This window comes from Candidatus Poriferisodalis sp., assembly GCF_965208555.1.
GTDB lineage: Bacteria > Actinomycetota > Acidimicrobiia > Acidimicrobiales > Poriferisodalaceae > Poriferisodalis.
Genome location: NZ_OZ242342.1, coordinates 1,086,541 through 1,201,883, shown reverse-complemented (window position 1 = coordinate 1,201,883; position 115,343 = coordinate 1,086,541). Strand labels below are relative to the sequence as shown.

Genomic DNA, 115,343 nt, shown 5'->3' with positions numbered 1-115,343 from the left:
GGCTACGGGCCCACCACCGGGCCGCTGTCAGGCCTCGCGTCCATGACTGGCTACCCCGGAACGGACGCAGACGAGCTCGGCGTATCCCTCGGCGACCCGGCGGCCGGCATCGCGACGGCGTACGCACTGGTCGCCGCGCTGGTGGCCCGGCGGCGCACCGGCGAAGGCCAGTTCATCGACACGTCCATGTGGGAGGCCACCACGGCGTGCACCCCCGAGGGCTGGATGGAATGGGTGCTGAAGGGCACACAGCCCGATCCGATGGGCAATCTGGACCCCCTCTGGTCGCCGCACAACCTGTATCGCTGCGCCGGCAACGACGACTGGATCGCAATCTGCTGTGTCGACGAGGCCGAGTGGTCGGCGCTGGCGGGCATCACCGGCATCGACCCCGCCGACGAGCGGTTCGCCACGGCCGCTGACCGCAAGGCGAATGAGGCCGAGCTCGACAAGCTGATCGGGGCCTGGACCCGTGAGCGCGACCAGTGGGACGTCACCGAGCTGCTGCAGGCCGCCGGCGTGCCTGCGTTCCCGTCGCTCAGCGCACGCACGCTCGAGGTCAACCCGCACCTCGTCGAGCGAGGGCTGATCGAACGCCTGGATCACCCTGTCGTGGGCCAGATGAGCCACGTCGGCATCCCGTGGCTGCTGACCGACGGCACTAACGGCGTGCGCGCACCTGCGCCCACGCTGGGCCAGCACACCCATGACGTGCTTGCCGACGTGCTGGGCCTGAATCCCGCCGAGATCGCCGCACTCGAAGCAGCCGGCGCCCTGCACTAGGCGCCGCCATCAGTTCGTGACCCCAGTGAGCAACGTTGTTCGCTGGTCTGCCTTGAGCGTCAGTTCGGCCAGTCGGTGAGGGTGACGAGGTCGAACATCGCTCCGGCGGGGTCGGAAACGGTGGCGGCGCGGCCAGGTCCGAAGTCGAACGGCGGCATTATCACGCTGCCGCCGTGAGCGGTCACCGTGGCGCAGGCGGCGTCGACGTCGGACACCCCGAAGCTCACCCGCCAGTGGGGCGGCACGCCGGGAGGCAGTGGCGCCATCGAAGTGCTGGCGACCGGCTCTCCGCCCAGTGTGAACACCACCGGCCCGTCGGGAGCTTCCTCCATCGTGCCGGTCTCCCAGCCGAACAGCTCGCAGTAGAAGGCTGCCGCAGCGTCGTCGTCGTGCGTGGCGACCTCGGCCCAGGTGAACGCACCCGGAGCGTTGACGATGCCCGCACCGATGGCGGCGATCGGCGCCCACGTGCAGAACACGGCGCCGGTGGGGTCGGCGGCGATGACCATCCGGCCTGCGGCGTCGGGACCCGGCTCGGGCACGTCGATGGCGGGTCGCATGACGGCGCCTCCGGCTGCCGCGACTTGGCCCGCGAACTCGTCTGCGTCGTCCACGGTGACGTAGACGTTCCAGCACGGCGGGACACCTTCGCTGAGCATCTCGGGCGGCATGTCGAACACTCCAGCGGCAGGATGCCCATCCACGACCGCCATGACGTAGTTGATCTCGCCGGTGGGGTCGCGCTCGAAGTCCCACCCGAGCACGGCTGCGTAGAAGCCGAGAGCACCTTCGACATCGGTCGTCGCCAAATCGACCCACGATGGCGTTCCCGGCGCGTGACTCTCTCGTATCGGCATACCGGTGCTTCTCCTTGCGCTCGGCGAGAAGGCTTGTCTAGTCCGACGGTGCGAGCGTGCGGCGCAGGACGCTGGAGGTCAGCTCCTGGGCTTCGTGTGCCTGAGCCAGGAATCGGGTCATGCCGAAGAACCCGTGGAATTGGCCTGGGTACTCGATGAGGGTGGTGGGCACGCCCGCATCGGCGAGCTTCTGGGCGTATTCGACGCCTTCGTCGCGCAGCGGGTCATGGCCGGCCACGATGACCAGCGCCGGCGCAGCCCCAGCCGGGTCGTCCACCGCAAGCGGGGCTGCGTACGGGTTGCTGCGCTCGGACGGGGGGCAGTAGTGATCGTCGAACCAGGCCATGGTGGCGCGGGTCAGCAGGTAGCCCTCGGCGTTGGCGATCATCGAGTGGGTGTCGCGGTCGAAATCGGTAACCGGGTAGATCAGCACCTGCAGGGCCGGCTGGCCGCACGATTCGCCGTTCGCTGCGCCGTCACGGCACATGAGCGCCACGGCAGCGGCCAGGTTGCCACCGGCGCTGTCGCCGCCGATCGCCACCCGGGCCGGGTCGATGCCCAGCTCGGCTGCGTTGTCCATCGCCCACTGGGTGGCAGCGCAGCAGTCGTCCGCCGCGGCCGGGAAGGGGTGCTCGGGAGCGAGTCGGTAGTCCACCGAGACGGTCACGATTCCGGCCAGCATCGTGAGCGCGCGGCAAGTGCGGTCGTGGGTCTCGATGCTGCCCACGACCCAGCCTCCGCCGTGGAAGTACACGAGGCAGCCGAGCGTCCCGTCGGCCGCAGCGGTGGCGGCGCCGGCGCCGGGGCGGTACACCCGCACGGCGATGTCGTTGCCGTCAGGGCCGCTGATGGTGCGGTCTTCGGTGCTGGCAACGTCGACGAGCTCTCCGGCGGGCGGCATCTCCTCGAAACCCTGGCGAGCACGCTCGTGGCCGACCTGTTCGAACGTCGGTCGGCCCAGGGCGTTGAGTTGGTCGATGACGGCTGATGCTTCGGCTTCGAGAGTCACGGCCGGCAGCATATGTTCGCTGCGCGCGGCCGTGCAGCGGTCGGGACGGCACGTCTGCGGGTGCGCTGTGCTCGGCTGCCGTACGCTGAGACGGGCATTCACGCCGAGGGCGATGGCTGCGATGACGGGGGCACGACATGGGTGATCTGCTGATCTCTGGCGGAACGTTGATCGACGGCACGGGTGCGGAGCCCCGGCGGGCCGACGTGCTGATCTCCGACGGCGTCGTCGCCGAGATCGGCGACACCCCTGGGGCGCTGGCCGGCAGGAAGGCTGATCGCACCGTCGACGCCGAGGGCCACGTCGTCACGCCCGGCTTCATCGACGTGCACACCCACATGGACGCCCAGATCGCGTGGGATCCCATGGGCGAGAGCTCCTGCTTCCACGGCGTGACCACCGCGGTGATGGGCAACTGCGGCTTCACGCTGGCGCCCGCCCGCCCTGAGGCCCGCCATCTCGTGGTGCGCAACCTGGAGCGGGCCGAGGACATCTCCGCGGAGGCGATGGCTGCGGGCATCGAGTGGACGTGGGAGACCTTCCCCGAATACCTCGACTTTGTCGAGGCCACGCCCAAGGGCATCAACTATGCCGGCTACCTGGGTCACTCGGCGCTGCGCACCTGGGCGATGGGCGAGGCGGCGTTCGACCGCGGCGCCAACGACGAGGAGCTGGCGCTGATGCTGCAGCAGCTGCGCGACTCGCTGCGCGCCGGCGCCATCGGCTTCACCACCTCAATCTCGTACAACCACGAGACCGCCGACGACCGCCCGGTGGCCTCGCGCCTGGCGGAATGGTCCGAGATCGATGCGCTCGTCAGCGAGATGGGCAAGATGGGCGCCGGCATCTTCGAACTGGCCCACCACGGCGACCTGCGCTCCCGCGACGCCGAGCGCAACGACGCCTATGTCGCCAAGGTCGTCGAGCTGGGGGCCCGCACACGCGTCCCGATCACCTACGGCATGCTCGCCCCCTCCAGCCAGGACCACCACTGGAAGCCGGTGCTCAAGCTGCTCGACGGCATCAACGGGGCTGGCGGCGTCTCGTGGGGACAGGCGCACACTCGCTGCTTGGGCACCCTGCTGTCATTCAAGACGTCGCTGCCCTTCGACGGACTGCCGCTGTGGCGCGAGATACGGGCGGACTCACGGGGCGAGCAGTGGGCTGCGCTGCGCGACCCCGACATCCGGCGACGTCTCATTGACGAAGCCGAGAACGGTGACTACGGCAGGGCCCTCGGCCCGGAGGCCCGCAAGCCCGTCTGGGAGCACATCTACCCGCTGACACGACCGCTGCCGCCGTTCCGCACGATGGACGTCATCGCGGCCGAGCGTGGCACGACGCCGATGGAGGCGTTCGTGGACCTCGCTGTCGACAGCGACCTGGAGATGTTCTTTGTGCAGGCACTCGCCAACCAGGACCAGGACTTGGTGCTGCATCTGCTGAAGCACCCCCGGGCCATCCCGACGTTCTCCGACAGCGGAGCCCACGTCACCCAGATCATGGATTCGTCGCTGCAGACCCACCTGCTGGGACATTGGGTGCGCGACCGCCAGGAGTTCACGCTGGAAGACGCGGTGCGCCGCATCACCCAGCTGCCGGCACAGGCATGGGGCTTCGATGACCGAGGGGTGCTGGCGGTCGGCAAGGCCGCCGATGTGAACGTGTTCGATCCCGAGACGGTGTCACCGGATATGCCCAGGCTGGTGCACGACCTCCCGGCAGGGGCGCCCCGCCTGCGCCAGACCGCCACCGGATTCGCCGCCACCATCGTCAACGGCGAAGTGATCACCGAGCACGGCAAGGTGACCGGTGCCGTTCCGGGCCAGCTGCTGCGAGGCCCGCTCGCCCGCTGAGCAGCTCTGCCGAGCGTTCTCGCCAAACGGCTCAGCGGGCGGTCGTCTTCGTCGCAGACTCGACTGCGTTCAGACTCTGCCGTTTCTCGGTGACGCCCGGGTTGGGGCGGTTGCCGACATAGGCACTGCCGTAGTTGGGCTCGCTGGTCCAGGCGAGGTTCTGCAGGGTCACCTCGAACCCGCGCCGAACGTCTCTCCAAGCAGCCAGTAGCCGGTCTTCGGCGTCGTAATCGAACGGATCGCCCAGCCGCTGCTCGAGTGCTCCGCCGCGTTCGAGCGGGTTCTCCGCCAGCCAGCGCGCTGCGGCGCGCCAGGCATCGACCGGTGCCAGCACGTCGTGGTAGCCGAGATCTCGCACCGTGGGCCCGATGTCGAGCACCCGGTGGGTGGTGGACCAGCTGCCCACCATCGGCCGGGCGGGTGCAGCTAGGTCATACGGCAGCGACACCAGCTCCCAGCTGTGGTTCAGTTCGTCGGCAATGACCTCGGCGATCTGTGCGATCGACAGGGCCGACGAATCAGCCACGTTGTAGATGCCGCCCAGCGCCGCCGTAGGCGCATCGCACGCCAGCAGTGTTGCGTGGGCGGCGTTGCCGGTCCAACCCTGACTCTTGACCGTCAAGCCGGCGTCGGCCACCACCAGGTGGGGCCGGCGGTCGAGCGCCCGTCGCACCAGCGGCCATTCGCGGGGCAGTGGCTGACGCGGCCCGTACAGCTGCGGGTAGCGCAGGTGAATGGCCTGCGGGTGATGCTCGAACACGGATTCCTCAGTGACCCGGATCATCCGAAGCTTGCGGAAATCCTCCCCGTCGCCCACCAGCGGCGCACCGTGCGGCAACGGCACCGTCATGCCGAGCGGGAACAGATCGTCGGGGCTGCCGAAGCCCCGGTACACACCGACCCCGCCGATCGACACGAAGTGACTGCAACGACGGGCCAGCAGCGACGCCAGTACCCGCAACCGCCCGTACATCACGACAGCTAGATCGAACGACTCACTGCCGAGAGCATCCGCGGTGGCCTCGCCGTCGAACGGGTCGGTGTGGATGTGACGGACCTCGGGGCCGATGAGCCCTGCATCCTGTGGACCCAGCTCGTGCCGCCCCGTATGCAGGATGGTCACGTCGAAGCCGCGTGCGACCAGTCCGTTGACAACCAGCGGTCCCGTCGGACCGGTCCCGCCGATCACCAGTGCAGTTCGCGGTGCCGCCACGGGGTCATTGTGGCGCGAGAACACTCGACCGCCATGAGGTAATGCAAGAGCGCGGCGTGTAGCTTCATACGGACCACATTCCGGATTGACACGATGAGACCAGGGGGATGCTGTGGCGACCAAGGCTGGAGAGCGTCTGGATTTCGACGGCGGCGTACAGGTCATCGTCACCAAGGGCGGTGACGCTGATATCTCGGCGTCTTCCGGTGGCGAGGGACTGAAGGTCGGCAAGCGTTACCAGGACGAGGATTCCGGTATCGAGGTGCTCGTCACCAAGCCGGGCGCAGTGACCTTGCAATGCAACGGCAAGGACATGGCCCTGCAGGAGCCCAAGAAGACCAAGTCGGCCGACTGAGGCCGATCAAGCCAGCGCTGGGCCGACTAGGCCCAATCGATCCATTTGCGCCGGCCACCCAAGGGGGTGGTGGCACCCTGAACCGCATCGAGCATCTCCTGAGCGGCGGCGAGATGGACCGCGCTGCCGCGCGTGCGCTGGTCGAGCTGTGCGTGGACGTGCGGGAGACGCGCGAACCGGCAGTTGTGGTTCTGCGCAATGCGCCCGGCACCGACTTCTGCACCGGCATCAGCTTCGATCCGCTTGAAGTCCAGCCTGATCCGGCGTCCGCACTCGCAACGGTGCGAGGACCGGTGGTGTGCGCAATCACCGGCGAATGCTCGGGTCCCGGTCTAGAGATTGCCTTGGCGTGCGACATCCGCCTGTGCGATGCGAGCGCTCGCTTTGCGCTGCGAGACGCGCTGGAAGGCCGGCTCCCGGCCTGGGGCGGCACCCAGCGCTTGCCACGCGCCGTCGGCGCTTCACGAGCGAACTCGATGCTGCTGCTGGGGGCCGAGATCGACGCCGCCACGGCGCTCGAGTGGGGACTAGCGCACGCCGTAGAGGTCGATCTGGATGATGCAGTGGATCGCTGGCTGGACGACTTGGCCGGCGCGGGGCCGCTTGCGCTGGAATTCGCCAAAGAAGCGGTCCATCGTGGCTCGGAGCTGCCGCTTGCTGACGGATTGCGCCTCGAGGGCGACCTCAACCATCAACTCGCCGCCACTGACGACCGCGCCGAAGGCCTCGCGGCCTTCTTCGACAAACGGCCGCCGGACTTCGTAGGGCGTTAGCCATGCGAAGCATCGGACACGGCGCAGGGCGTTAGCCATGCGAAGCATCGGACACGGCGCAGGGCGCTGAGGTGACCGACTGGCTGCCGCCGGGCCTGTTCGACTATGGCGCCGAGCTGGCTGCCGAGGCTGATCGGCGATTGGGTGCCGGTGTGGTCGGCGATGCCGCGTGCTGGATCGACATGCCGCGCCGTCTGAAGCTCGCCGACGTGGTCTCTGAGCCCGTCCGCTGGGGCAACGGTGCGCTGTGCGTGGATCTCGGACCTGACGATGGCGAGACCTGGGAGCGCTTTGCTGAGGTGCACCAGGGCGAGTCCGACACCGAGGCCGTGGCTGCGAGCGCGCAGGAATGGCGCCTGCCGGTCACTCCGTACCGCCGGATGTCGGAGGCGGCTGTCGTGACGGCCGCGCCGGAATCGAACTGCGAGCCAATGGACCCGGCATCTTTCGACGGCGAGGTCCTCGACGGAAAGCAGATCGTGGACCTGACCTCGATGTGGGCTGGCCCGCTGTGTACCGAGCTGTTGGGCCGTGCCGGCGCCGAGGTCCGCAAGGTGAGCTCGACGGCTCGGCCCGACGGTTTGGCAGGCACGGTGATGTACGCGGAGCTGAATGCCCATAAGACAGCCGTCGAACTCGATCCCCGGTTCGGCGCGGGCCGCGACGCTCTCGAGAGACTGCTGGCGACAGCAGACCTGCTCGTCACCTCGCTCTCGCCCAGGGCATTGGCCAATCTCGAACTGCTGCCCGAGCAGCTCTGTGTCCGTCACCCGCGGCTGCACACGCTGGCGGTCACCGCCTTCGAGCCGGATTCGCCGGAGTGCGACTGGATCGCGTACGGCACTGGCGTGCACGCCGCCGCTGGCCTGGGCTGGATGGGAGATGAGCCTCAGGCACCGGCGTACTCCTATCCCGATCCGCTTGCGGGGCTGCGGGCCGCGCGTGTCGCGGTGGACCAGCTCGCTGGCGTTGCGCACCAGCACCGACGCGTGTCGATGGCGGGCGTCGTGGCACCGCTGGTCGGCTCGATGGCATGCAGCAGCGGAGACGGCACTCCGACATCCGCTGCCGGATCCGGCGGTGATCGGCATGGCTGAGCGGGTCCGGCTGGTCTTCGGTCATGACGGCGTTGCGACGATCACGCTGTGCCATCCGCCGCTCAATATCTACGACCTCGAAACGCGCGACGGTCTCATCGAGGCGATCACGGCCGTGCGCGACGTGCCCGATGTGCGGTGCGTGGTGCTCGCCGCCGAGGGCAAGCACTTCAGCGCCGGCGCCGACCTGTCCGAGTTCGGCACCGCCGAGTCGATCTTCGACGCCCGGCGTATCCGGTGGGACCGCGATCCGTGGCTCCCGCTGGCGAATCTGCCGGTGCCCACCCTGTGTGCTCTGCACGGCTATGCACTGGGCTCGGGACTGGAGATGTCGCTGCTGTGCGACCTGCGCATCGCCAGCGACGACGCGGTGCTGGGCCTGCCCGAGACCAAGCTCGGCATGCTCCCCGCCGCCGGCGGAACGCAGAGCCTCACCGCGGCCATCGGGCCGGTGGCGGCCTTGCCGCTGGTGCTGAGCGGCCGCAATATCGACGCGGCCGAGGCCCACCGGCTCGGCATCGTCGCCGAGGTCGTGCCGACCGACGAGCTGGACAGCCGAACCGTCGAGCTGGCCGGCCAGCTCGCCCGCATCGATCAGCCGGTGGCGAGGGCGCTGCGCCGCTGCCTGCGCGCTGCGAACGACCTCCCGCTCAGTGACGGCCTTGCCGTCGAGCGTCGCTGGGCCCGCCTCGCGGCAGCAAGCTCAGCCGCTTAGCGGGAGACGACGCAGAACTCTGAGCCCTCGGGGTCGGCCATGACCGTGGCCCGGAAGCCCAGGTGACCGGCGGTCTCGGTGGCGGCGGGCACCAGAACGGTCGCGCCGAGCGCAACCAGCCGTGCGACCTCGTTGTCCATGTCGCGGGTGAACAGATCGAGGTGGGCGCGCAGCTTCGCCGTCTTGGCTTCGGGCACTCGCTGGATCGTCAGGTGGTTCAGCATCCGGCCGCCGTCCGCCTCGGACAGCGTGATGTACGGGCGGCCGTTGCCGACCCGCGTGCTGAACCCGATGGCCGCCTGCCAGAAGTCGGCGATCCGCGCCGGGTCGGCGCAGTCGATCGTCACCCCCACGGCCCGCAGCTGCGGACCCTGGTCGCCGGCTGTCGTCCCGGTCGAATCGTCCATGGCCGCGGACGCTACTGCACCCGTTCGGTTCCCTCCGCGGCGGGCTTGGCAGGATCGCACACGAACCGGATCGGCGGGATCTCGATGTCCTCCAGCGATACCGAGCAGCTCACGACCCAGTACGGATCCAGCAGCGGCTGTCCCCAGGCGGCCGCGTCGAACGCGTCTATCCGGGCCGCCAGCCGCTCGACGCGTGACGGCTCGTGATGCGTCTCGATCTGGACGAGCCGGAGCCCTAGCGGCGTGTGTGCCAGGTTCATCGAGCCGACGTGCTGGAGATCGCCGACCGAGAGCGGATCGGGGTCGAGGGCACTCAGCTGGAGCATCGTGCCGGCGCCGTCTCGAGCCAGCGCGCCGTTGTCGGTCTCGCCGGCCGGGGCGACAGTCAGATCGACGCCGTCGTAGTGACGGCGCAACGCGACATGTGCTTGCTGCGCAGGAAAGCCGAACTGGGAACGCAAGCCTGCAACGGCGTCGTCGGTGGAAGCGGCTGCGCCGGTGCAGAACGTCCGGGCGCGGGCGCCGCTGCGGCACACCACCCGCACGAACGCTGCGCTGAATGCTCCCCACGGGCTCTCAGACACGTCCCACGCCAGCAGCGACATGGCAGGGGGCACGATCGGGTGCAGTCCTGGCGGCAGCACTGCTTCACGCGCTGGGCGCCGCAGCTCGGCGACCAGCGACAGGCCCGTCACCCCGCCGAGCCTCACCGACTCTGTGCCGAAGGCAGAGATCTCGGACGCGCCAGCGGCCAGCTCGTCCACCGATGCCGTTCCCGAGATCATCGGCTCGCCCCGGCAGGCGTCGTCGAGGGCGCGGGCGCTGCGCCAGATGCGCTCATGTCGGGAATGCTGGTCGGTGCCTGCACCCGGGCAGCCCGCTCCTCCGGGGTCTGGAACTGCGGGATGACCTCGGTGGCGAACAGTCGCAGGCTGTCGAGCACCTGCTCCTGGGGGATCATCTCCATGGCATTGAGCAGGAAGTTGATGCCGGTCACGCCGACTTCCTCCCACTTGCGGATGGTCCGCACGAGATGGTCGGGGTCGCCGATGCCGACGCCTTCGGGCAAGCCCTTGGCTGCGCTCGGGTCGTCGGCGGGTGCGCTGCCATTCGGGGTCCCGCGGCTGCGCAGCGCGGCACCCGCGTTGCCGAGCGTCTGGTAGGCCCGCGTCGGGTACGCCTCGCGGGTGAAGTACAGATGCGCGTTCGACATGCTGAATGCGCCCACCATCGGCAGGCCCAACGCTGCCGCTTGGCGGTAGTCCTCGTGGCAGTACAGGAAGTTCAGCGTGTGGACCTGGCCGTTCACGAAGCTGCCCACCGGGTCGCAGTCGACCACCCGGCGGTAGTACTCGGCGGTGCGCCGCTCCTGCTCGGCGAACGGTGCCGCGCTCACGCCCAGGCAGCCCAGGCCTCGCTCGGCGGCGTCCAGCTCGGTGCCCGGCGTGGTGACCGTCACCCACATCGGCGGGTGCGGCTCCTGGAACGGCTTGGGAATCACGTTTCGTGCGGGCATCTCGAAGCGGGCGCCCTCCCAGCCGAAGTCGTCTTCGGTCCACATCTGCGGGATCACCCGAACGAACTCATCCCAGGTCTTCTTGGTGTCGTCGGGGTCGGCGCAGAACCCGCCGAGCTCGGTCCACGTGCTTGACCGGGCGGTGCCCAGCTCAAGCCGGCCGTTCGAGACGATGTCCAAGGCAGCCGCCCGCTCCGCAACGCGGATCGGGTTGTTCATCTCCGGAACGCACACCACGGCTCCGTGGCCCACCCGGATGCGCCGGGTCTGCGCGGCCACCGCGGTCAGGAACACCTCCGGGGCGGGGCAGTGGGAGTACTCCTCCAGGAAGTGGTGCTCCACGGCCCATACATGGTCGAAGCCCACCTCGTCGGCCACGCGGCACTGTTCGAGCGCGTTGTGGTACGTGAGCCACTCATTGGCCCGGCTGAAGGGCCGCGGCACCGACAGCTCGTAGAAGATCCCGAACTTCATCGCCACGTTCTAGCGCAGCGCTTCCATCACGGCCCGCTCGACGAGCCTCAGACGTCGATGCGGTACAGCTCCGCGCTGAAAGACGCGGTTCTTGTCGTAATAGCAACTATGTTTCTGCACCTTGTCCGAAAGAGGCACGGTCGCTCCTGGTGGCGTGCGGAAGGGAAGCGACGATGAGGACAGTGAAGAGCGCGGCCTGCGCGCTGTTCGCAGCTGCGCTGCTGGCGGTGACTGCGGGACCGGCCCTGGCGACGAACGACATGACGATCACCGGCGTCTGCAATAGCGGCAGGCTGAGCTACCAAGTCACACTCACCGGTGTTGGCAACACGCCAGGTTCCGAGGCTCCGTCCACGGATGAGCCGATTTCGTTCACCGTCACGGGGACGGCGTTCATGGCCCACGGTGAAAGGTGGGAGCTGCATTCCAACGGTTTGCGGTTCGTGTCCGGTGACAAGATCGAGACCATCGCCGGTTCCACCGCGTGCGCCGTTCCGAAGTTCTCGCCCCCGGCGCTCACCCCGACGGAGAAGAAGTCCGTCGCCGTGGCGAATGCCGTCAACAACGCCATCAGCAAGCAGACTGGCGCCGCTGGGTACACGGCGGTGGCGCAGGCATGGAACACGTACTGCGCCGATGTAAAGGGTTGCACCGACACGCTGCCGACGAGTCCCGCGGCCTACTGCGCCGAGCTCGGCATCACCGGCACGGGCCACAAGCTCACCGGTGGGTATGTGTGCTGAAGACTGATGGGGCTCAGATGTCGATGCGGTACAGCTCCGCGGCGTTGAGCGACATGATGCGCTCCACGTCGTCGTGCGGAATCCCCTCGAGTGCCTGCGCCAGGCCGTGGTCGTCCCGGGGGTACAGGCACGTCGGGTGCGGGAAGTCGGTCTCGAACATCAGCGATTGCGCGCCCACATACTCCAGGGTCGGCCGCACGGTGGAGCGCTCGAACCAGAAGCAGCCGTAGAACTGCCTCCGGAAGTAGTCCGACGGCAGCATCGACAGCTCCGCCAGCTCGTTGGGTGCCGTCTCGTGCATCTGGTGGTCGAGCACTTCCAGGAAGAACGGCAGCCAGCCCACGCCGCTCTCGACGGAGACGAACTTGAGCTCGGGGAAGCGCTCGGGCACGCCGGAATAGATCATGTTGCCCACCACCCGGGCGTTGCCCATGAACAAGTTGGCCGAGCCCACCGCTAGCTGGCGCTCGAGCCCGAACGACGGCCACGGCGCCTTGCCGTAGTAGTCGAGGTTGCCCTTCGACGAGCCAATGTGGAAGTTGACCGGCATCGCAAGGTCCGAGCACACCTGCCAGACCGGATCCCAGTGCGGTGTCGCCATATCGGGCAGACCGGCTTCCTCGGGGTTGGAGCACGTCACGATGCCCCGCAGCCCGTTGGCGTGGCACCGCTCGATCTCGCGCACGGCGGCGTCGAGATCCCACCACGGCAACAGCGCCATGCCGAATACTCGCTGGCCGCTCGCCTCCTGGAACTCGGCCAGCGCGTCGTTGTAGATCTCGACCGAGATCAGGCGCAGTGCGTCGTCGGGCGATTTGAGGAAGTTCTGGTTCCCGAAGCCGGCCACGTTGGGGTACATGATCTGCGCCTCGAGGCCGAGCTGGTCCAGCATCTCCACCCGGGCCTCTGCGTCGTAGCTGGCGCGGTGCACCATCTCGTTGTCGAAGTCGAAGAAGACCGTGCCGGTGACCTTCTCGCCGGCAGGGTCCACCACCGACGAGGCGATGGGCAGTCCGATCGGTATGGCGTCGTCGAACCACCAGCGGCGCTTGCCGCCTTTGGTCTCCATGCGCGGCACACGGTCGCGGTACTTCGCGGGCGCCCGCGACGTCCACAGGTCATACGGCTCCGACCAGTGACTGTCGGTGTCGATGATCTTGAGGTCGTCAAGAATCGTGCCGCTCATCGCCGCTGAGCCAACTCCACAAAGGGCCGCTGCCGGGACCCTCAGCCCACCGACGGGACGGTGACCGGGCGCTCGCCGAACTCGGGCCGCTCGGTGCGGGTCTTCTTCAGTTCCCAGAAGCCGTCGATGTCCATCATGGCCACCATGCCGTCCCACAGCTTCAGGGCGTCGTCGCCCGTCGGCGCTCGGGTGATCACCGGGCCGAAGATGCCGACGCGCTCGCCGTCGGCGCGGTCGAGGGCGATGATCGGCGTGCCGACGTCGGTGCCCACGAGTGCCAGGCCCTCGTCCATGCGAGACCGGATCTCGGCATCCCACTTCTCGTCGGTTGCCGCCTTGGCGTGTTCGGGATCGATGCCGAGCTCTTCGAGTGCCTTCGCGATGTCGAAATCGCGGTCGCCGTCGTGGTGGATGCGGCTCGCAAAGTCCCAGTACACGCCGAACACGGCGTCATCGCCTTCGGCGGCGCGGATTGACTCCATGACCCGCAGCTGCCCGTGCGTGCCCACGACGGCGTCGTAGTACGGGCTGTCGGTCGGAGGCTCGTTCTTGAAGAGCAGGCTGATCGGCTGCCACTTCACCTTCAGGTTGCGCTCGGAAGCGACTTCATCGACGACCCACCTGGCCGTCACCCAGCACCAAGGTCAGATGGGGTCGACCCAGAACTCGATCTCGGTGTCTGTGCCCGTGTCAGTTGCCATGCGGGCAATCTACCCGTGATGCGGCGAGCGCATCAGGGGCGCGACGCGCCCGCCAGCCGGACAACAGCTACATGGAGGTGCCGTCGGGATTCAGGTAGTCGCGGGTGATGTGCCCCTCGTCGCACAGCGCCTGCCACTCGGTGTCGTCGAGGCCCAGCAGCTCGCGGTAGACGTACTCGTTGGCATCTCCCAGGATGCCGATCGGCCGCCACGGCATCTCCGGGCCGTCCCAGCGCCACTGGCGCCCGGGGAAGCTGTGCCAGCCCTGCTCGACCGAACCGTTCTGGCGGAACCAGCAGCGATCGCCCATCTGCGGGTCGGCCCGCAGCTGCGACTCGCGCAGCACCGGTCCCGCGGGCACACCCGCTTGCTGGCACTGGTGGAACACCTCGGCTGAGGTGCGCTGCTGGGTCCATGCGCTGATCTGCTCGTCGATCTCGTCGTGGTAGGTGTGACGCCCTCCCAGCGTGGCCAAGCGGTTGTCGTCGCCCAGTGCGGGGGCACCGTCGGGCCGGTCGCTGTCGAGCAGGCCGGCAAGCGCCGCCCAGTCGGCGTCGGTTTCGCACGCGATCACCGCCCATTCGTCGTCGTGGTCGGGCCGAGCAGGGTCGGTCGCGCAGCGGTAGCAGCCCTGCGGCGCCCGGGCCACTGAACGATTGCCCAGCGGCTGATGACGGGTGCCGTTGGCGGCAGCGTCGATGAAGTACTCGCCGATGTGCTGCATCACGTTCTCGGATTGCGAGAACTCGATGAGCTCGCCGACGCCAGTCCCTCCGGAGCCGTCGATGCCGTCGCGCCGTCCCAGCACCGCCAGCACCGCGAAGGCAGCAGTGGCGGCGCTGGCGGGATCCATGTGGAACACCGAGGTCAGGCTGGTCGGATCGTCGTCGGCGTAGCCCCGCAGGCCCGTCAGCCCGCACAGCGCCTCGAAGTTGGCGCCGAAACCGACCCAATCCGAGTACGGACCCTCGAGGCCCATCGGCGGCATGCGCAGCACGATCGTGCGCGGATTGACGGCGTGCACGGTTTCCCAGTCGAGCCCCAGTTTCGGCAGCACGCCGAGGGAGTTGTTCTCCACGATCACATCGGTCTGCTGCACGAGCCGGTGCAGCGTCGAGCGCCCCAGCTCGGTCCGCGGGTCGAGCGTGCAGCTCAGCTTCCCGCGAGCGTGAGCGCTGAACAGGTTCTGGCGGTTCCACGGACGTCGCCCCGGATCGTGATCCGGATAGCCCGACAGCGGCCCCAATTCGGGATTGATCTCCCGCGGCGGGCGAGGCATCAGGCCCCGGGTCGCCGTCGGGAACACGTAGGGGTTGTCCACCCGGATCACCTCGGCGCCGAGATCGCCCAGGTACATGGTGCAGGCCGGTCCGGCCCACACGACCGTCAGGTCCAGCACCCGGATGCCGCTCAGCGGCAACCGCGTCGGTTCCCGGCGTGCCGGAGCGATGTCCGGCGAGCGAGGATTGCCGGCCTCGCTCGTCGCCGCGACGCCGGGTGCTGCGAGGCCAGCACGTACCTCGGCGTCGTGCTCGCCCAGCAGTGGCGCATGCCGCGGTGTCGTCGATGCTTGATCGGATGCATCGCGCGGGTTGACGCTATGGAGGCGAAACGGCGCACCGAGCTGCCGGACCGTTCCCGCCGCCGGATGCTCGACGGGCAGGAAGAAGCCTCGTGCCGCAAAGTGCGGATCATCCAGCAGGTCGGCTGGAGCGTTCAGCGGGGTCACGCCCCACTTGTTGACTTGTGCTGCAGCGCCGACGGTGCTTTGGGTGTGGCCTGCCAGCCATACAAATAGCGCGGTCTCAACCATGTCGGGAAGATCGGGATCTGCCAGCCACGCAGGACTTGCAAATCGTTCGGCCAGCGAGTTGCCGTCACCGCTGTCGCCGCCGAGGCCTGCGCTGGTGAGCGTCTGCACCATCCGGGGGGCCCACGACGGCAAGGTGAACACCAGCGCCCACCCGTCGGAGGTGGGGTAGAAGCCGACCGGCGACGCCCGTTGCGGCTGGCGCGCGTCTCTGCCCACGTCGGTGCCGGTCCACGCCTGGTACAGCAGGTAGGACGCCCGGCGGTCGATGGTGCCCGCCTGCGCCTCGAACGCCGACACGTCGATGTGAAACGAGCGGCCGCTGCGCCGGCTCATCTGGTATGCCGCCAATGTCGGCACGGCCGCCAGGTTGCCCACCTGGTACGAGGTGACGTCCCCGCTGAGCTTGACGGGCTCGCGCTCGTCGATGCCGGTGCCCCACATCGGTCCGCCCATCGCATAGGTCACGATGTCGCTGCCCCGGTATCCCGCCTGCGCGTAGGAGCCGGACTGCCCGAACGGCGTGATCGAGGTGAGCACGATGCCGGGTCGAAGGTCTGCGAGCGTCTCGTAGCCAAGTCCGATGCGGTCCAGATGGCCCGGCGGGAACGCCTCGATGACGATGTCGGAGTTCGCTGCGAGCGATCGGATGAACCCGAGATCGTCGGCGCTGGGCTCGGCGGCGCCGATGTCGGCAACCACGCTGCGCTTGTTGGTGTTGAGATGCAAGAAGAGCGGTGAGTGCTCCCCGCCGTCGGCATCGCTAGGCGGTGCCGACGCGTCGCCCCACGGCCCGTGGCGCCGCGCAGGATCGCCGCCCGGCGGCTCCACCTTGACGACATCGGCGCCGTGGTCGGCGAAGAGCTTGCCCAGGTAGGGACCCGAGGTCCCCGTTGCGAGCTCCAGCACCCGGATACCGGCCAACAACTGGCTCACTGCTGCCCCCTTGTCGCCAGGATCGGGGCCAGCGATTCCAGCAGGCCCCCGACGTCATCGGGGCCCTCGAGGCCCAGCAGGTTGGTCGTGAGGGCGATGCCGAGATCAAGTGCGGGCGCGTAGGCCGCAATGGTGCGAAAGCCTGGAACGCCGCCGCCGTGGGTGTAGATCGTCACACCCAGGATCTCATCGGTCGAGATGCCCAGGCCGTAGCTGCTGTCTGGCATCGGATGACCCGCTGTCATGAGCGCGACCTGCTCGTCATCGAGAATGTCGGTTGCGAACAGACCCCGGATCAGCAGCGCCACGTCGCCGATCTGCGCCTCGATGCCGCCGCCGGTCCAGCCCGCGGAACGGGCGAAGTCGCTCGGGACCGTGCCGACATCCACGAAGATGGCGTCGCCATGGGTGATCTGGTTGTCGCTGGTGAGCCCCAGCAGCGGACCCATCAGGTAGCCGATCGTGCCGCCGACGTACCCGTTCGCCGTCGGCTCGGGCGGAAACTCCTCGGGCGTCAGGTAGGTGTGTTGCAGGCCCAGCGGCTCGAACACACGAGACCGCAGTTCCGCCGCGGCCGTGTTGCCGGTGACCGCTTCGATGAGCAGGCCCGCAGCGAGATAGCCGGTGGTGTTGTAGTGGCGTTCGGTGCCCAGCTCGGCCACGGGGCCGTACTCGGCAGCGAATTGCAGGATCTCCTCGGGCGAGATCTGCTCGGCGAGCCGGGGCGCTGCGAGTTGGTAGAACTGCACGTCGAACGCGTACTCGACAAATCCCGAGGTGTGCCCGAGCAGGTCACGCACCGTGACCGCAGCGGCGTGCTCGTATCCCGGTGCCCAGTCGTCGCCCAGATACTGCGCCACCGGTGCGTCGAGCTCGACGAGGTCTTCGGAGGCGAGCTGCAGCACCACAGCGGCGGTGACCGGCTTGGTGACCGAGCCGATGCGCACGTGATGATCGACCGTCATGGGAACACCGGTGGCGATGTCGCTGAGGCCCCACGCGAAGGTTGCGGGCTCGGCGCCGCCCTGAGTGACAGCCAGCACGAGGCCAGGTGCCCCGGTGCGCTCCATCCACTCAGCGACTGCGGCGCCGAGCGGATCCGCTGGTTCGGCGCCGGCCTGGGATCCCTCGCTGGACTCACTGCGGGATTCGGCTTCGGCCTCGTGCTGTGGAACAGCCGTGGTCGCCGGCGCTGCGGTGCTTGCCGGTGCCTCCGTGGCTGCCGGCGTTGCCGCAGTCGTGGAGGGCGCTGCGGTGGCTGCCGGTGCCGGAGCCTCGGTAGTCACCGGGGATGTCGCAGCTGTCGTCGGCGCTGTGTCGTCTGCGCTGCTGCAGGCGGCGGTCAGCAGGCCGAGACTCAGCAGTGCAGCCGCGAGTCGCTTCATGCGCGCAGCGTAGGGCTCGTCCGGCAGACTGTGTCGCCGGCCGCGAGGCCGCAGCGCAGAGGGGATCGACGTGAATCTGGGAATGCTGCTCTTCATGCCAGCGACCATTGCTGGCGAACAGGTCATCCTGATCGACACCTCGACGGAAGCCGGCGGCGGCACGGCCCGCGAGGTGACCTACCAGGAGCTGCTCGACAACGTGAGTCGCACTGCCGGCATGCTGACCATGCTCGGCGTGGGCGTCGGCGACCGGGTTGGCATCTTCGCCACCAACAGCGTGGAGTGTGTGGAGGCCATCTTCGGCGGTGCGTTCGTCGGCGCCACCGTCGTGCCGATGAACTTCCGCGCCGGTGCGGAGGAGACCGCCCACCTGCTCAGCGACAGCGGCATCAGCGTTCTGTTCACCGAGTCTCGCTACAGCGACCTGATCTCCGAGAACAAACCCGACGACCTCGAGCACGTCCTGGTGCTCGACGATCCGTCGTCCTATGCCGCCGCCCGCGACGATGCGTTCGAGCTGCCCGTGCCCGAGGACGTCGACCCCGATGGGCTGTGCGCGCTGCTGTACACGAGCGGCACCACGGCCATGCCCAAGGGCGTGAAGCTCACCAACGGCGCCATCACGGGTTATGTCATGGGCACCAACGACGCTGCGACCGGCGAGGACATGGGACGCATGGCGGTCGCGGCGCCGCTGTACCACATCGCCGGGCTCACCTCGATGCTGAACGCCCTCTACAGCGGGCGCGTGGTGGTGCTGCTGCCGCAGTTCGAAGCGTCGTCGTGGATCGACTGCGTGCAGGCGCACTCTGTGACGCACGCATTCCTGGTGCCCACCATGCTCGCTCGGGTGCTCGAAGCGCCCAACTTCGGCCATGAGGCCTTCAGCGGCCTCGACGCCATCACCTACGGCGCGGCGCCGATGCCGCCGTCGGTCATCCGCCGAGCCATCGACATGTTCCCGGCGAACGTGGCGTTCGCCGGCGCCTACGGGCAGACCGAGACGACATCCACAGTGGCCGTTCTGGATCCCGACGACCATCGCATCGACGGCAGCGACGAAGAGAAGGAGCGCAAGCTGCACCGGCTCTCCTCGGTGGGCCAGGTGCTCGAGGACGTGCAGGTGCGCGTCGTGGACGCCGACAGCGGCGAGGTCGTGGCGCCCGGTGTGATCGGCGAGGTGCAGCTGCAGACGTTCCGCGCGATGGACGGCTACTGGGGCAATGACGAGAAGACTCGCGTCACCATCGACGACGAGGGCTGGGTGCACACGGGCGATCTCGGCTACCTCGACGACGACGATTACCTGTTCCTGGCCGGCCGTACCGGCGACATGATCATCCGGGGCGGCGAGAACGTGCTTCCCGACGAGGTGGAGGGCGTGCTGTACGACCACCCGTCGGTGCTCGAAGCAGCGGTCGTGGGCCTGCCCAGTGAGGAGTGGGGTGAGCGCGTGGCGGCAGCGGCCGTCGTGCGGCCCGGCAGCGGCACGACGGGTGACGATCTGGTGGCTCACGCCCGCGAGCGGTTGGCGCCGTTCAAGCGGCCGGAGTTTGTGCATCTGATGGACGAGTTGCCGCGCACCTCCACTGGCAAGCTGCTGCGCCGCGATCTCATTCCCATGCTCGACGAGCTGGGCATCTGAGGCCGTCCCCGGGGCTCGGCCACGCTGAGCTGGCCGGGATCACAGGCGCAGCCGTGAGCACCACCCCGGCGCTGGGGTATCGGGACGATCATCTGCACCTGCTGGCGTGCGCGGCTGCACGCCGATCGGCAAACGTGAGCGCCGCCACATCGATGGCCGAGCTGCTGAGCACCATTGGCGGAGCCGCACAGGAACGGTCAGCGTCCGGTGACCGGGATGGGTGGCTGCGCGCGTGGGGTTACGACGACGCGCTGCTCGACGAGCGGCGCCATCCGACCGTTGCCGAGGTGGACGCCGTGACCGGGGGTTGCCCGACGGTGCTGCATCACCTCACCGGTCACGTCGCCATCGTGAACTCGGCCGCGGGCCGAGCGCTCGGATTGGCGGGCGGCGAGGTGCTCGTCGAGCGTCACGACGTGCTGGCAGCGGTGCCGCGCCCCGATCGCGCCGCGACGGTTGCCGGTGTCGCCGGCGTACTGGCCGACCTGGCTGCCGCGGGTATCACCGCATGCACCGACGCGACGCACACCAATGACCTGGGCGCGCTGGAGCTGCTCGCAGAAGCGGCTGCCGGAGTACCAGCCGTGGACGTCACGGCCATGGTGGGTGCCGATCGGCTTGACTCGCTGGAAGCGCTCGGGTTCGGCGAGACGGTGCTGTTTCACGGGGCCGTGTCGGGCAGCGCGGGGGTGCGGGTAGGGCACGCCAAGGTCATGCCGCCTCACGACGACGACAGCGTGATCGCCGACTTGGTGTCGACGGCGCGCGCGCATCGATTCCCCGTTGCGGTTCACGTCATGGACATCGACACGCTGCAGGCCACCTTGGATGCCCTCGAAGCGCACCCGCCTCTGGCCGTCGGCATGCCAGCGGGGGCGCCCGACCGCATTGAACACTGTGCGCTCGCGTTGCCCGAGCAGCTCGACCGCGTTGCCCGGCTCGGCATCACGGTGGTCACCCAGCCCAGTTTCGTGACACGGCGGGCGCAGAAGTACCGGGAAGAGCTCTCTTCGACCGAGCAGGAATGGCTCTGGCCGCTGGCCAGCCTGCTGCGCCGCGGGATCCCGGTGAGGTTCTCCTCGGACGCGCCGACGGTGCCCGCCGATCCGGCCGAGTGGATGGCGGCGGCTGCCGGTCGGGACGTGGCCCCTGCCGAACGCATCGACGTCGACACCGCTCGTCAACTCTGTCTCGCAGGCGGCTGAGTACGCTGCCGCATCGCCGCTGGGCCGCCAAGGCGCAGCCAGCACGTCGTGACAGGGGGAGTACGGATGGCCGGGCCGATGGAGGGCATCCGAGTCGTCGAATTGGGCGTGTGGATCGCGGGACCCGCCTGTGGCGGGATCCTGGCCGACTGGGGTGCCGATGTCCTCAAGGTGGAAACTCCCGACGGCGATCCGTTCCGCTCGCTGGAGTGGCTGTTTCAGGGCGACGGCAACCCGCCCTTCGATCTCGACAACCGCGGCAAGCGCAGCATCGCGCTCGACTTGCGGCAGCCTGAGGGCCTCGCTGCCCTGCATGCCCTCCTGGCCGATGCCGATGTGTTCTTGTCCAACATTCGCCCTGGTGGGCTCGAGCGCATGGGTCTCGACTATCCGTCGCTGGCCGAGCGCTACCCGCGCTTGATCTACGCCAGCGTCACGGGCCTCTCGCTGCGGGGCGACGAACGGGATCGCCAGACCTATGACGTGGGTGCGTTCTGGTCCCGCGCGGGGATCGTCCGGTCGCTGACCCCCGAAGATGCCGACCTGCCCTACCAGCGCGGCGGCATGGGCGACCACATGACCGGGCTGGCGGCAGCGGCAGGCGTTGCGGCGGCCCTGTTCCATCGCACCAGCACCGGCAAGGGCCAGCTGGTGGAGTCGTCACTGATGCGCCTGGGGACCTACCTGCTGGGCTGGGACCACAACGTCACCGCCATGACCGGTGCTGAAACCGAGGCCTGGGGCCGCGACAGACCGCCCAACCCCCTCATCAACTGCTACCGCTGCAGCGACGGCGAGTGGCTCTGGATGCTGGGCCTCGAGGGCGACCGTCATTGGCCGAATGTGGTGACCGCCCTGGATCGGCCGGAATGGGAGAACGACCCTCGCTTCGCCGACATCGTGAGCCGCTTGGAGCATGCGGCGGCCCTGACGGCTGAGATGGACGCTGTCATGGCCACGCGCACGCGTGCCGAGTGGGGTGAGATCTTCGATGCCAACGACGTCTGGTGGTCCCCAGTCCAGTCCACCCTGGACATGCGGTCAGACCCGCAGGCCCGTGCTGCCGGGTGCTGGGTGCAGGTGCCGGCGCCTGATGGCGGTACGGCCGAGATGGTTGCGACGCCGGTGGATTTCTCCGAGAGTGCCTGGGCTCCCGGCGGACCGCCGCCCGAACTCGGCCAGCACACCGAGCTGATCCTGCTCGAGCACGGCTACGACTGGGATGCCATCGAGCAGCTCAAGCAAGCGGGCGTGATCCCCTAAGGCGGTCGCGCGTCGAGACTGCCGCTGGCCGTGAGATAACTTCGATCCGCCGCGTCGCCGTGCGTGCAGAGCTCATCGAGGTGGGGCTCGACAACCCGGGCGTTCGAGACGGGGCAGCGGGGAGGGAGAGCGGATGATCGAGCCGGTCCGTGCTCGTGTGTTGACCCCTGAATGGGCACCGACGGTGATACCCGCGCCGTACGACTCGCTCACCCCCGATGAGCACGCTCAGCATCTCGCCGACAATCCAGACTCGTTCGCCCACGTGGCCGGATTGCCGCCCGAGAGCTTCGGTCATCCCAGCGAGCACCTGCAGCACGCCACACGAAGCACGCAGGCACTCGAGCGGCTCATCGGTTTGGGGGCGTTCGGCGCCACCCGCGCACCCAGCCTCTATGTGCAGTGCGTGGAGGCCGACGGCCACGCGCAGCACTCACTGCTGGGCGGCGTGCGCCTGGCCTCCCACGAGCTGCGCCCGCATGAGGACACCCAGCCTGGCCGGGTGCATGGCCTGGCCGTGCACTTCACCGAGGTCGGCCGCATGTCGAGCCCTGTGGTGGTCACCGCGCCGCGGCTGACGATGGTCTCCGATGTCATCGAGGCCACCCTGACCGCCGCCGGGGCGCCCACACCGCTGGAGCCGCTGCTCGACACCAAGACCGCCGACGGCGCACGGGTCACGCTGTGGCCCGCCGTCGTCGGGGGCGGCGAGGGTGCCAGCGTCGGCCTCGACGGCCCGCTGTACATCGTGGACGGGCACCATCGCGTCGCAGCCGCCAGGCAGGCTGGCTTCTCGCACGTGCTCGTGGCTTGCGCACCCACCGAGGAGCTGCACCTCGGCAGCTTTGACCGCGAGCTGAGCGAACTTGACATGATGCCTCGGCGCGTCATGGAGCTGATGCGGACTCGATGCGATGTCGAAGAGGTGCCCGACGCGATCGCGGCGCGCCCCGGCTCGCCGGGGTCGATCGGCGTTGGCGTGGCGGGCCACTGGTTTCGCGTGCGCCCGCGGCACGCTGCGGCCTCCGACGACGCATCGCCGGTGCAGAATCCCGCCAGCCTGCTGGACGCAGCATTCGTCCATGACTTCGTGCTCGGCGACATCTTCGGTGTCGCGAGCGCTTCGGATCCCAGGCTCACTTACCGTCCCACGACCGTCGCCGCCGCCCCAGTGCCGGTCACGATCTTGCTGGCACCGGTGCCGCTCGGTTCGGTGTTCGAAGTTGCCGACTTCGGCGGCGTGATGCCGCCGAAGACCACCTACTTCCTGCCGAAGGCTCGCTCCGGACTGCTGCTGGTTCGCTGCTGATGCGGCACTGGCAGCGGCCATGCTGATTGCGTTCACGGGCGGCGCTCGCAGCGGGAAGTCCACGGCGGCGTCGAGCACGGCAGCATCCTTGGATGCCGCAGTGACGTTTATCGCCACGGCCGAGGCCGGCGACGACGAGATGGTCGAACGCATCGAGCTGCACCGAGCAGCGCGGCCTGCTGGTTGGACGACCATCGAGGCGCCCATCGATGTGGCGGCAGCGGTCGGGCGCGTCGGCGCCGAGGCGACGATCATCATCGATTGCCTGTCCATCTGGGTTTCGAACCGGATGCTGGAAGGCGGCGCCGGTGCGGGGAGCGTCGATGCGGCACGTGCGGGCGAGATCACGGCCGAGGCCCGGGAGCTGGTCGCTTGCCTGCATGGACGCGAGGGCGTCTCGATCGTGGTCACCAACGAGGTCGGCTCGGGGGTGGTGCCTGCCACCCCGCTCGGGCGGGCATACCGCGACGTGTTGGGATCGGTGAATCAGATCGTCGTGGGAGCTGCGGATCGGGCGTACCTCGTGGTGGCGGGCAAGCTGCTGGAGCTCTCAGGGCCTGAAGGCGGTGCCTGAGGCCGTGCCGGAGTGTGCGTCGGAGACAGCGTCTGGGGCAGGTCTGCCGGATCGGCCCTCGTTGCTGTCTCAGATGCTTGCGGAACTGCCGGTGCCCGATGAAGCCGCCCGGCGCGCCGTGGCCGAACGGGCGTCGCAGGTGCTGCGACCGGCGGGTGCGTTCGAGCGGCTGGATCAGGTGGCCGTGTGGCTTGCCGGCTGGCAGCGTTCGACGCAGCCGGCGGTTGAGCGGCCGGTTGTGCTGGTGTTCGCAGCCGACCACGGTGTCGCCGAAGAGGGTGTGAGCGCGTATCCCGCCGAGGTGACCGCAGCCATGGTGTCCGCTGTCGACAGCGGTGTCGCCACCGTGACGGCGGTCGCACGCCAGGTCGGGGCGGTGGTGCGGTGTGACGATGTCGGCGTGGGCATGCCGACGGGCAACATCCGCACGCATGATGCGATGAGCGCCGACGAGTTCGACGCGGCCGTCGACGCCGGCGCTCTCGCTGTCGAACGCGCCGTCGAGGCCGACCGGCCCGACCTGCTGGTGCTGGGAGAGCTCGGGATCGGCAACACCACCGCCGCGGCTGCTGTGTGCGGGTTGCTCTTTGCCGACGATGCAACCTCGTCCGCTGAGGCCGCGGTCCGTTGGACGGGACCGGGCACGGGGGTTCAGTCAGCGGCGCTCGATCACAAGCGGACGGTCGTGGGCGATGTGCTCGATCGGGTGGGCCGCGTCGAGCCGCTGGATGTGCTGCGCCGGGCAGGGGGGCGTGAGCTGGCAGCCATCGCCGGAGCGGCGGCGGCGGCGCGGCAACGCTCGATTCCCGTGGTGCTCGACGGCTTCATCGGCACGGCTGCCGCGGCACCGCTGGCACTGGCCGCGCCGGGCAGCCTCGACCACTGCATCGCCGGGCATTGCTCGGCCGAGCCGGGCCATCGAGAGTTGCTGGCCGAGCTGGGGCTGGAACCGCTGGTGCGCCTGGATCTGCGGCTGGGGGAGGGCACTGGCGCACTCATCGCTGTGCCGCTCGTTCGGATCGCCGCGGCGGCCGTGACCGACGTTGCCACCTTCGCCGAGTGGGGCCTGGCGTGAGCCTGCGAAACGTCGGAGGCACAGCGTGAGCCTGCGAAACGTCGGAGGCTCAGCGTGAGCCTGCGAAACGTCGGAGGCACAGCGTGAGCCTGCGGTATGCGTGGGCGTTCCTGACGCGGCTTCCTGGCGGGGCGCATCCGCCGACCGAACGCGACCTCGGGCGCAGCGTCCCGTGGTTCCCGCTGGTCGGGGCAATCGTCGGCGCCCTGAGCGGAGCGGTGTTCTGGGCTGTCTGGCAGCCGCTGGGCGCTCCGCTCGCGGCCATCCTGGCCGTCGCCACTGGCGTCGTCGTCACCGGTGCGTTTCACGAGGACGGCCTGGCCGACACGGCAGACGCCCTCGGCGGCACGACACCCGAGGAGCGCCGCGAGATCATGAAGGACTCCCGCCTGGGAACCTTCGGGACGCTGGCGCTGGTGCTGGTGACGCTGGTGCAGGTCTTCGCCGTCATGCCGCTGGCGTCGCGTGACGCCGTGATCGCCCTGGTCCTCGCGCATGGTGTCGGTCGGGCGCTCGCCGTTGCGGTGATGGCCTTGGCACGGGCTGCGCCTGGTGCGGGTCTTGGCCACTCCTACACGGCCCACCTGCGCGGATTGCCCTGCGCGCTCTCGCTGCTGGTCAGCTACGGCACCGCCTTCGCACTCGGGCCGGTGGGCGTGTTCGCCGTCGGCGCGGCGGCCGGCGCAGCACTGGCGGTGGGGTTGATCGCCCACCGCAAGCTCGGCGGCATGACCGGTGACGTCCTGGGTGCCATCGCCCAGATCAGCCAGATGGCGGCACTGGTCGCGGTGTCACGCCTGCTGGACGATTTCGGCTGGTTCTGGAACTAAAGTCCCGAACCTGACATCCCGTCCTCCAGTTCGAATGAGCCCACTGCGGATGCGCACACCGAACGACCCCTCAGCGCCGGACCGAACGAGAAGCGACGGATTTGCAGCGATGGCCATCTTGGCCTTGTCCATTGCATTCATCGTCGCCATCATCGTGTTCGCCATCGCGTAATCCGACGCGACGCGCTCACCGGCACTAGAAACTCACAAGCACTAGACAATGGTGCTCAGACATCTGAGAGGCAGCCGGCGGCCGCATGGATCACCACCGGATCTGCCTCGTCCCTAGGGAGGGGAACTACATGACGACCAGCGAACGTGCGGTGCAGCGCCATTCCGGGCGGCGAGCGTGGCGGACGGTGGCAGCGCTTCTGGCTGTCTTCGCCCTGATTGCCGCCGCATGCGGCAGCGATGATGGCGACGACGACGCTGCCGAGGCGCCTGCGGCCACTGAAGCGGCGCCGGCCCCGACCACCGAGGCCGCACCCGCTCCCACAACAGAAGCGGCACCGAGCGGTGAGCCCATCAAGGTCATGACGGTCACCACGCTCAACGCAGCGGGCCCGACGTACCACAACATCGCGAACACCGCCAATGCGTACGCCGACTACATCAATGCCCGGGGCGGCATCGGCGGCCGGCCGCTCGAGGTGACGGTCTGCGACGAGATGTTCGACCCCGCCGTGGCCGCGGCGTGCGCCCGCGAAGCTGTCGAGGAGGACATGGTGGCCGTCGTCGGCTCGTTCACGTTCTTCGCCGAGAGCATCGTGCCGGTGATCGCCGAGTCCGACATCACCTGGTTCGGCCCCTGCTGCCCGATCACGCCGTCTGAGCTGACCAGCCCGCACTCGTTCCCCATCGGCAACCAGCCGATGTATGCGGTGGGCATCATCAAGCGAGCCATCGACGACGGGTGCCAGGCGATCAACGCGGTGATCATCGACGGCGCCCAGATCTTCCTGCCGCCGATGGAGAACGCGATCGCAGCCCTCGGCCAGAGCTTCGGCGACATCATCATCCTGCCGCCGACCGCGCAGGACTACTCGTCAGAAGTGGCCCAGGCGACCACCGACGCCGATTGCGTGATCGGCATCGTCTCGGAGACGCCGTACATCACCTGGAACACGGCATGGACCCAGTCGGGCACCGACGCTCGCCAGTACGGCCCGCAGGGCAATCTGAACGAGATCTCCGCCGCCGGCAACGAGGAGTCGACCGACGGCGACATCATCGGCGGCATGTACCCCGACATCTCCACGGCGCCGTGGGACGAGTACCGGCTGGCGCTTGAAGAGGGCGGCTGGGACACCACCGAGCACGACTACAACAGCCTGGGCGGCATGGGCACGTGGGCGGCATTTGCGGCCTTCAGGCAGATCGCCGAGACCATCGAGGGCGAGATCAACGCCTCCTCGTTCTTCCAGGCCGCATCGGCCACCGACCACCTCGACCTCGGCGGCATGGTGCCGGTGCTGGACTTCACCCAGGAGTGGACCGATGGCCTGCCGGGCTTCCAGCGCCTGTTCAACCGCAGCGTCGTGTTCAGCAAGCTGGAGAACGGCAAGGTTGTGCCGCTGACCACCGAGTTCGAAGACGTCGGCGACCTGGCCACGGGCAACGCCGGCTGACGGCAATCTGAGTTCAAGCGCCCGCGCCGGGGTGGCCCGAGTGAGCAATCACCAGCCATCCCGGCGCAGGCGCGAGCCGGCCTAGCGCCGCTGCGACGGGGGAACCATTGGACGAAGTCATTCGCTTCGCTCTGCTGGGTTTCGGGGTCGGTGCGTTGTACGCGCTGGCCTCCCAAGGCCTGATCGTGGTATACCGCGGCACCGGCGTACTGAACTTCTCCCTTGGCGCTACCGCCATAGCGGGCGTCTTCCTGCAGTGGGAGCTGCAGAACCGGGCCGGTTGGCCGTTCCTGCTGGCGGCGCTGACCGGCGTCGCGCTGTCAGCGCTGCTCGGCGCCCTCACGCACTGGGTGATCATGCGGCCGCTGCGTCGCGCCAGCACGCTGATCCGCGTCATCGCCACATTGGGCGTGCTGATATTGATCCAGGCCGGCGTGGTCATCCGCTATGGCTCCAACGCACGCCAGGTGGCCAGCTGGCTGCCCACCAACCGGGTGACGCTGTGGGGCGAGGTGGCCATCACCGTCGACCGGCTGATCCTGTTCGGCGTGGCATGCGTGTTCGCAGTGCTGCTGTGGTCGATGTATCGACGGAGCCACTTCGGCCTCGCCACCGAGGCAGTGTCCGAGAGCGAGCGAGCCGCTTCGGCCATCGGCTTGTCGCCCAATGCGATCGCCATCCAGAACTGGGCACTGGGCTCGGCCATCGCTGCCGTCGCGGGCATCTTGGTGGTGCCCATCATCACGTTGCAGGTCACGGCCATGACATCGCTGGTGCTCGCAGCCTTGGCCGCGGCGCTGGTCGGCGACTTCCGGTCGTTCCCCATCGCCACCGCCGCCGGTCTGGCGCTGGGCGTCGGTCAGACACTCGTGGGCCGCTACGTCGACCAGCAAGGGCTGGGGCCGTCGCTGCCCTTCCTGGTGATTGTGGCCGTGCTGGTGTTCAAGGGCCGGTCGCTGCCGCTGCGGGACTACTTCTTGCGCGAGCTGCCGATGATCGGCAACGGGCGCATGTCGTGGGACTGGACGATCTTCGGCATCGGGACGGTGGCATTCCTGATGCTCACCAAGCAGGCCAAGTGGATCGACGCCCTGACCGTCACGATGGGCGTATCGATCGTGCTGTTGTCGATCGTGCTGCTGACTGGCTACGCGGGCCAGCTCTCGCTGGCGCAGTACACCATCGCGGGCTTCGGCGCGTACGTGTCAGGACGGCTCGTCGCGGTGTTCGACATCCCGTTCCTGCTGGCGCTTGTCGTCGGCGTCGCCGCAGCGGTGCCGCTGGGATTCATCTTCGCCTTGCCGGCTGCGCGAACCCGCGGCATCAACTTGGCAATCGTCACACTGGGACTCGGCACCACCATCGAGCTGATGCTGTTCCGCAACCGCGAATACACCGGCGGCGTGCAGGGCACCCAGGTGGGCAGCCCCGATCTGTTCGGCTTCGACATCGGCTCCATTCGCTACCCCGAGCGGTACGGCCTCTTCGTGCTGGCCATGGCGCTGCTGGCGGTGTGGGTGGTGTCGAACGTGCGTCGTGGGCGCAGCGGGCGGCGCCTGCTGGCCATCCGAACCAACGAGCGGGCCGCTACAGCGCTCGGCATCGACGTGCCCAAGGCGAAGCTGTTCGCCTTCTCGCTCAGCTCGGCAATTGCGGCGCTGGGCGGGATCGTGCTGGCATTCCGGCTGACCTCGGTCAGCTATACCTCGTTCACCAACCTCACCTCCATTCTCTTTGTGGGCCTGGCCATCGTGGGCGGCGTCGGCCACCTGCTGGGTGCGTTCGTGGGCGCCACCATGGCCACCGCAGCCTTCAGCCAGGAAGTGCTCGAATCGACATGGGATGGGGTGGGCCGCTGGACCCAGCTCATCAGCGGCATCGCCATCTTGCTCATGGTGCTCGGGTACAAGGACGGTGTCGCAGCCGAGTGGGTGAAGATCTTTCGGCTGGTCAAGCGGGCCCGCAAGTGGGGCCGCTCCTACTTCATCGAACTGGAAGACGTCTCCGATCCGAACGCCGCTGGGAGCGAACAGTCGAAGGTTCCGGCTCGCGTGCTGAGTATCGAGAACATGACCGTGCGCTACGGAGCAGTCGTGGCGGTCAACGATGTCAGCTTCAACCTCACGCCGGGCACCATCACGGGGCTGATTGGCCCGAACGGCGCTGGCAAGACGTCGCTGATTGACGCCGTGTGTGGTTTCACACCGGCCGAGGGCCGAGTGGTGCTCGACGGCGAGGACATCTCGCGAATGGCACCCTCCAAGCGTGCCCGCAACGGGATCGCCCGGTCGTTCCAGACGCTCGAGCTGTTCGAGGACGCGACGGTGTTCGAGAACATCAGCGTCGCCGCCGACCCCCAGGACATGCGGTCGTACCTGCGTGATCTGGTGGCGCCGTCGAACCCGCCGTTCCCCCCTGAGGTCGTGCGGGCGATCATCGAGTTCCAGCTCGACGGCGACCTGCACCGCGACGTGAAGGACCTCTCCTACGGCAAGCACCGTCTGCTGGCGATTGCCCGGGCGGTGGCGATGCATCCAAGTGTGCTGCTGCTTGACGAGCCGGCCGCCGGCCTGAGCACCGCCGAGAGCGAGGAGCTGGCCGAGGTGGTTCGCCGCCTGGCCCAGGACTGGGGCATCGCGGTGCTGGTGGTCGAGCACGACATGAACTTCGTCAACGAGGTGTGCGACGAGGTGGTGGTGCTGGACTTCGGCAACAAGATCGCAGTCGGCAGCCCAGAGGAAATCCGTCTCGACCCGGCCGTCGTGGCCGCATACCTGGGAACCGAGGCCGACGAGCACGACATCGAGCGCGAGGCCCGCACGACGCAAGCTGCGGGAGGCGGCGCATGAGGCCGCTGCTGCAGACGCGAAGCCTCAAGTGCGGGTACCTCAACCGGGCAGTCGTCCAGGGAGTGAACCTGAAGGTCCACCAGGGCGAGGTGGTCTGCCTGCTCGGGCCGAACGGCGCGGGCAAGACCACCACGTTGCTGACCATCGCCGGAGAGCTGACGCCTGTCGACGGGATCGTGATGTTCGGCAACACGCCGACGTTCACGCCCATGTATCAGCGCATCCGGCGAGGGGGAATCGGGCTGGTGACCGAGGAGCGCTTGGTGTTCACCAAGCTGTCGGCTCGGGACAATCTGCGCGTGGGCGGTGGTTCGGTGGAGGCAGCGCTGGAGCTGTTTCCCGAGCTGGAGCCTCGGCTGGGGGTGCGTGGCGGCATGCTGTCGGGCGGCGAGCAGCAGATGCTTGCGCTGGCACGGGCGCTCAGCCGTCAACCGTCGATTCTGCTGGCCGACGAGCTGTCGCTCGGGCTGGCGCCGATCGTCGTCGATCGGCTGCTGGGAGCGGTCCGCAAGGTGGCCGACACCACGGGCACTGGCGCGCTGATCGTCGAGCAGCACGCCCGCAAGGCGCTGCAGGTGTCTGACCGCATGTACCTGATGGCCCGCGGCCAGATCCTGCTGGAACTGCCCGCTGCCGAAGCCCTCAGCCGTCTCGACGAGATCGAGGAGACGTACCTGACCGGCACGTCGGAGACCGAGGAAGATCACATCGAGCGTCTGCGGCGCAAGAACAAGCGGAAGGCGTGGCGGCGCCTGCGGGTGCGCGAGCGCGAGCTGACACGGCTGTCCGGCAAGCTTGCCTCGACCCGTACCGCTGCCGAGGACGACTTCTATTTCGAACGCGAACGACAACGACGACACGCGGCGATGGTCCGCCGAAAGAGGTAATCACCATGGGGTATCGCACCGCTGAGCTGCCCGATGTCGATCTCGACGAGTTTGCGAAGATTCCGTTCTTCGAGCGGATGAAGCTGCTGCAGCTGCACTGGGTCGAGCACGGATTCGGGACGCCCAAGCAGACCGGCACGTTCTATGCGTGGAAGATCTTCCTGTACGCGCTGTTCGGGTTGATCGTGGCCGGCGCGTTCACCGCCGGGCTCGAATTCAACGACATCGGCGGCTGGTGGGACGAGCCGATCCTCTACCAGAAGCTGATGATCTGGACGATCCTGCTCGAGATCACGGGACTGGCGGCCACCTGCGGCCCGCTGGCCTTTCACTTCGACCCGCCCATCGGGGGAATCCTCTACTGGTGGCAGAACGACACCCTGCGAGTGCCGCCGTACCCCAACCATGTGCCGTTCACCAAGGGCAATCGCCGCACGCCCTGGGACACCGGGCTGTACAAGCTGATCCTGGCCAGCCTGATCCTGCTGCTGGTGCTGTCACCCGAGCAGGTGGACGGGCTGCCCGACGGCCGCACCGGCATCTTGCCGCAGTGGGCGACGCTGATCTACTGCGGCTTGATCCTGCTGATGGCCATGCGCGACAAGATCATCTTCCTGTCGTCGCGGGCCGAGCAGTACGTGCCCACGCTGCTGTGCTTCTCGCTGTTCAGCAACTTCGTCGACATGATCATCGCCGCCAAGGTCTTCATCGTCATCATCTGGATGGGCGCCGGTTTCTCGAAGCTGCAGCACGGGTTCTCTTCGACGGTGTCGATCATGGTGCAGAACACGCCGTGGGTGGTGTGGGACCGATTCCGCAAAGCGACAGTCAAGGACTATCCCCGCGACATCCGGCCGGCTCGAACGACGCATTTGCTGGCCCATATCGGCGGCACCACCTGCGAGCTGATCATGCCGTTGGTGCTGCTGTTCTCTCCGTGGGGATGGGCGACGTGGATTGCCATCGTGTCCATCTGGATGCTGCACACCTTCATCATCTCGACGTTCCCGCTGGCGGTTCCGCTCGAGTGGAACGTGTTCTTCATCTTCTGCTCAGCGTTCTTGTTCTCGAACTTCCACGCCGGAAACGGCTACGCGGTGTGGGACATGGAGCCGGTGCTGCTGGTCGTGGTGCTGATCGCGGCGCTGTCGCCCATCGTGCTCGGCGCCTTCCGCCCGCAGTACGTGAGCTTCCTGGTGGGCATGAAGCAGTACGCCGGCAACTGGGCGGCAGCGACGTTCTCGCTTCGCAACAAGGAGATCGAAGACCGGATCAACGACAAGATCGTGAAGTCCGCCGACAACCAGATCGACCAGCTCGAGCCGCTGTTCGGTCCTGAGATCTCGGAGATCTTCATTCAGAAAGCCGTGGCGTTCCGCATGATGCACCCGATGGGCCGCATGCACATCTCGGGCCTGATGTGCCACGTCGACGACCTGGACAAGCGCATCCAGCGCGAGGGCGAGTTCTTGAGCAACGTGCTGACGGGGTGGAACTTCGGCGACGGGCACTGCCTTGACGAGCGGCTGATCGCGGCGTGGCAGGAGCGGTGCCAGTACGAGCCCGGCGATGTGATCGCGGTGTTCACCGAGTCGCGGCCGGCGTACACCAACAGGGTGCAGTACCGGGTGATCGACGCAGCCTTGGGGACCGTCGAGAAGGGCTGGTACCGCCACGACGACGCCTACAACTCACAGCCATGGCTGCCTGACGGCCCGATTCCCCACACGGTGACGTGGCGGAAGGAGGGCTACGAGCCCCAGGGCGTGCCGCATCCCGGCAATGCCCGCAAAGTGCCGTCCATCGACCACGACGGAACTTGGCTGATCCCCCGCCAGACGGCCGACGGCGTCGTGATGCCCCCAGCCGACACCGGCTGACGCGGTGACGACGGCGACCGTCGTCGGCAGCGGGCCGAATGGGCTGGCCGCTGCGGTCCACTTGGCGCGTGCAGGCGTGGACGTGACCGTGCTGGAGGCGGCGGACACCATCGGGGGTGGCACGCGCAGCGCCGAGGCCATCGTGCCGGGCCTGATTCACGACCAGTGCTCCGCTGTGCACCCGGTAGCTGCGGCGTCACCGTTTCTGCGTGGGCTTGACTCCGAGGCGCTGGGTCTGCGCTGGTGCGCGCCGGCGGTTGACTGCGCGCATCCGCTCGACGACGGCTCAGCCGGCGTGCTGTACCGATCCATTGCGCAGACCGCGGAGGGGCTTGGCGGCGACGGCGCGCGCTGGCGCCAGCTCTTCGGGGCGCTGACCAAAGACCTCGATGCACTGTTCGACGACATCACGCAGCCGCTGCTGCGGGTGCCACGCCATCCGCTGCTGACCGCCCGGTTCGGAGCGGTGTCTGCGACGCCCGCCACGGTCGTGGGCCGCTTCTGGCGCAGCGAGCGAGTTCGGGCGCTGTGGGCAGGCGTTGCTGCACACGCGTTCTGGCGCCTGGACAGCCCCATGTCCAGCGCGGTGGGCCTGATGATCCTGGCGGCGGGCCACCAGTACGGCTGGGTTGTCGCCGAGGGCGGTTCGCAGGCGATAGCGGACGCACTCGTTGCCGACCTGACCGCACACGGGGGGCGGGTCGAGACCGGGATGCGGGTTCGCTCGGCCGCCGAGCTGGCGCCGACGGACCTGCTGCTGCTCGATGTGTCGCCGTCGATCGCCGCCGACATCTTGGGCGACCGGTTGCCGCGTCGGGTCGCCCGTGCTTACCGGCGGTTCCGTCACGGCCCTGGGGCGTTCAAGGTCGACTTCGCGATCGAGGGCGATGTGCCGTGGCGGGCACCGGCTGCCGGCGACGCCGGCACCGTGCATCTGGGCGGGGATGCGCGCGAGGTGTTCGACAACGAACTGGCAGTCCATCGCGGCCGGATGCCTGAGCGGCCGTTCGTGCTGGTGGGCCAGCAGTACCTGGCCGACCCTTCCCGCTCGGTCGGCGAGGTCCACCCGCTGTGGACCTACGCGCACGTCCCCCACGGCTACACCGGCGACGCGACCGCGGCGATCGTCGCCCAGATCGAGCGATTCGCTCCCGGCTTCTCCGAGCAGGTAGTCGGAACGGCGGTGCGCTCGGCGACCGAGATGTCGGTCTACAACCCCAACTTCGTCGGCGGTGACATCCTGAGCGGCGCCTCGTCGCCCCTCCAGCTGCTGTTCCGCCCCCGAGTTGCCCGCGATCCCTACTTCACCGGCATCCCGGGCGCCTACTTGTGCTCAGCGTCGACGCCGCCCGGAGCGGGCGCACACGGCCTGTGCGGCGTCAATGCCGCCACCCGAGCGCTGGCCGCGCTCTGATCGCTGCCGGCCCTGCCGTCTCGACTGCGGGCGCACCTGCCCGCGCAGCTCCTACAGGTCGAAGACTTGGCGGGCGTTGTTGCCGATGAAGGCCGGCCGCCACTCGGCGGGGAACATGTCGACGAGCTCGTCGAGATCGAGCACGTACTCGGGCGTGTGGTCGGCGTGGGGGAAGTCGCTGGCCCACATGAACCGGTCGTGCCCGTAGCGCTCGGCGAGGGCCGGTATGGAGCGCTCGTCGGGGTCGCACGAGATCCACACTTGCCGCATGAAGTACTCGCTGGGCTTCATCTCGAGCGGCACTCGGGTGCCGGTGTAGGTGTGGCCGAACACGGCATCGATGCGGTCCAGGCAGTAGCCGAGCCAGCCGCCGCCCGATTCGAGCACCAGCACCTTCAGTTCCGGGAACCGCTCGAACACGCCGTAGTCGAACAGCGACACGAATTGGTGCCGCACCCCGTCCGACGCGGTCATCGACGCCGTCAGACGCAGCTCGCGCACATGCTCCCAGGTGCCCATGCGGGTGCCCTTGGTCCACTGGGGCTCGAAGGTGGGATGGATGGCGAACGGCACGCCGAGATCCTGCGCGGCTTGGTACACCGGGTCGTGGTCGGGGTGACCGAGCGGGCGGGTGCTGTGCGTGAACGGTGCCACGAAGCATCCGCGTGCTCCGTCGGCCACCGAGCGCCGCAGCTCGGCTGCCGCAGCCACCGGGTCGGTCATCGAGATGTGGGCGACGGGAATGAGCCGGTCGGAATGATCCCGGCAGAACTCGCAGATCCAGCGGTTGTAGGCGCGCGTGTAGGCCTGGCTCAGCTCGGCATCTTCGAGCTCGGCTTCCCACAGCAGACCCACCGTCGGCAGCAACACCGCGATGTCGAGGCCTTCGGCATCGAGCAGCTCGATCCGCTGGTGGGGATCCATGGCACCGAAGGGGATCTCGCCGACGTAGGTGCGATCCGGGTTGAACATGATGTCGGGCAGATCGGGGGCACCCATGGCCCCCAGCGTCGAGACCATGCCGGGGCGGGCCAGCTTGCTGCGCTGGTTGTCGATCATGAGTACTTCGAGGCCGCGCTCGGGCTCGATCTCGATGCGCAGCGCCCGGTCCTTGTAGCGGTCCTCGAGGTATTCCTCCCACAGGTCGGGCGGCTCGAGGATGTGGCCGTCGGCGTCCACGGCGCCGGCGTGAGCGATCTTGTGCACCTCGTGCATGTGGCGCTGCCCGCCTTCGGCGGTGAGCTGGCGCTGGACGGTCGTAGTCATGATTTCCCCCGGGTGAATCCTGGTGCCCGTTCGGATTCTCTCACGTCAGTGCTCGGGCGTCAGCGGAACGGTGCCACACGGCAGCCGCGCAGCGATGCCGGGGCGCGGCAGCGCTGCATGGGCGACAATCGCGCCCACCAATTCGACACAGACATATTCGACAGCAGGGGAGGACAGCACGATGAGTGAGAGCAGCGATGACTCCGGGCGACGGCTGGAGGGCAAGGCCGCAGTGATCACCGGCGGCGCCAGCGGCATGGGACGCTCCACGGTCGAGCTCTTCCTTGCCGAGGGCGCCTCGGTGGTGGTCGGCGATTTGAACGCCGATGCGGGCCGGGCGCTGATGGACGATCTGGATGCAGCGGGCTGCGGCGATCGTGCCCGATTCACTCGCACCGACGTGTCGGTGGAAGACGACGTCGCCGCCATGACCGAGTTGGCTGTCGACGCCTTCGGCCGGCTGGATGTGGTGTTCAACAACGCGGGCATCGGCGGCGCATTCGGGCCCATCACCGAACTTGACGTCGACGCTTGGGACGAGACGTTCGCCATCCTGGTGCGCTCGGTGATGCTGGGTACCAAGCATGCGGCTCGGGTCATGATCCCCCAGGGCACCGGCGGCTCCATCATCAACACCGCGTCGATCGCCGGCGTCGGCGGCGGTGCCGGACCGCAGGCGTACTCGGCGGCCAAGGCTGCGGTCATCAGCCTGGCGCAGACCACTGGACTGGAACTGGCGCCTCACCGCATTCGTGTCAACGCCATCTGCCCGGGACTGATCTTCACGCCGTTGATGCACAGCGGCAACGAGGCCCAAGCTGAGGAGGTCATGTCGGAGATGCAGCCGTGGCCGGATCGGGGCGAGGGTGCCGACATCGCGTCCATGGCGCTGTTCCTGGCCAGCGATGAGAGCAAGTTCGTGAGCGGCCAGCAGCTCGTGGTCGACGGCGCCATGCTCGCCGCTGGCCCGCGCATCCATGGGCGCATGCACAACACTCGGAACATTCACCGCATGTCTGGCATGGCGTACGGCACCACTGGCCAGGCAGCGACTGTTCGCCGGCTGTAGTTGCGCCCGCGGCGGAGGCGGCAGGCGATTCTGCGACCAGCGATCCGGCTGGTCGCAACGTCGCAGAATCGCCTGCCGCCTCCGCCGCTATCACATCTGTGCCCCACCGCTCAGGCCTTCGCGGAAGTCGGGGTGGGCTATTGAGGTGAGTAGGTTCGCCCGTTTTTCTAGCGAGCGGCCGCGTAGTTCTACGGCGCCGTACTCGGTGGCGACTATGTCGGCGGTGTAGGCCGGCAGCGTTGTGGGGGCGCCCGGCTCGAGCTGGGCCACGATGCGTGAGATGCGTCCGCTGGCTGCGGTGGACGGCATGGCGACTATGGACCGGCCGCCGGTTGCTACACAGGCGCCGAATGCGAAGTCGGGCGCCCCGCCGGGTCCGGAGATGTAGCGGCCAGCGATCATTTCGGAGTTGGCTGAGCCGTCGAGGGCCATCTGCACCGTTGATTGCAGCGCCACGAAGTTGCGGATCTGGGCGATGCCCTCGATGCCGTGGCTCAGCGAGCCGTTCACGAGCTGAACGGCCGGGTTGCGATGGACCCAGTCGTAGAGGCGGCGTGTGCCCATCACCTCTGCGGCGACGCTCACGCCGTCGCCGATCGGTCCCTTGTGGCGGTTGTCCACTGCGCCGCTGTCGATGAGGTCGATGCAGGCGTCGTTGATCATGCCGCCGTGCAGGCCGAGATGCCGGCGGTCGGTCAGGCTGGAGAGCACCGCGTCGGGGATGGAGCCGATCCCGAATTGCAGCGTCGTCCCGTCGCCGATGAACTGGCCGACGTGGGCCGCAATTGCCGCCGCGGTCTCATCGACCACGGCGGGTGCCAGCTCCGGCAGCGGCTCGTCAACTTCAACCAGCCCATCAAAGTCAGTGCGGTGGCATTCGCCCTCGCCGTGCACGTAGGGCATCTGCGGGTTCACCTGCGCGATGACCAGCGGCGTGGACCGCAGCAGCTCGACGTGACCGCCGACGCCGGTGCCGAGGCTCATGCGGCCCTGCGCGTCGGGCGGGCTGGCCTGGCACAGCAGCACGTCTGCTTCGAGCCCGCCGCCGGGGCCGACCAGGCCGGTGATGTCCGAATAGCGGGCCGGGACCACGCCGAAGTGCGGGCTGTCGAGGGCGTCGCGGAGAGCGCCGCTGGGCTGCAGCGAGGTCCAGCGGAACGGGTTACCGAGGTGATCCAGCGGCTTGGGCCGCTCCAGCAGGAATGCACTGACGAACTCCAGCTCTGCGAAGCGATCGTGTGCGGCGTCGATGGCCGCCAGCAGGCCGAACGGCGTGGCCGAGCCCTGGGCGACATAGACGCGTGCGCGGCGCCCGATGCGTTCGATTGCTTCGTCGACGCCGAGCTGGACACCGGCACGATCGCCATTGCCCCTGCGGGGGCGCTCTGGACTCATCTCGGCAGCCCTTCTCGGCACTCGGTGGCCCAGTCGCCGACGGTTGGCGAACTGTACGGCGACCCGGCGTGGCGCCGCTGACCGTCGGCCCCGCCTGACAGGTCGCGCCGCCCGCTCCGGCATGTGCTTGGCGTGCGAATGGCAAGATTCGGGCCATGACCTCTGCTGCGATCGACTTTGACGCCATGCCCCCGACGGAGCTGACACACGAACTGATGCCGGAGGTGGCCGACGCAGCGGTGAGCGCGCCGGACCAGGCGGTGGTGGATCGAGCGGCGGCGTGGGCGAGATCGGCTGTCGCGCCGCACGCCGAAACCTGGGAGCGCGAACGTCGCTTCGCGGCTGAGGCATTTCAGAGTGCGGCGAAAGAACAGCTGTGCGGGCTGCTGGTGCCCGTTGCCGACGGCGGCTCGGGGCTGAGCCAGGTGGGGCTGGCACGGGTGCTCGAAGAGGTGGCCGCCGCCGACTTCGCCATCGCGTTCGTGCTCGTGTGCCATAACAATCTGGCGGGCGCGGTGAGCAGGCGTGCCCCCGCCGAGATGCGCCAGCGGGCACTGGGACCGCTGGTCTCCGGCGATCGGCTCGGCGCTTTCCTGCTGACCGAGCCGGGCGTGGGCAGCGATGCCGCCAAGATCACCACGGCGGCACGCAAAGACGGCGACGAGTGGGTCATCGACGGCCGCAAGGCGTGGGTCAGCAATGGCACGGCAGCCGACGTGATGTCGGTGTACGCGCAGGCCGATCCCGCGGCGGGGCACCGGGGCATCATGACGTTCCTCATCGACGGCGGCACCGACGGCGTCGAACGGACCGACGGCTACGAGCTCATCGGCGCCCACGGCATCGGCACCAATGAGATCCGCTTCGACGAGTGCCGGGTGTCTGACGCCGACGTCATGGTGCCGCTCGGCGAGGGGTTCGTTGCGGCCATGGAGGGCATCGACATCGCCCGGGTGCTGGTAGCGGCAATGTGCTGCGGCATGATGCGCACCGGCCTCGCAACCGCCATCGACTACGTGCGCAAGCGGCAGGCATTCGGCGGCCGCATTGCCGACCTGCAGGGCGTGCGCTTCAAGCTGGCCGACGTGGCGACCGATCTGGAGGCTGCCCGCCTGCTGGCCTACCGGGCGGCGCTGGCAGTGGCCGAAGGCCGCCCCGCGGCGGTCCCCGCAGCGCACGCCAAGAAGTTCGCCACCCGTGTCGCCGAGCGAGGCCTGGCGGACTGCATGCAGGTGATGGGCGCGGTGGGCGGTCGGCGCGACCATCCGCTGCCGCGGCACCTGGCTGCTTCCCGCTTGACCCACTATGTCGACGGGGCGACGGAGATCCAAGACGTGGTGATCAGCCGGGCATTGCTCGACTGAGCAGCCCAAGACAAGCAGCCCAAGACAAGCAGTTCGGCCTTGCTCAGGCCTGCTTGGAGCTGCCGAGCCAGTCGACGATGGCGGCGGCGACCTGCCGTTCGGGCGCCTCGTCGTCGGTCTCGATGCGGGTCAGGGCCGACCACTCCAGATCGAGCCCTGAGCGGCTGCAGCGAACGGCCACCAGCCGTCCCGAGTCCAGCCATGGCGACATCGCCCATCTGCTGAGTATCGACACGCCGAAGTCGGCGGCGATCATCTCTGCGATGGCGCCCGTCTGCTCGAGCACCGTGATGGTCCGGGGCGATACTCCGGCGGGTCGCAGGAATCGCTCGTACTCGAAGCCTGGCGACGGCTGCCGGTTGTAGGTGAAGTAGTCCTCTTCGGCGACTGCTTCAGGGCCGATCCAAGTCCGGTCGGCGAGACGGTGTTCGGGGTGAGTGATCAGCACGAGTTCGTCGGTGAACAGGTGCCGTGATTCGCAGCTTCCGTATGCAGGTCCCGGGGCCAGCACCAAGTCGGCTGTGCCGTCAGCGAGTCGCTGCACCGGAGCGTCTCCGACCACCACGAGCTCCAGCAGCAAGCCCTCCAGCCGGTCAGCCGAAGCGGTCGCGAATTGTGCCAGCCAGTGGTAGCAGTCATAGGAGCCCACCCCGATGCGCACGGTGGCGGTCGTGCCGCCGACGCTGCGCATGAAGTCGCGCTCGGCCCGCGCGAGGTCCGGCATGGCCCGATGAGCGGCTTGGCACAAGGCAAGGGCCGCCGGAGTCGGCTGCATGCCGCGGGACGGTCTGCGCTCGAACAGCCGACCGCCCAGCCGCCGTTCGGCCTCGGCCAACCGATGACTGACCGCTGACTGGCTGACATGAAGCCGGCCGGCCGCGGCAGTCACCGAGCCGGTTTCTGAGACCGCCACAATGGTCTCGTAGTGGTGCATTTCCAGACGTGAAGACATGGCTACGGCATCGCCGACATTTGATCTAAATCGCTTCCGTATGTTTGCAGGAAGTGCAAGAGAGTATGTGCATTCGGAAGCAATGCCAACTAGGCCCACTTCGCTCCGAAAGCCGCCGCGCAATCCCAGCGGATACGGCATAAAGGTTTCGATTTCTGGTGCATTGATATCGAGAAAAACCGACAACTGACGTGGCCGTGTCTCACAATAACTGTTGGGGGCCGTGGGTCGGAAACAGGCCAGAATCAGCGGCGCATTGCGGTGCCGAGCGGATCCCAGAGGCAGCCGTCGACAAGGTGTGCAGCCCGTCTTTCTCCGACAATCTCCATCTCGAAATCGACATCGTCGTGCGCCAATTCAGCCGGCACGTAACCCATGGCGACCGACACATTGCTGTGGTGTGCGAACCCACCCGACGTCACCCAGCCGACCGGTTCGCCGCTGCAATAGATGGGCTCGTCGCCGGCGGCGTCGAAGCCGGATTCATCGAGCCGGCCGTCAACCGTCCAGGTACGCAGCGACATCGCGCCAGGCGGGGCACTTCGGCTGCCCGCCGCCGCGCCGCCGGGCCCGTATTTGTCGATGAGTGCTGCCCGCCCGACGAAGTCGGCGCCGTCGTCGCCAGCCTTGGTGTAGCGAACGAAACGGCCCAGGCCGGCCTCGAAGGGATCGTACGACGGCCGGTACTCACGCGCCCAGCTGCCGAAGCTCTTGTCGAGCCGAAGCGAGTTCAGCGCCGCCAAGCCGAACAGGCGCAGCCCGTGCGCCTGGCCATGGGTCATCAGCAGGTCGAAGACGTGACGCAGGTAGCCGGCATCGGTCCACAGCTCGTAGCCGAGCTCGCCGGTGTAGCTCAAACGACTGCACCACGCCCGTGCCCAGCCCACGTCCAGGGCCGTGAAGCTGCCGAAGCGCATCGCCTCATCGGAAACGTCGGCGTCGGTCACCTCCGACAGCAGATCTCTCGCGTTCGGCCCGGCTATGGCGACACCGCACATCTGGGTGCCGAGCGTGCGATACCACACAGGTCCGTCCGGCCCTGCTCCATTCGGGGTCGATGTCTCACGCCAGCGTGCGAGGTGCGCTTCGAACCAGCGCTCGTAGTAGCGCTCGGCGATGCCCGAACCGAAGACGATGAAACGCTCGGCGGTCGCGGCATTGCCGGTGGCGCCGCCGGTCACCGTGTGCACCGGCCCGTCGGGCGTCCCGGTGGCCGCCGGCAGGCAGGCCACGGTGAGGTCGCCGGTGAGGTTGCCTCGCTCGTTGCACATCGGCGCGAGCGCGATCCGGCCTGGCCGCGGCAGCCTGCCCGCCAGCATGTGCGTCAGCCACGCCCGGGCGCCCGGCCCTTCCACCAGGAACTTTGCGAATCCCGATGTCTCCATGAGACCGACGTCATGGCGCACGGCGTGCACCTCTGCACGCACGTGCGGCCATGCATTGGAACGACCGAAGGTGACATCCTCGACCGCGCCGGCCTCGGGTGCGAACCACAGCGGCACCTCCAGGCCGTAGACATCGCCGAAGACGGCTCCCGCCTCGCGCTGCGGTTCATAGATGGAGGTGGTCGCCAAGGGCCGCCCTTCGGGGAGGAACTCGTTCGGGAAGGCGATGCTGAAGCGCCGCCGGTAGTTCTCACGCACCTTTGCGGCGGTGTAGGGGCGGGTGGCCCAGTCGCCGAACCGGGCGAGATCCATCGCCCAGACGTCGAAGCCGGGATTGCCGGTGGTCATCCAGTTGGACAGCGCGAGCCCAACGCCACCGCCTTGGCAGAGTCCGGCCAGCACCCCGCAAGCTGACCAGAAGTTCGGCAGACCCCGGATCGGCCCGACCAGCGGGTTCCCATCGGGCGAGAAGGTGAACGGGCCGTTGACCACGCGAGCGATGCCGGCGTCGCCCAGCAGCGGGAAGTGCCTGAATGCGGTGTCCAGCGACGGCGCGATGCGCTCGAGGTCGGGCGTCAGCAGCCGCCGCTCGAAGTCCCACGGGGTCTGGCGGCGCTGCCACGCCACCGCTGCCTGGTCGTAGGTGCCCACCAGCAGGCCTTGGCCCTCCTGGCGCGTGTAGATCTCGCCGCCGAAGTCGATCGCGCCCATGACCTCGTCGCCGGTGCGCTCATTGTGGGAGATGACGTCGTCGAGGGGCTCAGTGATCACGTAGGTGTGCTCCATCGCGAGCACGGGCAGTTCGACACCCACCATGCGGCCCACTTCACGTGCCCAGAGCCCCCCGGCGTTAACCACATGGGTCGCCTCGATCCACTCGTCGCAGCCGCCGTCGCCTGCAGCCTGTGCAGCACCGGCGAGGTCGCCGCGGGAGGTGTCGTACAGCCCGATGCGCCAGGCGGCGCCGTCAGGCGTTCGCTCGATGCGGCGGGCCCAGGTGTGGCGGCGGATCACCGCACCGGCGGCCGTCGCCGCTCTGGCGTACGCATAGGTCACGCCGCTGGGATCGACGTGACCGTGCTCGGCGTCCAGCATCGCGCCCACGAACTGGTCCGGGTCGATGATCGGCAGCAGCCGGGCGGCCTCCTCGATGGGGATCATCTCCGAGTCGATGCCCAGGTACTTGCCCCGAGCATCGGTCATCTGCAGCCAGTCGAGGCGCTCGGGCGTGTCGGCGAGAAAGATCGCGCCGGTCATGTGGATGCCGCAGTCCTGACCCGATTCCTCTTCGATGTCGCGGTACAGCTCGATGGTGTACTTCTGCAGCTTCGCGACGGTCGGATCGGCGTTGATGGGATGGATGCCGCCTGCGGCATGCCAGGTGGAGCCGGCCGTCAGGTCGGCGCGTTCAAGCAGCACGAGGTCAGTCCAGCCGGCCCGTGTCAGGTGGTACAGCACCGAGGCGCCCACCACGCCGCCGCCGATCACGACGGCCTGCACCCGGTCGGTCACGGCTGTGCAGTCTGGCAGGCCACGGCGCTCAGCCGGTTACGTCGCCGCGTCGAGCTCGACTGCCGGCGGCAGGGGATTGGGTTGGCTGCCGTACAGGTCGACGTCTCCGGGACGGTCGCCCGCCGGCACCGCCAGGTCGGCAATCGAGGGCAGCGTCATCAGGTCGGCGGTCATCTTGTGGAAACGATTGAGCGGCTCTTCGAAGCGCGGGGCCAGCGGCCCCGGAGGGGCGCCGCCTCGCGCAATGCCGCGCTGGGCCCGCTCGCAGATGTCGATGTCCTCGTCGTTCACTTCGATCCAGAAGCGGCGCGTGACCTCGAACGACTCGACCAGCTCAGCCGACGGCTCGTCGGCGGTGATGGGGCCCGGCGGGAACAGGAACGTGCAGTGTTCCAAGGTACGGCCGGCGCTCATCGGCTCCAGCACCATCAGGAACATGTGGCTCGGCAGCACGGCGAGGGTCACGTTGGGGAACAGGGCCACGAACCTGCCGCTGGCGGCATCTGAGTCGTCCAGCCCGGCAGCAGCCGGCAGCGTCAGCCAATCGTCGCGCTCGTCGCCGGAGACCGGAGTGGTGGTCTGGCCGCAGTACATCCCGGGACCCTGGTAGCGGTAATGGTCGGGCACCCGGGACACCTTGGCCAGCTCGGGATGCACCCAAGGCAGGTGGTAGTACTCCGCGAAGTTCTCGACAATGAGCTTCCAGTTGGCGGCCACGTCGAACATGCGCGCTGCCCCGTCGAGCGAGGCCGAGCGCCAGTGCGAGAACTCATAGTCCGCCAGCCGGTCGGGCAGGTCGCCCAGCCAGACGTCGAGCGGCGGCGTGTCGTCGCTGAGGCAGACGAACACCAGCGGCCCCCAGACCTCGGTGCGCACCGGGATCAGCCCGTAGTCGGCCATGTCGAAATCGTCTCTCGGCACTTCGTCGAAGAACGGCACCGCCACGAGCTGACCGTCGGCGCTGTAGTGCCACCGGTGGTACGGGCAGCGAATGGTGTTCGCGATGTCGCAGTCGTGCTCGGCCAGCTCGGTGCCGCGGTGACGGCAGGAGTTCAGGAATCCCTTCAGCCCGGCATCGGAGCGGGTCAACAGCACCGAGCGTCCGCCCACCGAGCGCACCAGCAGCCGACCCGGCTGCGCCACCTCGGCGGCGAGCGCTACTGCCACCCACGCCCGGCCGAAGAGACGCTCCTGTTCGACGGCGAAGAAGTCCTCGTCGGCATAGACCGCAGGCTGCATGGCGAGCGACGCCTCGACCGTGCTGCGCTGGGGAGCCCAGAACTCGGCTGTTTCCCACTCGTGAACCGTCGAGTGCGCCATGTCGTAGTTCTATCGCGTCCCGGCGAACCTTCCGAACAGAGGTGCGCGGAAAACGGCACGGTGCCCGTTCAGCCGTCGTGCTCGCTCTCGGGACTGCCTGAGCGGCCGGCCGGTCGGATCTCGGCGATGAGGTCGCCGGGTTCCAGCAGCGCACCGGGTGCTGCGGCTACTGAGATGACCGTGCCGGTGACGGGTGCCGAGATCGACGACTCCATCTTCATGGCCTCGATCACCGCGACCGTGTCGCCGGCAGCCACCTGATCGCCCTCGGCTACCGACACGTTGACCGAGCCCCGGAAGGGCGCCGCGACGTGACCGGGAATGCTGGGATCGGCCCGGGCGTGCTCCGGCCGATCTGCGGCCACCGTGCGATCGAGCGTGTCGATGTCCCGGGGCTGGCCGTTGACCCGGAAGCTCACCAGGCGAATGCCCTCGTCGTTGGGCTCGCCGATGGACCGCAGGCCAAGCAGCAGCCGCACGCCCGGGCCGAGCACCACGGCGGTGTCGTCGTCGTGAGGGTCCAGCCCGTACCAGAACAGCAGCGAGGGCAGCACCGACAGGTCGCCGTAGCGATGGGTGTTCTCGTCCTGGGCGGCTGACTGGGTGGGGAACAGCAAGCGGTTCAGCGTGGCGGCGCGATCGCTCGCCAAGCCCGCCGTGTCATCGTCGCTGAGCTCCTTGGTTTTGGGCACCCACTCGCGACCCTCGGTCGCTTGGGCCCGGAACGGCTCCGGGAAGCCGCCCGGCGGGGTGCCGAGCTCGCCGTGCAGGAAACCGATGACGCTGTCGGGCAGGTCGGCCGATGCGGGATCGGCAGCCAGCTCATCGGGCGTGACGCCCGAGGCGACCAGGTGCAGTGCCAGGTCGCCGACCACCTTGGACGACGGTGTCACCTTGATGGGCCGGCCCAGCAGCTCGTTGCACGCGGCATAGAGCTGCTCGACTTCCTCGAACCGGTGCCCGAGGCCGAGCGCAGTGGCCTGGGTGCGCAGGTTGGAGAGCTGCCCGCCGGGAATCTCGTGGCGGTAGACGGTGCCGGTCGGCGACGGCAAGCCGGCCTCGAATGGTGCGTACACGCCGCGCACCGCTTCCCAGTAGGGCTCCATGTCGCCGATGGCGTCGAGGCTGAGGCCCGTCGCCCGTTCGGTGTCGTCGGTCATCGCCACGATCGAGGCGATCGACGGCTGTGAGGTCATGCCCGACAGCGGCGGGGCGGCGCCGTCGACGGCATCCACACCGGCATCGATGGCAGCCAGATAGGCAGCGAGCTGCCCGCCGCCCGTGTCGTGGGTGTGCAGGTGCACCGGCTGGGGAAAACGGTCGCGCAGGGCGCTGACCAGCGTCGCAGCGGCCGGCGGGCGCAGCAGGCCCGCCATGTCCTTGATGCACAGGATGTGGGCACCCGCCCGGTCGAGCTGTTCGGCGACGCCCAGGTAGTAGTCGAGCGTGTAGAGACGCTCGTCTGGGCTGCTCAGGTTGCCCGAGTAGCAGATGGTGCCTTCGGCGACCGCCCCTGCTTCGATGACGGCATCGATGGCGGGCTGCATCTGATCGATGGAGTTGAACGCATCGAACACACGGAAGACGTCCATGCCGCACTCGGCGGCCTCGGCCACGAACTCGTGCGCAACCGTGTCGGGGTAGGGCGAGTAGCCGACCGTGTTGCGACCCCGCAGCAGCATCTGCGTGCAGATGTTGGGCGCCGCGCGCCGGATCCGCCGCAGCCGCTGCCAGGGATCCTCGTGCAGGAACCGCAGCGCCACGTCGAACGTGGCGCCGCCCCAGCACTCCATGCTGAGCAACTGCGGCATGAAGTGGGCCATCTGGCGGGCGCCGGCCACCAGATCGATGGTGCGCAGCCGGGTGGCCAAGATGGATTGGTGGGCGTCGCGCAGCGTGGTGTCGGTGACCGCCACGCCAGTCGAGGCACGCAGATCGGCCGCGAAACCCGACGGGCCGAGCTGGTCGAGACGCTGCTTCGATCCCGCAGGCGGCGTGCCGGCAGTGGCCCGCAGCTTGGAGGCCGGATCGGTGCGCGTGGGCGCGGCACCGTAGGGCTGGTGGACGGTCACGTCGGCCAGGTAGCGCAGCAGCCGGGTGGCGCGATCGGCACCCACCGAAGCGGCCGTCAGCTCCGGCCGGTCGTCGATGAATGTGGTGGTCACCGGCCCGGCCCGGAATTGCGTGTCGGCCAGGATCGCCTGCAAATACGGCTGGTTGGTCGACACCCCCCGCACCCGGTACTCGGCCAGCGTGCGCTGCATGCGACGCACCACCGTGTCGAAGTCGGGCCCCCGGCACGTGATCTTCTCGATCATCGAGTCGAAGTGCGGCGTGATCTCGACGCCCTGGTACACGCAGCCGTCCAACCGCACCCCCGCCCCGCTGGCCGGCCGGTAGGCCACGATGCGACCGGTGTCGGGTCGGAAGTCGTTGGCCGGGTTCTCCGCAGTCACCCGGCACTGCATGGCGACACCGCGCAGGCTGATGCGATCCTGGCTGAGCATGAGATCGTCGAGCGTCGCGCCGGCGGCGATGCGCAGCTGCGACTCCACCAGGTCCACATCGGTGACTTCCTCGGTCACCGTGTGCTCCACCTGGATGCGCGGGTTCATCTCGATGAAGACGTGACGCCCGCCCGCCTCGACCAGGAATTCCACGGTGCCCGCGTTGACGTAGCCGATGGCCTCGGCGAATTGCACGGCGTCGGCCAGCAGTCTCTGGCGCACTGAGGGGTCAAGCATGCGTGCGGGGGCCATCTCGACCACCTTCTGGAAGCGCCGCTGCACCGAGCAGTCCCGCTCGTACAGGTGCACCACGTTGCCGCCGGCATCGGCCAGCACCTGCGCCTCGATATGGCGCACATCGGTCATGGCCTCTTCCAGGAACACCGTGCCGTCGCCGAAGGCGCTGTGGGCCTCGCGGCGGGCAGCCTCGATCGCTTCGGCCAGGCCGTCGGGGCGTTCCACGCGCCGCATGCCCCGGCCGCCGCCGCCCGATGCCGCCTTCACGAACAGCGGGTAGCCGATCGCCGACGCCGCGCCGGTGATGTCGGCGTCAGCAGCGTCGTCGTCGATCGGCGCGGACTGTGCCAGCACGGGCAGACCGGCGGCTTCGGCGGCCTCACGTGCCCGCATCTTGTTGCCGGTCAGCCGCAGCACCTCAGCGCTGGGTCCCACGAAGGTGACGCCCGCCGCCGCGCATGCATCGGCGAGGTCCGGGCTCTCGGACAGGAATCCGTAGCCGGGGTAGATGGCGTCGGCGCCGACCTCGACGGCTGTGGCCACGATGGCCTCATGATCAAGGTAGGCACGGACGGGCCGGCCCTCTTCGCCGATGACGTACGCCTCATCGGCCTTGATGCGGTGCAGCGCGCCGCTGCGCTCCTCTTCCACGGGAAGGATGGCGACCGTCCGGATGCCGAGCTGGGTTGCCGCCCGAAAAGCCCGGATGGCGATCTCACCCCGGTTCGCTACCAGCAGCTTGTCCATGACATCTCCCGTGTCCGATCAACATGTTCGCGCCGCGTGCCGGCCCGAAATCACTTTGACGCCGCTGACCGCCGCCGTAGCGTGCCGTTCGTGACTGCGTGGCTGTTGGACCCAGAAGTGCTGCATCTCAATCACGGCTCATTCGGCGCGACACCGGCGGCCGTGCTTGAGGCCCAGCAGGCCATCCGCACCCGCATCGAGGCCAACCCGACCCGGTTCTTCCTCGAAGGCGAGTACCAGAGCTCACTCGACGAGGCCCGGCGGGTGGTAGCCCGGTTCGTGGGGGCCGACGACGCGGGGCTGGTGTTTGTGACCAACGCCACGGCCGGTGTCAACGCCGTGCTGCGCTCACTGGAGCCGAGCCTGTCGGAGGGCGACGAGATTCTGGTGACCGATCACGAATACAACGCCTGTGCCAACGCTGCGGTGGTGTCGGCCTCCCGGGCGGGTGCGGCGGTCACGACGGCAGCGGTGCCGTTCCCGCTGGACGACCGCAGCCAGGTGGTCGAGGCGGTGCTCAGCGCGGTCACCGACCGCACACGCGTTCTGCTGATCGATGCCGTGACCTCGGCGACGGGTCTGGTGATGCCGATCGCCGAACTCGCAGCACAGCTCGAGCCCGAGGTGCGCGTGCTGGTCGACGCAGCGCACGCTCCCGGCATGATCGACTTCGACGTGACGGAACTCGGTGCCTCCTATGTCACCGCCAACTGCCACAAGTGGATGTGCTCGGCGAAGGGCGCCGCATTCCTGTGGGTGCGACCTGACCGGCGTGACGGCATGCACCACGCAGTCATCAGCCACGGCTACAACGGCGGCTGGCCGTCTGACGGGGGCCATCTGCATGCCCAGTTCGACTGGACGGGCACCCATGATCCGACGGCCTGGCTGACCGTGCCCGACGCATTGGATGCGGTGGAGGCGATGCACCCCGATGGCTGGCCGGGTGTGAAAGATGCCATCCGCAAGCTCTGCCTGGCTGGCCGCGAGGTGCTCATCGAATCGCTCGGCATCGCTCCGCCGGCGCCGGCAGACATGATCGGCGCCATCGCCAGCGTGCCGCTGCCGCCGGCCGACAACTCGGGCTCGGCGATCTTCGACCCGCTGATGGCGGCGTTGCGGGACCGCCACGGCATCGAAGCACCGGTGTTCGCTTGGCCGGCACCGCCCGACCGCGTGCTGCGCATTTCGGCGCACCTCTACAACCGGCCCGACGACTACGAACTGCTCGCCAAAGCGCTCACCACGGAACTGCCCGACTGAGGGCTGACAGATCGCTCGATGGCAGCGCTGCAGCCCTGCGGCGGCTGGGGCGAAGTGGCAGGATCGCGGCGGGCAGGGCGGACGACGCCCGACTATCGCAGCCCAGGAGGCACTGATGTCATCCAGCATCGCAGCAACACCCGGCGCCAAGATGATCTTCCTCATCAAGCGCCGACCCGAGGCCACCCGCGACGAGCTGGTGGCGAACTGGTTCAAGAACCACATGCCCGATGTGATCGCCGGCCAGGAGCGCGCCGCCGCCGACGGCAAGGTTCATGCCACCAAATACATAGCGACGCTGTTCGACCAGCGTCACGGCAAAGACGTGCCCTGGGACGGCATGGCACAGCTCTGGTTCGACCGGGCCATCCCGAACCCGCCCGAGCCGCACGGCACCGTACCCAGAGACACGTTTCAGCAGAAGGCGGAGCCGTACGTGGGGTGGGCGACCACCGAGTACGTGGTGATCGACGGCGAGCTGCCGCTGGTGCCGAACACGCTGAATGAGCCGTTCCCGGTGACTCGATCGGGCTTCTTCAAAGTGTCGTTCCTGGTGCCTGCTCGCGACGGGATCGACTACGACGCGGCCTTCCGGCACTGGCTGGAGGCGCACGCGCCCAACGTGCGGGGGGTCATGGGCGAGATTGGCGGCCTGCGCTATGTGGTGAATCACAGCCAGGATCCCGCCAACGAGAACTATCTGGGCATGGCCGAGCTGTACTTCCGCGATCCGCAGGGCTGGGACGACTACCGCGCCACCATCACCGAAGACGGCTTCAGCGAGTACGTCGACTTCAGCCGCCTCGTGAACATGCACGCCACCACGCAGATGGTCGGCATTCCTGGCTGACCAGGCGTCTCATCGGGGCATCCGCGGCCTCCTTCTGCAAGGCTGCTTCTCATGAGCGAGCAACTGCCTGGCCACGTCGACAACCCCGTGATGTCCTACAGCGAGTCCATCGACATTGACGCCCCCGTCTCGGCGGTGTGGGACATGGTGACCTCGCTGGAGCGCTACGGCGAGTGGAGCAGCGAGAACACCGGCGGCTACTGGCGCAAGGGCCCCGACGGCGAGCCCGGCACGGGCCAGGTCGGCGACATGTTCGTGGGCGTCAACAAGCGTGACGGCCAGGAGTGGAAGGCGCCGGTCGAGATCATCCGCCGTGTCGAGCACGAGGACTTCGCCTTCGTGACCGGCGGCCTCGAATACAACATCGTGCTGTGGCGCTACCAGCTCGCGCCCAAGGGCGACGGGACGACGCTGACCGAGTCGTGGACGCTGCGCCAGCTGTCGCCGCGGATGCTGGAGCACGGCCAGAAAGAGGTCGACTACCGGGCGCACAACGCCCGCACGAGCCTGCAGGCCACGCTGGCGGCGATGAAGGCCGCTGCTGAGGCCTGATCGGCGACTCGACAGCGCCCAGGGTCAGGTCGGCTCGTTGGGCGGGTAGAGGTCGCGCCAATCGAGCTGGTCGTCCTTCGGCAGCACCGCGTTGATCGGTGCCATGTCGGCGAGGAGGGCGTCGGCGGCGTTGTCGCCGACGGCGGACCAGTGGAAGCTGTCCAGCCGGTCGGTCGTGGCCTCGACATCGGCGCGGCCGGCGACGCCTGCCGCGGTGGCCAGTCCATCGGCATCCACCCAGCCGCGGCTGCGCAGGCGCTCGTATGCCGCCGCGGCCTCTGCCTCGGTCCAGCCGGCCTCTTCCTGAATCCACTCGTGGGGCGCTTCGTCTACCGCGACCTGGGACACCACCGCCTCGCAGCCGTCGAGGCCGGCCTCCGCCAGGGCGATCAGGTGGCAGCCGCTGCGGTATTCGCGCAGCAGTGTGCAGCCATGCCACAGCGCCAGGTGCGGCTCGTCGGGCCAGTCCAGCGACGACCAGCCGGCGAAGAGCACCCGCCCGACAGGATCAGCGGCATCGCAGGCAGCCCGCACGATCTCGGCGCACCGGCCGACAGCCTCGCTGCTCGCCAGTTCGCCCAGCTCTCGTTGCAGTGCCTGGTCCATGGCGTCGTAGCGAGCTGCGAGCACCCGTTCAGGCGTCGAGAACGTCCACGCGTCCGGGATGGCGCGCCGCACGCGGGCAGGGGCGTAGTAGAAGAACAGCGACTCCACGACGCTGGCTGGCACCGGTCCCAGCGGCGCCACGCGCGTGGCGAAGTAGTTCATCCAGAAGCCCCGCAGCCCCGCCGCCGCGCCCGAATCGCGCACTTCGGGCGCCCAGTAGCAGAGCTGGTGATACCGCTCCACGCATTCCCACATCTGACGCGCTCGGCGCCGGGTCGTCTCAGCCATCGGCCGCTGTTCTAGCGCTTTCGGCCGGTCAGCCGGGCTGGTTGATGAGGTGGGTGGCGGCGTTGTCGAAGTGGGCGAACATGGCTTGCGCGATGTCGGGGCCGAGCGGCGACCCGTCTGGCAGGCGTGCCGCTTCGAGCGACGCCAGCATGTGGCGCATCCAAGCATTGCGTTCGGCGACGCCGATGGCGAACGGCATATGCCGCATGCGCAGGCGGGGGTGGCCGCGCTCGGCGCTGTAGTCGGCGGGTCCGCCCCAGTACTGGGCCAGGAAGCCAGCCAGCCGGTGCCGGGACGGCACGAGATCTGCCGGATACATCGGCCGCAACAGCTCGTCGCTCTCGACGGCGTCGTAGAACCGGTCCACCAGCTCGTCGAAGAACTGCTGCCCGCCGACGGCCGCATACAGCGTCGGCGGCTGGGGGACGGCATCGGCCAGGCTGCCGCCCAGCGTCAGCCCGCCTGCACCCCACGCGACTTCCTCGTTCGCGGAGGTGGCGTCGGCCTCGGTCATGGCGCTCAGGCTAAGGATTCGAGCCAGTAGGCACAGATGCCATAGCTGTGGAGGCGACAGGAGACTCGGCGACGTTGCGACCTGCTGGATCGCTGGTCGCTGAGGGTCCTGTCGCCTCCACAGCGGGCCGGATCGGGCGCGTACAGTCTTGGTGCGCAAGCAGGCAGGGGAGACACGATGGCGTTGACAGAGCGGACCCAGCGGGCGACGAACGGGCGGAAGCCGGATGGCCGACGCGCCCACCGTTCCTACTTGAGCTACATCGACAAGTCGCGTGAGTACTACGCCGCGCACGGCTACCCGCAGCCGTACCAGTGGGCGTACAGCCACGAGGTTGCCTTCACGCCGCTGCCCAAGCCGCTGTCGGAGTGCACTGTCGGGCTGGTCACCACCTCGTTCTTCGAGAAGGGCCGCGAACCTGCAGGCGTGCCCGTATCTCGGCCAAAGCAGCCCTACGCAGCCCGCTGCGACGACGCCCTCGACGGCCTCTACAACAGCGATCTCTTCTGGGACAAGGACAACACCCACACCGAGGATCTCGACACCTACCTGCCCATCAACCGGCTTCGCGAGTTCGAGGCCGAGGGTCGCATCGGCGCGCTGTCGGAGCGCTTCTACGGCATCCCCACCGACTACAGCCACCGCCGCACGCAGCGCAACGACTCGCCCCGCATCGAAGAGTGGATGAGCGAAGACGGTGTGGACGTCGCCTTCCTGGTGCCGCTCTGACCGGTCTGCCACCAGACGATCGGTCTGATCGCTCGACACCTGGAGGAAGCCGGCATCCCGACCGTGGTGGCCGGCAGCGCCCGCGACATCGTGGAGGAATGCGGCGTCGCCCGCTTCGTGTTCACCGATTTCCCGCTGGGGAACCCGACCGGCAAGCCCGGCGACGCCGCCATGCAGCGCGCCATCGTGGGCACGGGGCTGGACCTGCTCACCCACGCCTGGATGCCTCGCACCACGGTGCAGACGCCGTTCGTGTGGGATGCGGACGACAACAACGGATGGCGTGAACACTTCATGCGCGTTGACGACTCGAACCGGGCCGCACTGGCGGCGGCCGGTGAGGCACGCCGCCGTGACCAGGCAGCAGCCAAGGCTGACGGCCGCGCCCGCACCAGCTGAGCGGCCCGGCGCCCGCAGGCTGCATCAACCAGCTTCGACGCGAACGAGAGGCTTCCCATGAGCGACCAACGCCGCAGGCCGCTGTTCGATCCTGCCGATGCCGACGCGCCCGATTTCGTGCCTGCCGAGCCAGCCGGCGCGGACGTCTATTCCCATCCGTCCGAGCACGGCGAGCGCATCACCGACACGCTTGTTCCCGACGTCATGATCGACGCGTCGGGCGGAGTGAAGGTGGCCGCCGACATCTACGGCGAGCACGGCCCGCTGGTGCTGCTGCAGCACGGCGGCGGCCAGACCCGTCATGCCTGGAAAGGAGCGGGTCAGGCACTCGCCGACGGCGGCTACCGGGCCGTGTGCCTCGACGCGCGGGGCCACGGCGATTCGGACTGGGCGCCCGACGGCGACTACACGACCGAGGCATCGGTGGCTGACCTGGTGGCGATCGTGGAGCACTTCGGCGAGCGGCCCGTGCTGGTGGGCGCGTCGATGGGCGGCGGAACTTCGCTGACCGCAGTCGGCGAGGGTGCCGTGGATGCGCTCGCGCTCGTGCTGGTGGACACGGCACCGCAGATCGAAGCGGCGGGCGTGCGCAAGATCCGCGACTTCATGGCCCAGGGCGCGGACGGGTTCGCATCGCTGGAAGAGGTCGCCGAGGCCATCGCCAACTACCAGCCGCACCGCAAGCGGCCGCGCAACCTGGACGGGCTCGCCAAGAACGTTCGGTTGTGGCCCGACGGCCGCTACCGCTGGCACTGGGACCCGGCGTTCATGCACCGGCCCCGCAGCTTCGCCGAGCGCATCCCGCGCCAGCAGGCGGCGGCCGAGAAGCTGACGCTGCCCACGCTGCTGGTTCGAGGCGGTATGAGCGACGTGCTGTCCGAGGAAGGCGCTCAGTCATTCCTCGACACCGTGCCGCATGCGCACTACGCCAACGTGGGCGGTGCGGCGCACATGGTGGCGGGTGACCGCAACGACATCTTCGTCGAGGCGACGCTCGAGTTCCTGGCCGAATTCGTGCCCGGCGCGCGATAGCGGGCCTGATCGCGGCCTTCGCGCCGTACCCTTGCGGCCCTTGGCCGGCCAGGCTGAGCTTCGAGAGGCACAACATGCGCGGAACAGTCAAGTTCTTCAACAACGAGAAGGGCTTCGGCTTTATCTCCCGTGAAGGCGCCGATGACGTCTTCGTCCACTTCTCCAACATCGTCGGTGAGAACTACCGCACGCTGGAAGCAGGGCAGGAAGTCGAGTTCGACATCGGACCCGGCCGCAAGGGCGACGAAGCCCAGAACGTCAAGCCCGTCTGAACCGAAACGCCGCTGAGCACCGCCGGCAGCGCTGGCGGCTGCGTCAACACCCGCTTGGGCCGGCGGCGATCCCCGTCAACTGCCGACTCGATGTCGGCGAGGAAACACATGCCCCCCACCTTTGCCCAACTGGGCGCGCCCGACTTCATCGTCAGCGCGCTCGCTCAGCGCGGCATCAGCCAACCGTTCGCCATCCAAGCGGCCACTGTCGCCGATGCACTGGCCGGACGCGACGTCTGCGGCCGCGCGCCCACCGGCTCGGGCAAGACGCTCGCGTTCGGGATTCCGCTCGTGGCTGGCGTCGGCAGCGCTCAGCCGCGCAAGCCCCGAGCACTCGTGCTCGCGCCGACTCGCGAACTCGCCGATCAGATCAAGACCGAGCTGCGCACCTTCGCGGGCAAGCGTCGCGTCGGCGTCGCCTACGGCGGCGTGGGCTACGGCTCCCAGATTGGTTCGCTGCGCCGCGGAGTCGACATACTCGTGGCATGCCCGGGTCGCCTTGAGGACTTGATCTCCCAAGGCGAGGCCAACCTGTCTGCTGTCGACAAGGTCGTCATCGACGAAGCCGATCGCATGGCCGACATGGGGTTCATCCCGGCCGTGCGGCGCCTGCTGGACCAGACCGCAGCCAAGCGTCAGACCATGCTGTTCTCTGCCACCCTCGATGGGGATGTGGCAACGCTGACACGCGATTATCAGCACAATCCGGTGCGTCACGAGGTCGGCGACACAACCCCCGATGTCAGCGCTGCCGATCACCTGTTCTGGAGCGTGGCCAGAACCGATCGCACCGACATCTGCGCCGAGGCGATCGACGCCGCAGGATCGACGGTCGTGTTCTGTCGAACCCGGCACGGCTGTGACCGCGTGGCCAAGCAGCTGAACCGCCGCGGCGTCGCAGCGGCGGCGCTTCACGGCGGACGCAGCCAACCACAGCGCACCCGGGCACTGGCCGAGTTCACCGCTGGCAAGGTGCAGGCGCTGGTAGCGACTGACGTAGCTGCGCGAGGCATCCATGTCGAAGGTGTCGGCGCCGTCGTCCACTATGACCTCGCGGCCGACCACAAGACCTACCTTCACCGGTCTGGCCGTACCGCCCGGGCCGGCCTGGGCGGCGTAGTGGTCTCGCTCATTCAGCCCGAGCAGGTCAAAGAGCTGAAGTCCATGCAACGCAAGATGGGCCTCGAGCAGCCCGTCACCGACGTCGACGTGGCCGAGATCCGGCAGCCCTCGCGATCACGGACGCGACGTCGCACGCTCGAACACTCGGCGGCCAAGCGTCAATCCGGACGCCGTCGAGGCAGCAAGAACCGCTCCGGGTCCAGGGGTCGCCAGCGCTCGTCGCAGCGCTGAGCGAGATCAGTCGTCTGAATCGTCCGGCGGCTCACGCAACGATTCGAGGCTGGACGGCGCAAGGTTCGAGGCGAACTTGGACATGTTGTCGGTCAGTGCGCTGATCAGCTGCTCCACGAACTGCGGCGACATGTTGACCCGCTGCACGACGACGCCCCGCCGGGGTGACTGCTTGCCGCTGAAGTCCAGCCGGATGAAGTCGAGCGTGAACTCATAGGGCGAATGGCGCACCACGGCAAAGTTGGACCACACGCCGGCCTCGAGCTCCGGTGGCAGCCGGATCTGCAGTTTGGTGCCGTCGGGCAGGGCTTCATGGGTGTTGCCGTCTGTCACCATCAGCGCTCCTCGCGGCGGTAGGGCAGGGTCAGCGCTGCGGGCGCGGGGCTCGGCCGGTGCCGGGCCCGGAAGCTGATCGCGATCAGCACCACGACGGTCAGCAGGAACGGCAGGATGCCGAGCAATGCCGGCGAGATCGTGTTGACCTCCAAGCCGAAGATGTTCAGGTCGAAGGTTTGAACCCGGGGCTGCAAGGCCAGCGTGAAGCCGAACAGCAGCGACCCGGCGGCCAGGCGCCCGGGCCGCCACGCCCCGAAGATGACCAGTGCCACCGCAATCCAGCCGCGGCCGGCGATGAGGCCCTCGGTCCAGCCGGCGGCCATGTAGAGCGACAGGAACGCACCGGCGGCGCCGGCGAAGGCACCTCCGATCAGCACCGCTCCCGAGCGCAGGAGGGTCACCGAATGGCCCACCGAGTCCGTGGTGGAAGCTGACTCGCCGACCGCCCGCAACGCCAGGCCCAACCGGGTGCGAGTCAGGACGAACCAGGCCGCGACGCCCAGGATGCCTGCGAGATAGACGACCGGCGGCTGGTTGAACAGGATCGGGCCCACCCAGCGAATGTCGGCGAGCCCTGCGATGCCGAGATCGGTGAACACCGCATCGGCCCGCTCGCGGACCGCGTCCTGGCCGATGAAGGCGGCGAAGCCGAGCCCGCCGATCGTGATTGCCAGACCCGACACCACCTGACCGGCGCCCATCACCACGCTCACCAGTGCGTGGATGCCCGCGACCGCCATGCCGACGAGGGCAGCGAACGCGAAGCCGATCCACGGCCGGCCGGTGGCCAGCGCCATCATGAACCCGCTCACGGCCCCCATGGCCATCATTCCCTCGACACCGAGGTTCAGCACGCCGGATCGCTCGGCGATCAGCTCGCCCAGCCCGGCCAGGTACACCAGCGTGGCGAACTGCACGGTCGCCACCAGCAGCCCGACGACGGCGGCCTCAGACACCAGTTGCCCCTGTGTTCGAAGAGCCGTCCGAAGCGGACGCTCCGCCCGTCGCCGGCGCAACCGGCGGGGGAGCTGTCTCTGCGTCGTGGCCGACGGGTCGCACCCAGCGGACGCGGTAGTTGAGCAGCACGGCGGCAACCAGCGCGCCGATGAGAATCATGGCCTGCAGGATCGTGGCGATCGAACTCGTGACGCCGAGCGTCTGGATGGATTGACCGCCCACCTGCACCGCGCCGAACACGAATGCCACCGCCGCCACGCCCGACGGCCGCATCAACGCGAGTGCCGCCACGATGATCCCGGCGAAGCCATACCCGTTGGACAGGCCAGGATCGAGCCGCGTCGCGGTCCCGGTGAGCTCGACAGCGCCCGCCAGCCCTGCCAAGGCGCCCGACAGCACGAGTGCGGCAAGCACCTTGCGCTGCAGCGAGATGCCCGCATACCTGGCTGTCGCCGGGGACGAACCGGCCATCCGCAGCTCGTAGCCCCACGCCGTTCTCGACACCGCCAGCCAGAACGCCACCAGCAACGCAACTGCGATCACCACGCCGATGTGAGCGCGGCCGAACAGACCGGGCAGCGAGGCTTGGTCGGGCAGCGGCTCGATCAGCGCGAAGCCCTGCGATTCAGGGTCCTTCCATGGTCCGGTCTCGAGCCACTCGACCACCCGGATCGACACTTCAACGAGCATCAGGGTGGTGATGATCTCGCTGACGCCCAGATAGGCGCGGGCCAGCGCCGGGCCCGCCATGAGCACCACGCCGCCCACTGCGCCGGCGCCGATCATCAGCACGATCAGCAGGGGACCCGGCAGGTCTCCCGCCGCCATGGCCAAGCCGGCCGCAACCGTGGCACCGGCCATCATCTGACCCTCGGCGCCGATGTTCCACAGGCCCATCGAGCCGGCGACAGCCACCGCCAGACCGGCGAGGGCAAGCGGCGTCGCCCGCAGCAGCGTTCGCGAGATCGAATTGATACCGCCCAGCGACGAGTCGATCATGCGGCCGTACACCTGGGCCGGGTCGTTGCCGGCCGCCAGCAGCAGCAGGGCTCCTGCGACCAGGGCCACGGCGATGCCGATGACGAAGGCAACGGCCTGGGCCGCCGGCACCACGTCAGAACGTCGCTGCAGGACTGGCCGGATCAGGCCGCGATGCCAGCGAGCCCGGCCGCGCGACACGGTGTGCAGCGGAGCGTGCGTCGGCTCGGGAGCGGGGTCGGTCATGCCCCGCCGCCCCTGGCCCCTCCGGCCATCGCGGCGCCCACCTCGGCTCGTGTCGTGGTTCTCGGATCGAGGCGGGCGGCGATGCGCCCCTCATACATGACAACCAGGCGATCGGACAGCGCGAGCAGCTCGTCGAGATCCTCGGAGATCAGCAACACCCCGACGCCGGCGGCCCGCTGGGCGACGATCTGCTCCTGGATGGCTGCGATGCCCACTACGTCGAGCCCGCGCGTCGGCTGGGCCGCCAGCAGCACCTTGGGCTCGCCGGTCAGCTCACGCCCGAGCAGCAGTCGCTGGAGGTTGCCGCCCGAGAGCACGCCCACTGAGTCGTGCACCCGTCCCACCTGCACGCCGAAACGCTCGATGAGGCGGCGGCAGAAGTCCTCGCAACGACGCAGATCCAGCATCATCCTGCGACGCATCGACCGGTATGACCGCACCACCGCGTTGTCGACCACCGACATGGTGGGCGCCAGGCCCACACCCAACCGGTCCTCGGGCACGTAGGCCAGCCCGGCACGGGATCGAGCCCGGGGGGACGTGCCGGTGACATCCGTGCCCGCCAGCCGCATCGCTCCCGCCGTGGTGGGGCGCAGACCGGCGATGGCCTCGGCCAGCTCCCGCTGCCCGTTTCCCGAGACGCCTGCGACACCCACGATCTCGCCTGCCCGTATGTCGATGTCGACCGAATGCAGCGCCGGCAGCCCCCGGTCGCTCATCGCCGAGACGCCCTCCAGATCGAGCACGACGTCGCCGCTGGGCTGATCGGTGGGCCGCTGGATCTGTGCTGCGGCTTCGCCCACCATCATCTCGGCCAGATCCGACCGATCGACGCCCGCGAGACTGCGCGGCTGCGCCACCGTCACCCCGTTGCGCAGCACGGTGGCCTCATCGCACACCGCGAGCACCTCGTCGAGCTTGTGGCTGATGTAGATGACCGAGCGGCCCCGATCAGCCATGGAGCGCAAAGTGAGCCCCAGGTCGGCCGCCTCGGCCGGCGTCAGCACAGCGGTCGGCTCGTCCAGCACCATTACGTCGGCGTCGCGCCACAGCGCCTTCAGAATCTCCACACGCTGGCGCTCGCCCACCGAAAGCTGCCACACCGGTCGGGACGGGTCGGTCTGCAGCGAATAGGTGGCCGCCAGATGTGCGACGCGCTCGACGATCTGGCCCATGTCCAGGTAGCGAGGTGCCGAGCCCAGCACCACATTCTCGAACACGGTGAGCGAAGGCACCAGGCGGAACTCTTGGTGGACCATGCCGATGCCCGCGGCGATGGCGTCGGCAGGGGAATGGAACTGGCGCTGCTCGCCGTGCACCCAGATCTCGCCGGCGTCAGGCAGGTAGACGCCGCCGAGCACATTGACCAGCGAGGTCTTGCCGGCGCCGTTCTCGCCGAGCAGCGCATGGATGGTGCCCGCCCGGACGGTGAGGTTCGCGCCGTCGCAGGCGACTGCTCCTGGGAACTCCTTGCGGATGCCGCGCAGGTCGACGACTACGGAACCGTCACCGGAGCCGGGGGATACAGCAGGGTCCCCCGGCTCCGGCATCGGTTTCAGCGGTGTTCGATCAGTCGGATCAGGGGCTGGCGTCACCCACGACGCCTTCGACGAACCAGTCCATGCCCAGCATCGAGCCGTCGTCCATGGTCTCGCCGGCGGCAACCATCACGTTGCCGTCCTGGTCGCGGATCTCACCGGTGAACACGTCCCAATCGCCTTCACGGATCTGCTCGGCCACGTCGCTGATCTGGCTGGCCACGTCTGAGGGCACGTCGTCAGCCAGCGGTGCCAGGTCGACGATGCCGTCGTCCATGCCGCCCCAGTAGGCGCCCGGTGAGTAGGTGTCGCCGGCGACTGCCTCGATGATCGCTGCGTAGCGCGGGCCCCAGTTCCACACCGGCGCGGTGATGAACGCGTCGGGTGCGAAGTCGCGCATGTCGGAGTTGTAGGCAACCCAGCGGGCGCCGGCATCCTGCGCGGCCACGCCTGCGGCCGTCGAGTCCTGGTGCATGGCGATCACGTCTGCGCCGGCTTCCAGCAGCGCCTTGGCCGAGTCGCCCTCGACAGCCGGGTCGAACCAGGTGAAGGTCCAGATGACGTGCACCTCAGCCGATGGGTTGGTCTCGCGGACACCGAGGGTGAAGGCGTTGATGCCGCGGATCACCTCGGGGATCGGGAACGCTGCGACGTAGCCCAGCTGGCCGCTCTCGGTCATCGCACCGGCCGCCATGCCCGACAGGTAGCGCGGCTGGTACATGCGGCCGAAGAAGTTGCCGAAGTTGGTGTCGTTCATCTTGAAGCCCGAGGCGTGCTCGAACACCACGTCGGGGTATTCGTCGGCGAGCTCGAGCATCGGGTCCATGTAGCCGAACGAGGTGCCGAAGATGATGTCCGCATCCTCGTTCTCGATGAAGTCGACGGCAACCGCCTTGAAGTCCTCGGCATTCTCCGGGACGCTCTCCACGAACAGCGTTGTGGCCCCGGTCTGGTCTTCCGCGTACTGGCGGCCTTGGTCGTGCGCCCAGTTCCAGCCGGCGTCGCCGACCGGTCCGACCAGCACGAATGCCGCCGTGATGTCCTCGGGGTCGTCGCTGTCGCCGCCGCAGGCTGCTCCCAGCAGCGCCACGCCGGCTAGGGCAATGGCAAGTCGTGTCAGAGTCCTCGAACGCATGATCTCCCTCTCCGTTCGCGCCCGCGAGGCAACCTCGGGGCGGTCGTCTTCGAGCCTAATCCTGCCCATCTGAGCCCGCTGCCACCGCCCGCAGGCGCCCCGCCGTGATCAGAAGGGGTTGAGTTCGAGGCCCAGAAGGTGGCGACCGAGTTGGTGGGTCACGCGGTCCTGGTGCACATTGATGTGCACTGGCATGGCCCGGAAGTCGCGATAGCGGCGGTCGAAAGCGCCGCCCTCGCGCAGCGCGGTGCCGCCTTGGGTGCGGTGCAGCAGCGACATGGCCTCGTCGAGCTGCTCCACGGCCATGGTCGTCACTGCCATCTGGCGCAGGTAGTCGGCCTCGTCGGGGACGACATTGGCGGCGATGCGACGGTCGACTTCATTGCACGCAGCCTCGGTGGCTGCGGCTGCAGCGGCCAGCAGCGACGCCGCCCGACCGAAGTTGACCTGCACCGTGGGTCGATCGACCATCTTGCCGCCGATGATCACCCGCCGTCCTCCGGCCGCGTCAGCCGCCTCGGCGAGCGCCCGGCGCACCAAGCCCACCGCCATGAACGAGAGCCACAGGTCCGAGATGCCCACCCAATCCTCGCGGTAGCGGTGATGCACCACTGGCACCGTGCGCAGCGACTCTGCCCGGTTGGCGCCGAACCAGGCCACACAGTCGCTGAGGTCCACCGGCACGTCGGTGTAGTGGACGTCATCGGTAGCCGAGGCCCGCAGCCCGGCGCCGTCCCACGACGGGTCGATCTTCATGCCCTCGGTGGTGGTGGGCAGGATGGTGAAGCGGATGTCCATCGGCCGCACTGGCTTGCCGTCGTCGCCGGTGATGGCGAAGGCCACCCCGCAGTAATCGGCGTAGCGGGCGCCGGTGCCCCAGCGGCCGGTGCCGTTCAAGATGGCCTGGTCGCCCTCGACGCGGCCGTACACCGAACTGCGGGCGCCGCCGGGGAACGACACCCATTGGCCGTTGGTCACGACGTGGGTGAGGAAGTCCTGCTGCTCAGGTCCGACCGAGCCGACGAACAGGTGGAATACGCACAGGTGGTTCCACAGGCACCACGCCAGGCTCGGGCAGCGGGCTGCCACCGCTTCGAGTTCGCGGCCCATGTGCAGCATCGTCTCCTCGACGCCGCCGATGTTGCGGGTGGCCGACATGCGCATGAAGTCGGTGCCGCGGATGGCCTCGACGACCTCCGACGAGACGGACCGGGTCCGGTCCGCGGTCTCGGCCTGTGCCTCGATGGCGTCCAGGAACGGGGCGATCCGCAGGCCCTCGGTCGGCGCGGGAGCGAAGTGCTCGACCAGTTCAAGACCTGACAGCAGGGTGTCCACAGACACCGCGTTGGAAGCTGTCTGGCTCGACTCGTCTGCTTCGGGTGCTCCCGCCATGCGGCCACAGTAGGCCGCAGCAGCCTCAGGCGCAGTGGCCGTTGGATGAGGGCGGCACGTCCAGCATCGGGTTGCGGTCGAAGAAACCGTCGGGCACCAGCCCGAAGCCCGCGTACTCGGTGGGCATCACGGGGAAGTCCTCGGGCCGGGCGTCGTGGGTGATCCCGAACGTGTGCCACACGGTGATGTCGGTGTCGACCACCGGCCGGTCGCCTGCGGTGTAGCGCTCCAGACCGTCGCCGGCGTTGCGCTGGGTCGGGAACCGGCCGGCGCCGTAGCGTTCGTCGGGCCGGGTCGGCGACACCCACAGGTTGTGGCGGGCGAAGGTGGCACGCTCTGAGTGGGGGCTGTCGTGCGCCGCGAACATCGTGGTAGTGGGCGGCGGCAGCAGGCGGTAGGCCGTCGGATGGCCGAGCCGGTTGATGTGGTCCGCGCTCTGGATCTTCCAGTACCTGCTGGATGCCGAGTTGGTATTGCGCCGGGCCGCCAACTCGCTCTCCAGCACCGTCTCACGGGCGGCGAACGCGGTGCCATACGGGTTGTCCGGCCCCGGTGGCAACGCCTCGGTGTTCACCTCCACCACGCTGTTGGCGTTGCCGTCGACGGCCATGTCCAGCCGCACGCAGAAGATGTGCTGGTGGATCGGGGCCGACACGTGCGGCGCCACCTGGCGGGCGAACGTCAGGTCATCGCCGTCCCGATGCGACCGGGTAGTGAGGATGCCGGTCAGCTTCACCTCGTAGCGGATCGTGCCGTCCAGGTAGAAGTACCAGAAGAAGCCGTACTCGTAGTTGCCGACGGTGTGGATGGCGCTCACCACCAGGCGGCGTGAGCGGCGCACCTCGGTGGTGTCGGCGTGCCAGTCGAAGTGCTTCCAGCCGATCCCGAAGTCCTCCTCGTGGATGCAGATGGCGTTGGGCGTCGTGACGACCGAGCCGTCGTCGAACACCTGCACGGAGTCGAGGTAGGCGATCTCGCCCAGGCAGTCGCAGCCGAGCTGCAGCGAGTTGTTCATCAGGCCCAGGCCGAACTCGCCCGAGTCGAGCGCATGCTTGAACGTCTGCGACGGCCGGGTGTCGCCATAGGGCACCACCATCTCGGCCAGCGACGCCCGGTCGATGATCGGGCGGACCCGACCGCCGTCGTCATAGGCGATGCGGTGGAGCACCAGGCCCTCGGTGTCGTCCATCACGACGCGCATCGACCACTTCTGCCAGCGCAGCTCGTTGTCGTCCAGTGTGAAGCTGGTGCCCTCGGGCTGGGTGATCTCGATGGGACGCAGGTCCGTCCGCATCGGCCCGAAGTCCTCGGTCACCGCGTCGACGTCGTAGTTGCCGCGCTCAGATGCCACCGGCCACTGGTCGAAATCGGTGACCTGCAGCACTTCCAGCGTGTCCACGTCGATGTGCACCATCAGCCCGTCGAGCGGGTACGCGTAGCCGTTGTCGGTGGGATTCGGGCGCCAGAAGGCAATGCAGCGCTGCACGCGCCGGCCGATCTCGAAGTCGAAGTCGTAGTCGCCGGTCGGCCACGGGTCGATCTGCACCTGCGACGGGTCGGCGATGCCGCGCTTGGCAAGGGCGGCGGCGAAGCCCGGGTCTTTCCGGCAGGCATCCATGACAGCGAACAGCTCTGCCATGCCCACGCGGGGCACCACGCTGGGATGGTGTGTCCACGAGTCCACTTCGCCGCGGGTCACCGACACCACGGCGACGTGTACTTCGCCGTTCTCGTGCACCACCACCTCGAAACGGCGGTCGGTGCTGGTACCGGGGGTCCAGGCCGCGACCTCGGCCTTCGGCGGCTCGGCGATGCAGAAGCCGTGGAAGCGGGCGCCGTCGCCGATGCGGCCGCTGCGGCGCAGCACCTCGATGGCGGCGTGGGCCTCCGCCTCGGTCATCATCGACAGCGGGTGAACCGAAGGAGCGTCGGCCCCTTCGACAGGTGTTTCCAGCAGGGTTTCGGCCATGTGTTCACGCTACGCGGTCGGCTGCGGATACGCAGCCGGGACGATGAGCGTCACTAATCTCAGTCGGTACGGTTCCGTACTCGAGAACAGGTCTGGCGATGGGGGTCCGCACGTCGTGACCGAGGGGGATCTCCGCAGCCGGGTCAGGCGTCACCTCGAGTTCATCTACCTCGATGTGCCGCTCGATCGCTTAGTTGACGACGTGCTGTCCACTCTTGGGCTTGATGGGACTGAAGTCGTCGCAGCCGGCGGCCCGCGGTGGGATCAGCACGAGGTGGCCGTGATCACCTATGCCGACTCGATCACCGAAGCGGGCAGGGTGCCGATGCAGACGATGCACGAGTTGCTCGACGACCTGACCGGCGATGTGGTGTCGGTCGTGCACGTGCTGCCCTTCTATCCGGCAAGTTCCGACGGGGGCTTCGCCATCACCGACCACCGTGCGGTGGACCCACGGCTCGGCAGCTGGGACGACATCACGGACCTCAGTGAGACCTACACGGTCATGGCGGATCTTGTGGTGAACCACGTCAGCGCCGACCACCCGTGGATGGAGCAGTTCTGCAGTGGGGAAGAGCCCGGCAGCCGCTACCTGCTCACCGCCGAGCCCGAGGACGACCTGTCGAGCGTGGTTCGCCCCCGCACGACGCCGCTGCTGCGCGAAGTCGAGACCCCCGACGGCCCGCGGCTGCTGTGGTGCACCTTCAGCTACGACCAGATCGATCTGGACTTCGCCGAGCCCGAGGTGCTGCTCGACCTGCTGCGCACCGTGGCCCGCTTGGTCGACGCGGGAGTGCGGTGGTTCCGGCTGGATGCCATCGCCTATCTCTGGAAGGAGCTCGGCACGTCGTGTGTGAACCTGTCGCAGACGCATGAGTTCGTGAAGCTGCTGCGCACGCTGCTGGACGCCCGCTGTGGAGACTCGGTCATCATCACCGAGACCAACGTGCCCCATGAGCAGAACGTGGCCTACTGGGGCGACGGCGATGAAGCCCACCTCGTCTACAACTTCAGCCTGCCGCCGCTGGTCGCCCACACGATGCTGTCGGGCTCGTCGGTAGCGATGCAGCAGTGGCTGGCACAGTTGGAGACGCCGCCTGCGGGGACGTCGTTCTTCAATTTCATCGCCAGCCACGACGGCATCGGGCTGCGACCGGTGGAGGGGCTGCTGAGCGACACCGAGATCAGCCGGCTCATCGCCGCGGCACACGGCGCCGGCGGCACTCACTCGGAGTTCGACACGCCTGAAGGCCCCAAGGCGTACGAGCTGAACGTCTCGCTGTGGGATCTCTTCGCCGGCGATGGGGATCCGTTAGGTGTGGCGCAGTTCCTTGCCGCGCACACGGTCATGCTGAGCCTCGCCGGCGTCCCCGCGTTGTACGTGCATGCGCTGCTGGGCACCCCCAGCTACTGGACGCCGATCAGCGAGCCGCCGCGCATCGTCACCGAGCACGGCCTGCCGCCGGTGGAGCAGAACAAGCGCACCATCAACCGGCGCAAGGTCACCTTGGACGAGGCGGTGGACCTGCTCGGCGCGCAGGACGGGATCCGCCGCAGGACCCTGGTGGAGCTCGTCCACCGAATGCTCATCCGTCGTGCGCAGCCCGCGTTCCATCCCGACAGCCCGCAGGTGTCGCTGGATCTGGGCCCGCAGGCACTGGGCGTGATGCGCGGCGATGCCGAGTGGGGCCAGACGGTGGTGTCGGTGACCAACGTCGGCCATACCCATCTCACCATCGATCTCGAGGTGCTGTCGTCGCTCTGCCCCGAGGGCAGCGCAGGAACTCTGTTCTCTGAGGTCGGCTGCGTGGACCTGCTGGACGGCGCACTGCACGGTCCGTCCGACCGCGTAAACCTGGCGGTGGGCCAGACCATGTGGCTCTGCTTGGAGTCAGAGCGTCGCGAGCCCGCACTCGGCAACCGAATGTCCGCGTAGCGGGGTCGCGCTGTGTAAGTCCCTTGATGCCGGCGCACTATGCGCGCAACGAGATCGTGGCATGAGGCGCCGTCGCCCAGCTTGAACAGCAAGGCGTTGCCATCGCTGCTGAGCCTGCGAACTACACAGGCGAAGCCTCTCCGGCCCGAGCTGCGGCTCGCCGAACCGAGCGCTGCCATGCCAGCCACAGCGCCGAGCACGCCAGCGACAGTGCGACAAACGCAAGAGCGCGCGCTCCGCTCGACCAGTCCGGGCCAATCGTGCGGACGGAGAGTCCCACGAACGCGAAGGCGATCACGTTGCCGACCAGCAGCCAGCCACCGTGAGGCACCACGCGCTCCGCAATGGGACACTGGTCGGGCTTCGTCACGTCATGAGGTGAAGACCACATCGCTGTCTGGTCACCCTTCTACAGACTCGTCTTCGAGCCAACGGGGTGTCGCTGGGTGCGGCAACGGTGCCGGAACCAGAACACTTCGGCAACTACGAACGCAGCAGTCACGAGCACCCACCACACGGAGTGCGTGCGCACAAGCAGCGTCGAGACCACGAGCAACGCGGTGACGCGTAGTTCCAACTGACGCCAAGGAGTCGTGAAGTAGGAACGCAGTCGGTCACCGGTGATCGCGTGTCTCGTCTCCCAAGGAGAGGACTGCATCGCTCAGGCGTCAATATCGAACGGGCCGCGTTCGGCGGCTTCACGGGCGAGCCGGCGATGAGAGCGTTTCTCAGCAATCCATCTCCACGCCCCTCGCATCAGCCAGAACGGGATCGACGCCCACGCTGCCAGATCAGAGACGTTGCGTGCAGTGCTATGGCGTCGCTTCATGACTTGTAACGCTAGTGCTCATGCTATGTCGCGGTCTATGCGGTGGCGATGCGTTGGGGATCGAACCATCTCAGGCCATCGAATCGGGCGAAGCCGGCATCGGCGGTCGCGAGTCGGGCGCCGACCGAGACCGCCAGCGCGGCGAGCCACGCGTCGGGCACCAGGTTGCCGGCAATGCGGGAATCGGATTTGGCGAATCTCGCGAACTCGCGCCATGTCGCATCGGTCGCCGTCACGGCGCGGGTCGCAGGCGCCGAGCGAACTTGCTCGATGAAGGACAGCGCTGCTTGGATCGGCGAGGGGTTGGCAAAGATCCTCCGGTTGGTCACCACCCGCATGAAGCCGGTGAGAACGGCGTCCGCTGCACCGAATGGCTCCGGCCCGCCAAGCGCCTTCGACAGCCACGGCCGGTAGGTCTCGTGCTGGTCGAGGTCTGCGCGGTAGGCATAGACCAACACGTTGACGTCGGGGAGGATCACTTCCAACCGTCGCCGTCGAGAGCCTGCCAGACGGCTTCGCGATCCTCGATGTCCACGAGAACCAGATCGCCCTTCTGGCCCCAGGTGGGCAGCGGTGTTCGCGTCGCAGGAGCGGTTTGCTGCAAGACCAGCAGCAACCCTTCGGCGATCAGGGTGGTGAAGGTGCAGCCCCGTTCCGCGGCGCGTTGTTTGGCTTGCTCGACCAGACCGTCGGGGAGGTTGATGGTGGTCTTCATACAGATAACTGTATTCGCCGATATGGGCATATGGCAGCATCGCCATCCGCGCCCATCGAGTCCGCAGCCTCAGAGGGCTCAGGCGTTGTCGAGTTCGACGGCGTCGTAGAGCTGGCCGAGGATGTCGGGTACGGCGCTTTGCACCCGTGACCAGTTCGGGATGAACGGGGTGCCCATCGGGTCGTTCAGGAACTCGTCGCCGGCTTCCATGATCGCCGAGGCGAACAGTTCCACCGCAGTCTCCTCGGCGTGCAGGTCGAAGTCGAAGCCGTTGAAGGTGGCGTCGTTGCGGTAGTGGCTGACGAGGTCGAGCGCGTTGCGGTAATAGACGGCCTTGACGGTGCGGAAGATCTCTGTTCCCAGCGTGGTGCCGTCGATGGCGAGCTTGCGGTAGATGGCCTTGGCGATGTCGCGGCTCATCTTGTGCAGGCCCGCGTTGGCATCCTCGACGGACAGTTCCTGGTGCTTGTGGTCGTAGCGGCCGCAGACATCGACCTGGCAGATCCGCCGCCCCTGGTAGATGCGGTACACCTCCGACAGCACGCCGATCTCGAGCCCCCAGTCGCTGGGGATGCGGATGCTGCGGGTCATGTCCAGCTTCATCGCGAACTCGCCCGCCAGCGGGTAGCGGAACGACTCCAGGTAGCGCAGGTAGTCGTGCTCGCCGATCGTGGCCCGCAGGGCCCGCAACAGCGGCGTCACCAGCAGCCGTACCACCCGGCCGTTGAGCCGTCCCGCCGGCCCTTCGCCTGCCCGGTAGTAGTAGCCCTTCGAGAACGAGTACCCGAAGGTGGGGTGCAGGATCGGGTACAGCAGCCGGGCCAGCAGGCCCCGGTCGTAGGTGAGGATGTCGGCGTCGTGCAGGGCCACGTTCTCGCAGCGTCCCGAGGCCAGGAAGTAGCCGAGGCAGTACCAGACGTTGCGGCCCTTGCCCGGCTCGGTCGGTGCCAGCACCCGGTCGGCGAGGACCTCGTCGATCTTGCGCAGCCGGGGGCCGTCGTTCCACAGCAGGCGGGTGCGCTGGGGGAGGCGGGAGAAGAACTGCCTGGCGTCGGCGAACTGGGCTTCGTCTGCCCGGTCGATGCCGACGATGATCTCGTCGATGTAGGTGAGCTTGGCGATCTCGTCGACGATGTTGCCCAGCGCCGGCCCTTGCAGCTCGCTGTACAGCGCCGGGATGATCAATGCGATGGGGCGGCGGCGGGAATACTCGAACAGCTCGTCTTCGAGGCTCTCGACGGACCGGTCGGCAAGGCGATGGAGCGTCGCGATCGACTCGTGCTGCTGGAAATCGGCCACGTCAACCCGCTCCGCCCTCGTTTGCTGAGGAAGCTACAGCGGTCGGGTTCACCGGCTCGTTGGGGGTCGCGCGGTAGGGTGCGCCATGACCCCCCGACAGCCCCCTGAAGTGGGGCGATTCCCCTCGCTCGACGCCAAAGTCACCACCGACGGGCTGACGTTCGACGACGTGCTGCTCGTGCCTGACGCGTCCGACGTGCTGCCCGATGCAGTCGACACGTCGACGCGGTTCACCCGTGGCATCACGCTCGCCGTTCCGCTGGTGAGCGCAGCGATGGACACCGTCACCGAGGCACGTCTGGCCATAGCCATGGCCCGCCACGGCGGCATCGGCGTGATCCACCGCAACCTGTCGGTCGCCGATCAGGCCGCTGAGGTCGACAAGGTGAAGCGCTCCGAGTCGGGGATGATCAACGAGCCCTTCACGCTCGGTCCCGACAACCTGGTCTCCGAGGCCGAAGATCTGATGGCTCGCTTCAAGATCAGTGGCGTGCCGATCACCGACCCGGCAGGGCGGTTGGTCGGCATCCTCACCAACCGCGACCTGCGCTTCGAGACCGACTGGGGCCGGCCGATCCACGAGGTGATGACATCGGAGGGGCTGGTCACCGCACAGTCGCCGATCACGCTGGACGAGGCGCAAGTCATCCTGGCGCGGCACCGCATCGAGAAGCTGCCGATCGTGGACGACGACTTCCGGCTCGTGGGCCTCATCACGGTGAAGGACATCCAGAAGCGCATCCAGTTCCCCAACGCTTCGAAAGACGAGCGGGGCCGGCTGCTGGTGGCAGCGGCCGTTGGTACCGGTCCCGACACCATGGAGCGGGCAGCGGCGCTGGTGGAGCGCGATGTAGATGCCATCGTGGTGGACACGGCTCACGGCCACAGCCGCGACGTCATCGAGACGGTGGCGAAGATCAAGGCGAATCACCCTGCCGAGGTGGTGGCGGGCAACGTGGCCACCGCCGACGCGGCCCGGGCGCTCGTCGAGGCTGGCGCCGACGCGATCAAGGTCGGGATCGGCCCCGGCTCGATCTGCACCACCCGGGTGGTGGCCGGCGTCGGTGTGCCGCAGATATCGGCGGTGTTCGACTGCGCCTCGGAGGCCGCTGCGGCCGGTGTGCCGGTGATCGCAGACGGCGGCATGCAGTTCTCAGGCGATCTCGCCAAGGCGATCGCCGCCGGGGCGCATAGCGCCATGGTGGGCAGCCTGCTGGCGGGCACCGACGAGTCGCCCGGCGAGGTGGTGCTGTACCAGGGCGAGCGCTTCAAGGAGTACCGCGGCATGGGCTCGGTCGGCGCCATGAAGGGCCGCAGCTACTCCAAGGATCGTTACTTCCAGGACGGGCGCGAGGTGGAGGAACTGGTGCCCGAGGGCATCGAGGGACGGGTGGCCTACAAGGGGCCGCTGGCGGGTGTGGTGCACCAGTTGGTCGGCGGGCTGCGCCAGGCAATGGGCTACTGCGGCGCTGCGAGCATCGACGACATGCGGCTGCGCACCAGGTTCGTGCGTGTCACGGCGGCGGCCCTGCGCGAGAGCCACCCCCACGACATCATGATCACCAAAGAGGCGCCCAACTACCGGGCGCCGACCCAGTAGGCACAGGGGCGCCCAGCTACCGGGCGCCGAGCTAGCCGGCAGCGAGCTGCTCGAGGCGTTCCCACTCGTCGATGAGGCTGCTGTCGGTGGTGCGCACGGTCTCGCCCAGCCACCGGGTCAGCTCGACGATGTCGTCGGTTCGGCGATGTTCGGGCACGTTACGCACGAGCGCCTTGTACGCATCGCTGAGGTAGCGCAGCAGCACGCCTTCGGATCCCTTGATGCCGTAGTGGTTCACGTACTCGCGAAACGTCATCGCCCGTTCGTTCATGTCCCGTGCCACGGACTTCGGTCGCACGTTGTCATTCCTCAACCACGGATGGTGGGTCGACCAGGCGTTGAAGCTGTCGTACAGCCAGTCGCGCAACGGCTTGGGCCACTCGACCTCCTCCAGCCGCTCCATCCGCTCTTCGTACTCCACGCCCTCGGCCTTCATCTCGGCCAGCAGGTCGGTGCGTGCCATGTCGCGCTGGCGTTCCAGCACCACGGTGGGGTTCTCGAGCGTGGCTTCGAGCACGCTGAGCACGTCGAGCGGGTGGGTGGGCTCGTCGGGGTCGAGGAATTCGATGGCGTCGAGCGCGAACGGCGACAGCGGCTGGGTGAGGTCGAACTCTGCCTGCAGGTCCACGTTCACCCGCACCAGCCGGTCCAGCTCATCGGGTTCGTCGAGGCGTTCCACCACCTGCGTCTCGACGAGCGAGCGGTAGATGGCGATGGCCCGGCGGATGTGGGTGCGGTTGGCAGCACGCGTCTCGTGGTTGTCGGTGAGCAGCCGGCGCATGGCCGCGCAGCCGTCGCCGGGCCGGTCCAGCACGTTCATCAGCATCGAGTGCGATACGTCGAACTCTGAGCGGAGCAGCTCGGGCTGTCCCGATGCCAGCCGTTCGAACGTGTCGGCATTCCAGGGCGCGTAGCCCCGCTTGGGCGGCGACGGGCGACGCACCTTGCGGAGCTTGGCCGGGTCGTCGCCGAACTTCTCGCGGGCCTTCTCCAGCGCCATCGCGTACTCGACCTCGTGCTCGGGCGCTTGGCACCACACGAAGCCCTCGTGGTCGAAGCCCCGGCGCCCGGCCCGGCCGGCGATCTGCTGGAAGTCCCGCACCGACAGCACCCGGGTGTCGCGGCCGTCGAACTTGCAGAGCTGGGTGAACACCACCGTGCGGATGGGCACGTTCACGCCGACGCCGAGCGTGTCGGTGCCGCAGATGAGCTTGAGCAGGCCCGCACCGGCCAGCCGTTCGACGAGCAGCCGGTACTTGGGCAGCATCCCGGCGTGGTGTACGCCGATGCCGGCCTTGACGAAACGCTGGATGTCGCGCCCAAATGGCGAGTCGAACCGGAAATCGACGATCTCGGCTGCCACCTGCGCCTTCTCGTCCTTCGACAGGACATTGAGGCTGGTGAGAGCCTGCGCCCGCTCGGTGGCGGCCTTCTGGGTGAAATGGACGATGTAGGCGGGCACCCGGCGCAGCTCCAGCAGCTCTTCGAGCGATTGGTGCAGCGTGGTCTCGCGGTAGGTGAAGGTGAGCGGCACGGGCCGTTCGGCACCGGTCACGGTGGCGACCTCCCGGCCGCTGCGGCGACGCAGGTCGTCGGCGAATCGCTGGGTGGGGCCGAGGGTGGCGCTCATCAGGATCATCTGGGTGCGGGTCAGTTCCAGCAGCGGCACCTGCCAGGCCCATCCCCGGTCGCGGTCGGCGTAGAAGTGGAACTCGTCCATGACGACGCTGTCGGCCGGGGCATCGGCACCGTTGCGCAGTGCCAGGTTGGCCAGGATCTCCTGGGTGCAGCAGACCACCGGCGCGTCGGGGTTGATGGCGCCGTCACCGGTCACCATGCCGACGTTCGCTGCGCCGAGCTCGTCGCAGAGCGCGAAGAACTTCTCCGACACGAGCGCCTTCACCGGTGCCGTGTAGTAGCTGCGCTGACCTCGCGCCACCGCCTCGAAGTGCGCCGCGAGGCCGACGAGCGACTTGCCCGAACCGGTCGGTGTGGTGATGATGACGTGGTTGCCGCCGAAGATCTCCAGAACTGCGTCTTCCTGCGCCTCATACAGCTCGAGGCCCACCTCGGCGGTGTAGGCCAGGAACCCGTCGAGCAGCGAGTCGGCATCGGGGTCGCCCGGCAGGAATGCCGTCAGCCGTCCCGGCGCCGCAGCGGTGAGGCTCACGTCATGCGCCTGCGGCTATCAGGCGTTGCGGCCGGGCCATGCCTGCGGGTTGAGCATGTTGGGCGGCTGGGATCCGTCGAGTGCGGTCATGACCTTGGCAACGGCATGGGTGAAGATGCGACGGCGGCCCGCCACGGTGGCCGAGGCCACGTGCGGGGTGACCACCACGTCGGGGCGACCCAGCAACGGATGGCCTGGCGGCAGCGGTTCTGGTTCGGTCACGTCCAACCCAGCGCCGCGTACCTTGCCCGCGTTCAGAGCTGCCAGCAGGGCGTCCTGGTCGACGAGGCCGCCGCGCGACGTGTTCACGAGATAGACGCCGTCGCGCATCGCAGCCAGCAAGTCGCCGTCCACGAGATGGTGCGTAGCTTCGCTGAGCGGCGCATGCACCGACACGACATGCGCATCGGCAACCGCTTCGCCGGGCGTCGCCGCTCGCTGGGCGCCCAGCTCGGCAAAACGCTCGTCGGCTGCATACGGGTCATAGGCCACGATGTCCATGCCGACCGCCGACATCACCCGGGCCACATATCCGCCGATGCGTCCGAGACCCAGCAAGGCGAGCGTCGAGCCCGCCAGCTCGAGGTGTCCGTGGCGCGCCCAGTAGTCGCCTTCGGCGGCTTCGAGCCGGCGGGCCGATTCCTTCAATCCCTTGGTGACGGCGAAGATGAGGGCAACGGCCTGCTCGGCGGTCGAGGTCGTCGGTCCGTCGGGCGTGTTGCAGGCGGCGATGCCGAACTCGGTGGCGTCGTCAAGATCGAGGTTGTCGAAACCGATGCCTGCACGGGCAATGACCCGCAGCTTCGGCGCCTGCTCGTACACCGTGCGGTCGTAGCGGATGGCGGCACCCACGATGGCGCCTTCGGCCCGTTCGATGCCTTCCAGCGGATCGTCGCCGCGCACATCGGCGATCTGCGCCCGACCCTCCAGCAGTTCGCGCTGCAGCCGGCCGGCAGGCCGGTCGAACCAGACGACCGGCAGATCGGACGCTGCCTTGTCGGCCGGGGATCCCTCGTGAGTTGAACCGGTGCTCATGCCGTCAGTATTGCGCCGCAGCCCGGCGACGCCGTGGGGCACACCACTACCTTTGATGCGAGCTGTAGCGCTGGCTGGCGGGCGGAGGCACGGATTCATGCAGGTCGACGAGGCAGTGATTCACGACACGGAGCGCTATGCCACAGACGGCTACCCGTGGGCTGAGTGGGACCTGCTGCGCGAGGAAGCGCCCGTCTACTGGTATGTGCGCGACAACATCGTGCCGTTCTGGGCCGTCACCCGCTACGAGGACGTGAAGTGGATCTCAGGCCAGAACACGACCTTCATCAACGGCGGCGGCCGCCTGCGTCTGGCCGATGCCGACCGGGATGCTCGCTTCTGGACGAGGTACCGCCAGCGAGCCATCGAGATCGGCTGGGATCCCGACGAGCCGCCGGATTTCATCTTCAAGGACCGTCCCGACCACTGGGACCTGCGCCGGTTGGTGGTGCCGGAGTTCACCCCGAAAGCGATGCGCAGCAGGTCCGAATCGCTTGAGCGGCACGCCCAGCGCTTCGCCGACGAGTTCGTGGCCAAGGTCGCCGAGACCGGCACCGCCGATGTCGTCGAAGACCTGGCAGTGAAGCTGCCGCTGGCGGCGATCTGCGAGATGGTCGGCGTATCGGCCGATGACTGGGAACAGGTGCACGAGTGGACGTCGGCGCTGTTCGACGATCCCGATCTGGAGCGATTCTGTCGGCCTGGCGAGTCCCGCGACGAGATGCGGCGCCGCATGATCCGCGAGTTCGACGCGTGGATCGGCGAGCTGATCCGCCACCGTCGGCGTGAGGGGACCGACGGCCGCGACCTCGTCAGCATCCTGCTGCGGTCCGAGATCGAGTCGGGCCCGCTCACGCCCCAGCAGCTCGTGGGCTACCTGCGCCTGATGATCGCCGCGGGCAACGAGACCACCCGCAACGCGGCGAGCGGCGGGGTGATCGCCCTGCTGGAGCACCGTGACCAGCTCGACCTGCTGAATGAATGCATCGACGACCCTGAAGCCGTTGAAACTGCCGTCGAAGAGATCCTGCGCTGGACCTCGCCGGTGATCCAGTTCGCCCGCACGTGCACCAAAGACACCGAGCTGCGAGGCCACACCATCAAGGCAGGCGAGCACGTCGGCATCTGGTACCCCTCAGCCAACCGCGACGAGCGCCAATTCCCCGATCCGTATCGCTTCGACATCCAGCGCACTCCCAACGACCATCTTGCCTTCGGCCACGGTGCCCACTTCTGCCTGGGCGTACACCTGGCCCGATGGGAGCTGCGAGCCTTCTTCCGGGTGGTGGCGCCCCTGCTGGACCGCCTGCAGCTCGACGGTGAGCAATCGCGCATAGCGCATCTGCACGTCGGACCGATCAAGCACCAGATGGTGGCGGCTCGCGCCTAGCCAGCACCGGCGGCGTGGTGTCGGGGGGCGAGCTCCCGCCTAGGGGACAGCGGCGCGGTAGCCGACGCTCGGCACCGTGAGGATGTAGGTGGGCCTGCGAGCGTCGTCGCCCAGCTTGGCCCGCAGGTCCTTGACGAAAGTGCGCACACGCTGGGCGTCGCCGCTGGCGCCGTCTCCCCAGACTGCCTCCAGCAGCTGCTCGTAGCTGAGGTCGCGGCCGGCGTTGGTGCACAGCTCTGAGAGCAGCTTGTACTCGGTGGGGGTGAGGCTCACCACCCGGCCTGCGACGGTGACCGTGTGCGTCATGTAGTCGACCGTCAGGTCGGCCAGCCGGTAGGGCTCGGTGTGCTGGGACTGCGCGCGCCTGCGAAGCGCCGCCGCGATGCGCGCCAGCAGCTCGGTGGGCGAGAACGGCTTGACGATGTAGTCGGCCGCTCCCAGCTCGAAGGCCTTGGCGACGAGCTGGTCGTCGCCCCGTCCTGACACGATGATGACCGGCACCTCGAGCACCTTGGGGCTGCGCCTGATGAGCTCGAAGGCGTCGGTGCCCGGCAGTACTAGGTCCAGCACTGCCAGATGTGGCATCTCGGTCGCCAGGAGGTGTTCGAGCTCGCTCGGGTCGCTGGTGACGATGGGCGTGTAGCCGGCCCGTGAGAGCGTGTTGCGGAGATAGCGCAGCGCTCGAGGGTCGTCCTCGACGACGAGGATGCGTTCCACCTTCGCGGGGGCGCGGGCCACCGTGCCGGCGCCGGGTTCCGCTGGGGCGATCACCGCAGCCGGCTCGTCCAGGGCGGGAATGGTGAAGGTGAACTGGGCGCCTTGGTTCTGCCCGGCGCTGTGTGCCCAGATGCGGCCGCCGTGGGCTTCCACGATGCCCTTGCAGATCGCGAGGCCTAGGCCGTAGCCGGTGCCCGTGGGCTGGGGGTGCTCGCGGTGGGTTCGCGAGAATTTGGTGAACAGCAGCGGCAGGCGCTCTGGTGGGATGCCGGCGCCCTCGTCGGTGACCGAGACCGCCACGTGGGTGTCGTCCAGCGACGCTTCCACGGTGATGGTGGACCATTCGTGGGAGTTGGCAGCGGCGTTGGAGAACAGATTGTGGAGCACCTGCGCGATCCGCTGGCGGTCCGCCCACACCCGCGGCAGGTTGGGCATCGAGTCGATCTTGATCTGATGCTGGTGGCCGGCGCCGAGGAACGAGTTCTTGGCGTTGTCGATGATCGACACCAGGTCCGCCGGCTCGGTCGTCACCGACAGCGTGCCCGCCTCGATGCGGGTCATATCCAGCAGATCGTTGATGAGGTCCCGCATGTGGTCGGCGCGTTCTTCGACGATGTGGAAGAACTGGCGCACCTCAGCAGGATCCGGGGTCGTCAGCGAGCCGAGCACCGTGGCCGCAGAGCCCTTGATCGCGGTCAGCGGCGCCCGAAGCTCATGGCTCACCACCGCCAGGAACTCAGCCCGCAGCCGCTCCAGATCCTCCAGCGGCGATATGTCCTGAATGGTCGCGATGATCGTCATCAGCCGACCGTCTTCAGAGCGAAGCGACGAGGCGTTGATCAGCGTCGCCACCTCGCTGCCGTCAGGACGCACGATCACCAGTTCTTCGGCCTGCACCATCTCGTCGGCGTGCAGTGCCCGCTCGAACGGCAGATCTTCGATGGCAGTTTGGGACCCGTCCATCCGCTTGTATCTCAGCGGTTCGAGGCTCGCGACCGGGAAGCCCCCTTTCTCGGGCCCGATCCCGATCAGGCGGCGCGCCTCCCGGTTCGCCATGACGACCTCCTCAGAGGCAGCGTCCACCACCAGCACCCCCACCGGGGAGGTGCTGACCAGCGCCTGCAGATCGGCCTTGGCGCGCTGCTCGTCGCCGTAGCGGCGGGCGTTGGTGAGCGCCATCGCCGCTTGGCTGGCGAACATCTCCACGGTCTCCTCGTCCTCATGGGTGAACGCCGAGCCGTCGTGCTTCTCGCCGACGAAGATCGCGCCCACTTGACGATCCCGCACCCTGATCTGGGCCCCGAGGAACGAACCGATCTGGGGCTCGAGCCCATCGAACCCCACCGACTCCAAGTGAGCAACAAAATCGCTGGTCCGCAGTGGCTCATCCATGCCGCTGAGATAGCGGAACAGCTCCATGCCCCTGCCGTAACCCACCACGACCTGCTCATCCTCGGGCGACAGGCCCGAGAACAGCACGTCCTGCAGCTCTCCTGCACCGTCGAGCGTGGTGATTGCGCCGTAACGAGCATCGGTGAGGATCCGCGCGCCGTCCACCACCTCCTGCAGCACCACGTCAAGGTCCAAGTCTTCGCTGATGCGCAGAATCGCCTCAGTCAGCCCCGACAGGCGGGAGCGAAGCATCTCGTTCTCTGCACTCAAGCGGTCGATCTCAGCCAACTCAGCACCCTTCCCCACCCGATAACGGTGCGTATATGCACACATCAAGCGGACGCGTCCTTGTGCGCCACAACATACCGCCCGGATGTCGCACGGCCCGAACTCAACGCGGACAGAATCCGAGGGTCCGACTCGGCGGTGCGGGCAGTTGCCGGACCTTCGTCAAGGTGGACGGCATCAACGACGAGCTGATCGTGCCCGAGGATGTGATCGGGGTCGGGATGTCTCGCTCAGGCTGGGTCGGGTGCTCGGCGTTGGCCCCAGTGCGTCGTCGGCCGCACGAGCGCAGGCTTGTCGCATGCCCAGCTTCGAGTAGTCAGGTGGGGCTATTCGCGCCGGGTGGTGGTGAGGGTGGCGGCGAAGTCGGCGACTGGGGTGTCGTCGGTGTCTTGGAGGGCGTTGGCGGTTGCGGCGGAGTAATAGCTGACGGTGGCGTCGTTGCCTGCTGCGATGGCGGTGCCAAGGGTGATCGTGAGCGTGTTGCCGTCCACGGTCACTGCGCTGGGGGACTGGCTGTTGACTGCGTTGCCGTGGCTGTCGCGGGCGCCGTCCACGAGGAATGCCCAGCGCAGCGATCTCGCCGCCGACTCGCTGAGGGCAGCGAGATCGCGGTTGAAAGTGAGCGTGAGCTCGTTGCCGCTGACCGCCGCGCAGATGGGTGTCATGGCGCCGGCGGGGTCTGGGGAACAGGCGGGTTCTTCGGGCTCAGCCGGCGTCTCGGGTTCTGTGAGCTTCTTGAGTGACGCGGGCTCGTTCGGCGCCGGGGTGTTGTTGGTCACCGCCTGGTCGGCGAAGGCTGCCGCCATCGGGCTGTCGCCAGGCGTGTAGCTGACCGTGACGGTCTGGCTTGCCGCCGCGGGCGACGCCAAGGTCAGCACGATCGTGGTGCCCTCGGCGGACACTGCATCGGTGTCGGCGAGGCTCACCGCGCTGCCGTCTGCTTTGACCTCGAACTCGGCCGCCGTCGGCGGGTCGTAGCTCGGGGGCAGCTCCCCATCGGCGACGAGCGTGATCGTGAGCGTGACGCCGTCCACTGTGGCACTCGACAGCGTGGGACAGGCGTACACGGTGGGATCGGTGCGGAACGTCGCAGTCGCCGACGCGCTGGCGCCGTCGGGATCGGTGGCGGTCAACGTGATCACCGTGGTGTGCTTGCCACCGGCGGGCGTGCCCAAGGCAGCCAGTGCACAGGCGGTCTTGGCCCGGAACCAGATGCGTCCATAGCCGTCGATGTAGCCGTAGCCGCCGGGGCCGTACACGTCATCACGGCTCGCCGACAGCGTGAACGTCAGCTCGTCGCCGTCGGGGTCGCTGAAGTCGTCCTTGGACACCGACAGGGTCACCCAGGTCTCCGGCAGCGCGTTGTCATGGATGCCCGAGGTGCCGGCGAAGATCGGGGCCCGGTTGCCGCTCGCATCGGGCGGCGACTGGCGCCAATCGACCTTGTGGCCGGCGTCGTGGTTGAGACCGGTGTGGGACAAGTCGGCATCGGCCTGCGATGCCGTCGAGGTGATCGTGCCGCCGGCCAGGGCGAGCGTGTCGGCCAGCACGGCGATGCCCTGGGAGGAGAAGTTCGGCCAGATCACTTCGTGGGTGAAGGTCAACTCGGTAGTGCCGCTGCCGCCGGCATACACAGCGTCCTTGCGGCCCCAATGGGCCGGGTCCATGTCGATGCCCAAAGTCGGCGTGCCGGTCACGCTCACGGCGTCGCTGAAAGTCACCTTGAGCGTGATGGTCTCGCCCATGGCGTAGGTGTCGTCGTCGCCGGCGTCGGAGATCACCTCGACGCCGGTCACCTTCGGCACCGCGCCGGGTACCACGGTCTGTGCCGAGAACGGCGCGATCTGGTTGCCGTCGGCATCCCACAACCCGGCGTTGGAGCGAGGTTGGCGGTAGTTCACCGTCACCTGCTCACCGGCGTCGAGACGCCGGCTCAAGGCCATTTGCAACTGCCTGCCGTCGGGCGAGAACTCGATGCTTTCGACGTCGACAGGCGCCGCTGGGGCACCCCCGGGCGTCCGCGACCTCACGCTGAAGCCATCCGGGCTCGGCGCGCGCCGGCGGTTCATCGACCGATCGAAACCCAGGTTCACTCTGTCGGCTCCGCTATTCCCACGGGGGCCGCTCATCGGTGTTGCCGAGACGCTTGTGCGACCGCACCGGTGGACCCACTTGTTCGTGACCGCCTGCGGCGAGAACGAATCTGCTTCGGTACCCCACACGTTGCGCAATGCGTTCTCGCTGGGCTTCGTGTAGCTCACGGTGTAACCGAACCCGCAGGCGTGGAACCCAGGAGTGACTCTCAGCTCCACTTTCGACCCGCGCACCGTGACATGGCGGATGCTCATGCTGAGGCGGTTGCCGTTCCTCGGATCCGTGCCCCCGATCGTGAATGCGTCCACCCCGGGAACCTTCGTCGGATCGAGCGCTTGGTCGAACGTGAGCCTCAGCACAAGCTGATCCGCCACTGGGGGCGACGTCGCCGCGAGCGATGGCTTACCCGGGTCGGTCGACCCGGCGTTGGTCACCGTCCGGGCGCTGGTGTCGGTAGGGGCGCTGTTGCCCGCAAGGTCCCTGATCGGGCTCGTCGCGGGCTGGGTGTAGGCAACGGTGACCGTGTCGCTGTCGGCCGGAGCGGATCCCAGCGTGAGGGTGACCGCGTCGTCGCTCATCGTGACGTCGCTCACCGTCGCGGCACTGCCGGCCACGGTCACGCTGAAGGCGCTCGCCGCCGGCTCCGAGCCGGTGTCCAGCTTCTCGCTGAAGTACAGACTGAGGGATGTCCCGGCGATCACGCTGTCGACCACTGTTGGCGCAGTCCGGTCGAGCACCCTGACCAGCGATCCCCAGATGTCCTTCACCGTCGGCCCCGAGGATGCCGCCCGCAGTGGGCCGGCGTCCGCGCCCTGCCGGTACCAGACGGTGGCGGACTCCCCTTGCGCCACAGCAGAGGCCAGCGTGACCGTCACTGTCTTCGCGTTGACGGTGGCGGTGCCCGTGCCCGAGATGGAGCGGCCCGGGCCGTAGAAGTCGACCGGGTCAACCGACACGCGGAAGCGGCTCCCCGATGGAGCCGATGTGCTGTCCAGGTCGGAGTCGAAGGTCAGCGTGAGCTCCGTCCCTGCTACCTGCCCCGACACGAACAGCGGTTCCGCCGTGCCGGGTGTGGAGTTCGTCACCGCATAGCCGGACACGCTCGGCACCCTGTGGCCGTCGGCATCGAACAGGCCCGCGCCAAAGTACTTTGCGACCCCTGAGCGGTAGGCCAGCATGACCTGCTGTCCCGGGATGACGGTCATGCCGTGGTCCGCCCCGAAAGTCAGCGTCACCGTGTTGCCGCTGACTGCTGCCGACTCGGGCGAGGCGTTGCGCAGGGGTACACCTCCTCCGTCGTCGGAGTGCCAGTACACGCCGGTGGCGGCGAATGCCCAGGCGAGATCTCCCAGCGCGCCCCCGCTCTCGATGGTCAGGTTTCTGTTGAAGGTGACCGTCATCGTGTTCCCGTTCATCGCGGCGGCCGTGGGCGCGGTGTTGAGCTCATTGACCACTGGCTGATCTGCCAAGTCCCGCGCCAAGTACTCGACCGCCGGTTCGTAGCTCACGGTGACGATTTGATTGCGAGTCACGGCTGTGGCCAAGGTGAGCGTGATCGATGCCCCGCTCACTGCAACGGGTACGACCGGCGGGCTGGCCATGGGGTCCGCCTGCGCCAGCGTCGCCGCGGTCCCGTCCACATCCACCTCGAATTGGTCCCCATCCAAGCCGTTGAGCCATGTGCCGGCGCCAGTAGCCGTGGGGAATGCCGCGTCGTAGGTCAGCGTCAGCGTTGCCCCGTTCACCGTGGCGCTCACGAACTCACGACAGGTCCAACTGGTGAGCAACGTCGCCGTCGCCGAAACGCTGGCGCCGTCAGGATCGGTGGCCGTGATGGTCAAGACGTTCTCGAACTGGTTGGCGGCATTGAGCGTCAGCGCAGGCACCAAATCTTCGAGCACGCATGCGTCCTCGGTCTGGGCTCGAAATGTGTCCTTCTTGCCGTCCGCGTCATCAGCCACGTAGCTCAGGGACTTCAGTGCATCCGGGCGGGTCACGCTGGTCGTGAAGCGCAGGTTGTCGCCGTTGGCATCGCTGAAGAAGGTCAGGACGTCATCTATTTGCACTTGGGTGTTCGAGGACGCGTTCTGGCTTCCCATGTCGTTGCCAGTGGTGCCGGTGTCCCCGTCGTCGAAGGTCGGGGTGCTGTTCCCTGCCGACGTCCGGCTGCCGTCCACCTTGTGGTCGGACGCGGCGGTCAGCCCCGAGTGGGTCACCCCCGCATTGGTTTTCTCGGCATCGGTGCCTGCGGCGCCCTTCAGCTTCGCGCCGCTGTGGGTGAATACCACCCTGTCCTTGTTGCCGCCCGAGGTGGGCGGCACCACGGCCACGCCGTCGGTGTCTGTGTCGCCGTTCTGTACTGCGTAGCTGAACCACAGCGTCGTCGCGGTGCCGCTCGTCGCGCCGTCAGTCACGAGTTTCGCTGTCTTGTTGCCGCTGCCCACCTGAATGCGGAACCGCAGTTCAGCGTTGTCGGCGCTCAGGTCCCACGACACGGGGCCGTTCCAGGTCACCGCCACCACAATCGACTGACCTGCCCCGTAGACAAAGTTGCCGACACCATCTGAGGTCCGTGGTCCCGACACGATCTCCATGCTCGAGATCACCGGCGCTGTCTTGTTGGTCACCGGCTGGTCGGTGAACGTCTCCACGTCGACGCCGGCTGTGTTCTTCAACGGCATGGCCGATGCGCCCGTCGGCTTCGTGTAGCGCACATGCACCGTCTGCCCGACCGTCACTGCCGAGGCCAGCGTCAACGTCACCTTCTTGTTGGCGATCGCCACGCCGCCAGAGGCCACATTGCGGCGGTTGCCGGCCACCGTCACGTGGAAGTCACCTGGCGCTGGCACCGATGAAGTCTTGAGATTCTCGCTGAACTCCATGGTCAGCTTGGTGCCGTTCAACTCGGCTGCGACGAGCGTCGGCGTGATGAGTGTGCCCTTGATCGCGATCCCAGCTGACGCTGTCTCGCTGCGCCAGTTGCCCGACTCGGAGGTGCGGACCAACCGGGTGTCGCCGATGGTCCAGCCGGACTCGCCCGTCTCATTGTTGGAGCTCGTGGTGGGTATGTTCCGCCGGTCGCCGCTGACGCCCTCGTGGATCATCACCCAGTAGGTCGTGCCGCCAGCAAGCGTGGTGCCGGCTGGCGCGATGAAGGTATTGATCCCAGCAGAAATGCTGGACGGGTTTGCGAACGTGGCCACGAGATCACCCGGGCAGTTGTTGATGCCAGTCGGGCAGCCGCTGGTCGTGTTCCCGCGCAGCTTGACCGACGCCGAACCGCTGTGGCCGCTGAGCTTGAGCTGGATTGCCGAGACCGTGGCGCCCTGCGTGCCCGTTGTGAAGCTCTGCGCGGTGAAAGGGCTGCCAGCCGATGGGCTGCTCTCACCCGTATTCGAGACCAGTGTCGTCTCAGTGGGTTGCGCTTGCGCCGGTGCGGTGGCGACCAGCGGCAGCAGCGCCGCTGCCAGCAGTGCGGCCGCGAACGCCGCTCTCGTCCTGCGATATCGCTTGATGCCGACTCGCGTCGACCAGTTCATCGAAGCTGGCTGCCGAAGTGGGGGGGGGGGGGGGTCACAGACACGTCGGCCACCTCTCTGGATCCACATCACTGAGGCCGCCCGCGTCCATGCAGGTGGCCTCACTCACGAGACTGCTGGGGCCAGAGTGTACCAGATGATTCGCGCTCGTCAAATGATCAAACACACATCCACAGCCACCTAAGTGTGTTGTTGCATATACCTGCCGCGAGCGGCCGACCTGGGTGATCCCTTGCGCTCACGCCGACGGTGACCTCGTGGCCGGGCGTGAGGGCGGTATCGAGCGTCAGGGTCATGGTGCCGCCGCCTCATGCTTGAAAATCCCCCCGACCGGGCCATACGCCATCGGTAGTTTCCGCGCGGTGGACGGCATGTGGACCGTGGAGGTATTCGAGGCCGACAATGGAACCGTTCCTTTTGAGCGCTTCGCCGCCTCGTTGTCGGACTTCAAGTTCGCGGCGCTCGACATGGCGATCGAGCATGTCCTCGCGGATCGCGGCCTCGATCTAGCCGGCACGCAGTGGCTCAGGCCCGTCGGTCAGGGTCTTCACGAGTTCCGAATCCGGCACGAGGCGGATGAGATCGCCCGGATGTTCGGTGCAGCGTCCCCTGGGTCGGGAGCCAAGCGGGAAGCTGTGCTCCTGCGCGTCTTCGTGCACTTCCATGGGAACAGGATCATCCTGCTGCTGGGCGGCTTCGACAAGGGCCGAGACCCCAAGCGCCAGCAGCGCGAGATTGCACGCGCGCAAAGGCTGCTGGCGCAGTTCAAGCAGCGCCAGCGCCGCCAGAAGCGGCGTCGAGGTTGACGTGATATGGTGAGTTTCCTATATTCGAGGCGGCAAGGAACCCTTCGATGGCACGTGCATATGACGAAGCTGTTGCATCCCGCCGGGCCGAACTCGGTTCAGATGCAGCAGCGCAAGCCGACGTCTTCGCTGGCGCGTACAAGATTGCGGTGCAGGTCATGGATCTGCGCGCCAAGCACGGCCTGACCCAGGCACAGTTGGCTCAGCGCTGTGACATGAGCCAAGCGGACATCAGCCGCATCGAGCGCGGCTCTACCAGCCCCACGACGCGCACCTTGCAGCGGATCGCAGACGCGCTCGCAGCCGAAGTGCGTCTCGTCGATCGCACGGAACTGGATCGGGTGGTCGAGACCGCACAGTGAACCGGCATGCGCCAGAGCACTGCCGCTCCCCAGTCCACCGCTGGAGCGGCCGTTCTCGTACCGGGAAGCGAACCCATCGCAGCAACTGGGAACGCACTACTAGCGTCGGCGGCTATGACGACGACTGATGTGGTGGTGACGGGGCTGAGGTTCGGGGAGGGGCCGCGCTGGCGCGACGGCAAGCTGTGGTACTCCGACTTCTACCGCCACGGCATCTTCACGGTGACTCCCGATGGCCATGAAGAACTCGTGCACGCCGTGCCGACGCAGCCGTCCGGGCTGGGTTGGCTGCCCGACGGGGACCTGCTGTTCGTCTCGATGCTGGACCGCCAACTTCGCCGGCTGGACGCGGAGGGCAACGAGTCGCTGCATGCCGACCTGTCCGGCATTGCGGGCGGGCCCTGCAACGACATGGTGGTGGCCGCCGACGGCACGGCCTATGTCGGCAACTTCGGGTTCGACGACAGCGTGGGGGAGACGTTCGCCCAGGCGACGCTCGCCATCGTGAGCCCTGACGGCATCGCACGGCCGGGTCCCGACGGCTTCGATTTTCCCAACGGCACGGTCATCGATCCGAGCGGGCGCCACATGGTCATCGCGGAGAGCTACGGCCGCCGGATGACGGCGTTCGACATCGAGCCCGACGGTTCGCTGAGCGGTCGGCGGATCTTCGCAGAACTGGGTGAGCGGGTGCCCGATGGCATCTGCTTGGACGAAGCCGGCGGCATCTGGGTGGCAGACCCGCTGAATGCGAGCTGCTTCCGGGTGGTCGACGGCGGCGAGGTGACCGACGTGATCGAGCTGGAGCTGAACTGCTTCGCCTGCATGCTCGGCGACGACGACCGCCGGACGCTGTACATGGTCACCGCGCCCACGTCCCGGCCTCCAGCAGACTCGCCTGCGCTCGGCCGGATCGAGACAGTCCGGGTGGACGTCCCAGGTGCAGGCTTGCCCTAGAGCCGGCCCTCGGTGGCGCCGAGGCGGCGGAGGTGGCCTGACCGGATGTCGGCGGTCTGGCCCTGCACCAGCAGGAAGAGCGCTTCGCGGGCGAGACGCTGCGCGTGATGGCCGAGCGTGATCGCCCGGCCGCCTACTGATGACACCAGCGCACTGGTGGCTCGTATGCCGACGTAGCCGACCTGCGCCCGGCGATCGGGCATCTCGTCCACCTCGGCGGCATGCAGCGCAGTGCGTGCCGCGTCCAGCTCGGCGTCGAGTGGGGACGGGCCGAGCAGCTTGAGCGCCCGCCCGGCCACGCCGAGCATCAGCGCCCCGTTGGTGCGCAACCCGGTCCGGTAGAACGACAGCCAGTCCTGGTAGTCGATGACCTCCACCACATCGCCGTCGCCGACAGCGTGGCCGTCGAAGTGCAGCTCGACGGTGACCGACGAGTCCACCGCGGCGAGGCGCAGCCGCCGTGAGGTCAGCGTCGGGGCTTCGTCCGCGGGCAGCAGCATCCAGACCAGGCGGTCCGCCTCATGGGCGGCCACCAGCACGGCGTCGATGTGGCCCCAACCGGTCACGAACGGCGCCACGCCGCGCAGCACCCAGCCCTCGCCCGAGCGTTCGGCGAACAGGCACGGCTCGGGCCGCAGGATGTGCGCGAAAGCCACCCCGCCGCGGGCCTGGCCGGTGGCAAGCGCTCGGGCCCAGCGCTCATACAGCGGCGATCCGGACGGCATCCGCGCTGCGTTGGCAGAGCCGCCGCCGTGCTGCGCCCACACGAATGCAGTGGTCAGACAACCGCCAGCCAGCGCTTCGAGAATCGCGAGCCGCTCGAGCTCGTCGAACCCGCAGCCGCCGATCTCTCGGGGTGTCCACAGGCCATAGAAGCCTGCATCACGGAAGAGGTCCAGGTTGTCGGTCGGCACCTCGCCGGACTCGTCCACGTCGAGGGCGCGCTCGAACAGCACGCCGTCGGCGAGCTGCTGCGCAGTGCTCAGGAATTCGGCGTGCACCACATCAGCGCGTTGCGGCGCATGATGGCGACGAGCGCGTCGTCTTGGTTGTAGGCGCGGTGCTCGAACAGGACGATGCCCTGGTCGGGCTTGCTCTTCGAGGCGCGAGCCGATACCACCTCGCTCTCGACCCGCAGCGTGTCGCCGTGGAAGACGGGCGCAGGAAAGTCCATGCGCTCGAACCCCAGGTTGGCCACTGTCGTGCCGTGGGTGGTCTCATGCACCGAGATCCCCACAACCACCGCAGCGGTGAACATCGAGTTCACCAGCGGCTTGCCGAACTGTGTCTCGGTGCGGGCGTATTCGAAGTCGAGGTGCAGCGCCGCCGGGTTCATGGTCATGGTGGTGAACATGACGTTGTCGGCTTCGGTGATCGTGCGCCGCAGCCGGTGATGGATCACCAGGCCAGGTGTCAGCTCTTCGAACCACAGCCCGCCGTGCGGTCGGGGCGCGTCGCTCATCAGGAAGCTCCTTCCTCGGCCCATGGCACCTCGCACGCTTGGTCGAGGTCGATCTCGGCGTGGACGACTGGGTTCTGGTGGGGGCCGGCGCACCACGACGGCATCACCATCGTGTACAGACCCGAGCCGCCCGCCTGGAAGACGACGATCCTGCTGGGGTCCTTCAAGATCGGGATCAGTTCATCCGGCGGGCCGTCCCGGTCGAGATAGAAGGCCGACCCGACATGGGCGAGCGTGGCTGCCGTGTTGGTTGCACGGGCAGCCAGTTCGGCCTGGATGTCCTCGCGGGTCAAACCCGCGCGGGCCAGCACCGTCGTGTGGTCGGGGTTCATGATCACGGTGACCGCGCCGTGGCGCAGATGGGCGTTGTTGCTGCCCGGGTTGGCCATCACGGCGGCAATCACGTTCAGCAGGCGGCTGGCAGATTCGGGATCGTCGGCATCGCCGGTGAAGATCGTCGAGTGCGGCGCCTCGGCCCCGACGACCACCACGGCGCTGTCGTCTTCGGCGTACCCGTACGTCGTGTGCAGCGGCGGGAACGGGCCGTTCTCGGTGTCCTCGGCCAGGCAGTAGGTGAACTTGCCGGGATGGCCGTGCAGTGCCATGTCCGACACGCCGGGGCGAGCGCCGCCGATGTTCATCATCGCCAGCCGCAGCGCCCGGCCGATCGACGCGTTGGCCCGGTGGCCGGGCCCCAGTGCCCCGAAACCTGATGCCACCTCGCCGCACTGGTGCCGGGCGGGCCCGCACACCACGATGAGCGGCGCGGTGCAGTGGGTCGTGCTCTGCATCTCGGTGAGGTCGAACTCGGGCTTGCACACCGCCCGGACAGCGGCGACTACAACGGGGATGTGATCCGGCAGGCAACCGGCCATCACGGCAGCCGCAGCTACTTTCTCTACGCTCGCTACGCCGTGCGCGGGTCCCATCACGCCCAACTCGAGATCGGGGTCGAGGCCGGTGGCCAGCGCCATCATGGCCACACGCTCAGGAGTGGGGATGACGACTGGCAAGCCGTCGGTGAGCCCGAGCGCGTGCAGTTGCTCGAGCGCGTCGGCCTCGCTGCGGGCCTCCAGCAGGTTCACGGCTGGTCTAGTTCGATGTCGCGCCGGTCAGGATCGAGATGATCTGCGGCGCGATGTCGGCGGCCACCTTGGCCATGGCGTCCTCGCCGCTGCCCGCCACCGGGTGGGGCAGGCGGATGCGGGGGACCGACGGCATGCCGGTGGCGGCGGCCACGAAGTCGCCCTGTGGCCAGAACGCATCGGTGACGAGTGCGATGGATGGGATGCCCGCTCGGGAGGTGGTGATGCTGTCACGCACGGTGCCAGATGTGCAGCTGCCTCAATGGCCGTATGCGGCCACCACTGCGCCGCACTCGGCACTGATGTCGTCGAGCATCGATTCGCTCACCACCGACGACGCGTCGCCCTTGTCGTAGCGGTTGAACGAGGCGGACGGCAGCCGCTCGGCCAGCGCCTTCTCGACGTGGTCGAGGAAGCGGACGCTGTCGGGGAAGCCATTGGCGACCAGGCCGATCGTGATCGGCTTGTCAAGCTGCGTGCTGAGCGCGTAGGGCTCGGGCGCGGTCTTGGCCTCACCTCGCGGGTCGTGGAAGGTGACGGTGCTCATAGGCACAGTCTGACACCCGCGCAGATTGGGCGCGTGCTGGCAGGGGCCAACGTGCGCGGACCGTTTCGGCAGCCGGCTCAGTGGTCGTGGCCGGCCGGTCGGGAGGCGTAGGCGGCAGCGCGATCAGCGACCGCATCACGGCTCAGCAGTTCACGCTCGGCCACTGTGTGCTCGAGTGCGCTCAGCCAGCACTGGTAGTAGTCCCACGGCTCGGCCGTTTCGCCGCCGCCCGATGCCGTCTCCCAACGTGAAATGGCCTCGGTGAGATGGACGCGGAACTCATCCCACGTGAAGCAGCCGCCGTCGACCAGGTCGGCTGCCAGTCCGAATGCCCGGGCTTGCCACGGTTCGGAGAACACCAGCTCGCCGTTGTCGCGTGGCGGCGCTGTGAGGGTGCCTTCCAGCAGGTCGATGCTCATGGGAGCCGCCCTAGGCGCTGCCGGGATCGGCCGCCCGTGCCACGCCGATCATGGAATCCCTGGTCACCAGTTCTGCCAAGCGCTCGACGGACCACCCATCGGTGCCCGTGGGGCGCTCGGGCAGGACCAGGAAGCGCGTCTCCGAACTGGAATCCCAGACTCGCAGCTCGATGTCAGGTTCGAGCTGCAAGCCCATCTCGGACAGCACCGCTCGTGGCTCACGCACCATGCGTGCCCGGTACGCGGGGCTCTTGTACCAATTCGGCGGCAAGCCGAGCAGGGCCCACGGGTAGCACGAGCACAGCGTGCAGACCACCACGTTGTGCACCCCGGGCTCGTTGGCCTTGATCTCGATGTGCTCGATCTCGGCGCCGCGCACACCCAGCTCGGCCACGACGGCGTCGGCATCGTCGAGCAGGCGTGTTCGCAGGCCGGCGTCGGCCCAGGCTCGGGCCACCAACTCGGCACCGATCATCGGGCCGACGTCGTGCTCGAAGCGCTCGATGGTCGCGTCGATCCGCTCACGGTCGGCGATGCCTCGTTCCACCAACAGGTCTTCCAGCGCCTCGACGCGGATCTGCGGCGATGACGCGTCGTAGTGATCGTGAGCGTGCCCGGATCCATGTTCGTCGTGCATCGGTTCCTCCGTTGCCGGCAGCTCAGTCTTGTGTCGGTCTCAAGTAGCACTCGTAGAGGTCGACGTGAATGGTGGTGTTCGGCTCGGCCTCATCGCCCCACAGCGCCTGGGCGTCGTAGCCCACGCAATAGACGTGCTGGGGCCGCTCACCCCTGTTGTGCGCTGTGCTGTCGGGCAGCACCTCCGCGGGGTGGAGCTTCACGACGATGCCTGGCTTGTTCTCTGCGTAACCCGGCAGCCGTGTGTGGCCCGGTTGCGCAGGCGCTGCAGCGACGACGCGATCGCCCACGTTGAATCGAGGCGGATCAGCGAGTTCGCGCCGAACCGTCCGGCGTTGCGGCGTCGGAGTCGGTCGGTCGGGCGGCAGCAGTGCCGGATTGCGGTCGGCGACAGGGGCGACCCGCCGTGCCGGCGTCGCCTGAGAGGTCGCGGTAGGGATCAGGTCTCTGCGTCCGGCCTCCAGCAAAGCCACATCCCTCAGCTCGGCCATCCGGAGGGCCAGATCGCTGCGACTGACTACGCCGTACTCGTCAAGCAGTACCTCGAAACCGGCCAGCCAGCGCCCGAAGTAGCCGTTCTTGAAATAGTCGTCGGGATGCAGGCGCTCCAGGGCGTACCGGAATTCGCCGGGTCGGCGAGCGGTCGTGGAGGTGACCGCACCCAGCAGACCGAACACGCGCTTCTCCCAGTCGGCGTGGAACGGCGGCTCCGCCGGATGGTGCGGCACCGGCCCGTAGCCGGTCACGCCTCCAAGGTCGTGAACGCTGCGCTCTCCGGCATCGGTCGGCATCCGCCACAGCTTCGCACCCCGGCGGCGGGTGACGCCGCCAAGTGTGCTCAGTGGCGTGCAGCGCCGCGGAATGCGCGAGTGGCGGAAATGGCGGCGGCTGGGCCGGTGCAGGAACCACGGCAATGCACCCGAGCGAACACAGGCCGCGTTGTTAGGTTGCAGAGATGCCCGCGTTCGTATTGGCAGTGGATCTCGACGGTGTGTGCGGGAAGCACACCGAGGCATTCCGCCGTGTCGTGGCCTCCGAGCGCGGGGTTCCCGAAGAATCTCTGCCGCTCGTGCGCGGCTGGAACTTCACCGAATGGGATCTCACCGACGGCGAATTCGAGAAGCTGCACCGCATCGCAGTGGTCGACTACCGCATGTTCCGCGACATGGAACCGATGGAAGGCTGCTCAGAGGCGCTGTGGCGGCTCTCCGACGCCGGTGTGTGGATCCGCATCCTGACGCACCGCCTGTACGTGAGCTGGGGACACCGGGTCACGGTGAGCGACACGGTCGAGTGGCTCGACCGGCAGCGCATCCCGTACCGCGACATCTGCTTCGTGGCCGACAAGGCGATGGTGAACGCTGACGCGTACATAGAAGACGCACCGCACCACATCACCGACATTCGTGCTGCTGGTGGACACGCCATCGCCTTCGACCAGCCCTACAACGCCGATGTCGACGGGCCGCGCGCCCACGACTGGGCCGAAGCCGAGGAGATGGTGGTGCAGTTGCTGGCGGAGCACAGCGGCTACGTCTCGCGCCCGCTGCCCGGCATGGACGCCGGCTCGGACCGGCTGGAGCGGCGCACCCAGGACACTGCGTGAACGATCCAGCCCAGGCGTCGCCCCCGCCCCGGCCGATCGACGCGGCGACGGTCGTCGTGCTGCGCGATGCCGAGCCGGCGGCGGCGCCCGGCCACGGATTCGATCTCGCTGCCAGTGATGCTGGAGCGCACATCGAGGTGCTCATGCTGCGGCGCAACTCGCGCGGGTTCTTCGGCGGCATGTGGGTGTTTCCCGGCGGCCGGGTGGATCCGCCCGATCGGGAGGTGCCCGGCGACGTGGTCGACCCGTGTGACCCTCGTACCGCCGGCGGATCTGATGGCATGTTCGTAGCTGACCTACGCGGCTACCGCACCGCCGCTGTCCGCGAGGCCAAAGAGGAAGCCGGCATCGACCTGTCAGGCGCCGAGCTCATCCACTTTGCCCACTGGCTGCCGCCGCCGATTCGCCCGAAGCGGTTCTCGACGCATTTCTTTGTTTGCGAGGCGCCGGCCGATCTGGAGGAGGTGCGGGTCGACGGCAACGAGATCTTGGACCACGCCTGGGTGTCTCCGGCATCGGCACTGGAGCGGCGAGCAGCCGGCGAGATCGAATTCGTCACGCCCACGTTTGTGACGCTCACCTGGCTGTCAGGCTTCAACCGAGCAGCGGATGTGCTGGCCTCGGTGAACGGCCACACGTGCTTCCACACCGAGATCATCCCGTCGCCGGAATCCGACCCCGGCCACATCGCCGTGTACGTGGGCGACGCAGCTTTCCCCGACGGCGACTTGGATGCACCCGGGCCACGCCGTCGCTGTGTCATGGTTCGCTCCGGCTGGCGCTGGGAAGAACACGACGGCACCGCCGAGCGCGCTGAGCCGAGCTAGAGACGGAGTCAGTCGAACGGGATCAGGCGCTGGGCCCGCTCGATGAGGCGCGCGATCTGAAGCATTTGGGCAGGGCCGTCCGGACCGCCTCCAGGACGCGCAGCCCGGAAGTCGTCGGGTGCCTGCGACGGATCGGCACCGAGGGAGATCATGGTCAAGATGCCGACGACTGCAGTGCGCGCCATGCCTGCACCGCAATGCACGAGCACGTTGGTGCCCTTGTAGAGCGAGTCGTTGACGTAGGCGACGGCACCCATCAGCGCACCGTCGAAGATGATGCCGCCGTCGGGTATCGGGAGCCACATGGCGCGCGCGTCCAGATCGCTGTTGAAGCGCACGTCGTCGAGATTGAAGTCGCCGAATTCTTCGGCGTGCTCCGCGAGGAACTCGTCCACGTCTCTCTGATCGAGCTGCGAAGCAAACCACGGCGGCATGTGGGTCACCAGCCACGGCACATAGTCGGGATAGCGCAGCCTGATCTCCTCGGGCGTGAGCAGGCACAGCAGCGACGTCGCACCGATACGGTCGAGGGCGGCCTGGGGATCGGGCCCGACGGCCGAGAAGTTCGTCACGAACAGGCGGCCCCGGGCCGGCGGTGAGGGCAGCGGGATCTCGTCGATGCGGTGCTGCATGGCGTGGGCTATGAGTCGGTCTTGCGAAAGCGGGCGAAGCGTCGCTTCGGCTCCTCGGGCGGCTCGGGCAGGGGCGGCCAGGATTCGGACAGCTCCTGCTGCCCCGAGCGACGCACTTCGTCGAGCTCGTCGGAGCTGTAGGGCTCCGGCCGCGGATCGAGCGCCCGGTAGCGGGCTTCGGCGCTGGCGAAGCTTTCGTCGGTGATCAGGTCGTCGATCAGGGTGCAGGGCTCCCAGCTGGCGCGCGTCCCGAGATACACGTAGCCGTCGGCCACGTCGCGCAGCCGCAGCGAGGCGTCGACGCCAGTGTGAGAGCCGTGTACCTGCGTCATCGCGACGCTGCCGAGCGTCGAGGCCGCCAGGTCCAAACCGAAGCTGATGTCGGTGTTGCCCCGTCCCTCCGGCGAGCGCGAGATCAGCTCCTCGACGCGTTCGGTGGCGGCCGGGTCGGCCACTGCACCGTGGAACACGACTCGCCGGCAGCCGTCGCGCATCCAGCGCCAGAGGAGGTTGCCCGCCGAAGTCGTCGGCAGTCCGTCGACCCACTCCACCAGGTCGGTGGTGGTGGCGACGACGTTCATGTACACGAGCGCCCGTTCTCCCCGGCGCAGCACCTCGGTGGTGAGCACGCTGGCTGCGTGGAACGCGGACATGTCCCGGTAGTGCCCTCCGAGCGCCCAGTTCCGCAGCTCCAGCTCAGCGGCCGAGCGGCCGTCCAGCAGGTCGGGATCTTCGACGTAGGAGGGCAGGCCCAACGCGATCATGCGGATCGGCCGGCGATCGGCATCTCGACGACGTTCTGCGGCGTTGTGTGTCCAGACCGCGTGCAGCACGTCGGCGTACTCCTGGTAGCCGAAGCCGACCCCGAGCAGATCGACGAAGAGATCCGCGCACGCGCGGCCGTCCCAATCAGCCGCGTTCACCAAGGCGTCGAGATCAGCCTGGCGACGTGAGTTGGTGAACTCCCAGGCAAGATTCTCCACGCCGTTGTCGGCCAGCTCAGCGAGCGTGCTCGCCAGGAACTGCAGATGCTGCCGCACCCCGACCTGGTCGCCAAGCAGGACGATCTGATGGCGACCGCACAGGTCACCGAGATAGCCGGCAGGCGACTGGAGCGCGGAGGGGGACCGCTCGTCGTCGGTGGAGGTTTCGGGCGGCACCGCCCATGAGTCTGCCCGCTGGCGACCCGGAATCTGACAGCGCGCCGACGACGAGCCGGGCTACAGCACCTGTGTCCAGGCCAGCTCTGCCGCTGCGGCCGACTCCGATACCGCCGCTGCGAAGTCGCCGGGGGTGGATTTCTCGTCGCGCAGCGCCGGATCGAGGGCGTAGCGCCGAGCGTGCTCCACATACACCTCCGGCACGGGCTCGGGCAGCGGGGTCGGCGCCCGGCGCTCATAGTCCGGCTCGAGGTAGATCCAGCCGGTGGCGAGGCTGCCGAGCGGCTCACGATCAAGGCTCGTCGTGCAGCCGAGCCGGGCTGCGGGACCCTGATCGACGTCGAAGGCAAGCGGGACGGCCAAGTCGTCGTGCATGGCGAACGCCGCGTCGAGCGTGCCGTCGGCCACCAGCGCGTAGTCGCACAGCTCGCCGTCGGCGGGCAGCGGCTCATGGATCAGCACGGTGACGGCGCGGTCGGCGACCACTTCGTACACACGGTTGGCTGCGCCGACTACATGGCCGCCGACGATCTCGGCATCGATGGCGTCCCACACCCGGTGCGGCAGCCGCCGCGCCCGGGTCAGCGCGTGAGCCGTGCGTGCGAGCACGAGGGCCCGATGCCCCGGCTCGACAACCTCGGCGAGCAGCACATCGCACATGTGCGCCGAGACCGGGCCGCGGCTGCGCAGGTGCGGCCAGGCGTACGACGTGCGCAGGTCCGCCGTATCGGTGACGGCATCGAGATCCAGGTCGTAGTCGAGCGCCAGGACACGCATAGGCGGCCCGCTGCCGGCGAAGCGACGGTTCACCTCCCACACAGCGCTCAGCACGTTCAGGTATTCCCGGTAGGCGAAGTTGTGACGGATGCCCCAGCGGAGCAGCGCGTCTCGTGCGAGCTGCTCGTCAAAGGCGGTGCCGGTGACCACCGCGTCGAGCCGCGCTTGGTCGTCGACGCACGCGTACTCCATAGCCACGATGCCCACCCCGGATCGGTACGCCGCAGCGACGAGATCCTGCAGGAACAGCCCGGCGCGGCGTGTCGGGGTGTGGTGCCCGACGAAGACGACCTGGTGGCGCTCGAAGAGCCCGCACACGTAGGTGAGCGGGTCTGTGCCGTGGATTCTCAGCCAATCGGCGAGCTCGTCGATGAGCGCGGGCTGCAACGGCGGCAGCTCTCGGCGGTGCCGGTACAAGGCAATCCGCTCGAGCAGCGCTCGATCGTTTCTACGCTTGTCCACCCGCTCCGACAGTACCGTGTCGGGCCGTGGGAATGCGCATCTACGACACGGCGCAGCGCTCCGTCGTCGAGCTGGAGCTGGGCGATCACGTCGGCATGTACGTGTGCGGCATCACGCCCTATGACGCCACCCACCTGGGCCACGCCGCTACCTACATGGCGTACGACCTGCTGATCCGCCGGCTCGAAGACATGGGCCACACGGTCACGCTGGTGCGCAACTACACCGACGTGGACGACAGCATCCTGCCCAAGGCAGCCGAGCTGGGCGAGCACTACCTGTCGCTGGCCGAACGGGAGATCGAGCGCTTCGAAGCCGACATGGAGGCCCTGGGGGCACGGCCTGCGGCGCACGAGCCGCGGGCCACCCGATCCATCGACGCCATGATCACGATGATCACGAAGTTGATTGACGCCGGGCATGCCTATGCCTCGGCCGATCGGGTGTTCTTCGATGTCGCCACCTTCCCTGATTTCGGGAAGCTGTCCGGGTACAGCGCCGACCGCATGACCGAGCTGGCCGCCGAGCGGGGCGGCACTCCTGACGACCCTCGCCAGCGCAATCCGCTCGACTTCGTGCTGTGGCAGGCCAGCGCGGACGGCGAGCCCTCATGGCCGTCGCCGTTCGGCCCGGGGCGTCCGGGCTGGCACATCGAGTGCTCGGCGATGGGCTACGCCGCACTCGGCGAGACCATCGACATCCATGGAGGCGGAGGCGACCTGGTCTTCCCGCATCACGAGTGCGAGATTGCCCAGAGCGAGTCGGTGCACCGTGTCCCGCTGGCCCGCTATTGGGTGCACGCGGGCCTCGTGTCCTACCAGGGGCACAAGATGTCCAAGTCGCTCGGCAACCTGGTGTTCATCTCGGATCTGCGTGCCCGCGTCGACCCCAGGGCCATCCGGCTGGCGCTGATGGCGCACCACTACCGCACTGAATGGGAGTGGTTCGATTCGGAGGGTCTCACGGCCCAGCGCGACCTGGACACGCTGGTGGGCGCCGCCTCCGGCGCCTCGCCTGCCGCCGGATCGGGCGCCGGGTCACCGGGCCTGCTCGCCGAGGTGCAGGCTGTGCTGGATGACGACCTCAATGCGCCGATGGCGCGCACAGCGCTGCTCGACGCCGCAGCGGCCGTCGAGCGCGGGGCCGGCGGTGCCACGCTGCGGGGCGAGCTGGCCGCAGCGGCGGCGCTGTGCGGCATCGACCTGTCCCTGCCGCCTGCAACCGCAGCGCCGTGATGCGGCGCTGGCCCATGCCCGGCTGAGGCACCCGCGATGACGACGCTGGCTGTGGTCAACCAGAAGGGCGGCGTGGGCAAGACCACCGTCGCACTCGGCATCGCCGAGGCGGCGTGCGCGTGGGGGCTGAGCGTTTTGGTCGTCGACTTGGACCCGCAGTCGAATGCGTCGGCCGGCCTGGGCGTGTGGAGCGGTTCGCCGAGCGTCGACGATTCGCTCGCCGATCCGACCCCGGGTGCAGCGCTCGCTGCGATCACCGACGCTCGCTGGCCGCTCGACGGGCCGTGCCCGCAGCTTGTGCCCGGCAGCTACGCGTTGGCGAGCCGGGAACCGCAGATGGCCGCCGACCTGGTGGGTGCACAGGATCGGCTGCGCATCGCGCTCGCCGGCGTGAACCACGATCTAGTGCTCATCGACTGCCCGCCGTCGTTGGGCCTGCTGTGCATCAACGGGCTGTTCGCCGCAGACCGTGCGCTGGTGGTGACCGAGCCGGCCGCCTGGGCGGCCGACGGCGTCGATCTCATGCGGTCCACGATCAGCCGAGTCGCGCAACGTCAGGGCACGCCCACGGTTGCCGGTGTCGTGCTGAACCGGGTGGGACGCACCCGCGACAACGCATATTGGGCCCAGCAGCTCGCGGAGCGCTTCGGGGCCGAGCTGCTGCCGCCCATCCCGCAGCGGGCCGCCATCGCCGAAGCCTCCGGGCAGTCGCTGCCGCTGCGGGCGCTCGGACGCCGGCCTGGCGCGCCCGAAGCCGTGCAGGCTTTCGACGAGCTCTGGGCCGACCTGCAGAGCCGGATGGCCTGACGGGTCGGCGGTACGCTCGGATTGCTCGCCGCTGCAGGGTTTGACCATGGCCAACTACGACCCCAATCGACCACGGCCGAGCGTCGACGGGACGGCCGCGCTCCCGGGCGACCTGCCTGCGGAGCAGGACGCCGAGACACCCGCCGCTGCGACTGCGGCCCCGACCGGCGCAGGTGCTCCGGTCGCCGACACCGATGCCGATCCGGCCCCCGCGCCTGCATCGCATCTGCTGCCGCGACAGGCCGAGCCGGTCGATCGCCGGGTGCTTGCCGCGTTCGGCGGGGCGGTGGCAGTCGGCTGGCTGCTCGCCGCTGTCGTGGCGTGGTGGCTGTGGCGGCGCTGGCGCCGTCGCTGAGAAACCATCCACGACCCCGATGATCGGATGGGCCACGCTGTGAACGTGGAACCTCGCACCGGCAGCGTCGCTGCCGAGGATGCACCTGAGGTCGAGCTGCCGCGGAGCCTGAGTCCGTCGGGCGCGTCGACGTTCCGGCAGTGCGCGAGGCGCTGGAAGTTCCGCTACGTCGACAGGCTGCCGGACCCTCCCGGAGAGCCCGCGCTGCGCGGCACGTTCGTGCATCACGTGCTGGAGGAGCTGCTGGCGGTCGCGCCTGCACAGCGAACGCTCGAGCGCGCGCGTTCGATCTGCCGGGATCTGTGGCCGCAGCTCGCGGACAACCCCGATTTCGTCGCGCTGGAGCTGCCGGCGGCACAGGAGCGCGCCTTTCGCTGGAATGCGTGGACCGACATTGAGGGCTACTTCGAGCTGGTCGATCCCACGGCCGTCGACGTGGTGGATCGCGAGCGCGATGTCCGCACGTCGCTGGAGGGCGTGCCGTTCCGGGGCATCGTGGATCTGGTTGACCGGGTTCCCGATGGTGTGCGCGTCACCGACTACAAGACAGGCCGCCCGCCCTCGCAGCGCTTCGTGGACAGCCGCCTGTCGCAGGTCTGGCTGTACGCAGCTGCACTGGAGTCGGTCGGCGACGACGTGAGCGAGGTGCGGCTGCTGTACCTGGGCGAGACGGGCGCAGGCCGCGAAAATCGCCGGCCCACCGAGATAGCGCGCTCATTCGATGCCGGCGCTGTCTCGGCAGCGGTCGACGAACATCTCGACACGTGGCGCCACATCACCGAGGCCGCGGCCACCGGCTGCTTCGAACCCACACCGGGCCCGCTGTGCAGCTGGTGTCCCTACCGCGACAACTGCCCCGAGGGCCAGCTCGAGCACCAGCGCAGGACCGGCATCGCTGCCTGACCCCGATCGTGGAGGGCGGACTCGCCCCCTGCGCCAGGGATCCAGCAGGTCCCAATGTCGCAGGGGGCGAGTCCGCCCTCCACAATCTCGACCTGCGCCGCTACGTGCGCAGCGGCCATGCTGTAGCCCGGTCCTGCGAACTTGGGAGCATCGACATGAGCGAGTTTGTGTACGAGCAGATCACTGTCACCGACTGCGACGACGTGCGGGTGCTGACGCTGAACCGGCCGGAGAAGCTGAACGCGTGGACGCCGCGCATGCACGCCGAGCTGACGCACGCAGTGAAGGCCGGCAACGCCGACCCGTCGGTCGGCGCGTTCGTCGTGACTGGCGCGGGACGGGGCTTTTGCGCCGGCGCTGACATCGCCGAGGTCTTCGCGGCCCGCATCGACGCAGCCGACGAAGCAGGCAGCAGTGTGGGCGAGGCGGCGGCCCACGATGACTCCGCCGCGGACGACTGGGTCGAGCTCGTGCGCAGCTCCAAGCCCATGGTGGCGGCCATCAACGGCGCCTCGATCGGCGTCGGCCTCACCATGGTTCTGTCGATGGACTTCTTGGTGGCCCACGCCGAGGCGAAGCTGTCGTGCCGCTTCGTGAAGATGGGCGTCACGCCAGAACTGGCGTCGTCGCACATCCTCATCCAGCGCTGCGGCTGGGGTGCGGCGTCGGACCTCGCGCTGTCCGGTCGGATCGTTACCGGGGCCGAGGCGGGCGAGATGGGCCTGGTCGACGACGTCACCGACGGTGACGTGCTGGAGGCGGCGCTCGCGCGGGCGAGCAGCTATGCCGAGAACCCGCCCACCATGCTGCAGCTCACCAAGCAGCTGCTCTCTGCCAACGGTTCGGACACCGATCTGGGTGCCGTGCAGCGTCGTGAGCTGGAGGCGCTGAACGTCGCTCGTGCCTCGGACGATCACCGCGAGGCCGTCGCCGCATTCTTGGAGAAGCGCCCGCCGAAGTTTCGGTAGGCCCATCTGCGCTGCCCGCGTTCGCCCGCCGCGGAGTAGCACCGTGCCTCTGAGCCGCCGGCGGCGAAGCGATGCCTGAACTGCCCGAAGTGGAAGTGGTCCGGCGCCAGCTCGCCGGGCCGCTGGTCGGTCGCCTCATCACTGAAGCATGGGCTCATCCGTCACATAAGTTCGCCTCAGGCGCTGACGCTGTCGGCAGCGAGATCGAGGCGCTGCGCCGGCGCGGCAAGTACCTGATCGCCGAGCTGGACTGCGGGCGAGACCTGATCGTGCATTTCGGCATGACCGGGCGGCTGTGCTTCGCGGACGTGCCCGGGACTCGTGAAGCGCTGCCGTCACGCCCCGTCGACGGGCCGGCGGCCGAGGTCATGGCACCGAATGCGGTGAGCGCTGGCGACCCGTATGTGCGGGCGTGGTGGCGTCTCGACAACGGCGAGACGCTCTGCTTTCACGATGTGCGCCGCTTCGGCCGCATCGCCGTCTGCGACCGGGGCGACTATCGGGGTCTGCCCACGCTTGCCGCGATGGGTCCCGAGCCGCTCGAGAGGGGCTTGGACGCTGGCACGTTCTGGCAGGCGAGCCGGCGGTCCAGTCAGCGCATCAAGACCCAGCTGCTGAACCAGCGGTTGGTCGCCGGTGTCGGCAACATCTATGCCGACGAGGCGCTGTTCCTGGCACGCATCAACCCGTCGGCTCGAGCGATCTCGAAGCCGAGGGCCGAACGGCTGTTGGCAGCGCTGCGAGATGTGCTGCAAGCGAGCATCGAACGCGGCGGCAGCACGCTGCGCGACTACTACAGCCTCGAAGGCGCGGGAGACAATCAGAAGTACTTCGTCTGCTACGGCCGGGCGGGTGAGCCGTGCGTGCGGTGCGGCACCGAATTGCGCCGCCGGGTGCTGGACCAACGCTCCAGCACCTGGTGCCCCGACTGCCAGCGCCGCTGAGGGAGCGGCACGCCAGCGCCGCTGACGCGGCAGCGGGCTCGTCGGGGCGGGGCATACTTGCACCACGTCCGGCGAGGGGGTTCGGGTGGACAACGAACTGTGGCGATGGGTCTGGGTCGCGGTGGCGATGGTCATGGGCATCGGTGAGATCTTCACCGCGGGCTTTTTCCTGCTGCCGTTTGCGCTCGGTGCCGTGCTGGCTGCCGCCGCGGCGTGGCTCGACCTCCACGGTGCCGTCCAATGGCTGCTGTTCTTCGGCGGCACGGCAGTCTCCATGCTGGTGCTGCGCCGCTTCATGGGCCGCCAGGACCGCCCCGACGACCTTCCGGTCGGCGCGAACCGGTATATCGGCATGTCGGGACGCGTCGTTGAGCTCATCGATCCGGTGAACAACACGGGCCGAGTGCGCGTGGAGTCCGACGAGTGGCGGGCGGCTTGCCAGGAGGCGGGCCGCATCGAGGAGGGCTCGCTGGTGCGGGTTGTGGCACTCGCCGGTACCAAGCTGCAAGTCGAATTCGTCGAGCCGCCCCCTGACGACTATGTGCCCCATGTGGATCCGACTGCGGCAGCGCCGAGCCCAGATGCTCCTGGGTCGCAGGCTGACCACGATGCCGGTGATGGTGGCAGCGACGCCGCCGGCACAGACCAGCCGTCTGCCCCAGACGACGAGACCGCCACCCCAAGGAGCGACTGATGGACAGCATCAACCCCGGAGTCATTCTCCTGGCAATCATTGCGCTCGCGATCTTCGTGATCGCGGCGAAAGGCCTGCGCATCGTGCGCCCCTTCGAGCAGGGCCTCATCGAGTTCCTGGGCAAATACCGCATGACGGTCGATCCCGGCCTGCGCTTCGTGATCCCGTTCGTGCAGCGCATCCTGAAGGTGGACATGCGCGAGCAGGTCGTGGACGTGCCACCGCAAGAGGTCATCACCAAGGACAACGTGGCGGTCACCGTCGACGCCGTCATCTACTACGAGCCCACCGACCCGGTGAAGCTGAAGTACGCGGTGGGCAATTTCATCATCGCCGTGACGAAGCTGGCGCAGACGAACCTGCGCAACGTGATCGGCGACCTGCAGCTCGACGATGCGCTGGTGTCGCGCGAGGTCATCAATTCCAAGCTGCGCCAGATCCTCGATGACGCCACCGACAAGTGGGGCACCCGCGTGGTGCGCGTGGAGATCCAGCGGATCGAACCGCCCGCCGATGTCACGCAGGCCATGCACCGCCAGATGAAGGCCGAGCGCGACCGGCGTGCGGTCGTGACCGAGGCCGAGGGCGAGAAGACGGCGGCCATCCTGCAGGCCGAGGGCGTGAAGCAGTCGCAGATCCTGCGGGCCGAGGGCGAGGCTGAGGCCATCAAGCGGGTGGCAGATGCCGACAAGTACCAGAAGCTGACGGTGGCCGAGGGCGAAGGCCAGGCCATCGAGCGGGTGTTCTTGGCGATCCACAACGGCGATCCCACCGACGACCTCATCGCGATCAAGTACCTCGAAGCGCTGCAAGGCGTTGCGAACGGCCAGGCCACCAAGATCTTCCTGCCGCTCGACACCAGCGGCGTGCTCGGCGCCGTGGCCGCAATGGGTGAGATGTTCCGCGAGCGCAGTGACGCCGCTGCCGTTTCCGACGGCGCTGGGCCCCCCGAGTAGCCGGCGAATCAGTCCGAGCGGAGGGCTTCGGTCGGCGACACCTTGGCGGCCCGGATAGCCGGGTAGAGGCCTGCGACCGCTCCGATCACGACTGATGCGGCGAGACCGCCGGCGAGTGCGACCGTCGGGATGATCACCCGCCAGCCCTGCGTGGTCGCGTACACGTAGGTCACCGACACTCCCATCAGCACCCCGACGGCGCCGCCCAGCGAGGCGAGCGTCAGGGCTTCGGTGAGGAACTGGCGACGGATGTGTGCCCGTGTTGCTCCGATGGCCCGGCGCAGGCCGATTTCGCCCCGCCGCTCGATGACGCCGATCACCATGACGTTTGCGACGCCGATGCCGCCGACCAGCAGCGCCACGGCACCCAGACCCAGGAACAACCCGGTGAAGGAGCTCTCGGCAGCCGATCTTGCCTCCAGCAGGTCCGACGGCCGGCTGATCTCGACTTCTTCTGGATTCTCGGGATCGATCGTTCCTGCCAGCACGTCACGAGTCGCGTCGATGTGGTCTTCGTCGACACGCACATAGACGACCGTCGGCGCAAGCTCGATGTCGTAGTAGGTCTCCGCCGCGCGGTCGCCGATCAGGACGGCCCGGTCGAGGTCCGCCGCCAGCGCGAACGGTTCGAGAACTCCGAGGACTTCGACCCAGCGTCCGCCGAGGTAGAGCTCAACCGGAGTGTCGAGATCGCGAATCCCCAGGCGCTCTGCCGCTACTGCGCCGACGACGGCCACCGGATGCGCCCGCGTGGCTTCAGTAAGGAATGCACCGTGTGCGACGCTGCCGTTCAGCGTGCCCATCAGTCCCGGATCGGTCGCGAACACGCTGATCCCGCCCGTGCGATCCTCGGGCACGAGGTCGTTGCGGTAGACCCCGACGCCGACGCTGTACACGGCTGCGGTGGCCTCGACGGTCGCGACACGTCCGACGGTTGCGACGGCTGTGCCGGGCAGCGCCGCATCGCCAGCACCGAACCCTGATCCGGCCTCGACGGTCAGCAGGTTGGTGCCGAGGGCGCCGATCTGGTCCAGCAGTGCCGACTTGGACGAGTCTGACAAGCCGAGCACGCTGACCAGCGACGCGATGCCGATGGCGATGCCCAGGGCCGACAGCACAGAACGCAGCTTGCGGGCTGCGAGCGATCCGAGACCGACTCGGATGACCTCAGAGAGACGCAGGCGACTTGGCGCGATGGCACTGACGGGGGTGCCGTGAGCCGACTGCGCTGGCTCGAAGCTCACCGGGCCACCAAGTCAGCGGGCACGTCAGCGGCTTGCGTCGATGCGGATGTCACGTTCGAGCCGTCCATCGAGGATCTGCAGTTGCCGAGGCAGTGCTGCAGCAATCGCCTCGTTGTGCGTGACGATCACGATCGTGCGACCTTCGGCGTGCAGCGAGTGGAAGAGATCCATGATCGATGCCGATGAAGCAGAGTCGAGATTGCCGGTGGGCTCGTCGGCCAAGACGAAGGCCGGCTCGTGCACGAGCGCCCGCGAGATCGCGACGCGCTGTGTCTCACCGCCCGAGAGCTCATTGGGCCGGTGCCACATGCGTTCGCCGAGCCCGACGCGCTCCAGAACGGCTTGCGCGGCCGTGCGCCGTTCAGGGCGCGAGGCGCCGGTGTAGAGCAAGCCGTTGGCGACGTTGTCGATGATGGGAATTCCGGCCAGGAGGAAGAAGCGCTGGAAGACGAAGCCGACGCGACGTCCCCGGATAGCTGCAAGACGGTCGTCGGGCAGCGCTGAGGTGTCGATTCCTTCGATCAGCACTGAGCCGCTCGTCGGCTGGTCGAGCGTCCCCATGACGTGGAGCATCGTGGACTTGCCGCTGCCTGACTGCCCGACGACGGCAACCATCTCGCCGTGGCCGATCTGCACCGATACGCGGTCCAGCGCGATCACCGGCGGTGAGCCGGCGTAGTGCTTGGACACCTCGCGCAGTTCGATCGCGGGCGCTGCGGGATTCACCGCGGGACCACGACGCGCATGCCGGCCTCGAGTTCAGCGCCGATCACCTCGACATCACCGTCGACGAACAGTCCGGTCTCGACGCCCACGAGGCGCGTGGAGCCATCGGGGCTGAGCACCTCCACCGCGCTGCCTCCTTCGACGAGGGCCAGCAGGGCGGTGGCGGGCACGACCAAGGCGTCGGGGATGAGCGTCTCGGTGATCTCGACGGTGACGGTTGCGCCGATCCACACGGACGAGGCGGGCTCGGTGAGCAGGATCGTCACCTCGACGACGTTCTCACCCGTCTGGGCGTCGAGCACGGGCGATGGGTTGATCGCAGTGACAGTCCCGGCGATGTCTGAGCCGTCCGGAAGCTCCACATTGACGGTGATGCCGACCGCAACCAGGTCGCGATCGCTGAGCGGCAGATTGGCCGCGACTCGCTGGGTGGTGGCCATGACGTCACGCTCGGGTGACTCGACCACGGTGAGCGAGCCGAGCGTTCTGCCGATCTCCAGCTCCTGGCCGGGTTCGATGCCTTGTTCGTGCGAGCCGATCACCGAGGGTCCTGCGACGAAGAGCACATCGGCGGTGCCCACCACGCCGTCGATGTGCTGCCCCGTCGCTTGCTGCCACCGCCGTACCGCGGCGGCGGTGTGGTCGTCGAAGACGCCGTCGACCTCGAAGCCCTCAGCGCCGCCGAAGCCCAAGTCGGCAAGGTTCTGCTCGAGTTGGCCTACGTCGGGACCCTCGACGCCCACCGTCATGTTCCGGTAGGTCGGGGTGGCACCGTACATGAGGTACAGCGGTCGGTGGGTTTCGCCATGGGCAGCGACGTCGGCCAGCGCGCTGACCAGCGACGCTTCGGCGCTCGCCACGGAAGCTTCGAGCGCTGCAAGCTCCGCTGCGGTCGTCTCGGCGAGCAGGTCGGCAAGGTCTCGCTCGGCCGTCAGGATGTCGGCGGCGGCACCGTCGATCTCGGCCTGCGTCGGCCCGGCGCGCAGATCAGCGAGCGCTTCTGTGGCCGTGTCGAGATCGGCACGCGCCTGCGCGTAGTGGACGCTGGTCGGGTTCTCGAGCAGGTCGAGCCGTTCTCTCGCGGTGAGCAGGCGGGCCTCGGCGCCACCGATCTCGGCATCGGTCGGGCCTGCGAGCAGGTCGGCGAGTGCTTCTTCGGCGGTGAGCAGGCGGGCCTCCGCGTCGTCGATCTCGGCATCGGTCGGGCCTGCGAGCAGGTCGGCGAGGGCTTCTTCGGCGGTGAGCAGCTCAGCACGGGCCAGCTCGATGTCGACTTCGTTGTCGGAACGCTGGAGCTCGTCCCTGAGTCGCTCCCAGGCAGCCAGGCGCATGGCCTCTGCTGTGTCGATCTCGGCTTCGGATGGTCCGGCCTGCAGATCGGCCAGCGCCTGCTTGGCTGTCTGCACCGCCGCTTGCGCCGCATTGATGTCGGCGCGGGATGGTCCGTCCTGCAGGTCGGCCAGTTCGGCCTCTGCCGCTGCGATATCGGCCCGTGCAGCCGCAAGATCGGCGGCGGTGGGATTGTCCAGTGCCTCCAGTGCCTCCGATGCAGCCGCCACAGCGGCTTCAGCGCTGCTGATCTCGGCCGGACTGGGCGGTTCGCTCAACCGGTCGCGAGCCTCGATGGCCTTCGCCACTGCGGCGCGCGCGGCGGCCACGTCGGCCTCGTCGGGCAATGCGGTGGCGTCGCTCAGGTGGTCCTCAGCGACCGAGAGCGCATCGCGGGCCGAAGCCACGGCGCCGAGGACGCGTGCCGTGTCTGCATCCGACGGCGCATAGAGGACGAGGTAGATCTGCTCGCCCTGGCTCAGCACGGTCCCTTCGTCGGCAAGATGCATGAGCACGCCGCTGCTGTGCGCGGCGAGCGTGACGGTGCCCTCGTAGTCCAGCGTCCCGCTGATCTCCAAGTACTCGGTGAGGTGACGCTGGGCGATCGCGACGGTGCTGAGGTCGGCAACTCGTTGCTGGTCGTCGCCTCCACCGGTGCCGTCGCCGACGATGACCAGCGTGACGGCGATCGCTGCGACAACCGCAACGGCAGCCGCCACGGCACCGAGCAGCCCGCGCCGGTGCTTGATAGTCACTGACCGCCGCCCGGGCGCACGGGCAGCCGGTCTTGGCACACCTCGAATGCAGTGGCCACATCGGCATCGTCGAGGTCAAGCTCGCCGAATGGCCTCCCGCCTCCGCCGCCGGGGGCGAACACACTCGGATCTGGGTCGGGAATGTCAACACCTTGGTCACGCATGCACTGCGCGAACTCGAGCAGCCGATCCATGAGCTCGACCCTGAGGTCGTCGAAGTTCTGCCCGCCTGGACCGAGCGCCAAGCCCTCGATGATCTCGCTGCAAGCAGCGCGTGCTGCGGGCAGGTCTGGATCACGGCCGATGGCTTGAAGAGCCTCGCCGTTTTGCCCTCCGCGGCCTCGGCCCGGCCGCAGTCCGAAGCCGATGGTGCCGTCTGCTTCCACGATCGGGTCCGGGAAGTCGACGCCGTTGTCGCGCATGCACTGGGCGAACTCGAGCAGCCGCTCTTCATCGGTGAGCTCGTCGAGCTCGTTCTCTGATGTCGGCTCGACGACCTGGTCTTCTGGCGCCGAGCTGTCGGGCCCGGTCTCGTCGACCGCAGCGTCGCCGGCTGCGGTACTGGCCGCGGCCTCGTCGCTGTCTCGCGCCGCGCCTGCCCCGGATGCCGGCTCGTCGGCGCCCGCAGCGGTGAGGCTCTCGCTGGGTTCGGTCGTGGTCACCCCCTGCAGCGTGGCGAGGCCGCTGGAGTCGTCACCGCCGCAGCCAGCCGCAACGAGCACGATGAGTGTCGCGACAACGATTCGTGTCGTCCAAGAGTTCATGCGCATGCAGCAGATCCTCCGAGTCGGGCGAACCGCACCGTAGGGATCGAAAGTAAGAGCAGGCTAAGGACTGGCTGAGAGCTGGCTAAGGACCACGCAGGCCCTTCACATCGCCGGGATGGACCCAGATGGTGAGCCAGCGCGTAGGGTGCGCGGCCATGGCCTTGGGTTTGCCGTCGGTGTTGGTGGGCTCGTGGACCGACGAAGTCGCGGAGACGGGCGTGACCGTGGTGCTGCCGCCGGAGGGCACGCTCGGTGCCATTGCTGTGCGTGGGGGCGCGCCCGGGACACGTGAAGCGGCTGCGCTCAGCTCGACCGGCGCCGGCGTCGAGTGCCACGGCGTGGTGCTGTGCGGCAACAGTGTGTTCGGGCTCGCGGCAGCCGACGGTGTGGTGCGGTGGTGCGCCGAGCATGGCCGCGGGCTGGACATCCGCGACAGCATCGTGCCGGTGGTGGCTGCCGCCGTGGTGTACGACATCGCGGGGCCCGACAGTCCACGACCGACCGCCGAGGCCGGCTGGGCTGCCTGCGAGGCTGCCAGCGCTGACGAGCCCGCCACCGGGCGGGTCGGCGTGGGGCGGGGCTGCACGATCGGCAAGGTCGCCGGTCGGGACTTCTCCGTGCCGGGCGCACTGGGCACGGCGGTGGAGCGCTCGGGCGAGGTGGTCGTCGGCGCGCTCGTGGCGGTCAACGCCTTGGGTGACGTCATCGACGCCGATGGGACCGTGCTCACCGGCTGCACGGCGCCGCCCGGGGCTGAGCGCTACCCGTATGACCCGGTCGAGGCGATTCCCGGATTCACTGGCCGCGGCACGGCAAAGCCGGAATCGCCCGAGCGCGGCAATACGACGATCGGCTGCTTGGTCACCAACGCCCGGCTCACCAAACCAGAGGCCTGCCGTGCGGCCGACCTGGCGCACACGGGAATTGCCCGGGCCATCGAGCCCCCGCACACGAATTTCGACGGCGACGCGTTGTTCCTGCTTGCGACGGGCGAGGTGGACACCCAGCCTGACTTGGTGGCGACGCTCGGGGCTGCTGCTGTAGCGCGAGCGATCAGATCGGAATTCGCTTCCTGATCTGGTGCTGAGTGTGGCAATCTGGTTGCACCAGAGAAAGGGGGTGGTCCAAGCAATGCCGAAACGCAACAGGACTCTGGAGGTGGCCGGGCGCTGAGGCGACCCGCTTCCGAGAAGGGGACGTCTCCATCAGGTGGCGACTCCAACCCGGACCACCGAACCCCACAAGATCCGCGTGCTGGTCCTCACGCGGCCGCGGCCCCGCCTTCGGGCGGCGGCGCGAACACGATCTTCGGGTAGCAGCAGGCCCCTGCTCAGTCGAGTGGGGGCCTGTTCGCGTCTGAGGGCATACCACTAGGGTCCGCACATGGATTTCGACTGGCCGGACGATGACGATCCTCGCCGCGTCGCCGTGCGCGACTGGCTCGACGATCACGACGGCAATCCGAGCCAGGAGGCGCTGGCGCACGCCGGCTATGTGGCACCGCACTGGCCTAAGCCCTACGGCCTCGAAGCGGACCCGATCACCCAGCTGCTGATCGACGAGGAGCTGGCCTCGGCCGGTGTGAAGCGCCTGGCCGGCGGCATCGGGCTGGGCTGGGCAGGGCCGACGATCATCTACGGCGGCGATCAGGCTCAGATGGACCGCTACCTGTGGCCGATCCTTACCGGTGAGGAGGTCTGGTGCCAGCTCTTCTCCGAGCCCGACAGCGGCTCTGATCTGGCGAACCTGGCCACCCGCGCCGTGCGCGACGGCGACCGCTACATCGTGAACGGTTCGAAGATCTGGTCCTCCGGTGCGCACCGCAGCAAGTTCGGCATCCTCATTGCTCGTACCGACCCAGATGTGCCCAAGCACCGGGGTGTGTCGTACTTCATCTGCCCGATGGACACTCCCGGCCTCGAGCTGCGCCCCATCATCGACATGACCACCGCGTACTCGTTCAACCAGACGTTCTTCACCGACATGGAACTGCCGGTCGAGAATCGGATCGGCGACGAGAACGACGGGTGGCGGCTGGCCAAGGTCACGCTCGGCAACGAGCGGGTGTCGCTCTCAGGCGAGGGGGCGCTGTGGGGCAGCGGCCCCAGCGCGGCAGATTTGCTGGATGTGGTGCGATCTGCCGGCGGGCTGAGCGACCCGGTGCTGCGTGACCGTGCAGCCAAGCTGCACATCGAGGGCGAGGTGCTGCGCCTCATCCGGCTGCGAACGCTGAGCGCTCGCTTGCAGGGCCGCCAGCCAGGGCCCGAAGCCAGCGTGCGCAAGGCGCTCGCCGACGATCATGGCCAGCACGTGATGACACTGGCCAAGGATCTCTCAGGCGCCCATGGGCTGCTGGCCGACACGGGACCGCTGGGCACGTCGCCGCAGTTCCCCAAGACGCAGGCGGTGGTGGAGGGCTGGAACGGCTGGCACGGTGGCTACCTGTTCAGCCCGGCACTGACCATCGGTGGCGGCACCTCGGAGGTGCAGCGCAACATCATCGCCGAGCGGGTGCTGGGCCTGCCCCACGATGTCGACGTGGAGTCCGGCAAGACCTGGGCCGAAGCCCGCTCCGCCCTCGCCTGACCGACCGCAGCCCGCCCGGCGCTAGCGGCCGGTGAAGGTGGGAGGTCGCTTCTCGAGGAAGGCCTTGACGGCCTCCTTCGTGTCGTCGGTGGTGAAGTTGAGCGATTGAGCCATGCCCTCGCCCTCCAGCGCCGTGGCAAAGTCGGCCGAGGCGTTGAGGGTGAGCAGGCGCTTGGTCATGGCCATGGCGATGGGCGGGCCGGCGGCGAGGCGATCGGCCCATTCGTCGACGAAGGCGTCGAGCTCGCCGTGGGGCACCACCTTGTTGACGATGCCGAAGTCTTCGGCCTGCTTGGCATCGATCACGTCCGCGAAGAAGGCGAGTTCCTTTGCTCGATGCAAGCCGGTCAGCCGGGGCAGGATCCACGTGCCCCCGAAATCCACGCTGAGCCCGCGGCGGGAGAAGATCTCGCTGAAGCGGGCTTGATCGGAGGCCACGATCAAGTCGCACGCCAAGGCGAGGTTCATGCCTGCGCCAGCGGCGACACCGTTCACCTTGGCGATGACCGGCACCATGATCGAGTAGAGCGCCGACACGGTCTGGTGGATCACGTTCAGGCCCTGCAGCGCATGCCTGCGGGGGCCGTCGCCGTCATCGGCGGCCAAGTCGGCCCCGCTGCAGAAGGCATCGCCGGATCCGGTCATCACCACGCAGCGCACCGTGGGGTCGCCGCCGATCTCGTTCCACGTCTCGCGCAGCTCGGTGAACATCTGGGGGCTCGCCGCGTTGAGGCGCTTGGGCCGGTTCATGGTGATGGTGACAACGCCGTTGTCCGCGGCATCGATGACCAGTGTTTCCAGTTCTGCCGATTCCATGCGCGGCGACGCTAGTGGTGCGTTCCGCCGAGCGCCCGAGTGTCAGCCTCGTCTTCGAGTCCAGTCGGTGAGGCGCTCGACGGTCTGGGTCATGTCGTCGTTGCTCCCGGCGAACGAGAACCGGATGTAGCGATGACCCTCTGCGGGGTCGAAATCGATGCCGGGCGTTGTGGCGATGCCGAGTTCTGCGAGCCAGATTGCAGCCAGCTCGGCGCTGTCGTCGGTGAGATGATCGACGTTGGCGTAGATGTAGAACGCCCCGTCCGGCGGGGCGATGCGTTCGATCCCTGCTGCGGGCAGTCCATCGAGCAGGATCTCGCGGTTCGTTCGGTAGCGGGCGACGTTGGCCTCGAGTTCGTCGATGCTGTCGAAGGCGCCGAGTGCGGCGTGCTGGCTCACCGTGGCAGCGGCGATGGTGGCGTTCTGGGCGAGCCGCTCGACTGGGGAGACGAGATCGGGAGGCAGCAGCAGCCAGCCCAGCCGCCACCCGGTCATCGAGAAGTACTTGGAGAAGCTGTTCACCACGACGGCACTGGGGCTCGACGCGGCGGCCGTGGCCGCGACGGTGCCGTAGGAGATGCCGTGGTAGATCTCATCGGAGATCAAGCGCACGCTTGCGGTGTGGCACCAGCGAGCCAAGGTGTCCAGCTCGCTGGGCCGCAGCATCGTGCCGGTGGGATTCGCCGGGCTCGCCAGCACAAGCCCGTCGAGCTCACCGGCGTCTTCGAGCATCGCAGTGGTCAGACGGAAGCCCGTCTCAGCGGTGACCGCGATCTCGACCACCTCGATGTCCAGCGCCTCCAGCGTGTTGCGGTAGCAGGGATAGCCGGGTGCGGTCACCGCCACCCGGTCGCCGGCTTCGAAGCACGACAGGAAAGCCAGGGTGAACGCGCCGCTGGCGCCCTGGGTCACGACCAGGCAGTCAGCGTCGGCGCCGTGGCTGTACCAATCGGCGTAGTGCTGGGCCAGACGCTGGCGCAGCGGCTCGATGCCCACGGCCGAGGTGTACCCCAGCACGTCGCCGTCGATAGCGGCCTTGGCCGCTGCACGAGCGCCTTCAGGTGCCGGAGTGGAGGGCTGGCCGACCTCCATGTGCACGACATCGCCGCCAGCCGCTTCCCGCTCGGCGGCGGCCCGCATCATCTCCATGACGAAGAACGGCGCAATGTCGGCCCGAGCCGAGACCTTCAAGCCGCTCATCGTGCATCGCCGTACGGCTGCATGGCGTCAGAGGCTAAGTGCACCGCGCAGACGCGAGCCCTGAAGAGACGATTTGTACGCTGCCGCGATGGCAGAACGCCCCGCCGTTGACCCGTTGGCGCCCGGTCTGATGGTGTGCGGGACCGCTTCCAATGCAGGCAAGAGCACCATCGTCGCTGGATTGTGCCGTTTGCTGGCGAGGCGGGGCCTGCGTGTCGCACCGTTCAAGGCACAGAACATGGCGCTGAACTCGGCAGTCACCGCATCAGGTCACGAGATCGGCCGTGCCCAATTCAGCCAGGCACAGGCAGCAGGCGTCGAAGCCAGCGTGGACATGAACCCGGTGCTCATCAAGCCGACATCGGACACCGGCGCTCAGATCGTGGTGAACGGCAAGCCGTTCGCGACCATGACCGCTGCCGAGTATCACGAGCACAAGCCCGAACTGTTCGAGCTGGTGCTGGCCTCGCTGAAGCGCCTGCAGCGCGAATTCGATGCCGTCGTGCTCGAGGGCGCCGGCAGCCCGGCCGAGATCAACCTTGCCGCCAGCGACATCGTGAACCTGCGGGTCGCCGAGCGTGCAGGCCTGCCGGCGATCGTGGTTGGCGACATTGACCCGGGAGGCGTGTTCGCGGCGCTCTTCGGCACCGTCGCATTGCTGCCGCCCAGCCAGCGCGATCTCGTGCGGGGCTTCGTCATCAACAAGTTCCGCGGTGATCCGGCGCTGCTCGGCGATGGGCTGGCAGACATCGAGCGCCGCTGCGGCGTGCCCGTGCTGGGCGTTCTGCCGATGCTCGACGGCATTCAGATCGACGCTGAGGACTCGGTCGCGCTCGCCGAGCTTCCCCCGCCCAGCGCTGACGCGCACTTCGATGTTGCCGTCGTCGCATTCCCGTGCCTGTCCAATTTCACCGACTTCGATCCGCTGTTCGCCGAGCCGGACGTCGCCGTGCGGTTCGTGCGCTCGGTGCGCGAACTCGGCAGGCCCGATGTCATCGTGCTGGGCGGCTCCAAGGCCACTGCCCAGGACTTGGCGTGGATGCGGTCGCGAGGCCTCGCGCAGGCGGTGAAGGCAGCAGCATCCGATCACGGCACCGTGGTGCTGGGCATCTGCGGCGGCTACCAGATGCTGGGCCGCAGCATCGTTGACGAGGTCGAATCACGCTGCGGGCGGGTGCCCGGCTTGGGCATGCTCGATGTGGAAACCGTGTTCGAAGACAGCAAGGTGCTCGCTCAGCGTCACGGTGAGGCCTTTGGCGCTCATGTCGAGGGCTATCAGATTCACCACGGCCGGGTGCACCAATGCCCAGACGCAGAAGGCGAGCCATGGCTCTGGCTGGATGGCGGACCTGACGGCTGGCGCGCTGGGCGCGTCGTGGGCACATCGCTCCACGGCCTGTTCGAGAGCGACGCCTTCCGCCACGCGTTTCTCGCCCATGTCGCCGCGACCCGCGACTGTGGCTTTGCGCCGGCGCCCGGCTCATTCGCCGAACGCCGGGATCAGCAGTTCGACCGCGTCGCCGACGCCCTCGAAGAACATCTCGACATGCGGGCGCTCTGGCAGATCATCGGCCTGCCGGCCTGAGCGAGAACAGGCCAGTACGAACAGAGGCCAGCGCTGCGGAGGCGCCCGCCGCTTCCCTAGCCGTCGCACCTAGTAGTCGATGCCCTTCTTGGCCCGGATGCCGTCGTCGTAGGCGTGTTTGGTCTTGCGCATCTCGGTCACCGTGTCAGCGAGTTCGATCATCCACCCTGGAGCGTCGCGGCCCGTCAACACAAGAGACACCTGCTCGGGGCGGTTGCGGAATGCGGCTTCCACCTCGGCTGCGTCGATCCAGCCCCAGTTGAGCGGGTAGGTGATCTCATCGAACACGATCAGCCGGTGGTCTCCCGCTTCGATCAGCGCCTTGCCGTGGCGCCAGGCTTCGCGGGCTTCGGCTTCATCCCGGGTGAGGTCGGTGCTGTCCCAGGTGAAGCCTTCGCCCAGCGACCAGAAATCGATTCCGAGCGGCTCGGCCATCATCTGCTCGCCGGTCACCCAGTTGTCCGACTTGAGGAACTGCACCACCGCAACGGGCCAGTCGCGGGCACGTGCCCGCATCGCAGTGCCGAACGCCGCCGACGACTTCCCCTTGCCGTCGCCGGTGTTCACCACCACCAGGCTGCGCGCGGTGCGCAGGCCGTCGGGCCGGGGATCGTCGGTGGGCGGCGCGTCGGTGGGCGTTGAGCCGTCAGGCTGTGATGCATTCATGAGTGGTCTCCATTCTGTGCGGTGCCGCCTCTTGGCGGAGCCGCCTTGGTGGCGTCTGACGTTGTCGTTGCCGTGGGAACGATCACCGGACCCTCAGGGTCGTCGATCACCCGGACCTGGGCGTCGAAGTGCTCTGCGATGTTGGCGACGGTGAGCACTTCGCTGGGCGTACCACGTTGCGCGATGACACCTCCCGCCAGGATGGCCACTTGGTCGCCGTAGCGAGCGGCGAGGGTCAGATCATGCAGGGTGGCGACGACTGTCAAGCCGCGCTCTCGCCGCAGCGCGTCGACCAAGTCGAGCACATCCTGCTGATGCCCAAGGTCGAGTGCGGTGGTCGGTTCGTCGAGCAACAGGATGTCGGCTTGCTGCGCAAGTGCTCTGGCGAGCACCGTGCGCTGGCGTTCACCTCCCGACAGCGACTGCACAGTACGGCCACCGAATCCGACGAGGTCGAGGCGCTCGAGCACGTCAGCGGCGATCTCGCGGTCAGCCGACGTCTCGCCGGCGAAGATGCTGCGGTGGGGCGTGCGGCCGAGCAGCACGTAATCGGCGACGAGCATGCCCCGGGGGATGACCGGTGTCTGGGGCACATAGGCGACCTTGCGAGCCCGCTCGGCGCGTCGCAGCTTCGCGAGACCTTCGATGCTGATGTCGCCGTCGTGGGCCACGAGGCCCAGCACGGCGCGCAGCAGGGTGGTCTTGCCGGCCCCGTTCGGGCCGATGATGTTGACCCACTCGCCTTGAGCGACAGTCAGATCGACGCCGCCCAGGACGTGGGTCCCGTTGAGTCGGACGTCGAGCGACTGCAGGTCGACGGCGGCGATCACCAGATCTCCCGGCGGCTCGTGCGCAGCACGAACACGAAGAATGGCGCTCCCAGGAACGCCGTGACCACGCCGATCGGCAGCTCGGCGGGGGACAGCACCGTGCGCGCAGTCAGGTCGGCGAGCACCAAGAATGCCCCGCCGAACAGCACCGAGAGCGGCAGCAGGACGCGGTTGCTGCTGCCGAAGATCAGCCGGATCGCGTGCGGCACGATGATGCCGACGAAGCTGATCAGCCCGCTGACCGACACGGCGGCGGCCGCGCCGAGCGACGCGGCAATCAGGACGATCAACCGGATCCGTCGGGGTTCAAGGCCAAGCGCCGCCGCCTCTTCATCTCCGACGGCCAGCACGTCGAGCGCTCGCCGGTAGCGCAGAACTACGGCTGTCGTCACCACGAAGTACGGCAGCAGCAACGCCGGTTCGGCCCAGCCCGAAGTGGCGATCCGACCGAGAAGCCACGCGAGGATCTGGCGGAAGGCGTCTGCATTCGCCTGTAGGAGATACGTCTGGCATGCCGCCAGAAAGCTCGCCACGGCGATCCCGGCAAGGATCAGCGAGGCCGTCGAGCGTCCGCCGATGTGCCCCGCGAGGTAGGCAACGGTGACCGCGCCGAGCGCGCCGCCGAATGCTGCGAGCGGCACGAGGTCGAACACGCCGGCGCCGTCGCCGATGTCGTTGACGATGGCGATGGTCGCTC

At 68.2% G+C, this 115,343-nt stretch carries 100 protein-coding genes and 1 pseudogene (2 of these 101 only partly in view); 48 read left to right on the top strand and 53 right to left on the bottom strand.

All coding sequences use genetic code 11. The features are described 5' to 3' along the window. Nucleotides 1-783, top strand: the final stretch of a protein-coding gene (locus tag ACOGXE_RS05550; RefSeq protein ID WP_419932955.1) for a CaiB/BaiF CoA transferase family protein. It extends 1,653 nt beyond the left edge of the window; the window shows 783 of its 2,436 coding nt (coding positions 1,654-2,436); the start codon falls outside the window, past its left edge; the stop codon is at nt 781-783. 59 nt (nt 784-842) lie between these two features. Here ACOGXE_RS05550 and ACOGXE_RS05545 read toward each other — a convergent pair whose 3' ends face one another. Together ACOGXE_RS05545 and ACOGXE_RS05540 are read right to left on the bottom strand one after the other, a co-directional pair. Further along, entirely contained in the window at nt 843-1,640 is a 798-nt protein-coding gene (locus tag ACOGXE_RS05545; protein ID WP_419932954.1) for a VOC family protein, read from the bottom strand. Nucleotides 1,641-1,677: 37 nt separating this feature from the next. Continuing rightward, on the bottom strand, nt 1,678-2,649 hold the full coding sequence (locus ACOGXE_RS05540; protein WP_419932953.1) for an alpha/beta hydrolase: 972 nt from the start codon (nt 2,647-2,649) through the stop codon (nt 1,678-1,680). 137 nt (nt 2,650-2,786) lie between these two features. On the opposite strand from ACOGXE_RS05540, the gene ACOGXE_RS05535 reads away from it, so the two are divergent. Beyond that, nucleotides 2,787-4,505, top strand: coding sequence for an N-acyl-D-amino-acid deacylase family protein (locus ACOGXE_RS05535; RefSeq protein ID WP_419932952.1), 1,719 nt, complete (start codon nt 2,787-2,789; stop codon nt 4,503-4,505). Between the two features lie 31 nt (nt 4,506-4,536). Here the strand turns inward: ACOGXE_RS05535 and ACOGXE_RS05530 are convergent, their stop codons facing one another. Beyond that, nucleotides 4,537-5,718: a hypothetical protein gene (locus ACOGXE_RS05530; protein ID WP_419932951.1), complete on the bottom strand. Its 1,182-nt coding sequence runs from the start codon at nt 5,716-5,718 to the stop codon at nt 4,537-4,539. Nucleotides 5,719-5,830: 112 nt separating this feature from the next. On the opposite strand from ACOGXE_RS05530, the gene ACOGXE_RS05525 reads away from it, so the two are divergent. The 4 genes from ACOGXE_RS05525 to ACOGXE_RS05510 all read left to right on the top strand — a co-directional run bounded on the left by ACOGXE_RS05525 (nt 5,831) and on the right by ACOGXE_RS05510 (nt 8,658). Further along, entirely contained in the window at nt 5,831-6,073 is a 243-nt protein-coding gene (locus ACOGXE_RS05525; protein WP_419932950.1) for a hypothetical protein, read from the top strand. Between the two features lie 113 nt (nt 6,074-6,186). After that, the gene (locus ACOGXE_RS05520) at nt 6,187-6,846 is read left to right on the top strand and encodes an enoyl-CoA hydratase/isomerase family protein (protein WP_419932949.1); all 660 of its coding nucleotides are present in this window, start codon (nt 6,187-6,189) and stop codon (nt 6,844-6,846) included. Between the two features lie 71 nt (nt 6,847-6,917). After that, a complete protein-coding gene (locus tag ACOGXE_RS05515; RefSeq protein WP_419932948.1) occupies nt 6,918-7,943 on the top strand; it encodes a CoA transferase in 1,026 nt (341 codons plus the stop codon). Next, on the top strand, nt 7,936-8,658 hold the full coding sequence (locus ACOGXE_RS05510) for an enoyl-CoA hydratase/isomerase family protein (RefSeq protein ID WP_419932947.1): 723 nt from the start codon (nt 7,936-7,938) through the stop codon (nt 8,656-8,658). The genes ACOGXE_RS05515 and ACOGXE_RS05510 overlap by 8 nt, the downstream gene beginning before the upstream one ends. On the opposite strand, the gene ACOGXE_RS05505 is transcribed toward ACOGXE_RS05510, so the two are convergent. The 3 genes from ACOGXE_RS05505 to ACOGXE_RS05495 are packed head-to-tail and all read right to left on the bottom strand — an operon-like array spanning nt 8,655 to nt 11,055. Continuing rightward, the gene (locus tag ACOGXE_RS05505; protein WP_419932946.1) at nt 8,655-9,065 is read right to left on the bottom strand and encodes a VOC family protein; all 411 of its coding nucleotides are present in this window, start codon (nt 9,063-9,065) and stop codon (nt 8,655-8,657) included. The genes ACOGXE_RS05510 and ACOGXE_RS05505 overlap by 4 nt on opposite strands. Nucleotides 9,066-9,076: 11 nt before the next feature. Beyond that, nucleotides 9,077-9,850, bottom strand: coding sequence for a hypothetical protein (locus ACOGXE_RS05500; protein ID WP_419932945.1), 774 nt, complete (start codon nt 9,848-9,850; stop codon nt 9,077-9,079). After that, a complete protein-coding gene (locus ACOGXE_RS05495) occupies nt 9,847-11,055 on the bottom strand; it encodes an LLM class flavin-dependent oxidoreductase (protein ID WP_419932943.1) in 1,209 nt (402 codons plus the stop codon). Before ACOGXE_RS05495 ends, ACOGXE_RS05500 begins: the two co-directional genes overlap by 4 nt. A gap of 173 nt (nt 11,056-11,228) precedes the next feature. On the opposite strand from ACOGXE_RS05495, the gene ACOGXE_RS05490 reads away from it, so the two are divergent. Continuing rightward, nucleotides 11,229-11,798, top strand: a complete 570-nt coding sequence (locus tag ACOGXE_RS05490) for a hypothetical protein (RefSeq protein ID WP_419932942.1) — start codon at nt 11,229-11,231, stop codon at nt 11,796-11,798. Between the two features lie 13 nt (nt 11,799-11,811). Here ACOGXE_RS05490 and ACOGXE_RS05485 read toward each other — a convergent pair whose 3' ends face one another. From ACOGXE_RS05485 to ACOGXE_RS05470, 4 genes are all read right to left on the bottom strand, one after another. Further along, nucleotides 11,812-12,984, bottom strand: a complete 1,173-nt coding sequence (locus ACOGXE_RS05485; protein ID WP_419932941.1) for an amidohydrolase family protein — start codon at nt 12,982-12,984, stop codon at nt 11,812-11,814. Nucleotides 12,985-13,025: 41 nt separating this feature from the next. Further along, nucleotides 13,026-13,616 carry a disulfide bond formation protein DsbA gene (locus tag ACOGXE_RS05480; protein WP_419932940.1) on the bottom strand — a complete coding sequence of 197 codons (591 nt, stop codon included), beginning with the start codon at nt 13,614-13,616 and terminating at the stop codon, nt 13,026-13,028. 136 nt (nt 13,617-13,752) lie between these two features. Next, nucleotides 13,753-16,431 (bottom strand): CaiB/BaiF CoA transferase family protein, encoded by a 2,679-nt coding sequence (locus ACOGXE_RS05475; RefSeq protein WP_419932939.1) that lies wholly within the window; start codon nt 16,429-16,431, stop codon nt 13,753-13,755. After that, on the bottom strand, nt 16,428-17,816 hold the full coding sequence (locus tag ACOGXE_RS05470; RefSeq protein ID WP_419932938.1) for a serine hydrolase domain-containing protein: 1,389 nt from the start codon (nt 17,814-17,816) through the stop codon (nt 16,428-16,430). The genes ACOGXE_RS05475 and ACOGXE_RS05470 overlap by 4 nt, the downstream gene beginning before the upstream one ends. Nucleotides 17,817-17,886: 70 nt before the next feature. On the opposite strand from ACOGXE_RS05470, the gene ACOGXE_RS05465 reads away from it, so the two are divergent. The 12 genes from ACOGXE_RS05465 (at nt 17,887) to ACOGXE_RS05410 (ending at nt 34,375) form a co-directional block, all read left to right on the top strand. Further along, on the top strand, nt 17,887-19,461 hold the full coding sequence (locus ACOGXE_RS05465; RefSeq protein WP_419932937.1) for a class I adenylate-forming enzyme family protein: 1,575 nt from the start codon (nt 17,887-17,889) through the stop codon (nt 19,459-19,461). Nucleotides 19,462-19,514: 53 nt separating this feature from the next. Beyond that, complete coding sequence (locus ACOGXE_RS05460; RefSeq protein WP_419932936.1) at nt 19,515-20,666, top strand: amidohydrolase family protein; 1,152 nt, start codon at nt 19,515-19,517, stop codon at nt 20,664-20,666. Nucleotides 20,667-20,732: 66 nt separating this feature from the next. Then, the gene (locus ACOGXE_RS05455; protein WP_419933480.1) at nt 20,733-21,929 is read left to right on the top strand and encodes a CaiB/BaiF CoA transferase family protein; all 1,197 of its coding nucleotides are present in this window, start codon (nt 20,733-20,735) and stop codon (nt 21,927-21,929) included. 133 nt (nt 21,930-22,062) lie between these two features. Next, nucleotides 22,063-23,238 (top strand): DUF1015 family protein, encoded by a 1,176-nt coding sequence (locus ACOGXE_RS05450; protein ID WP_419932935.1) that lies wholly within the window; start codon nt 22,063-22,065, stop codon nt 23,236-23,238. Nucleotides 23,239-23,257: 19 nt separating this feature from the next. Further along, entirely contained in the window at nt 23,258-23,812 is a 555-nt protein-coding gene (gene cobU / locus ACOGXE_RS05445; protein ID WP_419932934.1) for a bifunctional adenosylcobinamide kinase/adenosylcobinamide-phosphate guanylyltransferase, read from the top strand. A 73-nt stretch (nt 23,813-23,885) separates the two neighbouring features. Beyond that, entirely contained in the window at nt 23,886-24,887 is a 1,002-nt protein-coding gene (locus ACOGXE_RS05440; RefSeq protein ID WP_419932933.1) for a nicotinate-nucleotide--dimethylbenzimidazole phosphoribosyltransferase, read from the top strand. A gap of 83 nt (nt 24,888-24,970) precedes the next feature. Next, nucleotides 24,971-25,717 (top strand): adenosylcobinamide-GDP ribazoletransferase, encoded by a 747-nt coding sequence (cobS, locus tag ACOGXE_RS05435; RefSeq protein ID WP_419932932.1) that lies wholly within the window; start codon nt 24,971-24,973, stop codon nt 25,715-25,717. A 302-nt stretch (nt 25,718-26,019) separates the two neighbouring features. Further along, the gene (locus ACOGXE_RS05430; protein ID WP_419932931.1) at nt 26,020-27,345 is read left to right on the top strand and encodes an ABC transporter substrate-binding protein; all 1,326 of its coding nucleotides are present in this window, start codon (nt 26,020-26,022) and stop codon (nt 27,343-27,345) included. 107 nt (nt 27,346-27,452) lie between these two features. Next, nucleotides 27,453-30,194, top strand: coding sequence for an ABC transporter permease subunit (locus ACOGXE_RS05425; protein WP_419932930.1), 2,742 nt, complete (start codon nt 27,453-27,455; stop codon nt 30,192-30,194). Continuing rightward, nucleotides 30,191-31,081 carry an ABC transporter ATP-binding protein gene (locus tag ACOGXE_RS05420; RefSeq protein WP_419932929.1) on the top strand — a complete coding sequence of 297 codons (891 nt, stop codon included), beginning with the start codon at nt 30,191-30,193 and terminating at the stop codon, nt 31,079-31,081. Before ACOGXE_RS05425 ends, ACOGXE_RS05420 begins: the two co-directional genes overlap by 4 nt. A 5-nt stretch (nt 31,082-31,086) precedes the next feature. Beyond that, nucleotides 31,087-32,961 carry a DUF3556 domain-containing protein gene (locus ACOGXE_RS05415; protein WP_419932928.1) on the top strand — a complete coding sequence of 625 codons (1,875 nt, stop codon included), beginning with the start codon at nt 31,087-31,089 and terminating at the stop codon, nt 32,959-32,961. A 4-nt stretch (nt 32,962-32,965) separates the two neighbouring features. Next, the gene (locus tag ACOGXE_RS05410) at nt 32,966-34,375 is read left to right on the top strand and encodes a phytoene desaturase family protein (protein ID WP_419932927.1); all 1,410 of its coding nucleotides are present in this window, start codon (nt 32,966-32,968) and stop codon (nt 34,373-34,375) included. 51 nt (nt 34,376-34,426) lie between these two features. Here the strand turns inward: ACOGXE_RS05410 and ACOGXE_RS05405 are convergent, their stop codons facing one another. Beyond that, nucleotides 34,427-35,641, bottom strand: a complete 1,215-nt coding sequence (locus ACOGXE_RS05405; protein WP_419932926.1) for an amidohydrolase family protein — start codon at nt 35,639-35,641, stop codon at nt 34,427-34,429. Between the two features lie 181 nt (nt 35,642-35,822). On the opposite strand from ACOGXE_RS05405, the gene ACOGXE_RS05400 reads away from it, so the two are divergent. Further along, complete coding sequence (locus ACOGXE_RS05400; protein WP_419932925.1) at nt 35,823-36,710, top strand: SDR family NAD(P)-dependent oxidoreductase; 888 nt, start codon at nt 35,823-35,825, stop codon at nt 36,708-36,710. Nucleotides 36,711-36,800: 90 nt separating this feature from the next. Here the strand turns inward: ACOGXE_RS05400 and ACOGXE_RS05395 are convergent, their stop codons facing one another. Continuing rightward, nucleotides 36,801-38,105, bottom strand: a complete 1,305-nt coding sequence (locus tag ACOGXE_RS05395; RefSeq protein ID WP_419932924.1) for an acetyl-CoA hydrolase/transferase family protein — start codon at nt 38,103-38,105, stop codon at nt 36,801-36,803. 155 nt (nt 38,106-38,260) lie between these two features. Here ACOGXE_RS05395 and ACOGXE_RS05390 point away from each other — a divergent pair, with 155 nt between their 5' ends. Continuing rightward, nucleotides 38,261-39,469 carry an acyl-CoA dehydrogenase family protein gene (locus ACOGXE_RS05390; protein WP_419932923.1) on the top strand — a complete coding sequence of 403 codons (1,209 nt, stop codon included), beginning with the start codon at nt 38,261-38,263 and terminating at the stop codon, nt 39,467-39,469. A gap of 43 nt (nt 39,470-39,512) precedes the next feature. On the opposite strand, the gene ACOGXE_RS05385 is transcribed toward ACOGXE_RS05390, so the two are convergent. From ACOGXE_RS05385 to ACOGXE_RS05370, 4 genes are all read right to left on the bottom strand, one after another. Continuing rightward, nucleotides 39,513-40,421 (bottom strand): LysR family transcriptional regulator, encoded by a 909-nt coding sequence (locus ACOGXE_RS05385; protein WP_419932922.1) that lies wholly within the window; start codon nt 40,419-40,421, stop codon nt 39,513-39,515. A 245-nt stretch (nt 40,422-40,666) separates the two neighbouring features. Beyond that, nucleotides 40,667-43,318 carry a GcvT family protein gene (locus ACOGXE_RS05380; protein WP_419932921.1) on the bottom strand — a complete coding sequence of 884 codons (2,652 nt, stop codon included), beginning with the start codon at nt 43,316-43,318 and terminating at the stop codon, nt 40,667-40,669. A gap of 36 nt (nt 43,319-43,354) precedes the next feature. Beyond that, entirely contained in the window at nt 43,355-44,638 is a 1,284-nt protein-coding gene (locus ACOGXE_RS05375) for an aromatic ring-hydroxylating oxygenase subunit alpha (protein WP_419932920.1), read from the bottom strand. 68 nt (nt 44,639-44,706) lie between these two features. Continuing rightward, on the bottom strand, nt 44,707-48,129 hold the full coding sequence (locus ACOGXE_RS05370) for a pyruvate carboxylase (protein ID WP_419932919.1): 3,423 nt from the start codon (nt 48,127-48,129) through the stop codon (nt 44,707-44,709). A 90-nt stretch (nt 48,130-48,219) separates the two neighbouring features. On the opposite strand from ACOGXE_RS05370, the gene ACOGXE_RS05365 reads away from it, so the two are divergent. The 3 genes from ACOGXE_RS05365 to ACOGXE_RS05355 all read left to right on the top strand — a co-directional run bounded on the left by ACOGXE_RS05365 (nt 48,220) and on the right by ACOGXE_RS05355 (nt 50,794). Continuing rightward, entirely contained in the window at nt 48,220-49,392 is a 1,173-nt protein-coding gene (locus tag ACOGXE_RS05365) for an aminotransferase class V-fold PLP-dependent enzyme (protein WP_419932918.1), read from the top strand. Nucleotides 49,393-49,507: 115 nt separating this feature from the next. After that, nucleotides 49,508-50,242, top strand: coding sequence for an EthD domain-containing protein (locus tag ACOGXE_RS05360; protein WP_419932917.1), 735 nt, complete (start codon nt 49,508-49,510; stop codon nt 50,240-50,242). A gap of 51 nt (nt 50,243-50,293) precedes the next feature. Continuing rightward, nucleotides 50,294-50,794 (top strand): SRPBCC family protein, encoded by a 501-nt coding sequence (locus tag ACOGXE_RS05355; RefSeq protein ID WP_419932916.1) that lies wholly within the window; start codon nt 50,294-50,296, stop codon nt 50,792-50,794. Nucleotides 50,795-50,818: 24 nt separating this feature from the next. Here the strand turns inward: ACOGXE_RS05355 and ACOGXE_RS05350 are convergent, their stop codons facing one another. Together ACOGXE_RS05350 and ACOGXE_RS05345 are read right to left on the bottom strand one after the other, a co-directional pair. Then, nucleotides 50,819-51,688, bottom strand: coding sequence for an SCO6745 family protein (locus ACOGXE_RS05350; protein ID WP_419932915.1), 870 nt, complete (start codon nt 51,686-51,688; stop codon nt 50,819-50,821). A 28-nt stretch (nt 51,689-51,716) separates the two neighbouring features. Beyond that, nucleotides 51,717-52,202 carry a globin gene (locus ACOGXE_RS05345; RefSeq protein WP_419932914.1) on the bottom strand — a complete coding sequence of 162 codons (486 nt, stop codon included), beginning with the start codon at nt 52,200-52,202 and terminating at the stop codon, nt 51,717-51,719. 252 nt (nt 52,203-52,454) lie between these two features. Here ACOGXE_RS05345 and ACOGXE_RS05340 point away from each other — a divergent pair, with 252 nt between their 5' ends. The 5 genes from ACOGXE_RS05340 (at nt 52,455) to ACOGXE_RS05320 (ending at nt 55,987) form a co-directional block, all read left to right on the top strand. Then, on the top strand, nt 52,455-52,931 hold the full coding sequence (locus ACOGXE_RS05340; RefSeq protein ID WP_419932913.1) for a hypothetical protein: 477 nt from the start codon (nt 52,455-52,457) through the stop codon (nt 52,929-52,931). A 63-nt stretch (nt 52,932-52,994) separates the two neighbouring features. Beyond that, complete coding sequence (locus ACOGXE_RS05335) at nt 52,995-53,330, top strand: hypothetical protein (protein ID WP_323671258.1); 336 nt, start codon at nt 52,995-52,997, stop codon at nt 53,328-53,330. 57 nt (nt 53,331-53,387) lie between these two features. Further along, nucleotides 53,388-54,362, top strand: coding sequence for an alpha/beta fold hydrolase (locus ACOGXE_RS05330; RefSeq protein ID WP_419932912.1), 975 nt, complete (start codon nt 53,388-53,390; stop codon nt 54,360-54,362). A 74-nt stretch (nt 54,363-54,436) separates the two neighbouring features. Then, complete coding sequence (locus tag ACOGXE_RS05325) at nt 54,437-54,634, top strand: cold-shock protein (RefSeq protein ID WP_323671260.1); 198 nt, start codon at nt 54,437-54,439, stop codon at nt 54,632-54,634. A gap of 108 nt (nt 54,635-54,742) precedes the next feature. After that, nucleotides 54,743-55,987, top strand: coding sequence for a DEAD/DEAH box helicase (locus tag ACOGXE_RS05320; protein WP_419932911.1), 1,245 nt, complete (start codon nt 54,743-54,745; stop codon nt 55,985-55,987). Between the two features lie 6 nt (nt 55,988-55,993). On the opposite strand, the gene ACOGXE_RS05315 is transcribed toward ACOGXE_RS05320, so the two are convergent. The 7 genes from ACOGXE_RS05315 to ACOGXE_RS05285 all read right to left on the bottom strand — a co-directional run bounded on the left by ACOGXE_RS05315 (nt 55,994) and on the right by ACOGXE_RS05285 (nt 64,538). After that, nucleotides 55,994-56,323 carry a DUF3467 domain-containing protein gene (locus ACOGXE_RS05315; protein ID WP_419932910.1) on the bottom strand — a complete coding sequence of 110 codons (330 nt, stop codon included), beginning with the start codon at nt 56,321-56,323 and terminating at the stop codon, nt 55,994-55,996. Next, on the bottom strand, nt 56,323-57,279 hold the full coding sequence (locus tag ACOGXE_RS05310; protein WP_419932909.1) for an ABC transporter permease: 957 nt from the start codon (nt 57,277-57,279) through the stop codon (nt 56,323-56,325). Before ACOGXE_RS05310 ends, ACOGXE_RS05315 begins: the two co-directional genes overlap by 1 nt. Further along, nucleotides 57,272-58,504 (bottom strand): ABC transporter permease, encoded by a 1,233-nt coding sequence (locus ACOGXE_RS05305; protein WP_419932908.1) that lies wholly within the window; start codon nt 58,502-58,504, stop codon nt 57,272-57,274. The genes ACOGXE_RS05310 and ACOGXE_RS05305 overlap by 8 nt, the downstream gene beginning before the upstream one ends. Further along, on the bottom strand, nt 58,501-60,054 hold the full coding sequence (locus ACOGXE_RS05300) for an ABC transporter ATP-binding protein (protein ID WP_419932907.1): 1,554 nt from the start codon (nt 60,052-60,054) through the stop codon (nt 58,501-58,503). Before ACOGXE_RS05300 ends, ACOGXE_RS05305 begins: the two co-directional genes overlap by 4 nt. 28 nt (nt 60,055-60,082) lie before the next feature. Then, a complete protein-coding gene (locus ACOGXE_RS05295; RefSeq protein WP_419932906.1) occupies nt 60,083-61,177 on the bottom strand; it encodes a BMP family ABC transporter substrate-binding protein in 1,095 nt (364 codons plus the stop codon). 108 nt (nt 61,178-61,285) lie between these two features. Continuing rightward, the gene (locus ACOGXE_RS05290) at nt 61,286-62,569 is read right to left on the bottom strand and encodes an acyl-CoA dehydrogenase family protein (RefSeq protein WP_419932905.1); all 1,284 of its coding nucleotides are present in this window, start codon (nt 62,567-62,569) and stop codon (nt 61,286-61,288) included. 25 nt (nt 62,570-62,594) lie between these two features. Next, nucleotides 62,595-64,538: a primary-amine oxidase gene (locus ACOGXE_RS05285; protein WP_419932904.1), complete on the bottom strand. Its 1,944-nt coding sequence runs from the start codon at nt 64,536-64,538 to the stop codon at nt 62,595-62,597. Between the two features lie 115 nt (nt 64,539-64,653). Here ACOGXE_RS05285 and ACOGXE_RS05280 point away from each other — a divergent pair, with 115 nt between their 5' ends. Next, complete coding sequence (locus tag ACOGXE_RS05280) at nt 64,654-66,474, top strand: alpha-amylase family glycosyl hydrolase (protein ID WP_419932903.1); 1,821 nt, start codon at nt 64,654-64,656, stop codon at nt 66,472-66,474. A 121-nt stretch (nt 66,475-66,595) separates the two neighbouring features. Here the strand turns inward: ACOGXE_RS05280 and ACOGXE_RS05275 are convergent, their stop codons facing one another. The 5 genes from ACOGXE_RS05275 to ACOGXE_RS05255 all read right to left on the bottom strand — a co-directional run bounded on the left by ACOGXE_RS05275 (nt 66,596) and on the right by ACOGXE_RS05255 (nt 69,317). After that, entirely contained in the window at nt 66,596-66,844 is a 249-nt protein-coding gene (locus ACOGXE_RS05275) for a hypothetical protein (protein ID WP_419932902.1), read from the bottom strand. Between the two features lie 291 nt (nt 66,845-67,135). Next, nucleotides 67,136-67,303 carry a hypothetical protein gene (locus ACOGXE_RS05270; protein WP_419932901.1) on the bottom strand — a complete coding sequence of 56 codons (168 nt, stop codon included), beginning with the start codon at nt 67,301-67,303 and terminating at the stop codon, nt 67,136-67,138. A 35-nt stretch (nt 67,304-67,338) separates the two neighbouring features. Continuing rightward, nucleotides 67,339-67,782 (bottom strand): TA system VapC family ribonuclease toxin, encoded by a 444-nt coding sequence (locus ACOGXE_RS05265; RefSeq protein WP_419932900.1) that lies wholly within the window; start codon nt 67,780-67,782, stop codon nt 67,339-67,341. Further along, nucleotides 67,779-68,018, bottom strand: coding sequence for a CopG family transcriptional regulator (locus tag ACOGXE_RS05260; RefSeq protein WP_419932899.1), 240 nt, complete (start codon nt 68,016-68,018; stop codon nt 67,779-67,781). The genes ACOGXE_RS05265 and ACOGXE_RS05260 overlap by 4 nt, the downstream gene beginning before the upstream one ends. Before the next feature lie 78 nt (nt 68,019-68,096). Then, entirely contained in the window at nt 68,097-69,317 is a 1,221-nt protein-coding gene (locus ACOGXE_RS05255) for a glycosyl transferase (RefSeq protein WP_419932898.1), read from the bottom strand. Nucleotides 69,318-69,402: 85 nt separating this feature from the next. Between ACOGXE_RS05255 and guaB the strand changes: the two genes are divergently transcribed. Beyond that, nucleotides 69,403-70,917: an IMP dehydrogenase gene (guaB, locus tag ACOGXE_RS05250; RefSeq protein ID WP_419932897.1), complete on the top strand. Its 1,515-nt coding sequence runs from the start codon at nt 69,403-69,405 to the stop codon at nt 70,915-70,917. Nucleotides 70,918-70,969: 52 nt separating this feature from the next. On the opposite strand, the pseudogene ACOGXE_RS05245 reads toward guaB, so the two are convergent. Both ACOGXE_RS05245 and ACOGXE_RS05240 read right to left on the bottom strand, forming a co-directional pair. Then, nucleotides 70,970-73,057: pseudogene (locus tag ACOGXE_RS05245) on the bottom strand (DEAD/DEAH box helicase); the annotation flags it as partial. Between the two features lie 48 nt (nt 73,058-73,105). Then, entirely contained in the window at nt 73,106-74,122 is a 1,017-nt protein-coding gene (locus ACOGXE_RS05240) for an NAD(P)-dependent oxidoreductase (protein WP_419932896.1), read from the bottom strand. A gap of 97 nt (nt 74,123-74,219) precedes the next feature. Between ACOGXE_RS05240 and ACOGXE_RS05235 the strand changes: the two genes are divergently transcribed. Beyond that, complete coding sequence (locus ACOGXE_RS05235; RefSeq protein ID WP_419932895.1) at nt 74,220-75,512, top strand: cytochrome P450; 1,293 nt, start codon at nt 74,220-74,222, stop codon at nt 75,510-75,512. Between the two features lie 39 nt (nt 75,513-75,551). Here the strand turns inward: ACOGXE_RS05235 and ACOGXE_RS05230 are convergent, their stop codons facing one another. After that, entirely contained in the window at nt 75,552-77,909 is a 2,358-nt protein-coding gene (locus ACOGXE_RS05230) for an ATP-binding protein (RefSeq protein ID WP_419932894.1), read from the bottom strand. Nucleotides 77,910-78,235: 326 nt separating this feature from the next. Next, nucleotides 78,236-83,542 carry a SwmB domain-containing protein gene (locus ACOGXE_RS05225; RefSeq protein WP_419932893.1) on the bottom strand — a complete coding sequence of 1,769 codons (5,307 nt, stop codon included), beginning with the start codon at nt 83,540-83,542 and terminating at the stop codon, nt 78,236-78,238. A gap of 257 nt (nt 83,543-83,799) precedes the next feature. Here ACOGXE_RS05225 and ACOGXE_RS05220 point away from each other — a divergent pair, with 257 nt between their 5' ends. The 3 genes from ACOGXE_RS05220 to ACOGXE_RS05210 all read left to right on the top strand — a co-directional run bounded on the left by ACOGXE_RS05220 (nt 83,800) and on the right by ACOGXE_RS05210 (nt 85,667). Further along, nucleotides 83,800-84,348, top strand: coding sequence for a hypothetical protein (locus ACOGXE_RS05220; protein WP_419932892.1), 549 nt, complete (start codon nt 83,800-83,802; stop codon nt 84,346-84,348). A gap of 47 nt (nt 84,349-84,395) precedes the next feature. Continuing rightward, a complete protein-coding gene (locus ACOGXE_RS05215) occupies nt 84,396-84,710 on the top strand; it encodes a helix-turn-helix domain-containing protein (RefSeq protein ID WP_419932891.1) in 315 nt (104 codons plus the stop codon). A gap of 114 nt (nt 84,711-84,824) precedes the next feature. Further along, complete coding sequence (locus ACOGXE_RS05210; protein WP_419932890.1) at nt 84,825-85,667, top strand: SMP-30/gluconolactonase/LRE family protein; 843 nt, start codon at nt 84,825-84,827, stop codon at nt 85,665-85,667. Here the strand turns inward: ACOGXE_RS05210 and ACOGXE_RS05205 are convergent. The 7 genes from ACOGXE_RS05205 to nthB form a co-directional block, all read right to left on the bottom strand. Beyond that, entirely contained in the window at nt 85,664-86,671 is a 1,008-nt protein-coding gene (locus tag ACOGXE_RS05205; protein ID WP_419932889.1) for an acyl-CoA dehydrogenase family protein, read from the bottom strand. The genes ACOGXE_RS05210 and ACOGXE_RS05205 overlap by 4 nt on opposite strands. Then, complete coding sequence (locus tag ACOGXE_RS05200; protein ID WP_419932888.1) at nt 86,650-87,129, bottom strand: MaoC family dehydratase; 480 nt, start codon at nt 87,127-87,129, stop codon at nt 86,650-86,652. Before ACOGXE_RS05200 ends, ACOGXE_RS05205 begins: the two co-directional genes overlap by 22 nt. Then, nucleotides 87,129-88,214, bottom strand: a complete 1,086-nt coding sequence (locus tag ACOGXE_RS05195) for a hypothetical protein (RefSeq protein ID WP_419932887.1) — start codon at nt 88,212-88,214, stop codon at nt 87,129-87,131. Before ACOGXE_RS05195 ends, ACOGXE_RS05200 begins: the two co-directional genes overlap by 1 nt. Before the next feature lie 7 nt (nt 88,215-88,221). Continuing rightward, nucleotides 88,222-88,761: a UGSC family (seleno)protein gene (locus tag ACOGXE_RS05190; protein ID WP_419932886.1), complete on the bottom strand. Its 540-nt coding sequence runs from the start codon at nt 88,759-88,761 to the stop codon at nt 88,222-88,224. A 77-nt stretch (nt 88,762-88,838) separates the two neighbouring features. Beyond that, nucleotides 88,839-89,180, bottom strand: coding sequence for a nitrile hydratase accessory protein (locus tag ACOGXE_RS05185; RefSeq protein WP_419932885.1), 342 nt, complete (start codon nt 89,178-89,180; stop codon nt 88,839-88,841). A gap of 10 nt (nt 89,181-89,190) precedes the next feature. Further along, nucleotides 89,191-89,817 (bottom strand): nitrile hydratase subunit alpha, encoded by a 627-nt coding sequence (nthA, locus tag ACOGXE_RS05180; protein WP_419932884.1) that lies wholly within the window; start codon nt 89,815-89,817, stop codon nt 89,191-89,193. Nucleotides 89,818-89,839: 22 nt separating this feature from the next. Then, complete coding sequence (gene nthB / locus ACOGXE_RS05175) at nt 89,840-90,607, bottom strand: nitrile hydratase subunit beta (RefSeq protein WP_419932883.1); 768 nt, start codon at nt 90,605-90,607, stop codon at nt 89,840-89,842. A 164-nt stretch (nt 90,608-90,771) separates the two neighbouring features. Here nthB and ACOGXE_RS05170 point away from each other — a divergent pair, with 164 nt between their 5' ends. Both ACOGXE_RS05170 and ACOGXE_RS05165 read left to right on the top strand, forming a co-directional pair. Then, nucleotides 90,772-91,422 (top strand): 5' nucleotidase, NT5C type, encoded by a 651-nt coding sequence (locus ACOGXE_RS05170; protein WP_419932882.1) that lies wholly within the window; start codon nt 90,772-90,774, stop codon nt 91,420-91,422. Then, a complete protein-coding gene (locus ACOGXE_RS05165) occupies nt 91,419-92,249 on the top strand; it encodes an NUDIX hydrolase (protein WP_419932881.1) in 831 nt (276 codons plus the stop codon). The genes ACOGXE_RS05170 and ACOGXE_RS05165 overlap by 4 nt, the downstream gene beginning before the upstream one ends. A gap of 8 nt (nt 92,250-92,257) precedes the next feature. Here ACOGXE_RS05165 and ACOGXE_RS05160 read toward each other — a convergent pair whose 3' ends face one another. Genes ACOGXE_RS05160 through ACOGXE_RS05150 form a run of 3 tightly spaced genes read right to left on the bottom strand, consistent with a single transcriptional unit; the run spans nt 92,258 to nt 95,280 of the window. Further along, the gene (locus ACOGXE_RS05160; RefSeq protein WP_419932880.1) at nt 92,258-92,881 is read right to left on the bottom strand and encodes a hypothetical protein; all 624 of its coding nucleotides are present in this window, start codon (nt 92,879-92,881) and stop codon (nt 92,258-92,260) included. Between the two features lie 8 nt (nt 92,882-92,889). After that, a complete protein-coding gene (locus ACOGXE_RS05155; protein ID WP_419932879.1) occupies nt 92,890-94,041 on the bottom strand; it encodes a hypothetical protein in 1,152 nt (383 codons plus the stop codon). Nucleotides 94,042-94,101: 60 nt separating this feature from the next. After that, nucleotides 94,102-95,280 carry a hypothetical protein gene (locus ACOGXE_RS05150; protein ID WP_419932878.1) on the bottom strand — a complete coding sequence of 393 codons (1,179 nt, stop codon included), beginning with the start codon at nt 95,278-95,280 and terminating at the stop codon, nt 94,102-94,104. 32 nt (nt 95,281-95,312) lie between these two features. On the opposite strand from ACOGXE_RS05150, the gene cysS reads away from it, so the two are divergent. The 8 genes from cysS to ACOGXE_RS05110 all read left to right on the top strand — a co-directional run bounded on the left by cysS (nt 95,313) and on the right by ACOGXE_RS05110 (nt 102,142). Beyond that, on the top strand, nt 95,313-96,515 hold the full coding sequence (gene cysS / locus ACOGXE_RS05145) for a cysteine--tRNA ligase (protein ID WP_419933479.1): 1,203 nt from the start codon (nt 95,313-95,315) through the stop codon (nt 96,513-96,515). 36 nt (nt 96,516-96,551) lie between these two features. Next, nucleotides 96,552-97,322 (top strand): ParA family protein, encoded by a 771-nt coding sequence (locus tag ACOGXE_RS05140; protein WP_419932877.1) that lies wholly within the window; start codon nt 96,552-96,554, stop codon nt 97,320-97,322. A gap of 46 nt (nt 97,323-97,368) precedes the next feature. Then, nucleotides 97,369-97,677 (top strand): hypothetical protein, encoded by a 309-nt coding sequence (locus ACOGXE_RS05135; RefSeq protein WP_419932876.1) that lies wholly within the window; start codon nt 97,369-97,371, stop codon nt 97,675-97,677. Nucleotides 97,678-97,722: 45 nt separating this feature from the next. Next, entirely contained in the window at nt 97,723-98,580 is an 858-nt protein-coding gene (locus tag ACOGXE_RS05130) for a RecB family exonuclease (protein ID WP_419932875.1), read from the top strand. Between the two features lie 155 nt (nt 98,581-98,735). After that, nucleotides 98,736-99,548 carry an enoyl-CoA hydratase/isomerase family protein gene (locus ACOGXE_RS05125; protein ID WP_419932874.1) on the top strand — a complete coding sequence of 271 codons (813 nt, stop codon included), beginning with the start codon at nt 98,736-98,738 and terminating at the stop codon, nt 99,546-99,548. Between the two features lie 71 nt (nt 99,549-99,619). After that, complete coding sequence (gene mutM / locus ACOGXE_RS05120) at nt 99,620-100,492, top strand: bifunctional DNA-formamidopyrimidine glycosylase/DNA-(apurinic or apyrimidinic site) lyase (protein ID WP_419932873.1); 873 nt, start codon at nt 99,620-99,622, stop codon at nt 100,490-100,492. Nucleotides 100,493-100,577: 85 nt separating this feature from the next. Then, nucleotides 100,578-101,186 (top strand): NfeD family protein, encoded by a 609-nt coding sequence (locus ACOGXE_RS05115; RefSeq protein WP_419932872.1) that lies wholly within the window; start codon nt 100,578-100,580, stop codon nt 101,184-101,186. Further along, nucleotides 101,186-102,142, top strand: coding sequence for an SPFH domain-containing protein (locus tag ACOGXE_RS05110; protein ID WP_419932871.1), 957 nt, complete (start codon nt 101,186-101,188; stop codon nt 102,140-102,142). Before ACOGXE_RS05115 ends, ACOGXE_RS05110 begins: the two co-directional genes overlap by 1 nt. 8 nt (nt 102,143-102,150) lie before the next feature. Here the strand turns inward: ACOGXE_RS05110 and ACOGXE_RS05105 are convergent, their stop codons facing one another. From ACOGXE_RS05105 to ACOGXE_RS05090, 4 genes are read right to left on the bottom strand one after another with little or no spacing between them, the layout of a single operon-like run. Continuing rightward, nucleotides 102,151-103,386: an ABC transporter permease gene (locus tag ACOGXE_RS05105; RefSeq protein ID WP_419932870.1), complete on the bottom strand. Its 1,236-nt coding sequence runs from the start codon at nt 103,384-103,386 to the stop codon at nt 102,151-102,153. A 24-nt stretch (nt 103,387-103,410) separates the two neighbouring features. Beyond that, nucleotides 103,411-104,112 carry an ABC transporter ATP-binding protein gene (locus tag ACOGXE_RS05100; protein WP_419932869.1) on the bottom strand — a complete coding sequence of 234 codons (702 nt, stop codon included), beginning with the start codon at nt 104,110-104,112 and terminating at the stop codon, nt 103,411-103,413. Beyond that, nucleotides 104,109-106,196 (bottom strand): peptidoglycan-binding protein, encoded by a 2,088-nt coding sequence (locus ACOGXE_RS05095; protein WP_419932868.1) that lies wholly within the window; start codon nt 106,194-106,196, stop codon nt 104,109-104,111. The genes ACOGXE_RS05100 and ACOGXE_RS05095 overlap by 4 nt, the downstream gene beginning before the upstream one ends. Continuing rightward, nucleotides 106,193-106,966: a hypothetical protein gene (locus ACOGXE_RS05090; RefSeq protein ID WP_419932867.1), complete on the bottom strand. Its 774-nt coding sequence runs from the start codon at nt 106,964-106,966 to the stop codon at nt 106,193-106,195. Before ACOGXE_RS05090 ends, ACOGXE_RS05095 begins: the two co-directional genes overlap by 4 nt. A 152-nt stretch (nt 106,967-107,118) precedes the next feature. Here ACOGXE_RS05090 and ACOGXE_RS05085 point away from each other — a divergent pair, with 152 nt between their 5' ends. Then, a complete protein-coding gene (locus ACOGXE_RS05085) occupies nt 107,119-108,039 on the top strand; it encodes a P1 family peptidase (protein ID WP_419932866.1) in 921 nt (306 codons plus the stop codon). Between the two features lie 307 nt (nt 108,040-108,346). Continuing rightward, complete coding sequence (locus ACOGXE_RS05080; RefSeq protein ID WP_419932865.1) at nt 108,347-109,549, top strand: acyl-CoA dehydrogenase family protein; 1,203 nt, start codon at nt 108,347-108,349, stop codon at nt 109,547-109,549. A 21-nt stretch (nt 109,550-109,570) separates the two neighbouring features. On the opposite strand, the gene ACOGXE_RS05075 is transcribed toward ACOGXE_RS05080, so the two are convergent. Next, complete coding sequence (locus tag ACOGXE_RS05075; RefSeq protein WP_419932864.1) at nt 109,571-110,365, bottom strand: enoyl-CoA hydratase/isomerase family protein; 795 nt, start codon at nt 110,363-110,365, stop codon at nt 109,571-109,573. A gap of 42 nt (nt 110,366-110,407) precedes the next feature. After that, nucleotides 110,408-111,565, bottom strand: a complete 1,158-nt coding sequence (locus tag ACOGXE_RS05070) for a pyridoxal phosphate-dependent aminotransferase (RefSeq protein ID WP_419932863.1) — start codon at nt 111,563-111,565, stop codon at nt 110,408-110,410. A gap of 88 nt (nt 111,566-111,653) precedes the next feature. Between ACOGXE_RS05070 and ACOGXE_RS05065 the strand changes: the two genes are divergently transcribed. Then, nucleotides 111,654-113,150, top strand: coding sequence for a cobyric acid synthase (locus tag ACOGXE_RS05065; RefSeq protein WP_419932862.1), 1,497 nt, complete (start codon nt 111,654-111,656; stop codon nt 113,148-113,150). A gap of 69 nt (nt 113,151-113,219) precedes the next feature. Here the strand turns inward: ACOGXE_RS05065 and cobO are convergent, their stop codons facing one another. The 3 genes in view from cobO to ACOGXE_RS05050 are tightly spaced (each overlapping or abutting the next) and all read right to left on the bottom strand, a layout consistent with a single transcriptional unit that may run on beyond the window. Further along, nucleotides 113,220-113,816 carry a cob(I)yrinic acid a,c-diamide adenosyltransferase gene (cobO, locus tag ACOGXE_RS05060; protein WP_419932861.1) on the bottom strand — a complete coding sequence of 199 codons (597 nt, stop codon included), beginning with the start codon at nt 113,814-113,816 and terminating at the stop codon, nt 113,220-113,222. Beyond that, nucleotides 113,813-114,649 carry an ABC transporter ATP-binding protein gene (locus tag ACOGXE_RS05055; protein ID WP_419933478.1) on the bottom strand — a complete coding sequence of 279 codons (837 nt, stop codon included), beginning with the start codon at nt 114,647-114,649 and terminating at the stop codon, nt 113,813-113,815. Before ACOGXE_RS05055 ends, cobO begins: the two co-directional genes overlap by 4 nt. Next, on the bottom strand, nt 114,643-115,343 hold the 3' portion of the coding sequence (locus tag ACOGXE_RS05050) for a FecCD family ABC transporter permease (protein ID WP_419932860.1). The gene runs 343 nt beyond the window's last position; only the last 701 of its 1,044 coding nucleotides appear in the window; the start codon falls outside the window, past its right edge; its stop codon occupies nt 114,643-114,645. The genes ACOGXE_RS05055 and ACOGXE_RS05050 overlap by 7 nt, the downstream gene beginning before the upstream one ends.

Bases quoted from the DNA above. Each gene is read 5' to 3' on its own strand.
- ACOGXE_RS05085 (WP_419932866.1), top strand. From the start codon at position 107,119: ATGGCCTTGGGTTTGCCGTCGGTGTTGGTGGGCTCGTGGACCGACGAA.
- ACOGXE_RS05140 (WP_419932877.1), top strand. From the start codon at position 96,552: ATGACGACGCTGGCTGTGGTCAACCAGAAGGGCGGCGTGGGCAAGACC.
- ACOGXE_RS05225 (WP_419932893.1), bottom strand. From the start codon at position 83,542: ATGAACTGGTCGACGCGAGTCGGCATCAAGCGATATCGCAGGACGAGA.
- ACOGXE_RS05490 (WP_419932942.1), top strand. From the start codon at position 11,229: ATGAGGACAGTGAAGAGCGCGGCCTGCGCGCTGTTCGCAGCTGCGCTG.
- ACOGXE_RS05270 (WP_419932901.1), bottom strand. From the start codon at position 67,303: ATGAAGCGACGCCATAGCACTGCACGCAACGTCTCTGATCTGGCAGCG.
- nthA (WP_419932884.1), bottom strand. From the start codon at position 89,817: ATGCACGACGAACATGGATCCGGGCACGCTCACGATCACTACGACGCG.
- nthB (WP_419932883.1), bottom strand. From the start codon at position 90,607: ATGCCGACCGATGCCGGAGAGCGCAGCGTTCACGACCTTGGAGGCGTG.
- cobO (WP_419932861.1), bottom strand. From the start codon at position 113,816: ATGAATGCATCACAGCCTGACGGCTCAACGCCCACCGACGCGCCGCCC.
- ACOGXE_RS05260 (WP_419932899.1), bottom strand. From the start codon at position 68,018: ATGAAGACCACCATCAACCTCCCCGACGGTCTGGTCGAGCAAGCCAAA.
- ACOGXE_RS05360 (WP_419932917.1), top strand. From the start codon at position 49,508: ATGTCATCCAGCATCGCAGCAACACCCGGCGCCAAGATGATCTTCCTC.
- ACOGXE_RS05430 (WP_419932931.1), top strand. From the start codon at position 26,020: ATGACGACCAGCGAACGTGCGGTGCAGCGCCATTCCGGGCGGCGAGCG.
- ACOGXE_RS05090 (WP_419932867.1), bottom strand. From the start codon at position 106,966: ATGCGCATGAACTCTTGGACGACACGAATCGTTGTCGCGACACTCATC.
- ACOGXE_RS05395 (WP_419932924.1), bottom strand. From the start codon at position 38,105: ATGAGTCCAGAGCGCCCCCGCAGGGGCAATGGCGATCGTGCCGGTGTC.
- ACOGXE_RS05200 (WP_419932888.1), bottom strand. From the start codon at position 87,129: ATGAGCGACGCGCCCCGACCGCACGGCGGGCTGTGGTTCGAAGAGCTG.
- ACOGXE_RS05495 (WP_419932943.1), bottom strand. From the start codon at position 11,055: ATGAAGTTCGGGATCTTCTACGAGCTGTCGGTGCCGCGGCCCTTCAGC.
- ACOGXE_RS05545 (WP_419932954.1), bottom strand. From the start codon at position 1,640: ATGCCGATACGAGAGAGTCACGCGCCGGGAACGCCATCGTGGGTCGAT.
- ACOGXE_RS05110 (WP_419932871.1), top strand. From the start codon at position 101,186: ATGGACAGCATCAACCCCGGAGTCATTCTCCTGGCAATCATTGCGCTC.
- ACOGXE_RS05125 (WP_419932874.1), top strand. From the start codon at position 98,736: ATGAGCGAGTTTGTGTACGAGCAGATCACTGTCACCGACTGCGACGAC.
- ACOGXE_RS05455 (WP_419933480.1), top strand. From the start codon at position 20,733: ATGGCCGGGCCGATGGAGGGCATCCGAGTCGTCGAATTGGGCGTGTGG.
- ACOGXE_RS05440 (WP_419932933.1), top strand. From the start codon at position 23,886: ATGCTTGCGGAACTGCCGGTGCCCGATGAAGCCGCCCGGCGCGCCGTG.
- ACOGXE_RS05385 (WP_419932922.1), bottom strand. From the start codon at position 40,421: ATGTCTTCACGTCTGGAAATGCACCACTACGAGACCATTGTGGCGGTC.
- ACOGXE_RS05390 (WP_419932923.1), top strand. From the start codon at position 38,261: ATGACCTCTGCTGCGATCGACTTTGACGCCATGCCCCCGACGGAGCTG.
- ACOGXE_RS05345 (WP_419932914.1), bottom strand. From the start codon at position 52,202: ATGACCGAGGCCGACGCCACCTCCGCGAACGAGGAAGTCGCGTGGGGT.
- ACOGXE_RS05295 (WP_419932906.1), bottom strand. From the start codon at position 61,177: ATGCGTTCGAGGACTCTGACACGACTTGCCATTGCCCTAGCCGGCGTG.
- ACOGXE_RS05505 (WP_419932946.1), bottom strand. From the start codon at position 9,065: ATGGACGATTCGACCGGGACGACAGCCGGCGACCAGGGTCCGCAGCTG.
- guaB (WP_419932897.1), top strand. From the start codon at position 69,403: ATGACCCCCCGACAGCCCCCTGAAGTGGGGCGATTCCCCTCGCTCGAC.
- ACOGXE_RS05355 (WP_419932916.1), top strand. From the start codon at position 50,294: ATGAGCGAGCAACTGCCTGGCCACGTCGACAACCCCGTGATGTCCTAC.
- ACOGXE_RS05235 (WP_419932895.1), top strand. From the start codon at position 74,220: ATGCAGGTCGACGAGGCAGTGATTCACGACACGGAGCGCTATGCCACA.
- cysS (WP_419933479.1), top strand. From the start codon at position 95,313: ATGCGCATCTACGACACGGCGCAGCGCTCCGTCGTCGAGCTGGAGCTG.
- ACOGXE_RS05135 (WP_419932876.1), top strand. From the start codon at position 97,369: ATGGCCAACTACGACCCCAATCGACCACGGCCGAGCGTCGACGGGACG.
- ACOGXE_RS05400 (WP_419932925.1), top strand. From the start codon at position 35,823: ATGAGTGAGAGCAGCGATGACTCCGGGCGACGGCTGGAGGGCAAGGCC.
- ACOGXE_RS05415 (WP_419932928.1), top strand. From the start codon at position 31,087: ATGGGGTATCGCACCGCTGAGCTGCCCGATGTCGATCTCGACGAGTTT.
- ACOGXE_RS05215 (WP_419932891.1), top strand. From the start codon at position 84,396: ATGGCACGTGCATATGACGAAGCTGTTGCATCCCGCCGGGCCGAACTC.
- ACOGXE_RS05350 (WP_419932915.1), bottom strand. From the start codon at position 51,688: ATGGCTGAGACGACCCGGCGCCGAGCGCGTCAGATGTGGGAATGCGTG.
- ACOGXE_RS05285 (WP_419932904.1), bottom strand. From the start codon at position 64,538: ATGGCCGAAACCCTGCTGGAAACACCTGTCGAAGGGGCCGACGCTCCT.
- ACOGXE_RS05470 (WP_419932938.1), bottom strand. From the start codon at position 17,816: ATGAAGCGACTCGCGGCTGCACTGCTGAGTCTCGGCCTGCTGACCGCC.
- ACOGXE_RS05315 (WP_419932910.1), bottom strand. From the start codon at position 56,323: ATGGTGACAGACGGCAACACCCATGAAGCCCTGCCCGACGGCACCAAA.
- ACOGXE_RS05325 (WP_323671260.1), top strand. From the start codon at position 54,437: ATGCGCGGAACAGTCAAGTTCTTCAACAACGAGAAGGGCTTCGGCTTT.
- ACOGXE_RS05535 (WP_419932952.1), top strand. From the start codon at position 2,787: ATGGGTGATCTGCTGATCTCTGGCGGAACGTTGATCGACGGCACGGGT.
- ACOGXE_RS05420 (WP_419932929.1), top strand. From the start codon at position 30,191: ATGAGGCCGCTGCTGCAGACGCGAAGCCTCAAGTGCGGGTACCTCAAC.
- ACOGXE_RS05330 (WP_419932912.1), top strand. From the start codon at position 53,388: ATGAGCGACCAACGCCGCAGGCCGCTGTTCGATCCTGCCGATGCCGAC.
- ACOGXE_RS05320 (WP_419932911.1), top strand. From the start codon at position 54,743: ATGCCCCCCACCTTTGCCCAACTGGGCGCGCCCGACTTCATCGTCAGC.
- ACOGXE_RS05450 (WP_419932935.1), top strand. From the start codon at position 22,063: ATGATCGAGCCGGTCCGTGCTCGTGTGTTGACCCCTGAATGGGCACCG.
- ACOGXE_RS05075 (WP_419932864.1), bottom strand. From the start codon at position 110,365: ATGGAATCGGCAGAACTGGAAACACTGGTCATCGATGCCGCGGACAAC.
- ACOGXE_RS05500 (WP_419932945.1), bottom strand. From the start codon at position 9,850: ATGATCTCGGGAACGGCATCGGTGGACGAGCTGGCCGCTGGCGCGTCC.
- ACOGXE_RS05375 (WP_419932920.1), bottom strand. From the start codon at position 44,638: ATGGCGCACTCGACGGTTCACGAGTGGGAAACAGCCGAGTTCTGGGCT.
- ACOGXE_RS05520 (WP_419932949.1), top strand. From the start codon at position 6,187: ATGGACCGCGCTGCCGCGCGTGCGCTGGTCGAGCTGTGCGTGGACGTG.
- ACOGXE_RS05080 (WP_419932865.1), top strand. From the start codon at position 108,347: ATGGATTTCGACTGGCCGGACGATGACGATCCTCGCCGCGTCGCCGTG.
- mutM (WP_419932873.1), top strand. From the start codon at position 99,620: ATGCCTGAACTGCCCGAAGTGGAAGTGGTCCGGCGCCAGCTCGCCGGG.
- ACOGXE_RS05170 (WP_419932882.1), top strand. From the start codon at position 90,772: ATGCCCGCGTTCGTATTGGCAGTGGATCTCGACGGTGTGTGCGGGAAG.
- ACOGXE_RS05485 (WP_419932941.1), bottom strand. From the start codon at position 12,984: ATGAGCGGCACGATTCTTGACGACCTCAAGATCATCGACACCGACAGT.
- ACOGXE_RS05510 (WP_419932947.1), top strand. From the start codon at position 7,936: ATGGCTGAGCGGGTCCGGCTGGTCTTCGGTCATGACGGCGTTGCGACG.
- ACOGXE_RS05240 (WP_419932896.1), bottom strand. From the start codon at position 74,122: ATGAGCACCGGTTCAACTCACGAGGGATCCCCGGCCGACAAGGCAGCG.
- ACOGXE_RS05210 (WP_419932890.1), top strand. From the start codon at position 84,825: ATGACGACGACTGATGTGGTGGTGACGGGGCTGAGGTTCGGGGAGGGG.
- ACOGXE_RS05405 (WP_419932926.1), bottom strand. From the start codon at position 35,641: ATGACTACGACCGTCCAGCGCCAGCTCACCGCCGAAGGCGGGCAGCGC.
- ACOGXE_RS05065 (WP_419932862.1), top strand. From the start codon at position 111,654: ATGGCAGAACGCCCCGCCGTTGACCCGTTGGCGCCCGGTCTGATGGTG.
- ACOGXE_RS05070 (WP_419932863.1), bottom strand. From the start codon at position 111,565: ATGAGCGGCTTGAAGGTCTCGGCTCGGGCCGACATTGCGCCGTTCTTC.
- ACOGXE_RS05160 (WP_419932880.1), bottom strand. From the start codon at position 92,881: ATGCAGCACCGCATCGACGAGATCCCGCTGCCCTCACCGCCGGCCCGG.
- ACOGXE_RS05300 (WP_419932907.1), bottom strand. From the start codon at position 60,054: ATGCCGGAGCCGGGGGACCCTGCTGTATCCCCCGGCTCCGGTGACGGT.
- ACOGXE_RS05185 (WP_419932885.1), bottom strand. From the start codon at position 89,180: ATGAGCATCGACCTGCTGGAAGGCACCCTCACAGCGCCGCCACGCGAC.
- ACOGXE_RS05305 (WP_419932908.1), bottom strand. From the start codon at position 58,504: ATGACCGACCCCGCTCCCGAGCCGACGCACGCTCCGCTGCACACCGTG.
- cobU (WP_419932934.1), top strand. From the start codon at position 23,258: ATGCTGATTGCGTTCACGGGCGGCGCTCGCAGCGGGAAGTCCACGGCG.
- ACOGXE_RS05370 (WP_419932919.1), bottom strand. From the start codon at position 48,129: ATGGACAAGCTGCTGGTAGCGAACCGGGGTGAGATCGCCATCCGGGCT.
- ACOGXE_RS05290 (WP_419932905.1), bottom strand. From the start codon at position 62,569: ATGGCGGGAGCACCCGAAGCAGACGAGTCGAGCCAGACAGCTTCCAAC.